99 protein-coding genes (2 of these 99 cut by a window edge) are annotated in these 115,343 nt (G+C 57.8%); 44 read left to right on the top strand and 55 right to left on the bottom strand.

From position 1 onward, the window contains the following. Positions 1-1,017, top strand: the 3' portion of a protein-coding gene (locus Poly24_RS22450) for a polyprenyl synthetase family protein (protein ID WP_231753295.1). Its footprint begins 3 nt before the window's first position; the window shows 1,017 of its 1,020 coding nt (coding positions 4-1,020); the start codon falls outside the window, past its left edge; it ends in the stop codon at positions 1,015-1,017. 43 nt (positions 1,018-1,060) lie between these two features. Here the strand turns inward: Poly24_RS22450 and Poly24_RS22445 are convergent, their stop codons facing one another. Further along, positions 1,061-2,377 carry a protein kinase domain-containing protein gene (locus tag Poly24_RS22445; protein ID WP_145100974.1) on the bottom strand — a complete coding sequence of 439 codons (1,317 nt, stop codon included), beginning with the start codon at positions 2,375-2,377 and terminating at the stop codon, positions 1,061-1,063. A gap of 380 nt (positions 2,378-2,757) precedes the next feature. Here Poly24_RS22445 and Poly24_RS22440 point away from each other — a divergent pair, with 380 nt between their 5' ends. Together Poly24_RS22440 and Poly24_RS22435 are read left to right on the top strand one after the other, a co-directional pair. Beyond that, positions 2,758-3,531: a hydroxypyruvate isomerase family protein gene (locus tag Poly24_RS22440; RefSeq protein ID WP_145100971.1), complete on the top strand. Its 774-nt coding sequence runs from the start codon at positions 2,758-2,760 to the stop codon at positions 3,529-3,531. Between the two features lie 179 nt (positions 3,532-3,710). Further along, positions 3,711-4,223 (top strand): hypothetical protein, encoded by a 513-nt coding sequence (locus Poly24_RS22435; protein WP_145100968.1) that lies wholly within the window; start codon positions 3,711-3,713, stop codon positions 4,221-4,223. An 85-nt stretch (positions 4,224-4,308) separates the two neighbouring features. Here Poly24_RS22435 and Poly24_RS22430 read toward each other — a convergent pair whose 3' ends face one another. Beyond that, the gene (locus tag Poly24_RS22430) at positions 4,309-4,716 is read right to left on the bottom strand and encodes a hypothetical protein (RefSeq protein ID WP_145100965.1); all 408 of its coding nucleotides are present in this window, start codon (positions 4,714-4,716) and stop codon (positions 4,309-4,311) included. Between the two features lie 48 nt (positions 4,717-4,764). Continuing rightward, positions 4,765-5,688 (bottom strand): DUF1559 domain-containing protein, encoded by a 924-nt coding sequence (locus Poly24_RS22425; RefSeq protein WP_145100962.1) that lies wholly within the window; start codon positions 5,686-5,688, stop codon positions 4,765-4,767. A gap of 800 nt (positions 5,689-6,488) precedes the next feature. On the opposite strand from Poly24_RS22425, the gene Poly24_RS22420 reads away from it, so the two are divergent. Next, complete coding sequence (locus Poly24_RS22420; RefSeq protein WP_145100959.1) at positions 6,489-7,799, top strand: homoserine dehydrogenase; 1,311 nt, start codon at positions 6,489-6,491, stop codon at positions 7,797-7,799. A 549-nt stretch (positions 7,800-8,348) separates the two neighbouring features. On the opposite strand, the gene nadB is transcribed toward Poly24_RS22420, so the two are convergent. Then, positions 8,349-9,983, bottom strand: coding sequence for an L-aspartate oxidase (nadB, locus tag Poly24_RS22415; protein WP_145100956.1), 1,635 nt, complete (start codon positions 9,981-9,983; stop codon positions 8,349-8,351). Between the two features lie 486 nt (positions 9,984-10,469). Between nadB and pssA the strand changes: the two genes are divergently transcribed. The 4 genes from pssA (at position 10,470) to Poly24_RS22395 (ending at position 14,600) form a co-directional block, all read left to right on the top strand. After that, on the top strand, positions 10,470-11,417 hold the full coding sequence (gene pssA / locus Poly24_RS22410; RefSeq protein ID WP_231753294.1) for a CDP-diacylglycerol--serine O-phosphatidyltransferase: 948 nt from the start codon (positions 10,470-10,472) through the stop codon (positions 11,415-11,417). A 57-nt stretch (positions 11,418-11,474) separates the two neighbouring features. Beyond that, on the top strand, positions 11,475-12,158 hold the full coding sequence (locus Poly24_RS22405) for a class I SAM-dependent methyltransferase (RefSeq protein ID WP_145100950.1): 684 nt from the start codon (positions 11,475-11,477) through the stop codon (positions 12,156-12,158). A 316-nt stretch (positions 12,159-12,474) separates the two neighbouring features. Continuing rightward, positions 12,475-13,707, top strand: coding sequence for a GTP cyclohydrolase II (ribA, locus tag Poly24_RS22400; protein WP_145100946.1), 1,233 nt, complete (start codon positions 12,475-12,477; stop codon positions 13,705-13,707). Then, positions 13,704-14,600 (top strand): prephenate dehydrogenase, encoded by an 897-nt coding sequence (locus tag Poly24_RS22395; protein WP_145100943.1) that lies wholly within the window; start codon positions 13,704-13,706, stop codon positions 14,598-14,600. The genes ribA and Poly24_RS22395 overlap by 4 nt, the downstream gene beginning before the upstream one ends. Here the strand turns inward: Poly24_RS22395 and Poly24_RS22390 are convergent. The 3 genes from Poly24_RS22390 to Poly24_RS22380 all read right to left on the bottom strand — a co-directional run bounded on the left by Poly24_RS22390 (position 14,592) and on the right by Poly24_RS22380 (position 17,449). Next, positions 14,592-15,137, bottom strand: coding sequence for a hypothetical protein (locus tag Poly24_RS22390; protein ID WP_145100941.1), 546 nt, complete (start codon positions 15,135-15,137; stop codon positions 14,592-14,594). The genes Poly24_RS22395 and Poly24_RS22390 overlap by 9 nt on opposite strands. 866 nt (positions 15,138-16,003) lie before the next feature. Beyond that, complete coding sequence (locus tag Poly24_RS22385) at positions 16,004-16,387, bottom strand: hypothetical protein (protein WP_145100938.1); 384 nt, start codon at positions 16,385-16,387, stop codon at positions 16,004-16,006. 183 nt (positions 16,388-16,570) lie between these two features. Then, complete coding sequence (locus Poly24_RS22380) at positions 16,571-17,449, bottom strand: DUF1559 domain-containing protein (RefSeq protein WP_145100935.1); 879 nt, start codon at positions 17,447-17,449, stop codon at positions 16,571-16,573. Positions 17,450-18,020: 571 nt separating this feature from the next. Here Poly24_RS22380 and Poly24_RS22375 point away from each other — a divergent pair. The 3 genes from Poly24_RS22375 (at position 18,021) to Poly24_RS22365 (ending at position 24,474) form a co-directional block, all read left to right on the top strand. Further along, on the top strand, positions 18,021-21,593 hold the full coding sequence (locus tag Poly24_RS22375) for a family 16 glycoside hydrolase (RefSeq protein WP_145100932.1): 3,573 nt from the start codon (positions 18,021-18,023) through the stop codon (positions 21,591-21,593). 77 nt (positions 21,594-21,670) lie between these two features. Then, on the top strand, positions 21,671-23,152 hold the full coding sequence (locus Poly24_RS22370) for a DUF7133 domain-containing protein (protein ID WP_145100929.1): 1,482 nt from the start codon (positions 21,671-21,673) through the stop codon (positions 23,150-23,152). Between the two features lie 233 nt (positions 23,153-23,385). Continuing rightward, positions 23,386-24,474, top strand: a complete 1,089-nt coding sequence (locus tag Poly24_RS22365; protein ID WP_231753293.1) for an alpha/beta hydrolase — start codon at positions 23,386-23,388, stop codon at positions 24,472-24,474. A gap of 38 nt (positions 24,475-24,512) precedes the next feature. Here the strand turns inward: Poly24_RS22365 and Poly24_RS22360 are convergent, their stop codons facing one another. From Poly24_RS22360 to folK, 6 genes are all read right to left on the bottom strand, one after another. Next, entirely contained in the window at positions 24,513-25,316 is an 804-nt protein-coding gene (locus Poly24_RS22360) for an SDR family NAD(P)-dependent oxidoreductase (RefSeq protein ID WP_145100923.1), read from the bottom strand. 71 nt (positions 25,317-25,387) lie between these two features. Beyond that, positions 25,388-25,690: a DUF167 domain-containing protein gene (locus Poly24_RS22355; RefSeq protein ID WP_145100921.1), complete on the bottom strand. Its 303-nt coding sequence runs from the start codon at positions 25,688-25,690 to the stop codon at positions 25,388-25,390. A gap of 9 nt (positions 25,691-25,699) precedes the next feature. Further along, on the bottom strand, positions 25,700-26,284 hold the full coding sequence (gene leuD / locus Poly24_RS22350; RefSeq protein ID WP_145100918.1) for a 3-isopropylmalate dehydratase small subunit: 585 nt from the start codon (positions 26,282-26,284) through the stop codon (positions 25,700-25,702). A 99-nt stretch (positions 26,285-26,383) separates the two neighbouring features. Beyond that, entirely contained in the window at positions 26,384-27,814 is a 1,431-nt protein-coding gene (gene leuC / locus Poly24_RS22345; RefSeq protein ID WP_145100915.1) for a 3-isopropylmalate dehydratase large subunit, read from the bottom strand. A gap of 987 nt (positions 27,815-28,801) precedes the next feature. Further along, positions 28,802-29,653: a pantoate--beta-alanine ligase gene (gene panC, locus Poly24_RS22340; RefSeq protein WP_145100911.1), complete on the bottom strand. Its 852-nt coding sequence runs from the start codon at positions 29,651-29,653 to the stop codon at positions 28,802-28,804. 21 nt (positions 29,654-29,674) lie between these two features. Next, a complete protein-coding gene (gene folK / locus Poly24_RS22335) occupies positions 29,675-30,637 on the bottom strand; it encodes a 2-amino-4-hydroxy-6-hydroxymethyldihydropteridine diphosphokinase (protein ID WP_231753291.1) in 963 nt (320 codons plus the stop codon). A gap of 813 nt (positions 30,638-31,450) precedes the next feature. Between folK and Poly24_RS22330 the strand changes: the two genes are divergently transcribed. The 7 genes from Poly24_RS22330 to dprA all read left to right on the top strand — a co-directional run bounded on the left by Poly24_RS22330 (position 31,451) and on the right by dprA (position 37,015). Beyond that, entirely contained in the window at positions 31,451-32,353 is a 903-nt protein-coding gene (locus tag Poly24_RS22330; RefSeq protein WP_231753290.1) for a glycosyltransferase family 2 protein, read from the top strand. Between the two features lie 194 nt (positions 32,354-32,547). Next, the gene (locus Poly24_RS22325; RefSeq protein WP_145100908.1) at positions 32,548-33,021 is read left to right on the top strand and encodes a hypothetical protein; all 474 of its coding nucleotides are present in this window, start codon (positions 32,548-32,550) and stop codon (positions 33,019-33,021) included. 65 nt (positions 33,022-33,086) lie between these two features. After that, the gene (locus Poly24_RS22320; protein WP_315852218.1) at positions 33,087-33,566 is read left to right on the top strand and encodes a response regulator; all 480 of its coding nucleotides are present in this window, start codon (positions 33,087-33,089) and stop codon (positions 33,564-33,566) included. A 239-nt stretch (positions 33,567-33,805) separates the two neighbouring features. Then, positions 33,806-34,234 carry a chorismate mutase gene (gene aroH / locus Poly24_RS22315; protein ID WP_145100906.1) on the top strand — a complete coding sequence of 143 codons (429 nt, stop codon included), beginning with the start codon at positions 33,806-33,808 and terminating at the stop codon, positions 34,232-34,234. A gap of 41 nt (positions 34,235-34,275) precedes the next feature. After that, entirely contained in the window at positions 34,276-35,157 is an 882-nt protein-coding gene (locus Poly24_RS22310; RefSeq protein ID WP_145100903.1) for a hypothetical protein, read from the top strand. 82 nt (positions 35,158-35,239) lie between these two features. Further along, complete coding sequence (locus tag Poly24_RS22305) at positions 35,240-35,803, top strand: dual specificity protein phosphatase family protein (protein WP_231753289.1); 564 nt, start codon at positions 35,240-35,242, stop codon at positions 35,801-35,803. Between the two features lie 75 nt (positions 35,804-35,878). Continuing rightward, the gene (gene dprA / locus Poly24_RS22300) at positions 35,879-37,015 is read left to right on the top strand and encodes a DNA-processing protein DprA (RefSeq protein WP_231753288.1); all 1,137 of its coding nucleotides are present in this window, start codon (positions 35,879-35,881) and stop codon (positions 37,013-37,015) included. A 41-nt stretch (positions 37,016-37,056) separates the two neighbouring features. On the opposite strand, the gene Poly24_RS22295 is transcribed toward dprA, so the two are convergent. Continuing rightward, complete coding sequence (locus tag Poly24_RS22295; RefSeq protein WP_145100899.1) at positions 37,057-38,964, bottom strand: hypothetical protein; 1,908 nt, start codon at positions 38,962-38,964, stop codon at positions 37,057-37,059. 197 nt (positions 38,965-39,161) lie between these two features. On the opposite strand from Poly24_RS22295, the gene Poly24_RS22290 reads away from it, so the two are divergent. From Poly24_RS22290 to Poly24_RS22280, 3 genes are all read left to right on the top strand, one after another. Then, positions 39,162-40,211 (top strand): sugar-binding protein, encoded by a 1,050-nt coding sequence (locus tag Poly24_RS22290; protein WP_145100896.1) that lies wholly within the window; start codon positions 39,162-39,164, stop codon positions 40,209-40,211. Positions 40,212-40,279: 68 nt separating this feature from the next. Next, complete coding sequence (locus Poly24_RS22285) at positions 40,280-41,809, top strand: sugar ABC transporter ATP-binding protein (RefSeq protein WP_145100893.1); 1,530 nt, start codon at positions 40,280-40,282, stop codon at positions 41,807-41,809. A 17-nt stretch (positions 41,810-41,826) separates the two neighbouring features. Continuing rightward, a complete protein-coding gene (locus Poly24_RS22280) occupies positions 41,827-42,825 on the top strand; it encodes an ABC transporter permease (RefSeq protein WP_145100890.1) in 999 nt (332 codons plus the stop codon). Between the two features lie 66 nt (positions 42,826-42,891). On the opposite strand, the gene Poly24_RS22275 is transcribed toward Poly24_RS22280, so the two are convergent. Beyond that, positions 42,892-44,382, bottom strand: a complete 1,491-nt coding sequence (locus tag Poly24_RS22275) for a hypothetical protein (protein WP_145100887.1) — start codon at positions 44,380-44,382, stop codon at positions 42,892-42,894. Positions 44,383-44,674: 292 nt separating this feature from the next. Continuing rightward, positions 44,675-45,448: a DUF6690 family protein gene (locus Poly24_RS22270; RefSeq protein ID WP_145100884.1), complete on the bottom strand. Its 774-nt coding sequence runs from the start codon at positions 45,446-45,448 to the stop codon at positions 44,675-44,677. 325 nt (positions 45,449-45,773) lie between these two features. On the opposite strand from Poly24_RS22270, the gene Poly24_RS22265 reads away from it, so the two are divergent. Continuing rightward, positions 45,774-46,226, top strand: a complete 453-nt coding sequence (locus Poly24_RS22265) for a hypothetical protein (RefSeq protein WP_145100881.1) — start codon at positions 45,774-45,776, stop codon at positions 46,224-46,226. A 48-nt stretch (positions 46,227-46,274) separates the two neighbouring features. Here the strand turns inward: Poly24_RS22265 and Poly24_RS22260 are convergent, their stop codons facing one another. From Poly24_RS22260 to Poly24_RS22240, 5 genes are all read right to left on the bottom strand, one after another. After that, positions 46,275-46,799, bottom strand: a complete 525-nt coding sequence (locus Poly24_RS22260; RefSeq protein WP_145100878.1) for a hypothetical protein — start codon at positions 46,797-46,799, stop codon at positions 46,275-46,277. A 389-nt stretch (positions 46,800-47,188) separates the two neighbouring features. Further along, on the bottom strand, positions 47,189-47,617 hold the full coding sequence (locus Poly24_RS22255) for a TadE/TadG family type IV pilus assembly protein (RefSeq protein WP_145100875.1): 429 nt from the start codon (positions 47,615-47,617) through the stop codon (positions 47,189-47,191). Positions 47,618-47,619: 2 nt separating this feature from the next. Further along, a complete protein-coding gene (locus Poly24_RS22250) occupies positions 47,620-48,672 on the bottom strand; it encodes a VWA domain-containing protein (protein WP_231753287.1) in 1,053 nt (350 codons plus the stop codon). A gap of 43 nt (positions 48,673-48,715) precedes the next feature. Then, positions 48,716-49,132: a TadE/TadG family type IV pilus assembly protein gene (locus tag Poly24_RS22245; RefSeq protein ID WP_145100872.1), complete on the bottom strand. Its 417-nt coding sequence runs from the start codon at positions 49,130-49,132 to the stop codon at positions 48,716-48,718. Positions 49,133-49,147: 15 nt separating this feature from the next. Beyond that, complete coding sequence (locus Poly24_RS22240; protein ID WP_145100869.1) at positions 49,148-49,648, bottom strand: hypothetical protein; 501 nt, start codon at positions 49,646-49,648, stop codon at positions 49,148-49,150. Between the two features lie 359 nt (positions 49,649-50,007). Between Poly24_RS22240 and Poly24_RS22235 the strand changes: the two genes are divergently transcribed. Next, entirely contained in the window at positions 50,008-50,733 is a 726-nt protein-coding gene (locus Poly24_RS22235; RefSeq protein ID WP_145100865.1) for a YceH family protein, read from the top strand. 71 nt (positions 50,734-50,804) lie between these two features. On the opposite strand, the gene Poly24_RS22230 is transcribed toward Poly24_RS22235, so the two are convergent. Beyond that, positions 50,805-53,876, bottom strand: coding sequence for a M28 family peptidase (locus Poly24_RS22230; RefSeq protein WP_145100862.1), 3,072 nt, complete (start codon positions 53,874-53,876; stop codon positions 50,805-50,807). A gap of 102 nt (positions 53,877-53,978) precedes the next feature. Beyond that, positions 53,979-54,863, bottom strand: a complete 885-nt coding sequence (locus Poly24_RS22225) for a GDSL-type esterase/lipase family protein (protein WP_197452100.1) — start codon at positions 54,861-54,863, stop codon at positions 53,979-53,981. 466 nt (positions 54,864-55,329) lie between these two features. Between Poly24_RS22225 and Poly24_RS22220 the strand changes: the two genes are divergently transcribed. Beyond that, positions 55,330-58,590, top strand: coding sequence for a response regulator (locus tag Poly24_RS22220; RefSeq protein ID WP_145100856.1), 3,261 nt, complete (start codon positions 55,330-55,332; stop codon positions 58,588-58,590). A 33-nt stretch (positions 58,591-58,623) separates the two neighbouring features. On the opposite strand, the gene Poly24_RS22215 is transcribed toward Poly24_RS22220, so the two are convergent. Beyond that, positions 58,624-59,211, bottom strand: coding sequence for a histidine phosphatase family protein (locus tag Poly24_RS22215; RefSeq protein WP_145100853.1), 588 nt, complete (start codon positions 59,209-59,211; stop codon positions 58,624-58,626). A gap of 9 nt (positions 59,212-59,220) precedes the next feature. Beyond that, positions 59,221-59,919 carry a ribulose-phosphate 3-epimerase gene (rpe, locus tag Poly24_RS22210; protein ID WP_145100850.1) on the bottom strand — a complete coding sequence of 233 codons (699 nt, stop codon included), beginning with the start codon at positions 59,917-59,919 and terminating at the stop codon, positions 59,221-59,223. A 548-nt stretch (positions 59,920-60,467) separates the two neighbouring features. On the opposite strand from rpe, the gene Poly24_RS22205 reads away from it, so the two are divergent. From Poly24_RS22205 to Poly24_RS22195, 3 genes are all read left to right on the top strand, one after another. Then, a complete protein-coding gene (locus tag Poly24_RS22205; protein ID WP_145100847.1) occupies positions 60,468-61,409 on the top strand; it encodes a dihydroorotate dehydrogenase in 942 nt (313 codons plus the stop codon). Further along, the gene (locus Poly24_RS22200; protein WP_145100844.1) at positions 61,406-62,398 is read left to right on the top strand and encodes a uracil-DNA glycosylase; all 993 of its coding nucleotides are present in this window, start codon (positions 61,406-61,408) and stop codon (positions 62,396-62,398) included. The genes Poly24_RS22205 and Poly24_RS22200 overlap by 4 nt, the downstream gene beginning before the upstream one ends. Before the next feature lie 171 nt (positions 62,399-62,569). Continuing rightward, positions 62,570-63,907, top strand: coding sequence for a hypothetical protein (locus tag Poly24_RS22195; RefSeq protein WP_145100841.1), 1,338 nt, complete (start codon positions 62,570-62,572; stop codon positions 63,905-63,907). 669 nt (positions 63,908-64,576) lie between these two features. On the opposite strand, the gene Poly24_RS22190 is transcribed toward Poly24_RS22195, so the two are convergent. The 4 genes from Poly24_RS22190 to Poly24_RS22175 all read right to left on the bottom strand — a co-directional run bounded on the left by Poly24_RS22190 (position 64,577) and on the right by Poly24_RS22175 (position 68,806). Further along, the gene (locus Poly24_RS22190; protein WP_145100838.1) at positions 64,577-65,434 is read right to left on the bottom strand and encodes a hypothetical protein; all 858 of its coding nucleotides are present in this window, start codon (positions 65,432-65,434) and stop codon (positions 64,577-64,579) included. 375 nt (positions 65,435-65,809) lie between these two features. Beyond that, on the bottom strand, positions 65,810-66,796 hold the full coding sequence (locus Poly24_RS22185) for a DUF262 domain-containing protein (protein WP_145100835.1): 987 nt from the start codon (positions 66,794-66,796) through the stop codon (positions 65,810-65,812). Beyond that, positions 66,793-67,407, bottom strand: coding sequence for a hypothetical protein (locus Poly24_RS22180; RefSeq protein ID WP_145100832.1), 615 nt, complete (start codon positions 67,405-67,407; stop codon positions 66,793-66,795). The genes Poly24_RS22185 and Poly24_RS22180 overlap by 4 nt, the downstream gene beginning before the upstream one ends. 799 nt (positions 67,408-68,206) lie before the next feature. After that, positions 68,207-68,806 carry a class I SAM-dependent methyltransferase gene (locus Poly24_RS22175; protein ID WP_145100829.1) on the bottom strand — a complete coding sequence of 200 codons (600 nt, stop codon included), beginning with the start codon at positions 68,804-68,806 and terminating at the stop codon, positions 68,207-68,209. 88 nt (positions 68,807-68,894) lie between these two features. On the opposite strand from Poly24_RS22175, the gene Poly24_RS22170 reads away from it, so the two are divergent. Together Poly24_RS22170 and Poly24_RS22165 are read left to right on the top strand one after the other, a co-directional pair. Beyond that, positions 68,895-69,368, top strand: a complete 474-nt coding sequence (locus Poly24_RS22170) for an Rrf2 family transcriptional regulator (protein WP_145100826.1) — start codon at positions 68,895-68,897, stop codon at positions 69,366-69,368. Further along, positions 69,352-70,047, top strand: a complete 696-nt coding sequence (locus tag Poly24_RS22165; protein ID WP_145100823.1) for a class I SAM-dependent methyltransferase — start codon at positions 69,352-69,354, stop codon at positions 70,045-70,047. Before Poly24_RS22170 ends, Poly24_RS22165 begins: the two co-directional genes overlap by 17 nt. Positions 70,048-70,577: 530 nt before the next feature. Here Poly24_RS22165 and Poly24_RS22160 read toward each other — a convergent pair. After that, positions 70,578-72,170, bottom strand: a complete 1,593-nt coding sequence (locus Poly24_RS22160; protein ID WP_145100818.1) for a sulfatase family protein — start codon at positions 72,168-72,170, stop codon at positions 70,578-70,580. A 290-nt stretch (positions 72,171-72,460) separates the two neighbouring features. Between Poly24_RS22160 and rpsR the strand changes: the two genes are divergently transcribed. The 3 genes from rpsR (at position 72,461) to Poly24_RS22145 (ending at position 75,176) form a co-directional block, all read left to right on the top strand. Next, positions 72,461-72,724: a 30S ribosomal protein S18 gene (gene rpsR / locus Poly24_RS27525; protein WP_145100815.1), complete on the top strand. Its 264-nt coding sequence runs from the start codon at positions 72,461-72,463 to the stop codon at positions 72,722-72,724. 112 nt (positions 72,725-72,836) lie between these two features. After that, positions 72,837-73,256 carry an acyl-CoA thioesterase gene (locus Poly24_RS22150; RefSeq protein ID WP_145100811.1) on the top strand — a complete coding sequence of 140 codons (420 nt, stop codon included), beginning with the start codon at positions 72,837-72,839 and terminating at the stop codon, positions 73,254-73,256. Positions 73,257-73,343: 87 nt separating this feature from the next. Further along, positions 73,344-75,176: a UbiD family decarboxylase gene (locus Poly24_RS22145; protein WP_145100808.1), complete on the top strand. Its 1,833-nt coding sequence runs from the start codon at positions 73,344-73,346 to the stop codon at positions 75,174-75,176. A gap of 85 nt (positions 75,177-75,261) precedes the next feature. Here the strand turns inward: Poly24_RS22145 and Poly24_RS22140 are convergent, their stop codons facing one another. After that, positions 75,262-76,446 (bottom strand): amino acid aminotransferase, encoded by a 1,185-nt coding sequence (locus tag Poly24_RS22140; RefSeq protein ID WP_145100805.1) that lies wholly within the window; start codon positions 76,444-76,446, stop codon positions 75,262-75,264. 121 nt (positions 76,447-76,567) lie between these two features. After that, complete coding sequence (locus Poly24_RS22135) at positions 76,568-77,233, bottom strand: NUDIX hydrolase (protein ID WP_145100801.1); 666 nt, start codon at positions 77,231-77,233, stop codon at positions 76,568-76,570. Positions 77,234-77,262: 29 nt separating this feature from the next. On the opposite strand from Poly24_RS22135, the gene Poly24_RS22130 reads away from it, so the two are divergent. Beyond that, entirely contained in the window at positions 77,263-80,991 is a 3,729-nt protein-coding gene (locus Poly24_RS22130) for a proline dehydrogenase family protein (RefSeq protein WP_231753286.1), read from the top strand. 534 nt (positions 80,992-81,525) lie between these two features. Next, a complete protein-coding gene (locus tag Poly24_RS22125; protein ID WP_145100795.1) occupies positions 81,526-81,924 on the top strand; it encodes a nuclear transport factor 2-like protein in 399 nt (132 codons plus the stop codon). Here Poly24_RS22125 and Poly24_RS27195 read toward each other — a convergent pair. Continuing rightward, positions 81,921-82,058, bottom strand: a complete 138-nt coding sequence (locus Poly24_RS27195) for a hypothetical protein (RefSeq protein ID WP_197452097.1) — start codon at positions 82,056-82,058, stop codon at positions 81,921-81,923. The genes Poly24_RS22125 and Poly24_RS27195 overlap by 4 nt on opposite strands. Between Poly24_RS27195 and Poly24_RS22120 the strand changes: the two genes are divergently transcribed. Then, positions 82,057-82,527 (top strand): dihydrofolate reductase, encoded by a 471-nt coding sequence (locus tag Poly24_RS22120; RefSeq protein ID WP_145100792.1) that lies wholly within the window; start codon positions 82,057-82,059, stop codon positions 82,525-82,527. The genes Poly24_RS27195 and Poly24_RS22120 overlap by 2 nt on opposite strands. Positions 82,528-82,603: 76 nt before the next feature. Next, positions 82,604-83,050 (top strand): hypothetical protein, encoded by a 447-nt coding sequence (locus Poly24_RS22115; protein ID WP_145100789.1) that lies wholly within the window; start codon positions 82,604-82,606, stop codon positions 83,048-83,050. Here Poly24_RS22115 and Poly24_RS27190 read toward each other — a convergent pair. Next, positions 83,045-83,209, bottom strand: coding sequence for a hypothetical protein (locus Poly24_RS27190; RefSeq protein WP_197452096.1), 165 nt, complete (start codon positions 83,207-83,209; stop codon positions 83,045-83,047). The two genes, Poly24_RS22115 and Poly24_RS27190, sit on opposite strands and share 6 nt — an antisense overlap. Between Poly24_RS27190 and Poly24_RS22110 the strand changes: the two genes are divergently transcribed. The 3 genes from Poly24_RS22110 to Poly24_RS22100 all read left to right on the top strand — a co-directional run bounded on the left by Poly24_RS22110 (position 83,208) and on the right by Poly24_RS22100 (position 88,740). After that, positions 83,208-84,650 carry an efflux RND transporter periplasmic adaptor subunit gene (locus Poly24_RS22110; protein WP_145100786.1) on the top strand — a complete coding sequence of 481 codons (1,443 nt, stop codon included), beginning with the start codon at positions 83,208-83,210 and terminating at the stop codon, positions 84,648-84,650. The two genes, Poly24_RS27190 and Poly24_RS22110, sit on opposite strands and share 2 nt — an antisense overlap. A gap of 11 nt (positions 84,651-84,661) precedes the next feature. Further along, positions 84,662-88,150, top strand: coding sequence for an efflux RND transporter permease subunit (locus tag Poly24_RS22105; protein ID WP_145100783.1), 3,489 nt, complete (start codon positions 84,662-84,664; stop codon positions 88,148-88,150). Positions 88,151-88,212: 62 nt separating this feature from the next. Continuing rightward, positions 88,213-88,740, top strand: a complete 528-nt coding sequence (locus tag Poly24_RS22100) for a C40 family peptidase (protein WP_231753285.1) — start codon at positions 88,213-88,215, stop codon at positions 88,738-88,740. 161 nt (positions 88,741-88,901) lie between these two features. On the opposite strand, the gene Poly24_RS22095 is transcribed toward Poly24_RS22100, so the two are convergent. The 3 genes from Poly24_RS22095 to Poly24_RS22085 form a co-directional block, all read right to left on the bottom strand. Then, entirely contained in the window at positions 88,902-89,924 is a 1,023-nt protein-coding gene (locus Poly24_RS22095; protein ID WP_145100780.1) for an HAD family hydrolase, read from the bottom strand. Between the two features lie 96 nt (positions 89,925-90,020). Next, on the bottom strand, positions 90,021-91,679 hold the full coding sequence (locus Poly24_RS22090; RefSeq protein WP_145100777.1) for an arylsulfatase: 1,659 nt from the start codon (positions 91,677-91,679) through the stop codon (positions 90,021-90,023). A gap of 505 nt (positions 91,680-92,184) precedes the next feature. After that, on the bottom strand, positions 92,185-93,183 hold the full coding sequence (locus tag Poly24_RS22085; protein ID WP_145100774.1) for an MBL fold metallo-hydrolase: 999 nt from the start codon (positions 93,181-93,183) through the stop codon (positions 92,185-92,187). Between the two features lie 1,005 nt (positions 93,184-94,188). On the opposite strand from Poly24_RS22085, the gene tnpC reads away from it, so the two are divergent. Beyond that, the gene (gene tnpC / locus Poly24_RS22080; RefSeq protein ID WP_145088894.1) at positions 94,189-95,583 is read left to right on the top strand and encodes an IS66 family transposase; all 1,395 of its coding nucleotides are present in this window, start codon (positions 94,189-94,191) and stop codon (positions 95,581-95,583) included. 628 nt (positions 95,584-96,211) lie between these two features. On the opposite strand, the gene Poly24_RS22075 is transcribed toward tnpC, so the two are convergent. The 4 genes from Poly24_RS22075 to Poly24_RS22060 all read right to left on the bottom strand — a co-directional run bounded on the left by Poly24_RS22075 (position 96,212) and on the right by Poly24_RS22060 (position 99,106). Further along, positions 96,212-97,003: an SGNH/GDSL hydrolase family protein gene (locus tag Poly24_RS22075; protein WP_197452095.1), complete on the bottom strand. Its 792-nt coding sequence runs from the start codon at positions 97,001-97,003 to the stop codon at positions 96,212-96,214. Between the two features lie 378 nt (positions 97,004-97,381). Continuing rightward, complete coding sequence (locus Poly24_RS22070) at positions 97,382-97,711, bottom strand: hypothetical protein (protein WP_145100766.1); 330 nt, start codon at positions 97,709-97,711, stop codon at positions 97,382-97,384. Between the two features lie 98 nt (positions 97,712-97,809). Next, positions 97,810-98,295 carry a hypothetical protein gene (locus Poly24_RS22065; RefSeq protein WP_145100763.1) on the bottom strand — a complete coding sequence of 162 codons (486 nt, stop codon included), beginning with the start codon at positions 98,293-98,295 and terminating at the stop codon, positions 97,810-97,812. 103 nt (positions 98,296-98,398) lie between these two features. Beyond that, the gene (locus tag Poly24_RS22060; RefSeq protein WP_145100759.1) at positions 98,399-99,106 is read right to left on the bottom strand and encodes an alpha/beta hydrolase-fold protein; all 708 of its coding nucleotides are present in this window, start codon (positions 99,104-99,106) and stop codon (positions 98,399-98,401) included. Positions 99,107-99,425: 319 nt separating this feature from the next. Between Poly24_RS22060 and Poly24_RS27520 the strand changes: the two genes are divergently transcribed. Together Poly24_RS27520 and Poly24_RS22055 are read left to right on the top strand one after the other, a co-directional pair. Beyond that, positions 99,426-99,707 (top strand): transposase, encoded by a 282-nt coding sequence (locus tag Poly24_RS27520; RefSeq protein ID WP_231753174.1) that lies wholly within the window; start codon positions 99,426-99,428, stop codon positions 99,705-99,707. Positions 99,708-99,760: 53 nt separating this feature from the next. Next, positions 99,761-100,597 carry an IS3 family transposase gene (locus tag Poly24_RS22055; protein ID WP_231753175.1) on the top strand — a complete coding sequence of 279 codons (837 nt, stop codon included), beginning with the start codon at positions 99,761-99,763 and terminating at the stop codon, positions 100,595-100,597. Positions 100,598-100,606: 9 nt separating this feature from the next. Here the strand turns inward: Poly24_RS22055 and Poly24_RS22050 are convergent, their stop codons facing one another. From Poly24_RS22050 to Poly24_RS22025, 6 genes are all read right to left on the bottom strand, one after another. Next, on the bottom strand, positions 100,607-100,876 hold the full coding sequence (locus tag Poly24_RS22050; protein ID WP_145100756.1) for a hypothetical protein: 270 nt from the start codon (positions 100,874-100,876) through the stop codon (positions 100,607-100,609). 144 nt (positions 100,877-101,020) lie between these two features. Then, positions 101,021-101,953 (bottom strand): hypothetical protein, encoded by a 933-nt coding sequence (locus tag Poly24_RS22045; protein WP_231753284.1) that lies wholly within the window; start codon positions 101,951-101,953, stop codon positions 101,021-101,023. Between the two features lie 39 nt (positions 101,954-101,992). Next, complete coding sequence (locus Poly24_RS22040; protein WP_145100750.1) at positions 101,993-102,382, bottom strand: YybH family protein; 390 nt, start codon at positions 102,380-102,382, stop codon at positions 101,993-101,995. 107 nt (positions 102,383-102,489) lie between these two features. After that, entirely contained in the window at positions 102,490-103,116 is a 627-nt protein-coding gene (locus Poly24_RS22035) for a hypothetical protein (protein WP_145100747.1), read from the bottom strand. A 94-nt stretch (positions 103,117-103,210) separates the two neighbouring features. Further along, entirely contained in the window at positions 103,211-103,510 is a 300-nt protein-coding gene (locus tag Poly24_RS27890) for a type II toxin-antitoxin system RelE/ParE family toxin (RefSeq protein WP_145100744.1), read from the bottom strand. Next, positions 103,507-103,725, bottom strand: coding sequence for a hypothetical protein (locus Poly24_RS22025; RefSeq protein WP_145100742.1), 219 nt, complete (start codon positions 103,723-103,725; stop codon positions 103,507-103,509). The genes Poly24_RS27890 and Poly24_RS22025 overlap by 4 nt, the downstream gene beginning before the upstream one ends. A gap of 15 nt (positions 103,726-103,740) precedes the next feature. Between Poly24_RS22025 and Poly24_RS22020 the strand changes: the two genes are divergently transcribed. Then, complete coding sequence (locus Poly24_RS22020; protein WP_145100739.1) at positions 103,741-103,929, top strand: hypothetical protein; 189 nt, start codon at positions 103,741-103,743, stop codon at positions 103,927-103,929. A gap of 22 nt (positions 103,930-103,951) precedes the next feature. Here Poly24_RS22020 and Poly24_RS22015 read toward each other — a convergent pair whose 3' ends face one another. The 3 genes from Poly24_RS22015 to Poly24_RS22005 form a co-directional block, all read right to left on the bottom strand. Then, positions 103,952-104,368 carry a hypothetical protein gene (locus tag Poly24_RS22015; RefSeq protein ID WP_145100736.1) on the bottom strand — a complete coding sequence of 139 codons (417 nt, stop codon included), beginning with the start codon at positions 104,366-104,368 and terminating at the stop codon, positions 103,952-103,954. A 1,219-nt stretch (positions 104,369-105,587) separates the two neighbouring features. Next, positions 105,588-105,812 (bottom strand): hypothetical protein, encoded by a 225-nt coding sequence (locus tag Poly24_RS22010; RefSeq protein ID WP_145100733.1) that lies wholly within the window; start codon positions 105,810-105,812, stop codon positions 105,588-105,590. Between the two features lie 317 nt (positions 105,813-106,129). Continuing rightward, on the bottom strand, positions 106,130-106,672 hold the full coding sequence (locus Poly24_RS22005; RefSeq protein WP_197452093.1) for a type II secretion system protein GspG: 543 nt from the start codon (positions 106,670-106,672) through the stop codon (positions 106,130-106,132). Positions 106,673-108,168: 1,496 nt separating this feature from the next. Between Poly24_RS22005 and Poly24_RS22000 the strand changes: the two genes are divergently transcribed. After that, positions 108,169-109,740: an integron integrase gene (locus Poly24_RS22000; protein WP_231753283.1), complete on the top strand. Its 1,572-nt coding sequence runs from the start codon at positions 108,169-108,171 to the stop codon at positions 109,738-109,740. 50 nt (positions 109,741-109,790) lie between these two features. Here the strand turns inward: Poly24_RS22000 and hemC are convergent, their stop codons facing one another. The 5 genes from hemC to Poly24_RS21975 form a co-directional block, all read right to left on the bottom strand. Beyond that, positions 109,791-110,717 (bottom strand): hydroxymethylbilane synthase, encoded by a 927-nt coding sequence (hemC, locus tag Poly24_RS21995; RefSeq protein ID WP_145100727.1) that lies wholly within the window; start codon positions 110,715-110,717, stop codon positions 109,791-109,793. 11 nt (positions 110,718-110,728) lie between these two features. Then, entirely contained in the window at positions 110,729-111,193 is a 465-nt protein-coding gene (locus Poly24_RS21990) for a RidA family protein (RefSeq protein WP_145100724.1), read from the bottom strand. Positions 111,194-111,333: 140 nt separating this feature from the next. Next, on the bottom strand, positions 111,334-111,810 hold the full coding sequence (locus tag Poly24_RS21985; protein WP_145100721.1) for a hypothetical protein: 477 nt from the start codon (positions 111,808-111,810) through the stop codon (positions 111,334-111,336). After that, positions 111,773-112,186, bottom strand: a complete 414-nt coding sequence (hisI, locus tag Poly24_RS21980) for a phosphoribosyl-AMP cyclohydrolase (protein WP_145100719.1) — start codon at positions 112,184-112,186, stop codon at positions 111,773-111,775. The genes Poly24_RS21985 and hisI overlap by 38 nt, the downstream gene beginning before the upstream one ends. A gap of 36 nt (positions 112,187-112,222) precedes the next feature. Continuing rightward, a protein-coding gene (locus tag Poly24_RS21975) for an FAD-dependent oxidoreductase (RefSeq protein WP_145100716.1) crosses the window boundary here: on the bottom strand, positions 112,223-115,343 show its 3' portion. It continues 278 nt past the right edge of the window; the window shows 3,121 of its 3,399 coding nt (coding positions 279-3,399); its start codon lies off the right edge, out of view; the stop codon is at positions 112,223-112,225.

Genomic DNA, 115,343 nt, shown 5'->3' with positions numbered 1-115,343 from the left:
GACACGCAAACAACGCTCTCGACCAAACAATCGACTGCCAACTCACTGCGCGAGCGAGCCGATTCGAGTTTTGAGTGTATTCGTGACGAAATGCAGTTGGTTGAGCAATTGTTGCGTGAGCAGATGCAAAGCGAATACGAGGATCTTTCGCCTCTGTTGGCGCACGGCGCATTGTTGGGAGGCAAACGGTTGCGCCCGGCGCTTGTGCTGCTGGCCGGAAAAGCTGCCGGAGAGCTTACCGGCGATCATGTGGTACTGGGAACGGTGATGGAAATGATCCATACCGCGACATTGATCCACGACGATGTTTTGGACTCTGCCGATCAACGCCGTCATCTACCCACGGTCAACGCGAAATGGAATGACCAAACGAGCATCTTGCTCGGCGATTATCTGTTCGCTCAGGCGTTTACGCTCTCGGCCACTTTGGGGTCAACGCAAGCCTGTCAGTGGATCGGCGATGCGGCGCGGCGCGTCTGTGAAGGAGAGCTGAGGCAAATTTTCACGAGCGGTTGTTCTCAGTTAAGCGAAGTGGATTACATCGACATCATTCGTGGCAAGACGGCGGAGTTGTGTCGGATCAGTTGTCGATTGGGTGGGACGCATGGAGGTGCCGACCTGCCAACCCAGACCGCGTTGGCCGATTTTGGGGAGAACTTGGGGATTGCATTTCAGATCGCCGACGACTTTCTGGATGTCTGGGGCAGCACCGAACGTGTGGGAAAGACGTTGGGTACGGATCTTCTGCAAGGCAAGCCAACGCTTCCGTTGATCCATCTGTTGCAGTCGGATCCGTCGATGCAAACCCAGTTGGACGAACTGCAGTCGATGTCGGATGCTGCACGGTGTCAGGCGATCGTGACGCGGTTGGAACAATCCGATGCCAAGGCGTACACCCTGGCGACAGCCCAGCGGTTTGCTGCCGATGCCGTCGCCGCGATTGATTTTCTGCCAGAATCCGCGGCGAAAAAATCGCTTCAACAGCTCGCCTTGTTCAGCGTCAGTCGAAATTTTTAGCCCCGATGAACGGTCGCGATTCAACCTCGTTTGCGTTCCGGGGCTATGGGACGCTACGTGCGACAGCAAAGATGATGTTGTCGTTGGCGATCGATTTGGCCACCCATTCGAGCGTTTTGAATTCACCGCTGACGGTGCGGTAGCGATTACGAAAACCAACAACCGGCTGTCCCTGCTGCAGCAGTTCCATTTGTCGCATCGTTTCGTCTACGTCCTCGGGATGGACAAAATCAAGGAATGGACGGGCGAGGAGATCGGAATCACTGTGCCCCAATACTCGCGAAAAGTTGGAGTTGATGCGTTGGAAATAGCCATCGGCCTTGGCGATGCAGAACAGGTCCAGCGACAACTCAAAAAAGCGTTGCATGTCGCTTTCCATTTGTTGAAATGCCGACTCATGGTACGTTGCCATCGCCTGGGCGACCTCCACGGCCGAACGGGGACGTTCTTTTTTGTGTCGTGCCAAGCATTGTTTGGCCAATCGGATCAAAACGCAATCTTGAGTCGAGTGCTCCAGTAAGTCGATCGCGGCTTGCATCGATCCGGTCATCGCCCGCTTGTGGATCTGATGCGCGTCTTTGCCTTCGTACGGCGCATGGCCAATCAAAATTTCACAAAGGATCGCCCCCAGACTGAAGACATCGGCGCGTTTGTCCAGTTTTCGTCCGCGTGCTTGTTCGGGGGACATGTAGCCTGGCGTGCCATTGACCGTCCCTTTGACAGAAGAGAAATTTTCGTTTTCCAAGTCGGGCGGATCGATTCCTTTTTCGGCCGCTCCCCCTTGGATACGTGCTAGGCCCCAGTCCATGACATGCACTTCGCCAAACTTGCCGACCATCACGTTGCCAGGTTTCAGATCCAGGTGCAGCACACCGCGGGAGTGCGCAAATGCAACGGTTTGGCAAACGTCGGCGAAAATGTAAACCAAATGGGATGTGCTGCAAGCGCGCGAGGTGATCATATCGGCCAGCGTCGTCCCATCGATCAGCTTCATCGCGTAGAACGGACGCTGGTCTTCACATGTCCCGCACTCGTAGATGGGCGTCACGCCCGGGTGCGACAGATAGCTCATGATCCGAGCTTCGTTGATGAACCCTTGCTTGGCCTGAGAATTTTGGGACCGATCGGCTCGGAGAACTTTGATTGCCACGTTTCGTGACAGTTGTAGATCGCGAGCCGAGAAAATAGCTCCCATGCCGCCACGTTCGATCAATTCATTGATCTCGTAACGGGAGGTGCCCAGCTTAGGAGTATCATCGCCCGGTTCCGAAGCTGCCTCCTCAGAACTCATCGATGTCGTCAGTGGACGGGTTCCCACCTGTCGAGCCTGCCCGTCCGGTTCCTCCGGAATGTTGTTCATGGGATCACGTGCTTGCGGTTGTACCTGCAATCTCGCCCAGTCGCGTTTCGTTATTCTAGTGCATAACAATTACCACAAAAAAGACTAGGACGACAAATTCGCACACGGTGTCACCGCGGCGACTACGACCACCTGCACGCTGCTCCTCGATCAACGTTCAAACGTCTAACAATGCGTTTTCCATGCGGTCGAATCTGGTTTGTCTCGATTCGTCCTCGTGCTTGCGTCCTGCTACAATGCCGCCCTGTGGAAGTCGATCCAACGCCAGCGTTGTCGATGGTTCCGCGGCGTCTATTTTTTGCAGGCCTTGGACAGCTCCACCGGCCTGCCAGATTGAATCCCTTTTGTTCCCTCTTTTTTTAAGCGGCCCCCTAGAGACGATGACAAAACCTCGAACAGGACTCCAGCCCTCGGTTTGTATCGATGCAATTTTTGAAGGTCTTCCGGCAGTGCAAGCCATCCAGAACGTGGCTGATTGTGGAATCCAAGCCTTCGAGTTTTGGGGCTGGTGGGATCGTGATCTCGATGCAATCATCCAGGCCAGGGACCTTCATCAGCTAACCGTTTCTGCCTGCTGCACCCATTTCATTAGTCTCGTCGATCCCGACCGCCGCGACGACTATCTGGCTGGATTGGAGGCATCGATCGCCGCAGCCCAACGGCTCGACTGCCAGACGCTGATATCGCAGGTCGGAGATTTTCGGCCTGGGATCGATCGCGAGTCGCAGTTTCGCGCGTTGGTCGATGGGCTTCAGCAAGCAGCCCCGATGTTAGAGGCCGCTGGGATCACGTTAGTGATCGAACCGTTGAACGAATGGGTCGACCATCCCGGTTATTTTCTGACCCGCAGCGACGAGGCGTTTGCGGCGATCGATCAGGTAGGCAGCGACCGCGTGAAGGTTGTTTTTGACATCTACCATCAACAGATCAGCGAAGGGAATGTGATCGAAAACATCACCCGGAACATCGCCAAGATCGGTCACTTTCACGCCGCGGGAAATCCCGGCCGACACGAACTAACGTGCGGCGAATTGCATTACCCATCGATCTTCGCCGCGATTGCTGAAAGCGGCTTTGAGGGGTTCGTCGGGTTGGAGTATTGGCCCAAAGATGATCCCGCGGCCGGTTTACGGCAGGTCGTCAGCTGGTTTTAGCGGTCCGCTGTGTTTTCGGGTTGTGTGGTGTTTGTCTCCGTTGCGGGGTCGCTGTGGCGAACGATTTCACGCAAAATTGTTCTTTACAGAATTGGCGCTGGCAGATGGGGAAGACTAAAATCCATCGGTCGATATCCGACAGTCTCAATTCCCCCCGTTCCAAGAGGAGCACTTCCACGATGAGACGCAATACATTGGTGATGGTCATGCTTGCTGTTGTCGCCCTTCCCGCGATCGCAGAAGAGAAGAAAGCTGGTAAGGGAAAAGCGAAAGAGGGTGGCAGAAACGTTGCCGCTCAAATTCTCAAGCAACTGGCCGATGTTGACTTGACCGAAGAACAGACCGAAAAGATCAAAGCGGCTGGAAAAGCTGCAAGCGCCGAGATGGCGAAGATCCGCGATGAAGCAGGGATCACCGGCGAACTGATGAAGAAGCGTGCTGCAGCTGCGAAGTCGCTTGCCGATTCCGACAAAAAGGGAAAGCAGCGAAACGAAGCGATCAATGAAGCGGCGGGGTTGACCAAACCGCAAGCCGAAGCGATGGACAAGATGAACGCAGTCCGCGCAAAGTTCACCCAGGCGGTTTTGGCGACGCTGACCGATGCACAAAAGGAAAAGCTACCCAAACAACTGCAGCGCGCCGCTCGGCCCGACAAAGGCAAAAAGCCAAACAAGAAGAAGGACGCCGCCTAACAAACGCTTCTATGCGTCGAGAGATATCGAAAGTGGGTCGCGCAATCGAGTGCGCGACCCACTTTTTTGTGCAACAAGATCGTGCTTAAGACGACTGCAAATCAAAGTCGAATGTTTCGTCCGTCTCGGTAACCATCACCGACAACTCCGACTTGGCGTTGTAGTTCGCGGGAATGAACTGTTCGGTGACCGGCACTTTTTCGCCAGGATTCGATTCGTCGAACTTTCCCGGTACCGGACGCGTTGCGGTGATCATCACCGTCTTCTCGCCTGGCAGCGTTTCAAACTGATAAACGCCACCGACGATCGGGCCAGCAAAGCTGACCGTCTTGCCATCTTTCGCTCGGAACACGACATGCCCCGTGGTGACAGGTTCCCCCCCATAGCTGACCTTGCCCGAAACCTGCGACATCGCAGGCCCACTGCTGCCACAGCCGATCGAGGCTAGCGTCAGCAGGGCGACTGACAGGAGGGCGATTCGTTTGTTTTTCATTCGATAGAACTCATGAGAAATAGAAGATGGGTTAACGCCTTGGAATGCTCACTGCGCGTCGTTGACGACTTCGCCGTTGGCGATCGTGGCCATCGCATGGTAGACATCCAACTGGATCGTTTCCGAAAGGAACTGGGTCGAACCGTCGATGCGGAAGCACTGCACGCCGCCAGGATGTCGGCTGCGCAACGAATTATGCGTTGTGTCGGCTCCAACCAAACTGATGCAAGGCAAGTCCCGGTAGGTGGTCGATTTGCAGGTGTAATGTTGATCGGGAACCGGCGTGTTCGGGGCTTCCAATGCGGTGAAACCGTAGCCGCCCCAACGAGCACCACCCCAATATCCGCCAGCACCGCCCCAGCCACCGGTGTCACCGCCACCACGAATCGATTCGCCCCCCATCAATGAGGTCGATGTTCCATCGGTCACCGACGAGAAGGAGGTGTCGGAATAAGCGTAGATCAGTCCGCGCGTCCGGGCGGTGTGATACATGTATTGATCGCCGGTGCACATCACATAGTTCCCTTGGAAACCCGCGCCATCCGACCGAACGCCACCGTTGGCACCCAGGCCGGGAGTCGCAGTGTCGGAGGGGCACAGCAGCGATGCGACCTGCCGATCCTTGATCGATACATCGACATCCATGATCCACTCGGGATTTTGTTGTTCGTACAAATCCTGCATGTTGCCTTCCTCGAAGAAGGGCAACAGTCGTTGCATCCAGCAATCGCGTTTTCGCGTGACCATCCCGCTGTCGACGTAGCCGTAGGGAAACTTGCGGAACGTGTCGTGGTAATTGTGCATCGCCAAGCCCAGCTGTTTCATGTTGTTAGAGCAGCTCATTCGCCGAGCCGCTTCGCGGGCAGCTTGAACCGCGGGCAACAACAGGCCGACGAGGATGCCGATGATTGCGATAACGACTAACAATTCGACGAGGGTGAACGCATGTCGCGGAGGGGCATTCTTTTTCATGTCTACTCTCTTGAGATGGAAAGGAGGGGGGCGGTTGGCAGAAAACGCCGGTGCAAATGGGGTGCGTGGACACACCGAATTGAATAGCATCGGAATTGATTCCAAAGACGAGACGCAAACGTAGTGCCAGAAATTCCCTCGACAGCCCCTTAGGTGGCCCTTGGCTGATTTGCCAGACGTGCTGAAGAATTGCTTTGCGGTGGGGAATTCCACCTCACCACCACCGCAACGTCGATCCGATCTTGAAAATTTTGCGATACAATCTGCCGTTTCATCGCCAACGTGCCCGAGCGTTTGCCTGCGGATTGAGGATAAGACTGTTTTGTGTGCAGCGATGTTTTTTGGCTGACTACTTTGACGGCACACCATGCACGCCCCCAACAGTCGCACTTGAACATCCACACCGCGGGGGGCATTCCAGCGACTCTTTTGCTTCCGCTCGCGCCGTCGTTAAGCACGAAGGAGCCAGCGAAATGCTGTCCATCGTGACGCGGGGATTCGACAAACATTCAGACGACGTTTCTCGTCGACATTGCGCTGCAAATCGGTTGCGCCCGGTATCCGCTCCATTCTTCTGCCCGAGACTTCCTCCCGAACTCCCCTGGGCTCGAGGGGATTGTTTACGAGAAAAACAAGGAAAATTCAGGGAATGGTGAGCGTCAAACCCTGCGTCGAGCACGTTTCTTATATGCCAGATAAGGTCGCTGGTCAGCAGCCATGCTGGTAGCCAACGGTGGGAACGTCTACCATTCCAGGCGTCAGGACCTCAATAATATTTGCGATTTGAAGATAACAAGACAATGGAAAAGACGAAGGTTGCAATCGTTGGTTTGGGAACCGTGGGTACCGGCGTGGCAAAGCTGCTGTTGGATCACGGCGATCGTACGGCGCGGCACGCGGGCCGCACGCTGTGGCTGCAACGCGCGGTAGTTCGCGATGCCAGCAAGCCTGAATACGCCGATTTGCCCGAAGGCGTTGTCACCGAAGACCTCGACGATGTCCTCAACGATCCCGAGATCAAGGTCGTCGCGCAATTGATCGGTGGCTTAGAACCGGCTCGCACGATCATGCTGAAATTGCTCGAAAGCGGCAAAGACGTCGTCACCGCCAACAAGGCTTTGCTGGCCGAACATGGCCCCGAACTGTTTGGTCGCGCCCGCGAACTGGGACAGTGCATCGCGTTCGAAGCGGCTGTTGCCGGTGGCATCCCGATCATCACGAACATCAGCCAGTGCCTGTCGGCCAACCAGATCCTCTCGCTCGAAGGGATCCTCAACGGGACCAGCAATTTCCTGGTCACGCAGATGGATCGCTTGGGAATGTCCTTCGACGATGCCGTCGCCCAGGCGCAGGAACTTGGATACGCCGAAGCCGATCCGACGATGGACGTCGACGGCACCGATGCCGCTCAAAAACTGGCGATCCTCGCTCACCTCGCCTTTGGTGCCCATCCACGTTGGGCCGACATCCCGCGACTGGGCGTCGACCAATTGGACCCGGCCGACCTGCAATACGCTCGCGAGCTGGGATATCGCATTAAGCTGCTAGCCGTCGCCCGCTTGGGCAGCGAAGGGCTTGAACTCCACGTCTCTCCCACTTTGGTCAAAGCGGGGACGCCGCTGGCCGAAGTTCAAGACGCGTTTAACGCGATCGCCGTCCGCGGCGATGCCGTCGGCCCCGTCTTCTACCACGGGCTCGGCGCTGGCCAGATGCCAACCGCATCGGCAGTGGTCGCCGACATCATCGACACCGCGGTCGGTCGCACGCGACTGACCTTCCAGACATTAAAACAGTTCAACGGCGACGAACAGCCGCGCGTCAGTTTGCGTCCGTTCAGCGAACTCCCCGGACGCTATTATCTGCGTCTGCATGTCAACGATTCTCCCGGCGTGTTGGGTGAGATCACTGGAGTTCTGGGGCGCCATCAGGTTTCGATCGCATCGGTGATCCAACACGAACCAGCCAACGATGGGACCAGCGATGTCGTTCCGTTGGTGATCATGACTCACAGCGCTCCCGAAGGAGCCGCCGGTCGAGCTGCAAACGAGATCGAAAACCTCGATTGCGTCGTCGGCAAGGTGATTCGCTTGCGAGTCAAAGTCGGCGAATAAGAACTTCGCCCCAACGTGAGCCGGCCACTCCCCGCACTTCACCCGCCCAGCGCAGCTGGGAGGGTCGAAAAAGGAGCGTCTAGCGAATTTTTCGGGGAGGGCCTACCGCTGTCGGATCTGCCGAACTCCCCTCCCCGAACCACGCTTCGCGGGTTCGACCCTCCCTGAGGGAGGGTGAAAACGAGTGTTACCGGGCCCGCGTAAAACAAAGCCCGCGCTTCACCCGCCCAGCGCAGCTGGGAGGGTCGAAAAAGGAGCGTCTAGCGAATTTTTCGGGGAGGGCCTACCGCCGCCGGATCCACCGCACTCTCCTCCCCGAACCACGCTTCGCGGGTTCGACCCTCCCTGGGGGAGGGTGAAAACGAGCGTTACCGGGCCATCGTAAAACAAAGCCGGCCCTTCACCCGCCCAGCGCAGCTGGGAGGGTCGAAAAAGGAGCGTCTAGCGAATTTTTCGGGGAGGGCCTACCGCTGTCGGATCTGCCGCACTTCCCTCCCCGAACCACGCTTCGCGGGTTCGACCCTCCTTGAGGGAGGGTGAAGACGAGTGCTACAGAATTGGCGTTTGACGTGGGCGGCCGCCGTCGCGGTCGATCTGGACTGTCAGATGGCGACGCCATTGTTCATCGTTGGTGGTGGGGAAGTCGTTCCGGAAATGAACCCCACGCGACTCCTCGCGAGCCAGCGCGGTGGCGGCCATCAGGCGAGCGGTCAGCAGCATGTTCTGCAGCTCCCACCCCTCGACCGAATCGAACTGTCGCGGCAACGCGTAGCTGCAATAAGACTCCAACGAATCGAGCGCCTGACGCAGCGACGGAGCGTCCCGCTGCACGCCACACAACCGCCCCATCAAGCTCTTCATCGCGTTGCGGATGTCACCGATATCAAGCGGTTCCACGGGGGCAGCCGTCGCGGGCCCTTCGATCTTGAGTGCTTCGTAGCGGTCGGGCATTTCAGCCGCAGCCCGCGCGGCCCCTTCGCCGGCATGGGCTCCGTAGACGAGCCCCTCTAACAAACTGTTCGACGCCAACCGGTTCGCGCCGTGCAGCCCGCTGCTGGTCACCTCCCCCGCCGCCCATAAACCGGGCAGCGAAGTCCGGCCTTCGATATCGACCGAAACACCACCGATCATGTAGTGCGCGCCGGGACGAACCGGAATCCGATCCTGCGTGATATCCAAACCAAACTCTTGGCAGACCTTGGCGATCCCAGGGAATCGCGACTTCACCTCTTTCGGATCCAGATGGTTCAGATCCAAGTAGACACACGGATGCTGCGTCTTGCTCATCTGGCGGACGATCGATTGGCTGACCACATCGCGTGGGGCCAGTTCGCCGCGCGGATCGTATTCGGACATAAACCGATGCCCCGACGCATCGACCAGATGTGCCCCTTCGCCCCGCACCGCTTCAGTGATCAGAAATCGCGAACTGCCGGCGATGTAGAGGACCGTTGGATGGAACTGCATCATCTCCATGTCGCGTAATTCGACACCCGCCCGGTAAGCTGCGGCGATCCCATCGGCGGTCGCAACCGGAGGGTTGGTCGATTCGCGGAAGATCTGCCCACATCCGCCGGTGCACAGGATTGTCTGCTTGGCCCAAACCAGCGTCGGTTTGTCGGTGCCGACACCCAGGACGGCCCCGTGGCATCGCCCCTCGTGCGTCAGCAGATCCATGGTGAAGGCGTTTTCCATGATCTGGATGTTCTGCCGTTCGCGCGTCCGCTGGATCACCGCCCGCATCACCTCGCGCCCCGTGGCGTCTCCCAGCGCGTGGACGATCCGCTGGTGGCTGTGCCCTCCCTCGCGGCCGAGCATCAGCGAGCCCTCTTGGTGCGAATCAAATCGCGTCCCCCAAGCGATCAGCTCCTCGATCCGGCGGGGCGCCTCGCGGATCACCGTGTCGACGACCGACCGATCGCACAGATTGCCGCCGGCATTCAAAGTGTCCTGAACGTGATTCTCAAAAGAATCGGTTTCGTCGATCACGCCGGCTATCCCGCCCTGAGCGTAATTGCTGTTCGATTCCTGGATCCGGTCCTTGGTCACGACCAGAACCGATTGGTTCGCCGCTGCCGCATTGGCGGCCCGCAACCCCGAAAGCCCCCCGCCAATGACCAAGAGGTCGGTGAAGCGGTGTAGGGCCCGTTTTGGATGAAAAGCGACCAAGTAGCGAGGTGTCATAAAATCTGCGGCCGGCGCGAGAGGAGAATATGGGTGCGAGGATCAGGGCTGCAGGAAGTGCGGCGGGAAAAGCACCTATCTGCGTTAATTCACCTCACCGATCCGATTGGACCCTTGTGTCGAATACGTTAACATTTTGCTAAATATAGTCGAGTATTGAGCCCCAATCATTGGTAGACTACGGCTGAAATGGCGGGAAAGGCCTACCTTTGCTCGGCATCTCGCGATCGTCGTTCCCGCAAATCGCTCAATTTGAATGGCCTGGCCAAGGTCAACGCTCTCCCTTCGAAGCACCATGATTGCCACCGCGGATCAATCCTCCCAGCCCCCAGCCGCAGATCGTTCCACCAAAACGATCCGCACCCATGTCGCGGCGGAGCAGCGCGCCGGTGGCAATGCGAGGCCGACCGAGCGATCATTTAGAGCAGTTCCCCGCCACGGCAGGCAGTCGCCCTCTCCAATTTCTGCACAAGAAATGGCTCGGCGGTGCGAAGAGGAACATGGTTTGCGGTCTCACTTCCTATTGAGTTGGAAACTCACAACGGGCAGTCCAGCGACCGCGACCTGCCAACGATCCTTCACTTCCCTAGCGGAAATATCAAATACATGAGTTATCGAGCCGCCCGCAAACGACGACGCCCACGCATGAGCCTCAGCTTCCTGCCGACGATGCTGACCCTGGGCAACGGGGCCTGTGGCATGGCCAGTATCGCCATGGCTTATAATGCCGAACTGAACTGGTCGACCGAAAACAAACTGTTTGCCGCCGGTTGCTTGATCTTCGCCGGAATGCTGTTCGACGCGTTCGACGGCTGGGCAGCCCGAGCGACCAAGCAGACCAGCGAATTTGGCGCGCAATTAGATAGCCTTTGCGATGCGATCACTTTTGGCGTCGCCCCCGCAGTCCTGGTCTGGCAATACTCCAACGTCCTGCCGCTGCGCGTGATCTACCCGATCGGCGTCCTCTTTTCGCTCTGCACGATCCTGCGACTGGCCCGGTTTAACGTCGAAACGCCAAGCGACGACGCCGAAGACCACGCCTATTTCGAGGGGCTGCCAAGCCCTGCCGCAGCCGGCACGATCGCCACCTTTGCGATCGCCACCCCCGAACTCTCGGGCATGCAAACGTCCATCGCCGACCCGCGGGCTCAAGAATTGGCCGCCACCGTCTTGGCCAGCTGCCAATACCTTTTGCCGGCTCTCGCGGTACTATTAGCCTACCTGATGGTGTCGCGGTTCCGTTACGAGCATTTTGTCCCCAAATGGCTCGGCGGACACTGGTCTCCATTCCAGATCGGCCTGGCTCTTTTTGCTATTATGACAGTCGTGGTCGTGAAGGAATTGGCTCTGCCGCTGATGTTCTGCTACTACGCCTTTGAATCCCCGATCCGGAATTGGATGCGTCTGCCTGAATCGGCACGCGCAAGCGGTTAGCAGTCCCCCCCTGCGAACTTCTCATTACCCAACATCCCCCAACGGAATAGAAGAACAATGGAAATCGACGTCGCCCCGGCGGAAGACGAAAAAACTCAGCAGGCTGCCCCATCGCACTCCGGTTCGAAAGTGAAGGCTGAACGGGCGCAGTTGTACAAGCAACTGGCCCCCGCCTACGAAGTCCTGTTCCCGTTGGTGATCCGCAACCACATCCGCAGCAGCATTCAATCGCTGGACATTCCCCAGGGATCGAAGGTTCTCGAAGTCGGAATCGGCACCGGAGTCTCGATGCCGGTCTATCCCAAGCACGCCCAAATCACGGGGATCGACCTCTCCGAACCGATGTTGGAAGTCGCTCAAAAACGGATCCAACGCGAGGGATGGGATCATTTTGACCTGCGGGCGATGAACGCCGAACAGCTCGATTTCCCCGACGAAAGCTTCGACTTCGTGACCGCCTTTCACGTCGTGACTGTCGTCTCGAAGCCGCAAAAGATGATGGCGGAGATCACGCGCGTCCTCAAACCGGGCGGGCGTCTGCTGATCATCAACCACTTCCGCAGCCGCCGAAAGTGGATCGCCAGCATGGTCGATCGCGCCGACAGCGTCACCCGGCACCTCGGCTGGCGAACCAATCTCGAATGCCAATCGATCATCGAGAATCTGCCGTTGGAAGTCGAGCATCGCTACAAATCGTCTCCCTTCTCGCTCTTCACGATCGTCAAGGCGAAACGCTGCTAGACGCCTCGGCGGCAGAAACGCGACCGCCCTCCGTCGACGCGAACCCTTGCGGCGGTTGCTGGCTCTTACACGCCGGGGCGAGAAGTCCGATAGAGTCCACCCGGCCCTCGCGGAGCGGCCTGCTGGGCAGGCGTCCCGCGCATCGCTCCACTGACGGGGGCGGCAAACTGGATTCGTCTCCTTCGGAGGCCCCTTTATCATCCCCGCGGGCTTAGAATAATAGGCGGTAGGCAGAGGCGTTCCAATCTTCACCCCGCTGCCCGCTTGAGCCCCCTTCCTCGACGACCAGATAGGTCAAACCAGGTGTTCCCGATATATGAGTTCCCCGTTCAACAGCGTCCCCGAAGCCGTTGATGCGATCGCGCGTGGCGAAATCGTGATCGTTCTCGACGCCGAGAATCGTGAAAACGAAGGCGACTACATCTGCGCGGCTGAAAAAGCGACGACCGAAAACGTCAACTTCATGATCTCTGGACGCGGCCAACTGTGCGTCGCTGTCCTCCCCGACGTCTGCAATCGTTTGGATCTGCACCCGTTGGTCGAACGTAACGATGCACCTTTAAAGACAGCTTTCCAAACCCCAGTCGATCATCGCAACGCCAAGACCGGCATCACCGCCGCTGAACGATCCGAAACGATCCAGGCGCTGATCCAACCCCACAGCCACGCCGAAGACTTTGTCCGCCCCGGACACGTCTATCCGCTGTTGGCGAAAGAGGGTGGCGTGTTGCGCCGGGCCGGGCACACCGAAGCTGCCGTCGACCTCGCCCGCATGGCGGGGCTGGAACCTGCCGGCGCGCTCTGCGAAGTCCTCAACGAATCGGGGGACCGCGCCACCCGCGACGACCTGCTGGCGCTAGCCAAGAAACACAATCTGAAGATCATCACGATCGAAGAGCTGATCGCTCACCGACGGGTGAACGAAAAGCTGGTCTCGCGGAACGCACAAGCCGATCTACCGACATCGTTTGGCGATTTTAAGATCATCGTCTACGACGTCCAGTTCGAAGACCAAGAACCGATCGCGCTGGTCTACGGAGACCTGACTTCCCAAGACGGACCGCCGCCGTTGGTGCGGATGCACAGCAGTTGCTTCACCGGCGACCTGGTCGATTCGCTTCGCTGCGACTGCGGCGACCAATTGAAGATGGCGTTGAAGGTGATCAGCAGCGAGGGACGCGGTGCGTTGGTCTATCTGCCGCAAGAGGGACGCGGCATCGGGCTGGCCCAGAAGATTCGCGCCTACGCCTTGCAGGACCAAGGCCTCGATACCGTCGAAGCCAACCATGCGTTGGGCTTTAAAGCCGACATGCGCGACTACGGCATCGGCCTGCAAATCCTCAAGGACCTCGGACTTCGCGAAGTCCGCCTGCTAACCAATAACCCCAAAAAGACCGAAGCCTTTAATCTCCGCGGCTTTGATCTGCAGGTCGTCGATCAAGTTCCGATCATCCCCCAATCGAACGTGCACAACGCGCGTTACCTGCAAACCAAGCGGGACAAGATGGGACACCAATTGCCCAGCGATCCGGTCGAGTCGGCCGAATGAACCGCGAGGCGCAGGAAGCTTGGCGGCCGCGACGGATCGCCGTGATTGGTGTCGGTTTATTAGGCGGTTCGGTGGCGCTGGCAGCGAAGCGTCGCTGGCCCGATGCGACGCTTGTCGGTTCATCTCGCAACCCCGCGACGCGGCAAACGATGCTCGATCGGCAAGTTGTCGACCACGCGGTTGCCGATGCGATCCAGTGTGTTGCCGATTGCGACCTGATCATCATCGCTGCCCCTGTTGGCCACATCGCGCGATTGCTGCCCGAGATCGCCGATGCCAGCGATCCCGAAGCGATCATCACCGATGTCGGTAGCACCAAACAGGAAATCGTTGCGGCAGCCGAAGCGCACCCCGCCGCGGCGCTGCGGTTTGTCGGTTCGCACCCGATCGCTGGCAGCGAGCGAACGGGAGTTGAAAACGCTTCGGTTGACCTGTTTCAAGGGAAGCTTTCGATCACCACACCAACCGGCCAAACCGATCCGATCCGCCACGACCGCGTAAAGCGATTTTGGGAACAGATCGGTTGCCGCGTGATCTCGATGAGTCCGGCCGATCACGACCTCGCGTTGGCCTCTGCCAGTCACATGCCTCACATTGCATCGGCCGCTTTAGCACTCGCGCTGCCACAAGAATTTGCACACCTGACCGGATCGGGATTCCGCGACGCGACGCGGATCGCGGCGGGAGATCCTTTGATGTGGCGACAGATTGTCGAAGCGAACGCGCCGGCGGTCTTGGCTCAACTGCAGCGATACGAATCGGCGATCGGCCAGTTCCGCGGCGCAATCGCCAACCAGGATTGGGCTGGAGTTGAAAAGCTGTTTATCGACGCGCAAGCCGCAAAACAATCGATCGATGCGGCAACGTGTGGTCCCGTCGACGACTCAGAATAACAGCGTCTTCTGGTGAGGCGGATCGTCGTCGCGGTTTTCCAGTTCGCGGCGGACCTCGCGAAGACCGTAGGCGCACATCTCGAATTGCTCGCTCAATCGACGCAGCAGATCGCACGGCGGTCGATCTTCGCCCCCTTCGATCGAGCTTGCGATCGCGTAGGCTCGCTTCCCCTGCTGGCAATAATCGACGAAGTGATCGGCGTGATCGCGCGACTTCATCTGCCTCAGGCTCTCGGGATACATCCCGCTCCAGAACAGCGTGAAATCGCCGACGTGGCGGTGGACTTCACGGCGAGCGACGCCGATCCGCTTGTCCGCTTCGACCAGCATTTCGACCACTTCGGTCGCCGGTCTGCCGGTCGCTCGGCGAACCGTATGCAGCATGTCGGTGTGAACGAATCGAATCAGTAGGCCGTTGATGTAGTCGACTAACTGGACATCGGCCACGCCCAACTGACCATGAAAGATCGATTCGGAAACCCCAGAAAAGAATCGTTGCAGTAGCGTGCTTGGCGCTGAATCACGTTTCTCTGTCATCGGTTGTCTTCCTCCTGTTGCAAGGAAGAGGAAATAAATCCTCTACCTTTCAACCTAATTACGCCCCAATCGCCAGGTCAAGAGAGAAATCGAACCGGCCAAAAAAATTGCCGTTGCCGAAATCTCGTCCTTTGGGGCGTCGATCGCATTGGCAAATCCAGCATGCCAGAGTTGCCAAGGGTTGGCGAAAAGGCAGGACATCACAAGGACCGAAGGGCCGGCGATTTGCATAGCCCAGGCGGAACGCCTGGGTAAGCGGCAAAGCGAACAGACACAACAAGAAGGGCCAGCGGCCCGACGATCGATGGACGTGCGACCGCGTTGCGGGCGGCGCGTGCTGCGGCGATCGAATCCGGTGGTGTTCGCTACGCTCAAACCACCGGCTACCTTCTTGCCCCCTTCGGGAACCGACGATGCGGTTACTGTCGTGGCGTGGGCATCCGATGACATTCAACGCGTCTCAAACCGCCGGCCTCCTGAGGACCGAAGGGCCGGCAATTTGCATAGCCCAGGCGGAACGCCTGGGTAAACGGCAAGGCGAACAAACACAACAAGAAGGGCCAACGGCCCGGCGTGCGACCGCGTTGCGGCGATCGAATCCGGTGGTATTCGCTGCGCTCATACCACCGGCTACCTTCTGGGATCACCAGCGAATCGCTGCGGCAACAGAGGTTCCGCAACGGATTACCAGCGGGCAAATCGTTGACCTCGATGACCGAAGAGGTTGGTGTTCTGTGTCAGCAGACTTGTTTGTTGCAGTGAGGCACTGCAAATGTCTCGCCCCACAAGTCGGTGGCTCCCTTCCATGGGGAGCCACCTGCGATTGCTCTGTCGATTTGTCCCGACATTTGTCGATCGGAGGGGGGTTAGTTGAGGTCGATCGTTAGGTTATTGTCACCGTCAATGAGGGTGACCTGTTGGCCGCTGGAAGTCTCGCTGTAAAACTTTTCGGGAACTCCAGAAACATTGCTTAGGTAGACCGTGTAGTCTCCGCTGGCAAGCGGGGTGTCCAGCTTAAACTCCCCTTTCTTGTCGATCGGCCCCACTCCAATCTCTCCTGTTGTAAACGAGTAGAGATGAATCGTTCCCTCACGCATCGACTTCCCGGCGACGGCGATGGTTCCCGACACCGAGGCCGTTGGTGGCGCAAGCTCTTGTTGCGGAGAACTGCAACCGTTCATTGCAATGGCGAATGTAACGATCGCCGGTAGTAGGCACCAACGCATCGTGGTTGCGGTAGGGCGTGACATGCTTTTTTGTTCCTTGTTGGGGGGGAGATTATTGCGGGGTGGCCCCCTTTTTTCCGCGCAAAGCGAGGGGGCAATAGGTTGTTCAGGCAGGCATTCTTCGGCGGTCTACCGTGCCATTGCGACATGCAGCTACCACCGATCCGCAAACAGATACGGTGGAGGGAAGAGTTCGGTGTGACCTTACTAGTGGGCAGGGATTACATTGCCGTCCGCTTTGTCGCCAAGATACTGGTAGGTGAGATATTCGATAGTCTCGGCGACGAAGAGTACGGATCCATCAGCTTTCAAGAATTGTGCGCCTCCGGGATGATGGGAGCCGAAGTTTGCCCACAAGTCGCTAAATTCCGTAGCGGACGTCCCCGCAATGACAGTGCCGTTGTTTGTGATGTGGGAGAATGCCGCATCGCCCACGATTTTTCGGTTCATCGGGTAGCACATGTTTCGGTGCGAGTGATAGCCCCAGCGCCAGATATGGTTGGTTAAATTGAAGTTCGAGTCCATCTCACCCGCTGCGATCGTGTTGCTCGTGCCATCAGTAATATCTCGAAAGGCGACTCGTGAATTCTGATTAAAGACCCCTCTCCATGAATTCGTGTTGCCATCGTTGGTGTGGCCAGTCCCGGTGCTGAATGCGTAGTCGCCGTATGCCACGGTGCTACTTCCCTGCAAAGGACGCGGCTTGGATGGACAGAACATTGCATCTACGACCGTTGCCTTTGCTGCATTGTTCGCTGCGTTGTCATAGTCGAATCGGAAATCCCAGAGATCGTAGACGTTTCCCATCTCCATAAATGGCAGGATCGCAACCCAACCGTTGATGCGGTCCCCGCCGATGTTGCCAGTACCATTGGTGAATCTGGAACCGGCTGGGAATTTCTGGTGCGTATCGTGGTAATTATGGAGTGCAAGCCCGAATTGCTTCAAATTGTTGCTGCACTGCATCCGCCGTGCCGCTTCGCGAGCCGCCTGTACAGCCGGCAACAGGAGGCCGACGAGAATACCAATGATCGCGATGACGACAAGAAGCTCGACGAGCGTAAAGCCTTGAGTTCGATTTCGCATGACAGAATTCCTCGATGTTCGTTAAGTAAAATGATAACTGCCGATCAGCTGATCTGAGCGTGACAACGCTCGCGTCCAATAATCCCCCCGCACGGCGGGGATTACGGCCCGCATTACACCCCTCATGATGTAAGATGTCAACCTCAAAATGAAGGCTGTGGCACAAGCGAAGGAATGATGTTCAGGATGTGCGGTTTATTCTGAGCCAGTTTGGAGAGGGCTGCTCAGAGTGCAGGTGGAGCTGGCCGGTCTGTTTCGGCAATGGAAACGACCTTCAGAAATCTCGTATCGGATGGTGTTCACTGCGTGTTCGCAACCATCTGCCACCTCAATCGGATCCCTTCAGGGGAGGTTGGGAGATCATTTTGGCGTGACGTAAGTCAAGCGACTTGATTCCGGTGCGCGTCGGTTCGTCGGGGCAATCACCATGGTTGGGTTCTTGGTGCTCGACTGCGTTTCCAAAGACGCTAAGGGAGGGCAAACTTGCAGCGCCCTGCCCACACGGCGCTGCTGGGTAACTATACTGCTTCGGTTGTTATTCCACCTCACTCCGTCCTGACCTGACGATGCCATGCGAATTGCACTCTGCAGCCTATTGACCGCTTTGATCTGTTCGGTCGCTTGGTCTCAACCGACGACCTACGCCACGCCCGAAGCGGCCGCGGAAGATCCCGACTTTGCAATCCAAGGCGAATACGTCGGGCCCAAGCGAGCGATGCAGGTGATCGCACTGGGGGATGGAGAGTTCGAGGCGGTGATCTACGGGGCCGGTCTGCCCGGCGACGGCTGGGACAAGACGCCACCACAACGCGTTCCACTGGACTCCGATGGGGTCCTCGATCTGGTCGACGCCAATCAAATGCAACGCGTCGATCGCAAGAGTCCCACGTTGGGGCGACAGCCTCCGCCCGGCGCGATCGTGATGTTCGATGGCACCACCGAAACGCTGGACGCTCATTGGCAATCGGGTCGGATGACCGATGATGGGCTGTTGATCGAAGGGGTGACCAGCAAAGACCGTTTCGACGATTTCCGTTTGCATCTGGAATTCCGCACGCCCTTTATGCCCGCCGCCCGCGGGCAAGCTCGCGGCAACAGCGGCGTCTATTATCAAGGCCGTTACGAAACGCAGATCCTCGATTCGTTTGGACTCGCCGGCGCGATGAACGAGACCGGCGGAATCTACACGATCCGCGATCCCGATCTGAACATGTGCTTCCCGCCACTTGCTTGGCAGACCTATGACGCCGACTTCACCGCCGCTCGCTACGATGACGCCGGCAAGAAAATCGCTGATGCCAAGCTGACCGTACGATTAAACGGCGTGATCGTGCAACAGAACGTGGCGCTGCCGCACAAAACGCGAGCGGCTCCCAACGACGAAGGGCCCCAACCGGGACCGCTGTACCTGCAAAACCACGGCAATCCGGTTCGGTTTCGCAATATCTGGGTCCAGCCTCGCGATGCCGATAAAGAAGCCCGCCGTCCCCGCATCCCCGGCTTCGAACGCTTTGCTGCGACCGGCGACGCGGCGACTGCGTTGGGCGGGCACTTGCTGATCAGCGAACTCGGCTGCGCCACATGCCACGCACAATCCAAGCCGGTTGTCGCCGCCAAACAGGCTCCGATCCTCGACAGTGTCGGCAGCCGGATTCGCCCCGATCATCTGCTCGCGTTCATCGGCAACCCGCACGGGGAGAAGCCGGGAACGACGATGCCCGATCTGTTGGCGGGGCTCGATCCACAACAGCGTGACGCAACGGTTCGAGCGCTCGCCAGTTACCTCGGTTCGACCGGCGTCGTCGTCGATCGCGTGGGAGATCCCGTCGCCGCTGGCCGAGGCAAAGAACTGTTCCACATGATCGGCTGCACCGCCTGCCACACGCCGCAAGACGGCACGGTCGTCTCCGATGCGACAACGATCCCGTTGGGCAAACTGGACCAGAAGTATACGTTCGACTCGTTGGTCGGTTTCTTGAAACATCCGCATGCGACGCGGCCCAGCGGTCGGATGCCCAGCTTCGGCTTCCAAGGTGGAGAGGCAGAAGATCTGGCGACCTATCTGTTGCGAGATGTGATCTTGGGAGAAGCGGCGGTTAACACCAAGGCGACCTTCTACGAAGGGAGTTGGAAGACGCTCCCCGATTTCGAAACGTTGACGGCGGAAAAAGAAGTCGAAACGTTTGGCCTGGACATTCAAGCCAGCGGCCGCAAGGATCGCTTTGCCGCTCGATTTGACAGCTACTTCATCGCTCCCAAGCGAGCCAAATACAAGTTCCACCTGGGATCGGACGATGGCAGCCGAGTGCTTGTCGACGGCAAGCAGGTCGTGGTCTACGACGGCATCCATCCGCACGGCACGCGAACCGCAGAGGTCTTGTTGGAGCAAGGCGTTCACGAACTGCGAGTCGAATATTTTGAATTTGCTGGCGAGGAATCGCTGTCGCTAGAGATTGAAGGGGGCGGATTAAATCGAACGATGATCGATTCGATCCTGTCGCTCGATCCGTCGGGGCAGATGGCCGAACCGCTGTTCAAGTCGACCTTTCAACCCGACCCTGCGTTGATCGAGCAGGGACGATCGCTTTTCACAAGTGTCGGCTGTGCGTCTTGTCATCAAATGAAGTCGCTGCCAGCGGACGCTACAAAATCGCTGGTCGGACCGGCGATGAAGACGCTCGATACGTCTGCTGGTTGCTTGGCCGAATCGCCTGCTGCCGGCCTGCCCAACTTTGATCTGAACGTCGCTCAGCGACAAGCGATCGGCCGCGCGATCGATGAATTACGGACGGGGCCGCCGAAGGTCGACGTTGCGGGACTGGTCCATCAGACGATGGCCACGATGAACTGTTACGCCTGTCACAGCCGCGACAAAATTGGTGGTCCCGAAGCGACTCGCGATGCGGTCTTTAAGACGACGATGCAGGAGATGGGAGACGAGGGGCGTCTGCCGCCGCCGCTGAACGGCGTGGGGGACAAATTACAGTCCGACTACATCACGCAGATCCTGAACAAGGGAGCGGACGAGCGGCCCTACATGCTGGCCAACATGCCAGGCTTTGGAACGCACAATATGCCCGGTTTCGTCGACGCACTGGTGGCGTTGGATCTGAAAAAAGAAGCCGATATCGCGGCGATCGATCAGCCGCGGGATGAACAGCTTTCGGCCGGCCGCATGCTGGCCGGCAACAAAGGACTCTCCTGCGTTAAGTGTCACACATTTGGTGGCCAGGGAGCGCCGGGAATCGGCGCGATCGACATGCAACGGATGACCTCGCGATTGCGAGAGGATTGGTTCCATCGTTATCTGATGTCGCCGCAAACCTATCGCCCGGGAACGCGGATGCCAGCCAGTTTCCCCGACGGCAAATCGGTGGTGCCCGATCTTTATGACGGCCATCCGAGCGCCCAGATCGGTGCCCTGTGGACCTATCTGGCCGACGGTGCCAAAGCCCGCCCGCCGATCGGCGTCGGGAAGGAACTGATCGAATTGGTTCCCGAACAGCGGCCGATCATCTATCGCAACTTTATCGAAGGGCTGACGCCTCGCGGGATCGCCGTCGGATATCCTCAACGCGTTCACATCGCCTGGGACGCCGGAACGATGTCGCTGGCGTTGGCTTGGAAGGGAGCCTTCATCGACGCCAGCAAGCACTGGGTCGGACGTGGCCCGGGGAATCAGGGACCGTTGGGAGACGCAATCCGGTCGTTGGAGAAAGTCGCTCCGCTGGCCCGGCTCGACGCGATCGATGCTCCCTGGCCGACGGAAGATCTGCGAGCGCAGGGATATCGATTCCTGGGGTATCGCTTGGATCCTAGCGGTCAACCGACATTCCGCTATCGCGCCGGCGAGGTGACTGTCGAAGACACGCCCCTGCCCCAGGGCGACGATTCGGGAGCTGTCTCGCTACGTCGCCAGTTGCAATTGACGGGCCCCGCCGACACCGCGGGACTGACGCTTCGCCTGGCAGCCGGCAAGAAAATCGAAGCGGCCGCCGACGGCTGGTATCGCATCGACGGCAACTATTCGATCCGCATTGACGGTCCCGCGCGAGTGATCTCTGTGGGCGATGGGCAAGAGTTGCGGATGCCGGTCTCGCTGGAGAGCGGAACGGCGACGATCGAAGAACAGATCCGTTGGTAGCGCGGGGCTTACCGAATCCCCACGCTAACAACTTCATTTCAAAACGATAACTTTCCTGCTGCACAGCGGTGGCTCTTATGAATCGATTCCCAATCGCGACGACTCTCTTTTCCGGCCTGTTGATCGGACTGTGCGTTACCGCCACCGCGGTGGCTCAGCCGCCCACCGAAGACGAATACTATAAGCTGACCGATCTGCAGATTCCCGAAGGGGAGCTGTTGGAGGTGGGAGCGGTTCAGTTGATGTCCGACGGCCGATTGGCCGCGGCAACGCGTCGCGGCGAGATCTGGATGATCGATGACCCGTTGGCCGATGAAGTCCCGGCAAAGAACTTCCATCGCTTCGCCCACGGGCTGCACGAACCGTTGGGGCTGACTGAAAAAGAGGGTTGGCTTTATGTGACGCAGCGCCCCGATGTCAGCCGATTGCGCGATACCGATGGCGATGGCCGCGCCGACGAATTTGAAGTCGTCGCCGATGGCTGGGGGATCACCGGCGATTACCACGAGTATGCGTTTGGGTCGAAGTTTGATGCCAACGGCGATATCTGGGTGACGCTGTGCCTGACCGGTTCGTTCAGCAGCAAGGCTCTCTACCGGGGCTGGTGTGTTCGCGTGACGCCCGACGGCAAGACGGTTCCGACGACCAGTGGGATCCGATCGCCCGGCGGGATGGGAAGCAACCTCGCTGGCGATATCTTCTACACCGACAACCAAGGCCCTTGGAACGGAACGTGTCATCTGAAGCAATTGATTCCTGGCAAGTTCGTCGGCCATCCGGGCGGATTCGAGTGGTATGAACAGGCGGAAGATGTGCTGGGGAAACGGCCGCAAGAACCCGAGAGCAATACGCGCTCGTTGGATCAGGCGCGGAAGATTCCCGAGTTCGAAGTGCCGGTGGTGATGTTCCCGTACAACAAGATGGGTAAATCGGCGAGCGGCGTGACGTGTGATACCAGCGGCGGCAAGTTTGGTCCGTTTGCCGGGCAGATGTTTGTCAGCGACCAATCGGCCAGCACGGTGATGCGTGTCTATCTGGAAAAGGTTCAGGGGCATTACCAAGGCGTCTGCTTTCCGTTTCGCAAGGGCTTTGGTTCGGGGAACGTCGCCACCGAGATCACCTCCGACGGATCGATGTTTGTCGGCGGCACAAATCGCGGCTGGGGATCGGCCGGCCGCGATCCGGGCTCGCTGCAGCGACTGAACTGGACCGGCAAGGTGCCGTTTGAAATCTTGGAGATGCGAGCGGCTAAAGACGGCTTCGATCTGCAGTTCACCGAACCCGTCGATCCCGAAACCGCGGGCAACGTCGACTCGTATAAAATGGAAACCTACACCTACATCTACCAAAGTTCTTACGGCAGTCCTGAAGTCGACCACACGACGCCAAAGATCCTCTCGGCGACCGTGGCTGACGATGGCAAGACGGTCCATCTGAAGATCGATGGTTTGCAGGAGGGGCACGTGCACGAACTGCACAGCGACGGCGTGAAGAGCGCCGCGGGCAACCCGCTGCTGCACCCCGAAGCCTATTACACGCTTAACTATCGGGTGCAGTAGACCTGATGTCGGCAGGGAGAATATGCTCCCAACACACCCGTTGGTTCTCTTCGGTTTCGGCACGATCCATCCCGCTGAGAATGCGATGGCAGGTGGCAAGTTGCTGATTTTTCAGAACCCATGGAGGTTGCGGGGGTTCTAAGTGATCTGGCGGCCAACGACTGGTGCGGTAATTTTTAGGGACGCGGCGGAGAGATCGAGGATCCAATAAGATGTACGGTATGAAGTTTCGGGTGTTAATTGTTCTGATGTTTATTGGGTTGCAATCGAACGCTTTCGGGCAGTCGGAAGCTTCGGAACCGCAAAATTCCACGCCCGCAATCTTTCAACGCGTGCAACGCGACGATCGAAACCGCGACGGCAAAGTGACTCGTGAAGAGTTTCAAGGGCCGCCACGGTTGTTTGATCGATTGGATCGTAATGGAGACGACGAACTCACGAGCAAAGACTTTTTGATGCCAACGCGACGCGATCGCTCTGCAATGAAGACGCCCGACGACGTTCAGATTCGCCGCGATGTGGTCTTTGGCCAAGGCGGCGGTCGCGATCTGAAGATGCACCTGGTTCTCCCGAAACAGTCCGCTGAGAAACCGCAACCATGTTACGTGTGGATTCATGGCGGCGGATGGATGGGAGGAAGCAAGGAGGGGGGCGTTCAGCAGGTGGTGCCAATCGTTCGGGATGGCTTTGTGGGGGCGACGATCGAATACCGGTTGTCGGGCGAAGCGATCTTCCCGGCACAGATCGAAGACTGCAAATGTGCGATCCGCTTTCTACGGGCGCATGCGAAGGAGTACAACATCGACGTCGATCGCATTGCGGTGGGGGGCAGTTCCGCCGGCGGCCACTTGGCGGCGCTGCTCGGTACGTCGGCTGGCGTGACCGAACTGGAAGGCAACGGCGGTTGGGCGGATCAGCGCAGCGATGTGCAAGCGGTTGTCGACCTTTACGGACCGACCGACTTGATCCAATTCGTTCAGACGCCGGGGTACGAATCGCATGCTCGACCAAGCTCTCCCGAAACGAGGTTACTTGGCGGCGAAGTGCTGAAGCGACTCGACGCAGCGAAGAAAGCAGATCCCATAAGCTACGTTGGGCCCAACGACCCGCCTTTTCTCATCCTGCATGGCACCAACGATCGAACCGTTCCGCCGAATCAAAGCGAAGCGATTTACAAAGCGCTGCAAGCGGCCGGTGTCGACAGCCAGCTGCAGCTGCTCGAAGGGGCGGGGCACGGCGGCCCCGAGTTTGCCCAGCCAGAGATTCGCGCGATGCAGCGTGATTTCCTGCTGCGGACTGTCGGCGACAAAGCCACTCCATGAGCCGAAGCCTGGCGCGATAGAAGCCGTTCGCCGCGGTGTCAATCGGTGCGATGGTCAACCTGCATGGGGTCGCCCGCATAGATCGCGCGTCCGCCGTCGACGTTCAGACAGATGCCGGTGACAAAGTCGTTTTCGACCAGAAACTCGACGGCGTGCGCTACATGCTCGGCGGTGCCAACACGTTTAAGTAGCGTCGATTCACGATTCGCCTCCTCGACTTCCGTGGACACATCGCTGCCCAGTAGCACCGGCCCCGGGAGGATCGCATTGACGCGGATGAATCGGTTTCGTTGAGCCAATTCGACAGCCAGGCTGCGAGTCATCGTCGGGATCGCACCCTTGCTGGGGAAGTAAGCGGCATAGTCGACATAGGGCCGGACCACGGCCCAGTCGCCGATGTTCACAATCACGCCACCACGCGTTTGGTCAACCATCCGCAGGCCAGCGGCCTGCGAAGCGATGAACGTTCCTAGCGTGTTGACTTCCAAGTTCTTTCGGACATCGTCGGCCGTGACGTCTTCGAATCGCTTGGGGCTCCAAATCGCCGCGCTGTTGACCAGCACATCGATTCGGCCGAAGCGTTGATCGATTTCGCGAAATATTTGATCCACCGCCACTTGGTCGTCGATCGGTCCTCGCACGATCAAGACTTCCGTTCCTTCGGCGGCCATCTCCGCAGCCGTTTGTTCGGCATTCGCGATACTTGAGTTGCAATGCAGGACGATCCGAAAACCGCGTCTTGCCAAACGCCAGGCAATCGCGTTGCCCACGCGAGGAGCTCCGCTGCCGGTAACAAAAGCGACCGGTTTCTCGACATCAAACAATTCTTGGATCGATTTCATGGCAGTCGACTCAGCTTCATACCGTTCGTGTAATGGAGGAGATAACAAGCCGATGAAAAGTCGGCGACACTCTAGCCCTTCGTCGATAGCGTCTGTAATTGCTGATCGATCTCGTGTGGATCGATCTGAGAGGCCGCGATGGTTTTGCGGCGGTGTGTGTCGCCCGAGATGATCTCGAGTTGACTCTTGCTGATCCCCAGAGTTTTGGCCAGCAGTTTGATGATCGCCGCGTTGGCTTTGCCCTTCTCGGGAGCTTGCGTGACGGCGACGCGAAGGGCTCCATCATGCTGGCCGCCGACTTCGTTGCGTCGGCTGCCAGCGGAAACGTGGATCGCGAATATCAATTGGTTTTCGCGGGGCGTTGTTTCGATCATCGCCAGGGACTAGAGGGTCGCTTCGTAGGCGGAGATCTTCGCTTCGTGTTCCAGCGTCATCGCGATGTCGTCGAGGCCGTTGAGCATGTTGTGGCGTCGCGATGGTTCGACCTCAAACGTGCGATCGAAACCTTGGCCGTCGCTGACCGTGTTGTTTTCCAGGTCGACGGTCAATTGGTAGCCAGCGTTTTGTTCGGCGCGGCGGAAGATTTCTTCGATGTCTTCTTCGCTGAGCACGATCGGCAGGACGCCGTTCTTGAAACAGTTGTTGAAGAAGATGTCGGCGAACGAGGGAGCGAGGACGGCGCGGAAACCGTAGTCGTCCAAAGCCCAGACCGCATGCTCGCGGCTGGATCCGTTGCCAAAGTTGCGGCGGGTGACCAGGACCGAAGCATCTTTGACGGCTGGTTGGTTCAGTTCAAAGTCGGGGTTGTCCGACCCGTCTTCGTTGTATCGCCAATCGAAGAACAGGAACTGGCCGAAGCCGGTCCGCTCGATCCGCTTCAGGAACTGCTTGGGGATGATTTGGTCGGTGTCGACATTGGCGCGATCCATCGTCGCGACGAGGCCGGTGTGCTTGGTGAACTTTTGCATGGAATTGAACGCAGTTTTGTATCGGTGAGATTTGGTGATCGGGAGTACTTCGCGACGCCCGATCGCGTGGCGATCGGGCGGGTCGGCTGATGCCGCTGGCTAGCTCTTGAAGTCCCACTGGCGGACGTCGGTGAAGTGACCGGCGACGGCGGCAGCGGTTGCCATTTCTGGGCTGACCAAGTGCGTGCGGCCTCCCTTGCCCTGGCGTCCTTCGAAGTTGCGGTTGCTGGTGCTGGCACAGCGTTCGCCCGGAGCGAGTTTGTCGGGGTTCATCGCCAGGCACATGCTGCAGCCCGCTTCACGCCAATCGAAGCCGGCTTCCTTGAAGATCACATCCAGGCCTTCTTCTTCGGCTTGTCGTTTGACTTTGCCGCTGCCCGGAACAACCATCGCGTTGACACTGCCACTGACCTTGTGCCCCTTGGCGACTGCCGCGGCGGCTCGCAAGTCTTCGATCCGTGCATTGGTGCACGAGCCGATGAATACGCGGTCGATATGGACGTCGGTCAGCGATTTGCCGGCGGTCAGGCCCATGTATTCGAGCGCTTGAGCCGTCGATTTTTGTTCGGTCGGGTCGGTCGAATCGCCTGGCGACGGGATCCGGTCCATCACGCTGATCACTTGGCCGGGGTTGGTTCCCCAGGTGATTTGCGGTTGGATGTCGGAACCTTGGAAGACCTCGCTGCGGTCGTAGGTGGCCCCGGGGTCGCTTGGCAGTTGCTTCCACTTCTCGACAGCGGCGTCGAAGTCCTTGGGGGCTTCGGGCTTGCCGCGGAGATACTCAAAGGTGAGCTCGTCGGGAGCGATCAGGCCGGCGCGAGCCCCCGCTTCGATCGACATGTTGCAGACCGTCATCCGCTCTTCCATTGAGAATTTGCGGATCGGATCGCCGGTGAATTCCAGCACGTAACCGGTTCCCCCGGCGGTGCCGATCTTACCGATCAGATACAGGATCGTGTCTTTTGCCGTGACGCCGCGGGGGAGGTCCCCTTCGACACGCAGTTCAAAAGTCTTCGGCTTGTATTGCAGCAGGGTCTGCGTCGCCAGGACGTGTTCGACTTCGCTGGTGCCGATGCCGAACGCCAACGATCCAAACGCACCGTGGGTGGCGGTGTGGCTGTCGCCGCAGACGATCGTCATGCCGGGCTGGGTGAAGCCGTTTTCGGGGCCGATGACGTGGACGATCCCTTGGCGAACGTCGTCGATGTCGAACAACTGGACACCGAACTCCTTGCAGTTATTGCGCAGGGTGTCGATCTGCTTGCGAGCGATCGGGTCGGCGATCGGCAGGCTGCGGTCGCTGGTCGGGACGTTGTGATCGGGAGTTGCGATCGTGCGACCGGGCTGACGCACCTTGCGGCCTGCGAGCCGCAAACCTTCAAACGCCTGCGGGCTGGTCACTTCGTGAACCAGGTGCAGGTCGATATAAAGGATCGTCTGTTTGCCAGGTTCGCTGTGAACAACATGGTTGTCCCAGATCTTTTCAAACATCGTGCGGGGCTGTCCCCCGCTGCTTTGTGCTGTTGTCATCAGTTGCCGAGACGCCAGGAGCGCCGCTGAGGTTCGGAATTTTCTAAAACACTATTGTATTTGGCAGGCGAGGTTCTCGGTATGGGGGACAGATGTCGGCCGCTGGCGTGCTTGGATTGCATGCCAGTTGCCAATTGACGCCCGGGCTGTCGCGTAGCGGATTTGCAGTCGGTCGGCCCTCCCCGGAAAACTCGCTAAACGCTTGTTTTCCGACCCTCCCTGCTTCGCTGGGCGGGTGAAGTGCGGCATCGCTTCACCCTCCCCCAAACGAAGTTTGGTAGGGGAGGGTCGAACCCGCGGAGCGCGGTTCGGGGAGGGGGTGCGAGGTACGTCCGCAGTGCTCGATCTCGGCGGTCGGCCCTCCCCGAAAAACTCGCTAAACGCTTGTTTTTCGACCCTCCCTGCTTCGCTGGGCGGGTGAATTTCGGCATCGCTTCACCCTCCCCCAAACGAAGTTTGGTAGGGGAGGGTCGAACCCGCGAAGCGCGGTTCGGGGAGGGGGCGCGAGGTACTTCCGCGGTGATTGCTCGCGTCGGTCGGCCCTCCCCGGAAAACTCGCTAAACGCTTGTTTTTCGACCTTCCCTGCTTCGCTGGGAGGGTGTAGTTCGGCATCGCTTCACCTCCCCCAAACGAAGTTTGGTAGGGGAGGGTCGAACCCGCGAAGCGCGGTTCGGGGAGGGGTTGCGAGGTATGTCCGCAGTGCTCGATCACGTCGGTCGGCCCTCCCCGAAAAACTCGCTAAACGCTTGTTTTCCGACCCTCCCTGCTTCGCCGGGAAGGTGAAGTGCGGCATCGCTTCACCCGCCCCCAAACGAAGTTTGGTAGGGGAGGGTCGAACCCGCGAAGCGCGGTTCGGGGAGGGGGCGCGAGGTATGTCCGCGGTGATTGCTCGCGTCGGTCGGCCCTGGCCGAAAAACTCGCTAAACGCTTGTTTTCCGACCCTCCCTGCTGCGATGGGAGGGTGAAATCTGTCGCGGCGAGCTCTGTTAATTGCCTGGCGTCAGCAGCATGTTGTCGATCAGCCGGGTCACGCCGACGCGGGCGGCGATCAGGGCGACGGCGGGGCGATCGATCGTTGGCAGCGGTTGGAGCGTGATCGCGTCGGCGATTACTGCGTATTCGAGCGTGTTGACCTTGGCTTCGGTCAGTGCGCGGAGCATGGTTTGTTCTAGCTGTGGGCCGTCGGTTGTGCCGCTGTGGAACTGCTGCTCGGCCGCCTGCAGGGCCCGGCTCAGGCCTAGGGCTCGCTGTCGTTGGTCGTCCGAGAGATAGCGATTTCGCGAGCTCATCGCCAATCCGTCGGGCTCGCGGACGATCGGGCAGATCTCCAGTTGGATCGGGACGTTCAGGTCGCGGCACATCGCCGAGATGACGGCGGCTTGTTGGTAGTCTTTTTGGCCGAAGAAGGCGTGAGTGGCCGGAACTATATTAAACAGCTTCATGACGACCGTTGTGACGCCGCGGAAGTGGTCGGGGCGGCTGGCTCCTTCCAGCGTGCCGCCAACAGCGGGAGGGCTGACGTAGGTCGAAAATCCCGCCGGGTAGATTTCGCTCGGTTCGGGGGTGAAGACCAAGTCGACGCCGGCGGCTTCCAGTTTTTCAAGGTCCGCGTCGAGCGTGCGGGGATATTTGTCGAGGTCTTCGCTAGGAGCGAATTGCGTGGGGTTCACGAAGATCGTGGCCGCGGTGCGATCGCAGGTCGTGCGACTCCGTTGGGCCAGGCTGATGTGACCGGCGTGGAGTGCCCCCATGGTAGGGACCAGGCCGACGCGATTCCCGACGGCGCGTTGGTCGAGCGTCCATCGCTGGGCCTCGGTGACAAGTTTTACGATTTTCATAACGGTTTCTTTGGGGCGGTGTTAGGTGTCGGATGCCCAGTTGCCGTCGGGGGTGATCGGATGCACTTCGCACTGCATCGAATCGATCGCCGCGGCGACTTCGCTTACCGCCCATGGGAGGTCGTCGACTTCCAGGCGGTATTCGGGCCAATTCCAACCGTTGCGATAGATGATCTGCGGCGAGGGCCAGCGGGTTTCGGGCGTCGTGCGGTGCAGTCGAGCGATCAGTCGCGGCATGTTGGGATCGCGCGAGGCGATCTCGGGCGAGGTCGTCGCGATCGCTTCGGGAACAAAATCGGCGACCCACGGTGTGTTGTCGGGCGTCGATATGTTGGCGGTCTGGGCAGCGGGGGGCGTTTGGTTTGCTGCCGCTACGGTGCCGGGGGCGTGGCCGATGATCGACATCGCCGGTGGGGATGCGGTGTGGCGGCGGATCGCGATGCCGTGCTGCGCGGACAGTTGGTTGCAGATCTCGGATCTCAGTTCGCTACCCCCTCCGACCAGAGCGACCGACGGAGCGGCGGCTTGGAGGTGTTCGTAGAGTTGTCGCAGGGTCCATCCAAACCTCGGATCGCGCCAATCGCCAGCGACATCTTGGGCGGGAGCCAAGACAAACCCGCGGGCGGTGTAGCGAGGGTGGGGGAGTTTTAGTTGCAGCGATGCGCCGACGAAATCGCCGTATAAGACAACGTCCAAGTCAATGCTGCGTTGGTCCCATCGCTGTTTGCGAACGCGGCCAAGATCTTGTTCGGTCTGCTGCAGTAGGTTCAGTACGCCAGCGGTCGAGAGGGTCGTTTCGATCACGGCCGCTGCGTTGAAGAAGATCGATTGGCCGCTGGGGCCACCGACCGGCGGCGTGGTAAAGATCCGGCTGCATCGCATCGCCAGGACGTCGGGGTGGCGGGCGATCGCCATCGCCGCGGATCGCATTAATTCATCGCGATCGCCGAGGTTGGATCCCAGACTAATCAGGCAGTGGGGCACGAGTGGATCATTCAGCAGTGGGGTGTTTCAGCGGGCAAGCATCCTGCTGACTGAAGCCCTTGCGGTGTCCATGGAGAACGTTGTTGTTCGGCTGGGCTTGAACAGGGCGAGGGAACCTAAAAAGGACCCACGCATTCGCCATCCATGGCGACGCGTGGATCAACAATCTCAAACAAGGAGGGGAAGTCCGGTTCTCGACATTCGTGTCGTTGGCTGTGACTCCCTGCATCACCACCCCCCAAGTTCAAAAGTTCGGTTCGTGTTTCCTTGGCTGTGTATGGTCGTTCTGTCGAGGCGCAACGGTAGACAGAAGAGCTGTTTTTTGTTTCGTTTTGCAACCGCGATCTGCGGGCGAAAGGCGATTGGAAACGCGTGCCTTTAGGACGCGGTCGACACCAAAATGGAGTCAGCTGGAAGAGTCGGTAGGGACGCAGAGTTTGGCCGGAGAACTAATCGAACGATTTCGTTTTCCAAAGACTATCATCGCTGCGATTCCACACTTTGCATTAGACGGAGGCGATTAAATCTCATCTCGGCAGCTCGCAAGCCAAACGCTGATTTGGCAACCAAGCAGGCGTTATGATTTCGCATCATTGTGCCGGATGCGGTAAGGTTGTCAAGCAATCAGCCCGCGCTGAATGCAAATTTTTTCATGTTTGCTGGAGATGCTTGCATTGCGCTATGCGAAGCCTTGTCGGCTCGATAGATTTTCGATGTGCTGACCGATTTGTGGATTGAGTATGCGTCTGGCAAAATGGTCTGGTCTCGATCTTGATTCGCTTTCTAACAAGACGTATTACGGACCTGTTCGCTATGTCGGAATTCGACCCCGCGTCAAAACAAACGAAAACGCCGACACCGATGGCGGGAGGGGGCGGCCAGCTGTCGCTGGAGAACGACGGCGGCATGGCGATCAATGATCCTCGTGTCTGGACGCATGAGCACTATCGGAATTGTTGCGATTTGCTAGGGCCGGCGGTCTGTCGTCGGATGGGGATTTTCCCACTGCCCGAAGGGTTCCTGTTGTCGGTTGTCGTCCCGGTCTACAACGAAGCGACGACGGTGGAACGGGCGATTACGCGGTTGCGCAGCACCGGTTTGCCGCTGCAAATCATCTTGGTCAACGACGGCAGCACCGACGGGAGTCACGAAGTGCTCGACGCCCTGCCCGCATCGGCCGATTTAACCGTCATCCATCATCCTGCCAACGCGGGCAAGGGAGCAGCGGTGCGGACTGGCTTTGTGGCGGCCCAAGGTGATTGCGTGGTCGTGCAAGATGCCGATCTTGAATACGACCCAAACGACTTTCGGTGGCTGTTGCAACCCTTGGTCGCCGACGAGGCGGATGTGGTGTACGGCACGCGTTATGGCCATTGCGATCGCCAAGTGTCCCCTTGGTGGCACCAGGCCGTCAATGGTTTGATTACGGGGTTGTGCAACCTTGCCATTGGGTTGCGATTGAGCGACGTCGAAACGTGTTACAAGATGGTGCGTCGAGACATCATTCAAGAACTGGTCCTCGACTTGAAAGAGAACCGTTTTGGCATCGAAATCGAACTGACTGCGAAGCTTGCCCAACGTAAGTTGCGGTTCACCGAACGCCCCATCCGGTACCAACATCGGTGGTATGACGAGGGCAAGAAAATTGGTTGGAAAGATGGGGTCAGCGCATTGTGGTGCATCGTGCGCTATGGACTGTTGGGGCGAGTTAAGTGATTTGATAGCAACGGTTTGCGTGCAATGCGTGGGGGATTGGGACGGAACCGGTGGGGGCGGCGAGAATTTGCTTGACGAAGGCCCTGCGGTCGCCGTAGCCTAAAAGATGGCTGCTCTCTTCAATTCGGGTGGTTGGGATGGCCCATGCCCTCGCACCCGTCTCCGACTTTTCACTTAACCTGGAGGCTTCGATCATGCTGATGCGCACCAAAGTCATGACGCTCACCGTCAACCCGGCGTTCCTGCAGGAGATCAAAGAGAGTAATCACGAGCTTTGGGACACGTTGCATCAGGTTCGCCAAACCTGCGAAGAGGGCGGTCTGCGTTCGGAAATTGCGAAGCGTCTGGTGCGATTGTTGGATCAGCTGCGCGATCATTTGTCGCTGCAGTTCGCGCTGGAGGAATCGTACGGTTACATTGAGTGTCCCGGGACGATCGAACGACGAATCAGCGAAACCGCCGAGCGTGCTCAAGCACAACATTGTCGTTTGTTTTTACAGTTGACCGACCTGTGCGAATTGGCAGAAGAATTGCAATACCGCGGTTTTGCGGCGAACGAAGTGGAGCGATTGATTGACGAAACACAAGCCTTCGACATGGCGTTGCAGGAGCATGAACGCTGTGAAGATGATTTGATAGAAATCGCCTATTTTGATTTAAAGCGGTAGAATGCACTGTACCTTGCGAGCGCGGCGGTTGCGCTCCTGGTCTCTGCGAAGGAGTTTTTGAGCTAATGTTTTCACAGACCGTTTGTCGTCCGATGGAGATTTTGCTGGTCGAGGATGGGTTGCTCGATGCGCGGGTAACGATCTTGGCTTTGGGGCGGTGCAGTATCCATCATCGCGTGACCTTGGTGCGGAGCATTTCTGAAGCGTTGGCGTTTGTTCGGCAAGAGGGGGTTTTTCGTCGCGCGCCGCAGCCCGATCTTGTGCTGTTGGATCTGTTGTTGCCCGATGGCAATGGGACGGATCTTTTGCGTGATTTGAGGCAGATGCCGAACTTGTCGGAGGTTCCCGTCGTGGTCCTCACTGCTTCGGGCGATCCCGAAAATCGAACGATTTGTTCGACGCTGAAGGTCGACGACTACATCGAGAAGCCGGTCGATGAAGATAAGTTTCTGCGCGTTGTCCGCGAGCACAAACGCTTGCTCGTGTTTGGCGCTCGCGCTTTGCGGTCGGTCTTTCCCGAGCACACGCTGGCGACATCGTCGTAGCGTTTCGGTCGGCTATCAGGATTCTGTGCGGACGTGCAACAGGTGGTCCGCGTGCCCCAAGGCGTTCGTTGCGGAGCGTTGGCTGACGCTATCTTCACTCTGACAAGCCGCATCCCTCGGTAGGTCCGCTTTCCTGGGAGTTCGCGGGCTTGCCGTCTCGGTGTCAAGCCGCTTCGATTGCCGACGCGTTTGGGGTATATTAACGCTCCAACAACACGATAGTTACTGTGAGAGCGAACATGCCCAATCTGGTTTGCCGCGGCGTGCGCGGCGCGATAACGGTCGACGAAAATTCAAAATCGCAAATTTTACTTGCGACACGGCAGATGTTGGCCTTGATGATGCGTCAAAACGACATCCAGGCGACCGATTTGGCCAGTGCCATCTTTACGGTCACCAAAGATCTGGACGCGGAATTTCCTGCTCTTGCGGCGCGGCAATTGGGCTGGATCGATGTCCCCTTGATGTGCGGTTACGAAATCTCGGTCAGTGGTTCCTTGCCACGCTGCATTCGCGTGTTGTTGCATTGGAATACAGACGTCCCGCAAGACAAGATTCACCATGTCTATCTTCGCGATGCGGCCAGCCTAAGGCCCGATCTCTGCAAACTGCCTCCGGTCGATGACGCGGAGTTGGAGGCCTGGATCGCGGAGAATCTGCAATCGTAACGCCAGCATCGGCGATGCGTTCGGTGGATCCTTTCGAAACGATGGCTATCAAAATCACCTGGAAAACGACTCCCGAAATCAGCCCGCTGTACGCAGCGGCGGCGGTCGCTAGCGGCATGCCTGTGGCCGACCCTCAATTGGCTGGATTGATCGGTGCCAGCGTGCAATCGATCAGCGATCGTCTTGCCGTGGCCGACCTCGACGTCGATCGGTTTTGGAATGGTTTGATCGCCGCGGGCGATCGTCCCCGCGACCACCGAGCGCGGGTCGAAGCGGCGTTGCTGCAAGCCGGCTGTGGCGAGCTGGCGGCCGATTCGATCGCTCCGACGATCTCGGGCCAGTTGGCGGATCTGAAAATCGCCTACGCCGAAGCGTTTCCAAAACTCAGCGAACAGTTGCCGCTGCGGGCTCGCGTGCTGCAGGAGCAATGGGAGGCGCGAGGCCCCGGTTTGATCGCCGTGATCGGCAAGCTGACGCATCGCGATCTGATGCCCAAAAAAGGAACGGTCGCGTTCGTCCAGCCCGCTTTGGGCGGCGGAGGCGACGCGAGCCCTGAGACCGGCCTGGTTTGGATCGAGGCGGTGCTTGCCAATCCGTTTCCCGATATTCCCGAAGTCGTTCGCTTGGGCTGGTTGTTGGCGCGACTGGGGCTGGGACGCAAGGCGGCCAGCAAATTAGTCGACGCGAAACACCTTCCCGACCTGGCCGCATTGGCCCTGTTGCCGATCGTTCTCGAAGCCGCTCGCGACGTCGAGCTGTTGGGCGACGTCGAACTTTCGCGGCTGATGGATGCTTGGAACACCCGGCGGATCAACAGCAATTGCACCGCCGATAGCTTGAACCAATGGTGGTCGCAGATGCGCGAGGGGACGACTCCGTTTCCCGTGGGGCTCAAAGCGCTCGATCGCATTCTGACCGCGTAGGTCGACGGCGCCTGTGCGATGCCATCGTCGGTCCCGTTCGGATCGATCCAACCAACCTCTTTCCGCCTCTTTGAAATAAGTCATGGATCCCAAGCCAGAAACGCCGCTTCCCAAGAACGTTCCGCTGTGGCAGCGCATGTACGCACGGGGCGTCTTCTATCCGACGTTGACGTGGAACATGTTGTTGGGGCGAGCGTTGAAAGTTCGCCGCTGGTGGGATCCGATCGATCCGCATGTGATCGTCGGCGCGTATCCGTTCGCTCGCGATGTCTCGCTGATGTACGAGCAGGGAGTCCGTGCGGTCGTCAACACGTGTGAAGAGTATGCTGGCCCGCAAGCTGTCTACGACGCGATGGGAATCGAACAGTTCCGCATGCCGACGACCGACTTCACGCATCCGAAGTTGGAGGATATCGAGCGGGCTGTCGAATTTGTGCAGTCGCACGTCGCTCAAGAGCACACGGTTTACATCCACTGCAAAGCGGGCCGCGCCCGCAGCGCAACGGTCGCTCTTTGTTGGTTGATCAAGTATCGCGGACAAACTCCCGAACAGGCCCAGAAGATTCTGCTTGAGCGTCGACCGCATGTGAATCCGCATGTCTATCTACGTCCGGTCGTCGCTGAATTTGCCAAGCGGCTCAGCTAGGTCGCGCCATCTTATTGACGCTTGCCAAGGTAAACTTGATAATTGGTCATTCGATGCCACGTGCGGAAGAATGCCTTGTCTGAATTTTCGGGTAACGTCGACGATCCACTGATCCCATTGCTTCGCTTAGCAATGTTGCCCGGCATCGGTCCACGGACGCTGACCGCTTTGCTGGAGTGCTTTGATTCGCCCAGCGATGTTCTTGCCGCATCGTCCGATGCGTTGCTGCGAGTCGCCGGCGTGGGGCCGAAGTTGGTCGAGGCGATCCGCAGTCCCGACGCGCAAATCGACGTCGAGGATTTGATCGCGGAGTGCCAGCGGTTGCAGATCGAGATCGTGCCGCAGGCTGCCGACGGCTATCCCAAACGTTTGCTGGAACTATGCGACGCGCCGCCGGTGTTGTTCATGCGGGGGACGTTTGTCAAAGAAGATGAACTGGCGGTCGCCATCGTCGGCACTCGGCATCCGACGCCTTATGGGCGACGGCAGACGCAGGTGTTGGCGGCGGGCTTGGCTCGCGCGGGAGTGACCGTTGTCAGTGGGCTGGCGCGGGGAATCGATGGCATCGCTCATCAGGCGGCGCTCGATGCGGGAGGCCGCACGATCGCGGTGCTCGGCGGCGGAATGGGGGCGATCTATCCGGCGGAACATGGTGGTTTGGCGGATGACGTGACGGCCAACGGGTGTTTGATCAGCGAGAATCCGCCGTGGGCCAAGCCGCGTGCGGGAATGTTCCCGCAACGCAACCGTTTGATCAGCGGGCTGTCGCTTGGCGTCTGCGTGATCGAAGCGGCCGACCGTAGCGGTGCGCTGATTACAGCGCGATTGGCGAGCGAGCAGGGACGCGACTGTTTCGCCCTGCCCGGTCCCGTCAATTCTCGTATGTCGCGCGGCACGAATCAATTGATCCGCGATGGCGTCACGTTGATCCAATCGGTCGACGACATCTTGGAGAGCCTAGGGCCGTTGTCTCAACCGGTCCAGGTTCGCGATTCCGACGACGCTCCGCGACAATTGCATCAGGCCGCCGAGTTGCTGTTGAATGAACAGGAGTGCCTAGTGCTCGACGCGATCGGCGCCATGGCAACATCGATCGACGAGATCATCGCCAACACGAAATTGCCAGCTCACCGAGTGCTGTCGACCGTCAGCGTGCTGGAGATGCGACGCTTGGTTCGACGGACCGGCGGCCAGCACCTAGTGCGGATTTAAGGTGGTCTGCAATCAGCGGGAACACTGATTGCGGGACTGCTTTACGCTTTGCGGATGAAATCGGCGGCGTAGCTGCGGATGTGTTGGCCGTTGAGGACGTGGACCATTCGCAGTTGCTGGATGTGGCTGTCGCTGAACGATCCGATCGGCACATGGACCAAGTGTTTATGGAATCGCTTGGCCAGCCGACGCCAGCCCGCTCCCGGCGGTAGGCTGGACATGATCGCGATCTGTCGGGAACGCGAGTAGGTGCAGGCCGCGGCGATCAAACGCTCTTCCAGCGAGTCGACGAAGTCCAATCGTGGATCGTTCCAGATGTCGGGGATCACGACCGGCGGGAACAGGAACATCGCGCCGCCATAGACCGACATCCCGATCCCCGGCCCCACCATCTCTTTGGAGAAGTCGGTTGCGTAGAAGGCGAGCGTCGATTCCTCTTCGTGTTCGGCGAACCACGTCGTACGCCACGGGTAATCGCGCGGATCCGAAGGGCTGTCGAACAGCATCACGCAGCAATCGAGCTTGCCGCGATCGGGCGGAAGGACTTTGACGTAGATCTGTTTCTCGTACCAATGACGCAGCGTATCGCGGATGTCGATGCCATCTTTCACACTGGTGGTAAACTTCTCCGTCCGCGCCAGATCGGTTCCCAGGATCGCTTGGGCCCGTTCGACGACGCGGGTGCGGAAGTTTTCAATCTGTTGGTCTTCGGGCGGGTAACTGCATTGCCCATACGGATTCCAGCGGTACTGCCAACGCTTCGATTCCTCTTGCGTCGGGCGGCGATTTAATTGCAGCGTCTGCCAGCTGACCTCGGGACCCGGCAAGCGGTTGACCAGCGGAACGATCTGGCCATCGGGGAGCCGCGCCTGGTCGATCCCCAACGTGACCTGATTGCGATCGTTGTTCGAATCCGAATTTAGATAAGGATACGACCGCGCCGTTTCGACCACGTGCAGCGCGAATTGCGGCCCCAGGATCTGTTTTGCCGCGACGACGATCGTGTACAGATCGGGCGTCATCCGGCGTCCGATCAGCGACAGGTTGCGAATGTATTTCAGGCACTGACTCAGCAGCAGCGGCGTCACTTTGCGAGCTCGCACGCCGAGGTCGGCGCGGTAGGCATCGCGAGCGGCCAGCAGCAGTTGCTTGACGCCATCGATCGACATGAAGCGATCGTCCTCCAGTTCGGCGCGGGCCCGTTCGTACAGTCCCGTGATGTAGGGGAGTTCGCCAAACATGAAGTTCAACGACCGCGGATTGACGTCGTAGATCTCGGGCGGTTCGACAAGATCGTGCTCGGGCATCTCGGCATCACTTTCGCGATACGCCTGCCGGACCCAAGGCCACTGCAGAACGCTGCAGACCAACAGGATCTTGTCGTAGCGTTGTTCGAGTTCGCGGAGCCGCAGGGCCATGTGCAAGATCCGCTGTTGGATCTGGCGGTCGGGCGGATGCGGAACGCCCGGCAACATCGCCGCCGCAAAACGTTCCAGCGGAACGCGTTTGAGCGCAAACGGATCGGGCATCGTCGCCGACATCGGCTCAAACGGATCGGTCTCCAGGTCGATGAAATGCCGCGGCAGATGTTCCCCCATCGCGATCCGGATCGCCATGATCACCGGCTGGCAGGGATCGATCGGCACATAGCTGGTCGGGGATTCGTCGTCGAAATCGTCTTCATCGTCGTCGGCCGACTGCGATTCGGACCACTCCGATTCGGTAAACCGCGGCGACGTCGGCTGGATCACGATCGAGGGCTTGGGCAGCTGCAACACCCCCTCTTCGACTCGCTGTTGAAACGAATGAGGCAGCGGGATCGCAACGCAATCGAATTCGTGCTCCAACATCCGGCGGCGAACTTCCCAGGAAAAATCGCCGCTACCATGGATGATCGGGATCACCGAGATGCGTGGACTGATCTGCAAAGGTTCGGGGAACTGGGGCATTGAGCCAGACGCTTTTCAATTTGGGGGTGATGGGAATCGATCCGATCGCGGCGAGCCTTCAATATAGCTTGGTTTGGGGAAAAGGTTGACCAGCCTGACAGTGGACACGATACTTTCCAATTCGATCGATTCTCCCCAACCGGGCGTTTGCTGTTGCCGACCGCCCCCTTGCACTTGATCTCGTTGAATGGACCTCCATGTCGAAGCCAACTTTTTTTCTGCTTTCCCTGTTCGCCTGCGTTTCGGTACTGGGTACCGGATGCAATAAAAGTTCCAGCGATTCGGCCGGTGGCGGCGACTCCGGCCAACGCCCCAGCGTCGCTTATGTGACCAACGGCGTCGCGTCGTTTTGGGTGATCGCCGAAGCGGGCGTTAAGCAAGGTGGAAAGGATTTTGATGCCGACGTCGAGGTGTTGATGCCGGCTGAAGGGATCACCGCGCAGAAGCGGATGATCGAAGATCTTTTGACCAAGGGGACCGATGGGATCGCGATCAGCCCGATCGATCCAGAGAATCAAACCGAGTTGATCAACAAGGCGGCGAAGTACGCCAAGGTGATCACGCACGACAGCGACGCTCCCGATTCGGATCGGCTGTGCTACATCGGGGTCGACAACTACATCGCGGGGCGGATGTGCGGCGAACTGGTCCGCGAAGCGATGCCCGAGGGGGGCAAGTTGGCGATTTTCATCGGCCGCTTGGAACAGGACAACGCGCGCCGCCGACGTCAGGGAGTGATCGACGCGGTCCTGGGACGCAGCGAAGATCCGACCCGTTTCGACCCGCCCGACGCGGAGATCAAAGAGGGAGATTGGCACATCGTCGGCACCTACACCGATCAATTCGATCGCGCTCAAGGGAAAGCGAACGCCGAGGATGCGATCAGCCGCCATCCCGATCTGGCTGGCATGGTGGGGCTGTTCGCCTACAACCCGCCGCTGATGCTCGAAGCGCTCACGCAGAGCGGACATCTTGGAAAAATCAAAGTCATCGGATTCGACGAAGCTCAAGAGACGCTGCAGGGAATTCAAGACGGCAACGTCTACGGAACCGTCGTGCAAAATCCGTTCGAATACGGACGGCAATCGGTCAAGGTGTTGGCGGGGTTGGCTCGCGGCGAGAATCTCCAGTCGCTGGGAATTCCCGAAGACGGATTCCTCGACATCCCGGCTCGCAAGATTCGCAAGGATAACCTGGACGAATTTTGGGCCGAGTTGAAGAAGAACATGGGTGAGACAGCGGAGTAATTCCAAGCCGAGCGTCGGGAGCCTCGATGCCGAGGTGCCCGTTTTTTCCGTAAGCCAAGTTCGTTTGCATGACATCCCATTCCCCGGCGGCAGTGCCACTGTTAGAGGTTCGTGACGTAACAAAACGTTTTGCGGGAGTCGCTGCGCTCAGCGGCGTTTCGCTGTCGGCGGCGCGGGGGCAAGTGCATGCCGTGATCGGCGAAAACGGTGCCGGCAAGAGCACGCTGATGAAGATCTTGGCCGGCGTGCAGTTGCCCGATTCGGGGCAGATTCTGCTGGACGGCAAACCGGTTCGAATCGATTCGGTGCAGCGGGCGTTGGAGCTGGGGATCGCGCTGATCCATCAAGAGTTAAACCTCTCGGACAACCTAGACGTCGGGGCGAATCTGTTTTTGGGGCGCGAACCGCGGCGGTTCGGATTGATCGATTTCGGCAAGATCCGCGAAGCATCGCGGCAGTACTTGCAGATGGTCGGGCTGGATATCGATCCGGGGACGATCGCTGGCGATCTGACGATCGGGATGCAGCAGATGGTCGAGATCGCCAAGGCGTTGTCGGTCGATGCGCGGTTGTTGATCATGGACGAACCGACCAGCAGCCTTTCGCAGCACGAGACCGAAGCGTTGTTCCGCGTCATCCGGCGGCTGCGCGAACAGGGTGTGACGATCCTCTATATCTCGCATCGATTGGGCGAGATCATCGAACTCGCCGACACGGTCACCGTCCTCCGCGATGGAGAAAACGCGGGGCATTTGAGCCGCGATCAGATCAGCCACGACGCGATGGTCCAACGGATGGTAGGACGCGATATCTCGAAGTATTACGCGCGAGCGGAGCATCCGCGGGGCGACGTGATGCTGGAAGTGAAACAGCTGCGGACATCGACGTGGCCCGCTCACGCTTTGGATTTCAAGGTTCACGCTGGCGAGATCGTTGGCGTCGCGGGATTGGTGGGAGCCGGCCGAACCGAGTTGATGTCGACGATCTTCGGAACTCAGCGGGCTGTCTCGGGAAAGGTTTTGGTGGCGGGGAAGCCTCTGCGGTTGAGGCACTGCCGCGACGCGATCGATGCCGGAATCGCGATGGTTCCCGAGGATCGCAAGCAGCAGGGTTTGATCCTGGAGATGGGGATCCGGATGAATGTGGGGCTGCCCGGGTTGGAGCGGCATCGGCATCCGGGGGGCTTCTTGAATCGCCAAAAGGAACGGGCCGATTCGGATCGGATGATCGCGGAGATGAAGATCAAATCGAGTTCGGATATGCTGCCGACTCAGTTTCTGTCGGGCGGCAATCAGCAGAAGGTGGTGATCGGCAAGTGGTTGTCGATGCATCCCAAGGTGCTGTTGTTGGACGAACCGACGCGCGGCGTCGACATCGGTGCCAAGCAAGAGATCTATCGATTGATGGAAGAACTGGCGGCCAGCGGCGTGGCGGTGCTGTTTGTTTCCAGCGAAATGGAAGAAGTGTTAAGCATGAGCGATCGGACGATCGTGATGCACGAAGGCAAGATCAGCGGTGAATTGCGACGCGAGCAATTGTCCGAAGAAGCGGTGATGCAATTGGCGACCGGGAACCCCGTCGCCGCCGCGTCGACCTGAACGAACGATTCGATAACATGAAAAAAATACTTGGCATCTTGGGTCTGTTGGTCTTCATCTGCGTCGTCACGGCGCTGATGAGCGATCGCTTTTTGACGCAGTTTAACATCGAGAATTTGATCCGCCGCAGCGCGCTGTTTGGGATCATTTCGGTGGGGGCGGCGTTTGTGATCATCACCGGTGGGATCGATCTCTCGATCGGATCGGTCGTCTGCATGATCGGCTGTCTGTTGCCCTGGATGTTGGTCCAGCAAGAGTTCTCGGTGCCGCTGGCCTTACTGATCTCGTTGGGGATCTCGCTGGCGGTTGGACTCAGCCATGGCCTGCTGATCACCAAGGTCCGCTTGCAACCGTTTGTGGTCACGCTGTGCGGGCTGTTGGTCTATCGCGGGATCACGCGCGGGATCGTGCAAGATCAGACGCAGGGTTTCAAGAGCGGATACCAATCGCTGCGAGCTCTGGCTCAGGGGCAGATGCCGTTGCCCGGGACCGACTTTGGCATCCCTTATCCCTGTCTGATTCTGGCCGTTGTGGCGGTGCTGGCGATCCTGTTTTTGAACTACACGATCTACGGGCGTTACATGTTGGCGTTGGGCCGCAACGAAACCGCGGCTCGGTACAGCGGGATCAACACCGATCGGATGATCATCCTGGCCTACATGATCTGTGCGCTGTTGAGCGGGCTGGGCGGGATGCTGTTTGTGCTGGATGTCGGCAGTGCCCAGCCTGTTGACTTTGGCAACTTCTACGAACTCTACGCGATCGCCGCGGCGGTCTTGGGGGGCTGCAGCTTGCGTGGCGGCGAGGGGACGATCATCGGTGTTGTGATCGGAGCCGCGGTGATGCAGGTGCTGAAGAATTCGATCACGTTGATCGATGCGATCCCCACCAACATCGAATTTGCGGTGATTGGGATCGTGATTCTCGGCGGAGTGATCGCCGACGAATATGTCAAACGCTTCGCCGCCGCGCGGCGAGCACGCCTGCAAGCCGAACTGGCTCAACAGGCGGAGTGATCGCGACCGAAGCGGTCGCGATCGGAAGACTTGTGGCGGCGGTGTGACCGCGGTGCCACGAGTGGTTTAATTGCCGCCGACTTTGGGAGCCGATTGGCGATCGGGAGTCTTGCGGTCAAACAGTTCCGAGACTTTCCCTGGGCTGCGTTTTCCCAACCCTTCGGTCATTGTTGGCGGGAAGTCTTCGGCCCGCGAAGCGGTCCCCAATGGGATCACAAGATCTTGATCCAAGCTGCGGAGATAACCGAGCAATTTGTTCAGCGAGATCGTCGTGATACCCAGTTGCTTGGCCCGTGCCTTCAGCTTGCCGACGGCTGCCAAAACCGAAGCGTTGCCCGCGTCCGCGTCGGCATCCCCTTCACCAAATTCTGGGTTGGTACCCAAAACCAGGAAGCGTGTGTCGAAGGTGAGTTCACCCGTTTCGATACCTCGGGCGTCAACTTGAGCGCTGACCGTGGCGCCGACCGATTTGACCATCGCTTTGATCCGATCGGAATCGTCGGTTCCATCGCCGTCGAGATCCATCAACCCAGCCAGTGCGATTTCGACTCGGCGACCTGGAGCCCAGAAGGGCGTGTAGATCTTATCATCTTCGATGACCGGATTGCGAAGCTCTTTGTTGTACACCACGCGTGCCTGGGCCAGATGGGAGCCAAGAATCGCGGTGACTTCCAGGTTCCCTTTGGGTTCAACGTTGGTGACACGGACTTCGTCTTGATCGATCACGCCAAAGGTCACACCGGTGATCAAGCCATCGGCGCTGCCGAGATTGATGAACACGACGTTGCCGCCGGGCATTACGTGAACGACGCGGCCTTGAGGTGTTTCGAATTCGTCGTTACGCAACGTTTCGATGGTGTTCTTTTGATCGTCGATCGTGGTCTGCAATTGGGTCGACTGTTTAACCAATTGCGTCTTCTCACGGGCGGCGGAGGTGGTGACGGCGGTGATCTGTTGTTGCGATTTGGTCAACAAGTCCTGCATCTGCTGTTGTTTCAGGTTGTGATCTTCGCGCGCCTTGGCCAGATCGGCCATCGTTTTTTGCAGTTGCGTGTTCAGGTCATCCTTGTCTTTTTCCGCTTTGTCGGCTCGCGCGGTTTCGCGTTCCAGGATCGCGTCTTTCTCTTTGCCCAATCGCGCGATCTGCTGTTCCGCCGCAGCCAACAGCGCTGATTTGTCGCGAATCGTCCGCATCAGGAACGAAGGCAATTCGTGATAGTTCTTCTTGCCGTCTTCGTTCATCAACGACATATCTTGGGCGAACTGTTGTTCGATCAAATTCATTTTGTCGTCGCCGCCGGCACTGGTCAGCATCTGAGCAAACTCGGCATCGGTCATCTGCCCTACACCCAGCATTCGCTCCATTACCTGGATCTTGCTGTCCTGGGTCCGCACTTGATTCTGCGCGTTTTGCAACGAAGCGGCTGCTTTGGTCTTTTCTTGCGAAGCCGCATCGCCCCATTGCCACATGAAGAAATTGCCGACCAGCGACAGGACCAAAACAATAATGCAGGTAATCAAACTGCCGCGAATGACGGAATCGTCGCGAGCTGCCATTTCGAAACTCCATACGCTCCGGCCAGGGACGAGAGCATGCGTGCCGGAAGTTAATAAGGGGTGTGAACTGCTGTCATCTTATTCAACAATTCCAAGAATACCAGATTTACCCCGTAAAGGTCGCTAAATCACCTAACCCCCCGCTACCGATTAGATCGCTTATTCGCGACGGGAGGGCTCGTGCCTCGATTAGCTAGACTCGCAGCGGGGGCGGCAGCAAACTGCCAATCGGGGGCTCGGCGGCGGCTGATTGCCTGACTCACCGAGCCGCTGCGCCGACATCTACTTCATTCTAGTAAGAAGTTCGTTGCGGCGACTGGCCGGTCCGCGATACCGAGAGAATGTCGCTCGCGGCGTGGCTGAGCCCGTAAGGCCCGTTCGGCTGGTTCAGTTCCAGAAAAACCGTAAACCGCGAATTGGGGCTCTCCGAATAGATCACCGGGGTGGGCGTGATTTTCATCAGGCTCGACGGGCTGCCGTTCCAGCCATACGAATACCCGCCGGTCCCCAGCGAATGGTCGGGCGATAGGTGGTAGTGGGCCAGCATCAGCGAAACCAGCCGCGTCGGATCGCCGGTGAAACCGTTGAAGCTGATCCGTTGCAGCCGATGCTGGGGGGTGAAGTAGTAGGTGATCGTGCCAGCCAGGTCGTCCGGTTTGGCCCCGGTGACGACGGGGACGCGGAGCCCTTCCAGTTGGCGATCGGCCAGGACGGTCGTGACGCGCGAAAATTGGGCGGTCACCCAGGCGGGGGTGGCATCAAAACGCAAGATGTCGCGGAAGTCTTGGAACGGGCCGCCGGCGAGCGCTTGGCTGGGGTGGCTGAGCCAATCCAAATCGCGATGCGGGTGTTTGTCGCCCCGCGCCCAGAGGGCTTCGGTGCTGTAGTGCGAATCCAAACCATCGGCCGATGGCGAGGTCCAACCGCTTTGAGCGTCGCTTCCGCTGGCGGTGACCTGGGTCAATTTGGCTTGCAGCGATTGGCCGAATTCGGTTTCGGTGGCGACATAAGGCCCGCCGACGAGGCCTCCTGCTAGCAACAGCAAAATCGGAGGACGTTGAATCATGGCAGAGTGCTCCAGCACGTAGCGCAGTCACAAGGTTGGCATCCCTGCCGAACGTTTGTTCGCACCGATCCGTGGTGGAAAATTTTGTGGGCTCAGCCCATCGCTTGTAGGTCGTCCCAATCATGCCCCGAACTTGCCAATTGTTGTTGTTGGCAGCACAACCGCTGTATCTGGTCGCATCGGACATTGGCGGCCTCGACGCAAACCCTCGTTTTTGACCTGGACTCGCGAACACTGGTTTGGTTATTCGAGGTGTCGCAGCGGATGGACGACCTGACCGTTGCTAACAGCATTCCCTCGAATTCATTTAGGAGCTTTGCCCGCGATGCCCATCACTGATTATCGTCGTCAGTTTCTCATCAAGGCGTCTATGGCACTATCGGCGGCGGCCCTGCCTGGATGCGGAACCATCTTCTTTCCCGAACGCGTTGGTCAGCCGCGTGGTGGTCCCATCGATTGGAAGGTCGTTGCGCTCGATGGCGTCGGGCTGCTGTTGTTTGTCGTCCCCGGTATCGTCGCCTTTGCTGTCGATTTCTATAACGGGACAATCTTCCTGCCCAGTTACAATTACAGCCAAATCGAATCGCAGCGGACCGATGCGCTGTTGGCCGTGGAGATCGAAAAAAGCGATCTGTCGCAGGAGAGGGTGGAAGAGATCGTCTCGAAGCACGTCGACCAAGAGGTGAAGTTGGCCGCGGGGAAGTATCGCGCGAACCCGTTGCCCAGCATGGATCAGTTCTGGGGACTGGCTGGGAAGATGCGAGCCGCGTTCACCTGAGCGATTCGCTGGGCTGTGCGCCGACGAACGCTTCTCTGAAGGCAAAGGCTACTTTAGCGCAATCGGGCGTTTCAAATGCCCGCGGCGATTGCGAAGCCCCAACGCTTGGATCACGTGATGCCGGCAATCGTTCAAGATCGGGATGTTCAGTGCGTTGTGATTCCGCATCCGTCGCTCGGCGGTTGCGGCAGAGATCCCGCAGACTTTCGTTGCTGTGACACCGATTCGTTTTCGTTCCAGTTGGAAGCCGCGTTCCATCACTTGAGTGCCGTAGAGCTTGCACTCATAACAATTGCTGACCGCTACACCATTCTCGTACACCACCGGCGAGACCCCTTTGGGACAGAACGCGATCGATGCGTGCATGATCGCGCCAACCTTGGGAACGGTGCCGCGGAGCTTGCTGGTCACGATATAGACCTCACGGTCATCGATTGCGGGCGGTTCGGTCAGGATGCTGGAGCCTAAATCGATTTCCGCGGCACTTTCGGCTGTCGCCGGAGTGGCGGTCAATGCGGTCGCAACCAACAGCATGACCAGTGGAAATCGGTAGGAAGCTTGAGAACGAATCATGGACACGATAACAGCGACGAGTTGACGTAGAGCCGTGAAGCGGCACAAAACCAAGGCGACCTTGCGAAGTGCAAACGCCATGATTTGCCGACCGGTTCACTGCTTGAGTTTACCGAATGGGCCGGAACGTTGGCCCAAGTAAACATACGATGCAAAAACGCAACGTGCGGTAAGATCGATAGGATTTTCCGGTTGTTTCGATGGAAGGGCCGGTGGGAAAGAGGCGTCAAGCCGCTGTGGGCACATGGCCGTTTGACAGCGGTTCCCCAGGTGAGGGGACGCAAGATCTTGCCCGGGACTGGAGAGGGTCGCGCGGACCGGAGAGCGCCAGCGAATGACGGGGAGGGCGCTCGCCGACGCGGCGCGATAAGAGACTGCGCAAGGCGCGGCTACTGCGCCGTTTCACGCGACATTGTTAGCACGCGTTGGACGTTTTTGCCTTTGAAAAACAGCGACGCGCCAAACGCGTTCTTTTCGATCGGCACGGTGATGTCGACTGTCAAGTTAGGGGCGTTGCTGGTTATGTTGACCGGATTCACCTTGATGTTCGCGTTGGTGATTCCGATCGTCGCCAGGATCTCGGTTGCCTTGGCGCGAACTTCGTTGCTCGTCGCCCCGGGAATGATCCCTGAACGAGCGGCTTCGTAGACGGCGTTGTCGACCGTGTGCCGGATCATCGCGACGCGGCAGAATTCAAACGAAGCGAAGAAGAACGCGATCGCGATCCCCGCGGTCAGCGCGAATTCGACAGCCACCGCTCCTTGCCGAGCGCGTTGCGAAGCGATGGATGGTCGTCGAGTGGAGTGTTTGCGATTCATGGCTATTTCGTGATCAGGGTGCTGAGTGTGAGGGCGATTTCACGATAGATCGCGATTAATTGGGCACCGTTGGCTGCATGGAAATGCTTACCCCGGCCGGTTGTTGCGATCTTTTTCATCCGCGTGATGTCCGCTCCGGCACCAAACGTGATCGTATGGATAAAGACACCTTGGTTGGCAAGGATTTGCGCGTCGATTTGTGGGTCGCGTCCCGAGTTGTGGATACCGTCGGTCATCACGATCATCGTGCGTTCGACAAAGTCGGTGTTGCGTCCTCCGCTGAGGATTCCGCCGCCGGCGCTCATCCCCGCCGAGATGCTTGTCGTTCCGGAGAACCGCATCGAATTCATCGCGGTGGTGATCTGTCCAAGCGACGTCGTCAACGCCACGTCTGCGGTGGCGGTGTTGGAGTAGGAGGCGAGTCCCACGACTTCGTCCACCGGTGTTCCCGAGAGTGTGTTGACGAAGATGCTGATCGCGTTTTTTAAGTCGGTTGCTTTCTGGCCAGCCATCGAACCGCTGCGGTCGACCACCAGGACGACGTCGCGCTCCAGAAAGGTTGCTGTGGCTTCTTGTTCGGGTTGAAAGTCGTCGACGCCAAAGATGCCCCCGAACAGCAGCTTCACGCTACCCGAGGCGGAGCCGCGGGAGCGATCGCCAAGCACCTGAATGCTATTGATCGGCGTGCCGGAGGTTTCGAAGACGAATTTGCCCGTTTGCGGATCGGCAACGGAGCGACCAAATTTGATGTCTGCGTTCTGCAGCACCAAGGGTTGACCGGCGACCAGGTTTTGGGCCGCAATGGCTTTGGCTTGCTGCCGCGCACTATCGCGGCTCTGAGTTGCTGAGAGTTCTTGGGCGGCGGCCTTGGCTGCGGCATCGGTCGCCGAACGCAGCTGGGTGCGGGTCAGGTGCATGTGGGCTAAATCGATCGAAAACACGACGGTCGCCAGAAATGCAATCATCAAGACGGCCACAAATACCATCATCGCACCGCGGCGATGGGAGGCGGGTAGCTGCCGCCGTCGAACCAAGCTGTCTGTCTGTGCTAACATGCGATTAAACCTTGTTGTGTGAATGGACCCGCTGCGAAGCTGTTCACTCTTTGACCATCACGACGGTTGCCGTGATCGTTTTGTCGGCGATGAACTTGCCAAGTACCTGACTATTGTCTTTGGTCGGCGCGGAGACCGAGACCTTGATCAATTCGCCGCGGCTTGCGTTGGTGATGTCTGTCGGAGCGAAGGTGACCTTCGATCCTTTCACTTTGCGTGCGGCCAGGATCGCATCGCCACTGGCTTTGGAACTCTCGGTGGTCGAACCCACGCGGATGGCTTGACGGGCCGCTTCATAGGCGGAAATGCTGAGCGTCTGCTTCAGAAAGATCCGACTGGCCGCTTCAATTGTTCCAAACACCAGCAGCGCCAGCAGCGGCAGGCAGACTGCAAATTCGACAATGGCGGTACCGCGGCGGGCGTGCGCACGCGCTCTTCGTACGGGAGTCATTTGGGTCATCGTCGGGGTGCCTTGTTAAACACGAACGGGGGATTCAGATTCCGCTTCGGAGGCTGAGAACTGGGGATCCGTCTTCGTCTCCTGAGATGCTTTTTCGGGTTGTTGCTTTTGATGTCGGGCCAACACGAGGTTGAAATCGGCCGCGAGATCTTGCAGGAAGTCCCCTTTGCGGAAGCTGATTGGTTTGACGTGTGAGCCTTCGGCGACGGCTTCCATCGCTCGACGCAGGCGTTGAATCGGACCAGCGAATCGGTTGCTCAATCGCATCGTGTCGCGCAAGAAGATCGGCAGCATCGCCGCCGAAATGATCAGGAATGGTGCGTACCGTTGGACGAACAAACTGCAGGTTTCACCCCACGATCCGCCCGGTTCCTGTTCGAACAATATCAACCAGATCATCAACGCCACGCTGTTGGCGAGAATAAAGGAAAACCAATGGAACGTGATTCGTTTGAGCAGCGAGAGCTGCGTTTCGGGGTCGACAAAATTCGACTTCCGACGTGTTGTCTTGGACATGGGATGACCTTGTGGAAATAGCTACGAAGCGAAGAACACCAGCGGAGGGTTACCGCGCGAGCGATACCGGGGCTGGTGAGAGGGATCCGTTCGGTTCCGCTGTAAAATGCTGTGTCGTTCGGGTGAAGCCTAGCATTCATCTGGAAGCGGGGGCGCAATGCGATCGAATTCGACCTTGATCGTTCCGTGAAATAGTTCGATCTTGCATTGCGTGCCGGTCTCAACGATTGTGCCGACGCGACGTTGGGGGGCGGGTTTCTGAACGGATCCGGGCTTGCCGCGACGTTCCATGGCGACATATTCTGGCGGCTTCGATCCCGCTAGACGAACCCCTACAACCCATCGATGAGAAGGTGAGAATGGACGTTGATCAAGAATCCGACGCCCCGAAATGGAAACCGCTTGGTACGACCGAACGCCGTGTGTTGGGCGTGTTGATCGAAAAGGCGAAGACGACCCCCGATAACTATCCGATCACACTCGCCTCGTTGACCGCCGGTTGTAATCAGAAGAGCAATCGCGCCCCGCAGATGCAGCTGAACGACGACGATGTCGATCTGTCGCTGGATCGTTTGCGAAGCGTTGGGGTTGCGGTCGAAGTCCAGGGGAGCGGCCGCGTCCCCAAGTATCGTCACACCGCTTACGATTGGTTCGATGTCAAAGGACCCGAGATCGCGGTCCTGACCGAATTGCTGCTCCGCGGCGAACAGACCGCCGGCGAATTGCGGACGCGGGCTTCACGGATGGAACCGTTTCAAGATCTTGCGGCGCTGCAACCGGTTCTGCAGATGTTGCTGGACAAAAACTTAATCGTCGCGCTCACGCCGCCAGGCCGCGGTCAGTTGTTTACGCACAACCTCTACCCCGACGCCGATCTGGCCCACCTGAGAAAGAAGCTCACCGGAGACAGCAGTTCGCCGCCGCCCCAGCCCGTTGCTGTCGCCTCGCAACCCGCGACGCCAGCTCCTGCTGCGGCTGCCGTCGCTCCGGCGAACGACGAATTGCAATCGATGCGTGACGAGATCGCTCGCCTGTCCGAAGAGGTCGCTCAGTTGAAGCAGCGACTCGATATCCTCGAGTCATAGTCCTCGCCGCGCTCGATCCGCCGCTGACGCCCGGCGAGCGTTCAGCGGCGGGAAACTGCCGCGGCCGCGGATCAATCGCGCGAACCGGGAGTGACTTTCAGCTTCACCTCTTTGTCGCCGCGTCGCACCGTGATCGGCACCTCTTCGCCAATCTTGAGCGCTTCGATGGCGTACGTGTAATCGTAGATGTTCTCGATTTTACGTCCGGCCAGTTCGATGATCAGGTCGCCACCGCGGACTCCCGCCTTGGCTGCCGGTCCATTCTCCGAAGCGCCACTCAACATCACCCCTTTGACATCGCCGGCGGCGTAATCGGGGATCGTGCCCAGGTAGGCACGCATCTGCGCCCGGACCTGTTGTTGCGGTGCGGTGTGCTTGGTGTATTCGGGAGCGTCGTCGGCGGTCGCCAGCGAACGAGCGATCAGCCCCATCAGACGCGCCGTTTGCGCTGCCCCTTCGTAATTCAAGGTGTCGGGCGTATCGCGCGGCGTGTGGTATTCGCTGTGCGATCCGGTGAAAGCCGACAGGATCGGAACGCCACGCATATAGAAGGTGCTCGCATCGGTTGGCAGGTAGGTATCCGATTGCAAGGTCAACGCGAGACCGACCGGAGCGTTGCGACGCTCGATTTCGCCGTTCCACACGGGCGAAGAACCGATCCCTTGCAGGACCAATTTCTCACGCAGCCGCCCGACCATGTCCATGTTTAGGCAGGCTGACATCGCGGGATACAACGACAGCGGCGGATGCCCTTCGGGGGCCGGTACTTGCGGATAGAGATCGTAGAATTTGTCGGCAAAGGCGTCGGAACCCAACAACCCCAACTCTTCCCCCGACCACGCGGCCAACAAGATGTCTCGCTTGGCGGGCAGCTTGCCGCGACGTTGCAGGTCGGTCAGGTATTGAGCGACTTCCAACATCGCCGCGACACCGCTGGCGTTGTCGTCGGCACCGACATGAACTCCGTTGCGTTCATCGTCGCGAGCGAGGCTGTTTCCCGAGGCGCCGGTTCCCAGGTGATCGATGTGGGCACCGATCAAGATCGCCTGGTCGCTCGGGGCGTCGCCAACTTGCAAACGACCGATCACGTTGCGGCCGACGCGCTGTTGCTTCTGAACGTCGATCTTGGCTGTCAACTTCGCTTCGCCGAGATCGAATCCCATCGCGGGCTCGCCCGAATCGAGTTCCTTTTGAAGTTCCGCCAGCTCCTCGCCGGCAGCTTTGACGATCTTCGCCGCCATCGCATCGGTGACGCTGATCACGCCCAGGCTGGTTCCCGACAGCGAGCCATCGAAACGCAACGGCACCAATTGTTCGCGGACCTTGCTGGTCGGACCGCTGACGACGATCAAGCCGCGGGCGCCGCGATCGCGAGCGACCATCGCCTTGAACCGCAGGCTGCTGTAGGCCGACCAGTGCTGTCGCTTTTCGGCGGAGATGTCGGCGGGCAGATGGCGGAAGACCATCACCCATTTGTCTTCGACATCCAGGTGGACGTAAGCGTCCTGAACGGGATGCTCCTCCGAGCCGGGAGCGACGATGCCGTAGCCGGCGAAGACGATGTTGCCCGGTTCGAATTCACCGGTTTTCGAAAACGCCAGCGGTTGCCAATCGGTTCCGGCTTTAAACGACTCGTCTCCCACGGTCAGCGAATTGCCTTCGCCCAGTTCGACGCCGGCGGTGAATTCAAAGTTTTGGAAGAAGCTGCCGTCGGCGCCCGCCGGTTTGACGCCCAGGTTTTCCAGATAGGCAGCGACGTAAGCGGTCGCCGCTTTTTCGCCCGGCGTGCCGGTCAAGCGGCCGCCCAGTTCGCGGCGGCACAGGTAATCGACATGCCGCATGATGTCCGATGGCTTGAAGTCGGCGTGCGATTGGCTGGCGGCTTGGCGACCGAGCTCCTCGGCATCTTGCGTGTCGACGGTCTGCGATGCGTCGAGCCCCAACAGCTTGCGCGCCCGCGCGTCGTTCCAGGCGGCGGTGTAGATCTGCGTGTTGCCGCTGGCGGTCCGATTGGTCGACCAGGAGAGCTGTTTGCCGTCGGGGGAGAAGACGGGCAGGCCGTCAAAACCGTCGGTGTAGGTGACGCGAACGGGTTCGGATTTGCCAGCCGCATCGATCAGGTAGAGCTCGAAATTTCCAAACCCATGCAGGTTGGTCGTGAAGATCAGGTAGTCCCCCGAGGGATGGTAATACGGCGCCCAGCTCATCGCTTTCATGTTGGTCAGCTGTTGCGGGTCGGATCCATCGATCCCGATCGTCATGACTTCGGCAGTGGCTCCGTTTTCGGAGAACCGCCGGAAACAGATCCGCTTGCCATCGGGCGAGAAGAAGGGGCCGCCGTCGTATCCCAACGTATCGGTTAAGCGACGCACGTTCGATCCGTCGGCATTGGCGATGTAGAGGTCCATCATCGCAGCCGGATCCAACTTAAACAGCTTGGCCTCTTTCGGCGTCAGTTCCCTCTCGTAGGCGACGCGGTTGGAGGCGAAGACGATCTGTTTTCCGTCGGGCGAATAACTGGCTTCGGCGTCGTAGCCCTCGGCGTCGGTCAATTGTGTGTATTCTTCAGTTTCGCGATTCCACGCCATCAGCTCGTATTGCGGATCGTAATCCCAACTGTAGCGTCGCTGTTTCCCCGATTCGCGGATCGCGATCTCTTCGTCTTGTTTCGTCTTGGCAGCGGGATCGTTTTGAGTCGATGAAAACAGGACTCGCTTCCCGTCGGGATGGATCCAGGCGCAGGTCGTCTTGCCCGTGCCGGGGGAGACGCGATCGAGATCGCCGGTCTCGAGGTCTAGCAGATAGATTTGGTAGAAGGGATTGCCCGGTTCGCGTTCGCTCTGGAAGACCATTTGCGAGCCGTCGGCGCTGTAATAGCCCTCGCCCGAACGGCGGCCGCTGAAGGTCAGTTGCCGCGTGCCGGTCAACCACTCCGCCTCTTTGGCGGCCGCTTCCTTGGGATCCAGTTTTTCCTGGTCTCCGGCCGCAGCGTGATGTGGCGAGGCGACGTCGGCCGATGCAGCCGGTTTGCCGTCGGCCGGTTTGGTTTTGGCGGCGTCGGGATCGTCGGCGATCGACAGGGTTGCTGGCGTCAGCAAAAGGCTGGCCGCAAGCAGACCGGTCGCGTAGCGAGGGAGGTGCATATTTCAGTCCTTCAAGAATGCGTTGGTGGGATCCGCCCCGTGCGGACGCTTCATTGTAGGCCGATCGGTCGCGGCGCGGGGAGGCGTGGGCCGCAGAGAGGGCTATTGCGCGGCGACTTGATGGATTTCGCCGTCGAGGGCTTCGATCAGCGGATCGAAACGAGGGATATCGACGGCGTTGTTCCCTTGTTCGTGTTTGCGGAACAAGAACAGATAGGTCTCGTTTTGCGGGCGATAGCGGTGAAAGAACAGCTGGTTCTTTTCGATCACTTTGTCGCGGAGCGCTTTCGTTTTGGCAGTGGTGTAATCGATGGCGGGGGCTGCGGCCTGGTGCAGCAATTCGCGGGCAATCCGATCGCCCAACTGTTGGTAGCCCTGTTCGGTCAGGTGCAGGCCGTTGTCGAAATCGGCGTCGGAGACCCAGGGGGCCAGATCGATCAGCGGAAGCTTGCGCTCTTGAGCGGCTTGGGCGATCGTTTGGCGAACGCTTTTCTCGGCCGCGTCGTAATCGGGAGTCCGTACGCCGGGCATGTGAAAGGGTTGCAACAGGATGACTCGAACGCCCGCGGCGGCTTGGTCGTCCAGAAGGCGTTGCAGGTCGGCGGGAAAACGTTCGGCAGCCTCTAAACCATTCATCGCTTCGGCAAATCCGTAGCCGACCACGACGACGGTTGGATTGGCGGCGGCAAGATCCCGCTGCAGCCGGGCATAGCCGTCTTGAGGGCTGCCGAAGACGGCCCGCGCTTCGGCGCGGGCATTGTCGCCCGACCAGCCAAGGTTGCGAACTGTCAGATTTTGATTGGGGGCCAGGCTTTGCAGGGCGGTTTCAAAGTAGCCGTTTTGTTGCAGGCGTTCGACCCACGTGCCGCCGACCACGGCGATCCGGTCGTTGGTTTGAATGCTGGAAGCGTCGTCTGCAGTCGAATCGGCGCTGTAGCAGGTGCTGATCGTAAGGGCCAATACGAGGCAGATGCGTTGGTAATTCATGATGGGTTTCCTGAGGTCTTTGAATGGGAACAGTATAACGCGAGCCAACGGGAATGTCGCGCGCGATATTCCGCGCATCTCCGCCGTTGCACTGCCTCGATGCGCCGCCGAGACTGGTCGTTCGATGCCCTGAAGACCGAACCAACAGGGGCCCGACGGGAGGAGGTTTTTTAACGCCAAGTTGCTCTTGGGGAAGGCATGCCTTTGCTAGACGACCGGACTTCGGAACTGTTAGAATCACAGCTGTTCGGAACCAACTATGCATTGGTATCACGTTTTTTGAAGATTCGGTCAGGGGCAACTTGTGTTGAGGTCGCGGAGCGCGGTCACCGATAGGCCAGGGTGAACGCGGGTTTGCGACGCGGCACAAGGAGGCTGGAATCAGGCGAGAGCGTGGTGGAGGTCTTGGGATGGTGGGAAACCGCATGCCCGAGATGGCAATTATTCGAGGGGCCCAGAAAATTTCATGACCAAGGCTGCAACCGCATCGAAGCAACGTCCAGGTTCGATCGCTCGCAAGGTCTGCGTCTTTGTGACGGTCCTGCTGGTTGTGGTGACTCTGGTGATGTCGCTGGTCGGTTTTTACGTCAGTCGCGAAATCGTCCGCCAGCAGGTGCGTGAACGGTTGCGGATCGTCGCTTCCACGCGGCATCATATTTTTTCCGAATACATCGACCATCAACGCGTCCGGATCCGGCACTATGCCAACCGCTATCGGGCCGAAACCGCTTCGCTGGGGACGGTCGGTAGTTCGGCGGAAAAAGACGCGGCGATGAAACGGGTATTGACCGAATCGAAGCAGCAGTTCATCGGCATCGTCGACGCTTGGTTGACCGATACGCGTGGCAAGGTCGTCGCCAGTACCGACCCAGAACAAATTGGAAAGGACTTTTCCAACGACGAAAGCTTTCTGCATGGAATGGAGACTGCGTTCGTCGCGGCGCCGCGAGAGCGGAACGACATGCTGGTGTCGTATCTGACGGCGCCCGTGTCGGATGAATCCGATCGCGTGTTGGGCGTGCTGTTTGTGGCCAGCGATATGACGCCGCTATGCAAGCTGGTACGCGATCACAATGGGTTGGGGGTGTCGGGGGACATCCTGGTCGCATCGCTCGACGGGGACGACTTGAAGTATTTCTTCCCCGCGACTCTCCCCCGTCCTGAAACGGGCGCACAGGCGGCGGTGATGAAGCTGGCGATCGACGGGCAGACGAGCGCCGAGGCGGTGCAGACGCGGCTTGCTGACGACGAAGTTTTGGCGACGTACCAACCGATCCATTTGCAACCTGGTGTTCGCGACTGGGGAATGGTCGTCAAGATCAACGTGGCCGAAGCGTATGCGCCGGTCTACCGGTTGGCCAAGCTGTTGTTTGTATCGCAAGCGCTTCTGTTGGTGTTCGTGTGGCTCGCAACCCAGTGGCTTGCCCGTCGATTCACCGCTCCGTTGGATCATTTGACGCGCGTCGTCAGCCAGTTTGCGTCGGGGCAACGGGAGTTGCGGGCGAAAGTCGATTCGGATGACGAAATTGCGGCGTTAGGGGACGCATTCAATCAATTGGCCGATGCCGTGATGCGCACCGAACACGACCTGGAAGATCGTGTGCTGCTGCGAACCGGCGAATTGCAAAAAGAGATCGATACGCGGAAGGAAGTGCAGCTGCAGTTGGTCGATGCACGCGACGTCGCGGAAAAGGCGAACCGATCCAAGAGTCAGTTCCTGGCCAACATGAGTCACGAGATTCGGACGCCGATGAACGGGATCCTGGGGATGGCCCAGCTGTTGGAATCGGGCGATTTAAATCCGGAACAGCAGAGCCAGCTGATGGCGATGCAGCAGTGCGCCCTGTGGTTGTTGCAGCTGCTGAACGACATCTTGGATTTCTCGAAGATCGAAGCCGGGATGTTGTCATTGGAGAAAGTCCCCTTCGATTTCCGCGACTGTGTCGATTCCACGGTCGCGACGTTAGCCGCCCGCGGATTTGACAAAGACCTGGAATTGATCTGCCGGATCGCTCCCAATGTGCCGGTGCGGATGGTCAGTGATCCGGGCCGGTTGCGCCAGATCCTTTTCAACTTGATCGGCAATGCGATCAAGTTCACCAATCAAGGGCATGTCTATATTGAGATCACGGCACGGGAGCTGGAATTTGCGAAGGTCGAACTGACGATCGATGTTGTCGATACGGGGGTGGGGATTGCAGCGGCGAATCAACAACACATTTTCGAGGCGTTTCGACAAGCCGATAGTTCGACGACGCGCGAATTTGGCGGTACCGGATTGGGGCTGTCGATCTCATCTCAGCTGGTCGAAGCGATGGATGGCAAGATCGAATTGGAAAGCGAACTTGGCGCCGGGTCGCGGTTCCGTGTCCGGATGCCGATGCGTTTCCTGCAACCTTCGCCCAATGAGGTCGATCCGCTGCGAGGGACGGATTTCCGCGTGTTGGTTGTCGACGATCATCCGCGGAATCTTGAGACGGTCTGTGAAATGCTCGAATCCTGGGGGCTCACAACGCTGCGTGCCAGCAGCGGCCAGGATGCGGTCGATTTGTTAGCGAACCAAACCGTTTCGATCGTCTTGTTGGACAACACGTTAGGGGACCTGGCTGCCCGTCCGTGTGTCTCGAAAATTCGTCAGCAGCCCGATTGCGAGAAGCTGCCTGTGGTGATGATGCACGGTGCCTACACGCCCACGCAGATCGATTGGTGGAAACAGGAGGGGATCGACCATTTAAGCAAGCCGGTGGGGCATCGGCGATTGCGAGAATTGCTGCTGCATCGGCTGCTCGGCATCGTTCCGCGTCCCAGTGATGATTCAACGCAAGTGAAACTGACGGCGGCGTCGGGGCAGGCGTTGCGCGTTCTGTTGGTGGAAGACAGCCTGGTCAATCGGCAGGTCGCTTTGGGGCTGCTGCGAAGGCTAAAGTGTGACGTCGACGTGGCGACCCATGGTGGCGAAGCGGTCCAGCATGTCGCTCGTCGCAGGTACGACGTTGTGTTGATGGATGTGCAGATGCCGGTGATGGACGGGATCAAAGCAACGGTTGCGATCCGCAAGGGGGAAGCGGGGACGAAGCGTCATCTGCCGATCATCGCCATGACGGCAGCCGCGATGAAGGGAGATCGACAGCGATGTTTCGACGCCGGAATGGATGGCTACATTTCCAAACCGGTGACGCAAGAAAGCCTGGTGCTTGAGGTCACTCGCGTGCTCGGTAGCAACGGCGGCAAAGGGGATTCGAGCGATTCGCGCATCTGGAGTCATTCGCAACCGGCGGCGGCGAAGTCCGTTGCCCCCGCGGATTCTCGCAGAGGGGCGACGGCGTTGGATTGTGCCGAACCGAAGACAAGCAACGGACCGGTGCCCGAGCCCGCTGCGTCGCACTTGGGGTTAAACCAGTTGTGCACCGATTTCAGCGAAAAGGATGCCCTGACCATCGCCAAGGCACTGGTCGTCGAGGCACCCCAGCTGATTCAAACCTTGCAAAGTTCGGCCGCTAGCGGCGACCAGCGTGTCTTGACTCGCGGGGCGCACACCTTGAAAGGGACCGCGCGGGTCGTGCAATTTGAGGACGTCGCGTCGCTGTCGGCGAAAGTCGAGCGATTATCGCGCGAGGGGAAGACCGCCGAGGCGGTCTCGCATCTCGACGATCTCGCACAACGGACCCGTTTGATGACCGAGCAGGTCGAGAAATGGATCCAACACCGAACCAATGGCTGCGAATAAATCGCACGCCATGGAAGGTCGCCCGTCGGACGGCTAGACCATCGCGGGTTCGCGAAGGTCCGAACTTTCCAGTTCGATCAATTCCCAGTTGCCGGTATCGACTTCCGACAACCACAAGCTCTTGGGGCCTTCGCCGCTGAGGATGCAGTGGACGATGCTTGCCAATGGATCGGGAATCACCAACGCGATCGCGCCATCGCGATGTTTCTTGATGACTTTCCGGAGCGCTTTGAAGACGCGTTGTTTGGCTTGTTCAACCGTCTCTCCCTCAGGAGGGCAAATCAGGTTGGGATATTCCTCGCCCTGGCGATACAGTCGCGGGTGTTGGCGACGGACGTCGTCGACCAATTTTCCGTGCCACAGGCCATGGTCCACGTTGCGGAAATTCGGAATCGCCTTGACGCGGATATCGCGCCCGGCAACCAATTCCGCTGACGTGGTCAGTGCCGATTCGCAAGGGGCCGAATAGACCGCACGCAGATGGAACGTGGACACGTCCTGCGCAGTGCGCCGAACCTGTTCGCGTCCGCACTCGCTTAATGGCATATCCAACGAACCTTTGATTCGACGTTGATCGTCGAAATCGGTAGCACCAGGACGAACCAAAAGAATGCTTAACATACTTTCCTGCTAACTCGAGTGAGGATCATGACGTTGCACTTCTAAACGCAAGCGGTCCAACGCGGCCGCGTAATCCGAACTGCGAAAAATCGCCGAACCAACTACAAACAAATCCGCGCCGGCCTCGCGACAACTTCCGATCGTTTCGAGATTCACGCCACCGTCGATCTCTAAGATCAGGTCCGGCTTGATGGCTCGCAACGCCTTCAGTTTGTCGAGTGCAACGGGGTTAAAAGCTTGTCCGCCAAAACCGGCGTCCACGCTCATCACCAGGACTACATCGATCTCGTTAAGAAAAGGAGTCACTGCTTCTATCGCAGTTCCCGGGTTCAAAACCAGACCAGTCCCCATGTTCAAGGAACGAACGTTGTCTAACACCGGCGCGATTTCGTCAACCGCTTCGACGTGGAATGTCAGTAGGTCGGCGCCGGCGTCACTGAACGCTTGTGCATATTTGCCGGGATCTTGGATCATCAAATGGACGTCCAAGGGAAGGTCGGTTAGTTTGCGAATGGCGTCGACGACCGGCATACCGTACGAGATATTGGGAACAAAGACGCCATCCATGACGTCCAGATGCAGCCCTTGGCAACCGTCTTCTTCCAGTTGTCGGACCTCTCGTTCCAGATTGCCAAAATCGCATTGCAGCAGCGACGGCAAGATTACCGGAGAGGCTTCGAAAAGCTGCTTTACACGTGGGTTGGTCATCAAAACGCCTGTCAGTTCAATTGGCTGGATGTCTGCTAAGGGTAGGCGGCGCGAGCGACACCTACGGTCCGAAATTGATTTCTAATATTTTTGGGCAAGGGATTTTGCTACCGCAACGACCCCCGCGATTCGGCAACGTTGTTTCGCTCCCATGGGCACAACGCCTTCATCGACCGATCGTTCAGCTCCCTTGATGCTAGCGAACCCCAGCTAGTCCTCAAGCCGCTCAATCGGTGCGGGCGGCCAAAACCTGATGAATTTCGCCGCCACCGCTTAGAATTGCTCAGCTGCGGCCGTTTGATAAATTATTCCACCGCAAGCTCTTGTTGGAATCCTGTACCACTGTCGTCGGGCGGCTTCAAAAAGCAAGCGAATTACCCGCCCTGAAAACGTTGTGTGGGAGCCCGTGATTCCCCGTGCCGGCAGCGTCAGATTGCCTTGGATTCAAGCTTTTTTGACGTCGTGCCCCCCCACCAACGGGCAGCCCTCCGCGACGATCGACCGGCCGATGTGTTATGCTTTGCCCTGCTGTAAACCAACCTTTGAACATGGACCCCACTGCATTGACTGATCTTTCTGTTCAGATAGGCCGCCTGACCCTTCCCAACCCGATCATGGTCGCTTCGGGAACGTTTGGATATGCGCGTGAGATGGCGAACCTGGTCGACTGTTCTCGCCTGGGAGGCATCTTGCCCAAGACGATCACTGCCGAGCCGCGGGTTGGCAACGCCCCATGGCGGACGGTGGAAACGTCGGCGGGGCTGCTGAATTCGATCGGCCTGGATAACGATGGAATCGACGCGTTTCTATCGCATCATCTTCCCTATTTGGCGTCGATCGGCACGGCGATTGTCGTCAGTATCGCAGGACGCACCGAGGACGAATTCGTTGAATTGGCGCGTCGGATCGGCGAGACCGGGTTGGCGTCGGCGGTGGAATTGAACGTTTCATGCCCCAATGTTTCCGGTGGCGTCGATTTTGGTACCGATCCGCAGGCCTGCCATCGCTTGGTCGCGGCAACGCGTAAGGGCTGCGATCTGCCGATCTTGGCCAAACTAACCCCCAATGTTACCCGGATCGCCGACGTGGCTTCCGCGGCAGCGGACGCCGGAGCCGATGGCGTCTGTTTAATCAACACCGTCCTGGGGATGGCGGTCGATTGGCGTCGCCGCAGACCGATGTTGGGGAACGTGATGGGGGGGCTCAGCGGACCCGCGATCAAGCCTGTTGCATTGCGCTGTGTTCAGCAGGTCCGATCGGCATCCAGCGTGCCGATCGTTGGCATCGGCGGGATCGCCACGATCGACGATGTGATGGAATTCTTGGTAACCGGAGCGACGGCCGTCCAGATCGGCACCGCGAATTATTATGATCCGCAAGTCTCGACGCGGTTGATCGATCAATTGCCCGCGGCGTTGCAGGAACTGCAGGCGACATCGGTTCGCGAGGTCGTGGGAACGCTCGACAGCACGCGACGAGTCGACACATGACCCATGCCTCGGCCGACAACCCGAACGCTCCAACGGCTGACGAAATCCGCGTCGGTGTCGGCCAATTGCTGCAGCATTTGCAGCGTGTGGGGGTCGCGTACCTGCCTGTGTCCGATGCCGATGCTGTCGCCCAGTGGGCGGCTGCCTTCGCTCCGCCTGTCGCGACGGAACCCGTGGCGTCGACCGCTGCGACGTCGGGAAGCTTGGCGGAAGAAGCTTCTGCCGCCGCGGTTGCCCCCTCGGCGGTTGTGCCTCAGGAACCCGTCAGGCCGCCATCCGATGCCGCACCGCCGCCATCCGCTCCCGCACCGCCGCCGGTTGCTCCGATACGACCTCCCGAAATTCGCCAGCCCGCCGCGAAACCTGCGCCGTCGTCCGATCAGGGGCCCACGGTCTATACGACGGTTCCGCAGCCGATCGCCGATCGACAAGCTTCGTTGGAGCATTGGCGTCAGCAGGTGGCGCAGTGCACGCGTTGCCACGAACTGGCCTGCACCCGGAAGCAGACGGTGTTTGGGGCCGGAAACGGACAAGCCCGCGTCGTTTTCTTCGGGGAAGCGCCCGGAGCTGACGAGGATCGCGAAGGGGTTCCGTTTGTCGGCCGCGCCGGGCAATTGCTGACCAAGATTATCGAAGCGACGAAATTATCGCGCGACGAAGTCTATATCATGAACACGCTGAAATGCCGGCCCCCGGGAAACCGTAACCCGCTGCCGGATGAGCTAGCAAATTGCCGTCCCTTCTTCGAGACACAGCTGGAAATTATTCAGCCCGAATACATCGTTTGCTTGGGATTGTTCGCAGCACAATCGCTGCTTCAATCGGCGCCGTCGATCGGTAGGATGCGAGGCCGTTTTCACAACTATCACGGCAGCAAAGTCGTCGTCACGTACCACCCCTCGTATTTGCTGCGAAATGCAAAGATGAAGGGGGCGGTCTGGCAAGACATGCAGATGATGATGCGCGACATGGGCACGCTAGCTCCCTGATTGCCCTTGACGGGCGGTCCTCCCGAAAGTTACCACCCGCGATGGCTGCAGGATGTCCTGCGCGAGGATGCAAACAGGGAGTGCGGATTGGTCCGTATCAGAACTTATCGGGTGTTGGGAGTCGCGATTTTAGCGATTCTGTCAATAAATGGGGGATTCGCCCAAGATAATATGCTGCGCACGAACCCCAATTTTGGTGGTTCGTCCGGCGTTCCCAGCACGAACCTGGTTCCCGTCCCCTCGACGTCCCCCAATGCGTTGCAGAGTCCTCCGTATCCGCAAACCGTCGCGCCGACGCTGCCACCCAACACGCAACCGATCGCACCGCCAGCCGCTTCGCTCGGGGCGCCTCAGTTCGATCCCTATCGAGCGCAACCGAACACCAACCCGATGTCGGGATTTTTTGGCGGCGGCTTCAACTCAGCTCCCACTGCCGGTCCGATCGGGTATCCAGCGACTCCATCGGCCTACGGGAACCCCGCCGCTTCGACCTTCGGAGCCCCCGCGCCGTCGCCGTATCCGTCCCCTTATCCCCCGCAAGCGACAAACGCGCCGTTGGGGCAAACCGGCGCCTACCCGTCGTCGGTCTATCCGGGGACCGCTCCCCCCGTGTTGTTTCCCGGTGGTTTGAACTGGAACATTCCCGCTCCCACGATGCAGGGCTGGAACCCGCCGGGAACGATGTTCGATGCCGGACAAGGGTCATTCCAATACCTGCAAGGGCCGCGTTTTCGTCAGGCTTGGGTCAGTGGCAACGATTCGCCCGAATCATTAGATGTGCTGGACAGCGATTTTTCGCTGGCTCTCAGCTGGCCCAACTTTCTGGGCAGCTTTCAACCTTTGTATGTTCTGCCGTCGTTTTCGCTGCACCAATGGCAGGGACCCAACAGTTCGACCGGTGCCGATCTGCCGTCGAAGGCATACAGTGCGTTTGTCGAAGTCGGCTGGCAGAGCGATCCCAACCTGATGTTCGGAACCGAACTGGGGATTCGGACCGGGGTCTTCACCGATTTCGATACGTTTAACAGCGACAGCTTTCGCATCATGGGCAAGGCGTTGGCGAAGTTGAGGATCACGCCAACCTCAACGCTCAAGTTGGGCGTTTACTACGTCGATCGCAACGACATCAAAATCATTCCCGCCGGCGGTTTCCTTTGGCAGCCGACACCCCATTCCCGCTGGGACCTCTTCTTCCCGATTCCGAAGCTGTCGCACTATTTGACGACTGTCGGAACGCAGGATGTTTGGTGGTACATGTCGGCCGAGTATGGCGGTGGCAGTTGGACGGTGGAGCGTGAAGACGGGGCGACGGATTCGATCGACATGAACGATATCCGCGTCATGATTGGACTCGAATGGGGCCGCAGCGACCTGATTCAATCGGGTCGCCGATTTGGATTCTTCGAAGCCGGTTATGTCTTCGACCGCGAGCTCGATTACCGCTACTCCCCCAACGATAATATCGACAACAACGATACCTTCGTTTTGCGAGCTGGTTTCGGGTACTGAGCAGGTCGTGTTGCATTTCGCCGCATCACCGCGTGCCGCGCTGGAGTAAAGGCTTCAGCCGACCGCGCGAACGGGGCTTTATTAACCGTTTGAGGTGGCCGAGCAATACCAAGTCCGAGCTGTCCCCACGCTGGTGAGGATCCACCAAGGCGAAGTCTTTTTCCAAAGCGCAGGACTCTCAGCCCTCCCAACGCGGCAAACCGCTCTGCAGAAAGCGACCAAGCCGCAGGGCTAAAGAGCATCACCCGGATCCCTCACTGCCAGCGCCGTCACGCGAACCGCGCGCTAGGCAGCAAGCGACCGCCGACATCCATTGCAATTCCGCTCCCGATTGCAAAGCTCCCGTCATCAGGCCGCCAATCTCGGCAACGCACGGAAGCCGACCCACGTAGAACAAACCGTCCTCAACGCCAACTTTCGAAACCAGCCAATCCTTGCCAGCCCCGGCGTCGGCCACCGGTGCGCGGTACAGAAACCCAGGAATCGCTTCGATTTCCTCAACCGACTTGAGATTGAGCGTGACTTATCTCACGTCGGTTTGAGGAAATAATCTGGTCCATGTCGACTGCATCTTCCCTGGTGTCAGGTCGCTCAAACCAAAAACAGGTGTTTTAGTCTTTGAACCTTTTCGCCTGGTCAAATAGGCACTCAATCACTCTCATCAAGTTCTCAAGACCTTCTTCGTTGATTGTATCGACGAAGAAAAAGGCGTGCGGTCACAAGCGAAATCTGAATCCTAAATGTTGCATCTTCTTCTTCCGACAGACCAGGGTGTCCGCCATGGGGATGCATTCGGCTCATCAGTCCCTGAACGAACTGAGGTTTTTGATTGTTGGCATTCCACTCGTTGTATGCTTCCAATAAGAAGGGCGACTGAACACCGCTTCCAAGATAATCCCGTCGCAATTTACTATCATTGGGACCTGTGTAGCCAAGGCCATTAGCGATCTCGTTCAAATAGCACTCGTAGAAATTCCTCAACTCTCCATTGGCTGAAGACCACTCGCCTCTTTGGAAGGCTGATAATGCCTGACGTAAGTGGCCCTTTGCCACTGTGAACCCACATTTATCCAAAAGTATTTCGATCTCGTTGCCTGCCTCGCGAAAATCCAGGCCAGGAATGTCGTCTGGAAGCATCCGTATCAGCGTAAACGTACTGCGCTGCCTGCGGCTTCCCCAGCTATTCTCGATCTCGTTTTTTGATTCGTCGATCTCGAATCCGTCAAAATGAAGCCCGGCAATAAGCCTTTTCCACGCTTCAATCTCGTGAGTGCTTTCTGGTGCAGTTAGAGCTGTTTCGACTAGAGCGCGGCAAAGGCCTACATTGCCGTTCTCGCTGAGCACAGTCAAGTTTTCTTCAATGGCAATCCTTGATAAACTTGCGACCCGTGCAGACTTGCTTGAATCATCACACCTTCCTGCAACGCCCCACTCAACTTCCAAGACTGCCATGTCGTTATGAGATTTGAAAGCTGAGATCACTTCGGCGGCGGCAACTACAGTCATACGATTGAACTCGGTCGTCATGCGTCATTTTCCGTGGTAATCTTGTGCAAAACAATTTGCGGGTTTATCGATATCACAGGGCGATCTTGCCTGTAGCCGCTCTCATCAGTCTTGGAAAACTCTTGCCGAATACGAGAATCGCTTTGGGTGACACTATTTTGCCGATTTATGGACGTCCTGTCATCGTCCTTGGCTCACTTCGACTGCATTCCATGCCCGTTTCCCCAATTCAATCCCTGCCATCAGTCGCTGATTGAGGTGAGCTCAGTTTGCGCAAGTTGGATCGCGATTCGACGTTCGATCTTGCAAAACTCGCCTGCACTCTTAGTGACACGTCAAGCGTCTTATGTCCCTTGATTGAAGAAAATCAATGAGTTTTTGACGCGGTCGATCGAACTATGCCAAAATGTATTTTCTAAACATATCGGATCTGTTGACTCTTGTTTTGCGATCGTTAGTTCCGGAGTACATCGAATGATAAAAGCTTCCGTGATCCGTCTCCTTTCGATTTTTGCTTGCCATCACTCCCGCATCAAAAGCGTTGAGCCTCTCCGTCATGTCGTCAGAAATTCTATTGAGCTTGGTAAATTCAACAACTAAAGTGAAGAAGCATGACTTTCTGAACCATATTGAATCGGGCTCCAATTGAAGCCCCTGGATAAAAGAAATCGATTTCAGAATTTGCGACTTTACTTTATGTGAATCAGGGAACTCGTCATTGAATTCGGCGACGCATTTTTCAACTTCGTTATCCCGAGGAAAATACCCGCCTCGAACGATGGTGCACATGACCAACAGGAAGAAGTGCACGTCCGCCATTCGGGTGAACTCTGATTCATGAAAGACGCCGAATTCCTTTAGCGATACTTCTTCAGCCAGCTCTTTGGCGACCCGAATAAATTGGCCGTCGTAGATTGCATTGTGGATCTCAATATCGTCCAACTTGAACTTGGTAAGATTAATGCGGCGAAAGATTTCTCGCACAATACCATCGTCAACTTTTCCAATATCTCTCACCACGACTTGGTATGACAGGAAGACCTCCCTCTCATCTTCGGTGAGTGCTGCATAAGGACGTATCTTTTTCAGCTCTCTCTTGAATTCGTTGTCGATGTAGTTTTTGATTGTAGTAAGGCGTTGCTGGCCGTCTATGACCTTCTGTGTTGTTCGTAATTTCTTTGTGTCAGTTGCGCCTTGGCAGACGTATATTTCGGGGAATGGATAGCCATGAAGTATCGTGTCAAGAAAGTCTTCCTGGTGCTCTTGCGTCCAAACAAATTTACGTTGAAAGTCTGGTGCGAGAACAAGCCGGTCGGTGTCAACTTTTTCGTAAATGTCTGCAATCGTTGGATTGGTGACAGAAGGTTTAATTTGGTTGGTCACTGCTCGGTTCTCAGCTTTCGCTTGGTGTAGATCGACTTGATTCCAGAGAAAGTGTATTTTTCTAAATGCAGATAACTTTTGAAAACACCTGCATTTACTTGGTAGTTCCCCACTTCGGAATTTCCGTTTGAGATGCTTCTAAAGAAATCAAACCAGTCATTTTTGAATGCAGCCATTTGAAATGAGATAGGCAGTTTGTCGGGCCTAATCCAGCCCAACGCAACATATTCCAAAAAGGCATGGTACATCTCGAGTTCGCTCTCGCGAACAACTGCGCGGTTGTCTCTGAACATCATTTGGTATTCCGCGATGTCGGACATGATCCTTTCAAACAGAGCCGGAGAGACAAGTGCTACGTCGATGTCCGAATCCAAGTCGAAGTCTTTTCTCTTGAATGGGCTGAATCCCAATTTGGCAGATCCGGTAATGTAGACTTCATGAAATGGTATCTCAAATTTGACGGCGATTTTCTTGCGGAACTCATAGAAGTCATCGTCTCTCGTCGTGAAAACACGAGGAGTTCCATGCAGCACGCGTTTCCGACAAAAATCAATTAATTGCTCGTCAGTGCGTTGGCAGTTTAGGTCGGCTAAAAATTCGTCTAGCGTCATCAGCTAATCTTCGATGCTAAATGCGAATACCATTTGAACGTCAAATCCTGTTGTTTTCAGTCGCATTGAATAGGGAATACCCTGTGCATTCGACTGGGGTATGTCGAGTAAAAGGGCTTTGCAAAGTGGAGTCTGGCGTAAGGATATCGCAAACGGGCTTCTCCATCCACCTTCGAGAGTACTCTCGGCGAGTTCTTGGCAGTTTGCTTGAGGGCCCACCGACATTACCCGGCCGTCTCGCCGCAAGATCCATAATGTTGGGTCCGAGCATCTGGGGATGGTACATTATCAACTCACGGCAGGTCTGGATATCGGATAACGCCTCAAGGATTGCTTCACGATGGCGACATTCAGAAGCCGTTCCTGGTGGTAGTTGGAACGGTCGCAGGGATTCGGGCAATGGCAGGCCACGAAAGTTACGGGTGGCCAACCGGCATAGCGAACACGGGCCCAAGCCGGTATTCAGATCGCACCAGCGGATGCTATCAACCTGCTCCGGTGGCCGACGCCGGTGCTTCTTGTTTTTGCCTACTCGATCATGGAACTGGAAGCAGTCGAGGCGACTTGAGCGTGTTGCGTCACTTCGTGGCGGACATCTGCTGAGTCGTTTGGTCCTAGGGGCTCCTGGCGGACTGGCGTTTCGACGGCACGCATGGCGCTCACAGATACTTCTCAAAACTGGCGCTGGCTTGTGGTCTGGGGTTTTAGTGCTCAAGTACGCGATCGGCGTGCCGTCTTCTCCCGTTTACCTGGTCGGCGACGAGTCCATTGCCGTGGCTTCCCGCTTGACCGACTGGATTTAGCTGGACTTCTTGCCGATGTACTGGATCACGGAAGCCAGGCCTGTGTGAAATTTGCCTTCGAGCACTTCACGCTCGGTTTCCTGCAACAGGATCGTTTCCAGTCCGACCCATTCTTTCTCGACCTTGCCGCAGGTCAGCAGCAGGTCGGGATCACTGGGGCCGCCGGTGCCGCGACCACGTTGGTTCTCTGAATACGATTCCAGAATCAGGATGCCGCCGGGCCTCATTGTTTTCACCAACAACGGGTAAAGCTTCGCTCGAATCGAGCTCGGCAGATGCGCGTAGATCGAGACAACGCCGCCGTAAGCGTTTGGCTCCGGGGTAAAGTTTTGCAGGTCTGTAACTTCGGTCGTGATGTCCACCTTCCTGTCGGCAGCCAACTTGGCGGCTTTGGCAAGCCCCACGCTGGAATTGTCGACCGCGTGAACTCGCAAGCCCTTGGAGGCCAAGAACACGGCGTTGCGTCCCTCCCCTTCGGCAATCGAAAGCACTGGATCCAACAATAGGTCTGCGTGCTGTTTGAGAAACGAGTTTGGTTCCGTGCCGTAAGCAAATTCCGATGCGGAATAGCGAGCGTTCCAGTCGGGTTGTGACAACGTATTGCTCCTGGAGTGTGTGGCTGAGCCGCCGCGGCGTTCCAAGCCGAACTTGACGGAGTCGCCTACACGTAATACCGTAAGTTACATGAAACGAGATAGCAAGCTATCCGGCGTCCTGCACATTTTGTTGCACATGGCGGAGCTGGACGAACCGGTGACTTCGGACGATTTGTCGAAGATCATGGACACGAATCCTGTCGTGGTGCGTCGTCTGATGGCGGGGCTTCGCGAGCAGCAGTACGTACGAAGCGTCAAGGGGCACGGAGGCGGTTGGACGTTGGCGTGCGAGCTGGCCGATGTCACTTTGCTGGACATCTATGAGGCGGTCGGCAGTCCGGGGTTGTTGGCGATGGGCAATCGCACGGAGGCTCCGGGATGTTTGGTGGAGCAATCGGTGAACGCCGCACTGGGCAAGACGTTTGACGAAGCCGAGCAACTGCTGCTCCGGCAGTTGGGGGAAGTCACGCTCGCCTCGCTGAGCGCCGATTGCCACCAACGCCTCAAAGCGAAAGGCATTTCCCTCCAAGCCAAACCGAACCGACATGGACTCCAAAGCTGATTTTCTCGAAGCGGCATTTCACGTCCCCGAAGCGGTCGCGAAATACGTGGATTCGCCACCGATCGCCGTTCCGGGGTTCGCGGACATGCAGCGGATGGCGGCGTTGTTGCTGGCCGAGCGGGTGCAAAGCCACGGCCGTATCCTGGTCGTTGGAGCTGGCGGTGGACTCGAGTTGAAGGTGTTCGCCCAAGCGGAACCGAGCTGGGAATTTGATGGCGTGGACCCTTCCCCGGCAATGCTGCAACTTGCCGAGCAAACGCTGGGGCCGCTTGCCTCGCGAGTCAGGCTGCACGAGGGCAAGGTCGATGCTGCGCCAGAGGGGCCGTTTGATGCGGCCACGTGCATTTTGACAATGCATTTTGCAGACCTGGAAGAGCGAAAGCAGATGTTGGCCGCCATTCGTCAGCGGCTCAAGCCACAAGCACCGTTCATCGTGGTGCACCTGAGTTTCCCTCAAGCCGATGGTGCGCGCCAGCGGTGGCTTTCACGGTACGCAGCCTACATGGTTCGCCCCGCCCTGGATGCCGAAAAGGCATCGCAGTTCCAAAAGGCTGTGGACGCCTATCTCACCATCCTCGAACCCCAGCGTGACGAATCGCTTTTGCAGGAAGCGGGGTTTTCGGACGTCGAACTGTTCTACGCCGGGTTCGCTTTCCGAGGCTGGGTGTCTTACGCATAAAGACACGGCCGGTCTTTGGTTGCGTGAGTCGAGGAGACGCAGAGCCACAGGGAGGGCGTAAAGAGGGACACGCCGCGAGCTGGAGTACCGGTTTCTCGCCCGGTGATATCAGCAACAACGAGACCTTCGTGTTGCGCACCAGCTTTGGGTACTGAGCAGGTCGGGTTGTGTTTCGCCGCATCACCGCGCTGGAGTAAAGGCTTCAGCCGACCGCGCGAACGGGGCTTAGCCGCCTCCGCGGCGTAGCTAACCGTTTGAGGTGGCCCCCAAAACCCAGGCCACCTCGCACCAGGGCAATCGACGCGCGGGGCGTTTGCCCACGCGGTTCAACGAGAAGACCGTTCAACGAAGCGTAGTGGACGAGGTTACGAGTCCTTTTGCATGCATCAGACCCAATCGCGGGGACTCGTAACCTCGTCCACTACGTCCCGCCGCTAATTCTTGCGACGGTCCGACGCGCCTTCGTTGAACGGTATTGCGGTCAAACGAGAAGACGCCGTGTTGCCTCTGCCTGCTCCCCTCTGCGGGGATCAACGCGGGCGGCGTTCTTCCACCCAGCCTTGGATCGGTACGCGGTCTAGGTGCTCCTTGGCCCACTGTGGCTCGGGGAACCAACGCAGCGGGCTGACGCGGGGATACATTTCCCAGATATCGCCGCCGTCGATCTGCCTCGCGTCCCCCGTCGCTTCGAGATGCTGTGTCAAACGTTTGTGAAGATCCTTGCGGACGCTCTCAAACTCAGGGTCGGTCGCCACGTTGTTCAAGCAATCGGGATCCTTCTGGATGTCGAACAGCTCTTCCCCCGGCCGCAGGTCGACCGACAGACCCAGGAACTTTCCAAACTTCGGGTCGTCCCGTTTTTCGATCAAATAGTCCAAAGAGGGACAGGCATCGATATCGTGATATCCGCCATGGGCGTCCCCCAGTTGGGCGTCGACGAGATTCCCAGCGGCATCGTAGGTGACGCTGTCATATTTCTGAGCCGGTCCGGCCGGCAGCCGCTCGGGGCGGAAGTTGCGGATGTAGAGGTACTGATGCGTGCGGATCGCCCGCTGCGGGTAGCCGAGCGAATTGTAGCGCGACGAGGAATGACGCTCGCGGGCGCTGAAAACTTCGGTCCGCTGCGGTTCGATGATCCCCGATTTTTCAGACTCCAGCATCGACAGCATGCTCTTGCCCGAGAGCGGCTTGGCCGAAGGTGGCGCGACGCCGCTCGCTTCGTAGATCGTCGCGGCGATGTCGACGAAACTGACAAGGTCGTCACTGGTTCGCCCGCCGGGAAAATGTCCCTGCCACGAGATTGCTAGCGGAACATGGATGCCGTGCTCGTAACAGTTCGCTTTGGCGCGTGGAAACGGCATGCCGTTGTCGCTGGTCACGATAAAGATCGTGTTCTCGAACTCGCCCGCGTCGCGAATCATCTGTAGCATCGTCGCGCAATCATCGTCGAAACGTTCGACTTCAAATGCGTAGTCTAAGAAATCGCTGCGGATTTCGGGAGCGTCGGGCAGGTAGCCGGGAACCTCCGCCTGTTCCAGCTTCATTCCTTTCTCGAGGCCCGATCCAAATTTGTAGGGGCGGTGAGCGTCGGTGCTGCCGAACCAGAAACAGAACGGTTCGCCAGCGGGACGTTGATTCAGGAACTCCCGAAAACCGGCGGCGTAGCTCGATTCTCCCTTGGCGGGTTTGGCTTTGAATTTGGGGCCGCACGGATCGCGCTTGCCACCGAGGGCTTTCCAGTCGCCCGGCGCCCAACCTTTGCCGGTGTGCCCCACAAAGTATCCGGCATCGGCCAAACGGATCGGAAAGGTCTCGTATTCGGGGGCGAAGTAGCTGGCGTGCGTTCCAGCGTGCTCGATCGTCCAGGTGTGCCGCCCTGTCAAAAACGCGGCCCGCGAGGGGCTGCAGCCGGGACTGGGGCAGATCGCGTTGTTGAACAACACGCCCTGCTTGGCAATCGCGTCGAACGCGGGAGTCGTCACCATTTTGGAACCGTAGGCTGATGCGTGCGGCCAGGAAACGTCGTCGCTGATCAAAATCATCACGTTGGGGCGATCGGCGGCAGTCGCCGTCTGGCAGGCCAGCAGCAGAACGCAGGCGATGGGAGCAAGAAAATGCTTCATGGCGGTTTTTTCGAGGGAGTTGTAAGGTTGTTGGTGGGGTGAGTCGACAATTATACCTGTCGGTGGGACCTAAATTCAGGTAATTGCTGGCAAATCAACGTCCAGCCCCGCGCGATTTTGGGGGCGGCCGGCGGCCATTTTAAAGCCGCGTGCCACACTGATTTGCACTTGCAGAATTCACACAGCTTGTCATAATCGTCCCTCTGTATGTGGTTTGCTGCGCGCGGCAGTCCGAAACTCGAATCTCCACAATCTAACAAAATTCAACATTTTCCATGGCTGCACGACCAATGAGTACCCGGAGCCGAGCACGCAAGCGATCGCGTGTCCGCTCTCGTCAGAAGAAGCAAGATCCACTGTTCGTCGATGGCACTCGGCCACGTCCGATGTACGTCGATTACAAGGATGTGGAACTTCTGCGTCGGTTGGTCAATCGCCACGGCAAGATCGTTGGACGCCGCAAGAGCGGATGTTCGGCAACCAGCCAGCACGCCGTAACGCAAGCTGTCAAACGCGCTCGCTTCATGGCTTTGCTGCCATTTGTTGGCGAATAAGCATTCGCTTGCCCGCGAAGACAAGACAACGAAGAGTCGTATGGAATCAATACGGCTCTTTTTTCGTGCGCCGACACCGCGACCGTGAACTGACCCACCGGCAGGATCGACGATGAGCAGCCCCTACCAGACCCGACGCCGCATCGAATTTCGCGACACCGATGCCGCTGGCATCATGCATTTCTCTGCCTTTTTCACCTACATGGAGCAGGCCGAACATGAAATGCTCCGTTCGGTCGGCTTAAGTGTGATGCAGCCCGACGGCGAATCGACCATCGGTTGGCCTCGCGTTTCGGCGACGTGTGATTACAAAAGCGCGGTGCGGTTCGAGGATATCATCGATATCGCGGTCTCCATTCTTCACTTGGGCAGCAAGAGCGTCCGCTATCGGCATGAGTTTCGGGTCGCTGATCGATTGGTTGCCGTCGGTGAAATCACCGTCGTCTGCTGTCGCATCGACGCCCGGCACCAAATCGCCTCGATCGAAATCCCCGCTGCCACCCGTGAACGCTTGGCTCGGCATACGGTTTAGTTTTCATCGCGTCCTCTGCGCGGAATCCTTCCCGGGGCTCGCTCTGGAATCTCGCCTGCCCCTCTCTCAAGCCCTCCGTCTAGGCTCATGAAACATCGCAGCACTCGACAGGCCGTCGACGACCTCGCCGCAGGCGGGCGTTTGATCCGTTACGAGCATCCGGTCGATGCCAATCTCGAATTGGCGGAGATTCAGCGTCGCGTTTACCTTAACGGTGGGCCGGCGGTCCTGTTTACCAACGTGACCGGTTGTCGGTTTCCAATGGTCAGCAACCTGTTTGGGTCGCTGGAACAAGCCCGCTACCTTTTCCGCCACACGATCGACCGCGTTCGCAAGTTGATCGAATTGAAGATCGACCCCTCGTTGGCGGCGAAGCAGTTCTGGCGTTACCCCAGCGTCCCGCTGGCCGCACTGACGATGTTGCCTCGCCGCTGCCGAAGCGGTGCGGTGATGCAGAATTCGATCGCTCTGCCCGATCTGCCGCAATTGAAATCGTGGCCCGATGATGGTGGTGCGTTTGTCACGCTGCCGCAAGTGCTCAGCCAACCGGCCGACGGCGCCAGCCTGCAGCAGACAAACCTTGGGATGTACCGGGTTCAGTTATCGGGGAACGATTACGATCCGCAGACCGAAGTCGGGATGCACTACCAGATCCATCGTGGGATCGGCGTCCATCATCGCGCAGCGTTGGAGAACGGTCGCCCGTTTCGCGTTGTCGTCACCGTGGGCGGTGCCCCTTCGATGACCCTTTCCGCCGTGATGCCGTTGCCCGAAGGGCTGTCGGAGCTGACCTTTGCCGGCGCTTTGGCGGGGCACCGGATTCCGATGGTTACCGGCCCGGGGCATGCGCCGATCTACGCCGACGCCGATTTTGCCATCGTCGGTACGATCGATCCAACGCGACAAAAGCCGGAGGGTCCGTTTGGTGATCACCTGGGTTATTACAGCCTGCAGCACGATTTCCCGGTCCTGAATGTGGAGCGTGTTTATCACCGCAACGATGCCGTTTGGCCACTGACCGTCGTCGGGCGGCCTCCGCAAGAGGATACGACCTTCGGCGAACTGATCCACGATCTGACCGGCCCCGTGATCCCGACGGTCTTGCCGGGGATCAAGGCGGTTCACGCGGTCGATGCTTCGGGCGTCCATCCGCTGCTGCTGGCGATCGGCAGCGAGCGGTATATGCCGATGAGTGGTGCTAACGAGCCGCAGGAGTTGCTGACTCAAGCCAACGCCGTCCTTGGCAACGGTCAGCTGTCGCTTGCCAAATACCTCTGGATCGCAAACCACTACGACAACACACAGCTCGACATCCACGACGTCTCGGGCTTCTTGCAGCATATGTTGCAGCGCGTCGATTGGCGTCGCGATCTGCACTTCCAAACACAAACGACCATCGACACGTTGGACTACTCCGGATCGGGACTCAATCGCGGATCGAAGGTGGTGATCGCGGCGGTTGGCCCCGTCGTTCGCCAGTTGCCGACATCGATCGAAGGGGACCTGCATCTGCCCGAAGGGTTTGGCCAGCCGAAAGTTGCGGCTCCGGGAATCCTGATCATTCAAGGTCCGGCCGCGTCGGCGTCGCGGCCGCGTCTGGATGCGCTGTTGACCGACCGCATGGACGTTCAATCGCCGATCAATCGCTTCCCGTTGGTGATCGTTGCCGACGACAGCGACTTCAGCGCCCGAACGATCAACAATTTTGTCTGGACGACGTTCACTCGCAGCAATCCCGCCGCGGATGTCTATGGCATCGGAGCGTTTGTCGCCGATAAGCACTGGGGCTGCGAGGGATCGCTGGTGATCGACGCACGCGTCAAACCGCACCACGCGCCTCCGTTGATTGAAGATCCCGAGATCGTCAAGCGAGTCGATGCGATCGCCGCCCGTGGCGGCGCTTTGGCGAAATACTTGTAGATGATCTGGCCGCAATCAAGCGGCGGGAACGGTGGACCACCAATGGCTCCCATCCGTTGCCCGCTTTGCGTTGGCGTTTCGCGAACTAAAGAACCGCAGCGACCGCGTCGCACAGACGCGGCAGATTTTCGTCGGTCATGCCGGCGACGTTGATCCGCCCGCTGCCGACGATGTAGATCGCGTATTCGTTCCGCAACTGGTCGACCTGCATCGGGTTCAGACCGCTGAACGAGAACATGCCGCTCTGCGACAGCAGGAACGAAAAGTCCCGCTTGCTCTGCCGCTGGTGCATCTGCGTCACAAACTGGCTACGCATCGCAGCGATCCGGTCCCGCATCTCGGCGACCTCTTCGTGCCAGGTTGCAGTCAGTTCCGGATTGCCCAAGACCGTCGCAACGATCGCTCCCCCATGACGCGGCGGGTTGCTGTAGTTCGTGCGGACGATGCACTTCAGCTGGCTCATTGCCGCGGTGGCTTCTTCGGGGTTTTTCGCGACCAAAGACAGTCCGCCGACGCGTTCGCTGTAGAGCCCAAAGTTTTTTGAGAAGGAGCTAGCGACCAACATCTCGTCGCAAGTTTCCAGCAGCGTGCGAATGCCAACGGCGTCTTCGGTGATCCCTTGGCCGAAGCCTTGGTAGGCGAAATCGACCAATGGCAGCAGGCCACGCTCGCGTACGACTTCGGCTATCTGAGCCCATTGTTCGGCTGTCGGATCAACCCCCGTCGGGTTGTGGCAGCAGGCGTGCAGCAGGACGACGTCCCCGTTGTGCGATTTCGTCTTCAGGTCGTCCAGCATGCTGTCGAAATCAAGCCCGGTCTTTTCGGCGTTGAGGTAGCTGTAGGTCTCCACCTGCACTCCGGCCGCCGCAAAAATGGCATTGTGGTTAGCCCAGGTTGGGTTCGACAGCCAGACGCGGGCGGGGCGTAGTTGCGTGGCGATAAAGTCGGCCGCGACGCGCAGCGCACCCGTTCCGCCCGGTGTCTGCACAACGGCGACTTGCGACGCGGGAACTTGTTCGCCAAATACCAATCCATGGACGTGCTGGCGATACTCCGGCAAGCCATCGATACCCAGATAACCCTTGGTCGTTTCGGTCTTCAGCAGCGTTTCTTCAGCCTGTTTAACGCACCGCAAGACGGGCGTTTGTCCCGACGTATCCTTATATACACCAACGCTGAGGTTGATCTTGGCGGGATTGGGATCTTTTTGGAATGCTTCCGAGAGACCAAGGATCGAGTCGGGAGGCGCGGTTTGGATCGTTTCGAACATGGCAGGGTTAACCGAGGTGAAATCGGGCAAAAGAACGATTGCTGTCCGTTATCCTAATCGCCGAAGTGCGACTCGGGGAGGGCCACAATCGAGCAAAGTCGGCGTTCCCGCTGCCCCCGCGTTACCGGTAACCGACCTGGCACAGTTCGGCCAGCATCATCGCGGTCGCTCCCCAGATCAGGTGCTCGCCAAATTGCAGCGCCCGATATCGGAACGTAAACGAATCGACAACCTCGCGGTTGCGAAAGATCGGCCGCTGCATACTCCGCATCGTCCAACGCGATTCATCGGTCAACGCGTCCCAGGGGAGCATGATCGCCTGGGCGACCTCCACCGGATCCAGCCGGAATTGCATCGTCTGCCGCGTCGTCGCAACGATCGGCGTGACGACGTTATGGCTGGCGTAGACATGCATCGTCGACAACCGCCCCAGGATCTGCAAATCGTCCGGGACGATCCCCAGTTCCTCGTCGAACTCGCGAACCGCCGCCTCCACCGCCGATTCACCCGCTTCCAAGCGGCCGCCGGGGAAACAGATCTGCCCGCCGTGATGTCGCAGGCTGGTCGGGCGTTTGGTCAGCGGTAGGTTCCATTGCGCCCCGTCCCATGCCAACATGATAAGGACAGCCGCTTGCCGCGCGTCTCCCGGAACCGGTCCGGCGTGGCGTCCGTAAGCGAGCCCGACCGATGCTTGGTTGTAAGCGCTCCGCGTTCGCGACCGTTGTTCCCCTAAGCGGGTCATCGGTTGCACGGGCAGCGGCAGTTCGACGGGTTGGTTTGTTGGCATCTAACAATTCTAAACGGAGAATCGACACCGTGTCATCATCAGCTTCGGACCCAGCCGCGGAAGCGTCCCCTTTCCTCAACCTCAACGAGGCCGTTGCCGCCACCGAATCGGCGGCCTCCGGACTGACCGGATGGCAGCGCGACGCAGCGCGCGCGATCGCCTTGGCGAAACAACTGTTGCAGCGATCGCAACAACTGTTAACGCCCGCCGAGCGTCGCCAGCAATCCGAACTCGATCGCATGATCGGACATCACGAGGATAAAGCGACACTTATCGAGATGACCGATCAAGCGTTCCGAACCGACGTGCCGCAGCGCGTTGCCGACCAATTGACGCACATCCTGGACGTTCAAGGCGTGCCGCGATTCTTCAGCCCGCTGGACCGCACGCTGCTGCGCGGCTTCCAAACCTTCGGCGGCTACCTGCCCGGCGTCGCCGTCCCGATGGTCAAAGACAAAATGCGGCACGAGACGGCCAACGTGATCTTGCCGGCGGAGAAGGAGGTGCTGGAAAAGCATCTTCGCGAGCGGCAACGCGAAGGGATTCGGATGAACGTCTGCCTGTTGGGCGAGGCGTTGCTGGGCGAAGGCGAAACGCGGCAGCGGCTGAAAAAGTACCTCGCCGCGCTGCAGATGCCCGAGATCGAATGCATCTCGGTCAAGGTTTCGACGATCTATTCGCAGATCTCCACGCTAGCCCGATCGCACACCGAAAGCGTGATCGCCGACCGACTGGAACTGCTCTACCGCGCCGCGATGCGGCAGACCTTCCAGCGTCGCGACGGGACGCAGACCAGCAAGTTTGTCTATCTGGACATGGAGGAATATCGCGACCTCCATCTAACCGTCGACGTGCTCAAGCGGACGCTCGATCGCCCCGAACTGTCGCAGGTCCGCGCCGGGATCGCGTTGCAATCGTATATCCCCGATTCGTTTGACGTCTTGCAGGATCTGGCTCAGTGGGCGCAGCGACGAACCGCCGCCGGTGGCCTGCCGTTGACGATCCGCGTGGTCAAAGGAGCGAACATGGAGATGGAACGCGTCGAAGCGTCGATCGAAGGTTGGCCGCAAGCTCCCTACACAACAAAGCACGAAACCGACGCCAACTACAAACGCATGATCCGCACGATCCTGGCTCCGGAGAACTCCGCCGCGTTGCGATTGGGCGTGGCGTCGCACAACCTGTTCGACATCGCCTTGGCTGCGATCTGGGCGACCGAAGCCGATGCGCTGCAGCGCGTGCAGTTTGAGATGCTCGAAGGGATGGCGAACCAGCAGCGCCGCGCGCTGCTGGAACTGACCGGCAGCATGCTGTTGTACGCGCCGGCTTGCGAACAAACCGACTTCCTCAACGCGATCGGTTATCTGATCCGCCGGCTGGACGAAAACACGGGGCAGGAAAACTTCCTCCGCCATGCGTTCCAACTTCAACCCGGCACCGAGGCGTGGCGGACGCTGGCCGACGGATTTCGGGCGTCGCTGGTGGCGATCGATTCGGTCTCGACCAAGCCGCGTCGCCAGCAGGATCGAAGCCAAGTGCCCGAGAGGCCGGAGGTGGGCGAGACGTGGCAGGAGTTCATCAACGAACCGAACACCGACTGGTCGTTGCCTCAGAACAGCCGCTGGGCTCAGGAATTGTTGGCGTCGTGGCGCGATCGCTGCGACGAGGCGGCGACGCGGATCCCGCTCTCGATCGCCGGTCGCGAAGTGACCGACGCGCGGGAGATCGCCGAAAGTCGCGATCCGTCGCGCCCCGGCAAGATCGCTTGCCGGTATGCGATGGCGACAAGCGACGACATCGATGCGGCAATCGCGTGCGCCAGGCAAGATCCTCGCAACTGGAGATCGATGTCATCGGAAGCCCGCTGCGCCACCTTGCGCGATGCGGCGCAATTGCTTCGCATGCGGCGTGGCGATCTGTTGGCGGCGGCGCTGATCGACGGCGGCAAGACGCTGGCTGAAAGCGATCCCGAGGTCAGCGAGGCGATCGACTTTATCGAGTTCTACAGCCTGTGCGCCGACCAAGCGTATCAATCGCCGCAAGTTCAGGCGTCGGGCGTCGGCGTGGTCGCGGTGATCAGTCCGTGGAACTTTCCGATCGCGATCCCCTGCGGTGGCGTCGCGGCGGCGCTGGCGGCAGGAAGCACGGTGCTGCTGAAACCGGCATCCGAAACGGTCCTGCCGGCCTATCTTTTGTGCCAAGCGTTCTGGGACGCGGGCGTGCCGCGTGAGGCGTTGCAATTGGTTCCCTGCCGCGGCAGCGATGCAGGCCGCCGGCTGGTCGAGAACCCCGAGGTCGACATCGTGATCTTGACCGGTGGGACCGAAACCGCCGAGTCGATGTTGCGGATTCGCCCCGACCTCGCACTGGCCGCCGAGACGGGAGGCAAAAACGCGACGATCGTGACCGGATTGTCCGACCGCGAACTGGCGATCAAACACGTTTTGCAATCGGCCTTCGGTCACAGCGGTCAGAAGTGCAGTGCGACTTCGCTGCTGCTGCTCGAAGATGAAGTCTTTGAAGACGAATCGTTTCGCGAGATGTTAGCCGACGCTTGTAAAAGCTTGATCGTCGGAACGCCGTGGGAACTGCAAACGCGAGTCGGTCCGCTGATCCGACCGCCCAGCGGCGAACTGGCTCGCGGGCTCAAGGAGCTCGAACCAGGAGAGTCCTGGTTGGTGATGCCCGAACCGTGCGATGACAATCCGAATCTCTATCGCCCCGGGATCAAATGGAATGTCCAACCGGACAGCTTCACCCACATGACCGAACTGTTTGGCCCGGTGCTGGGCGTGATGCCGTTTCGCAAATTGGAGCAAGCGATCCGCATCGTCAACGCGACAGGATTCGGTTTGACCAGCGGGCTGGAGAGCTTGGACGATCGCGAACAAGAACTGTGGCGAGAACAGATCCAAGCCGGCAACCTCTACATCAATCGCTCGACGACCGGCGCGATCGTCTTGCGGCAACCCTTTGGCGGACTGGGCAAAAGTGCGTTCGGTCCGGGAATCAAAGCGGGAGGCCCGCACTACGTCGCGTCGCTGATGAAGCTGCGCGACCAGATCGATCATCCGCAGATGTTCAATGCGCATCGCTTCGAACTGCCGGCATTGCAGTCGATGCGCGAGAACTTGAAGACGCCCGAAGCGTCCGCGCTGATCGAGCGCTGCGGCGGCGAGGATGCGACCGAATCGGTGATCGATCGCTTGCAGACGGCGCTGGCCAGTTACGACCGTTGGGCGACCGAAGAGTATCGCCAGCAGCACGACAGCGTCCGCCTGGTCGGACAAGACAACTGGCGTCGCTATCGTCCGATCGCCGCGCTGCGAATCGGCATCAGCGCGGCCGATGGTCCGCTGGACATTGTCCGCTGCATCGCCGCGGCGCATGCTGCCGGATGCCGGATCACGCTCAGCCACCGACCGGGCGAAGCATTGGCGTTGGTCGATGTGATTGAGTTCCTGACGGACGACTGGGCGGCGCGGATCGAGATGATCGAAGAGACGACGCAGCAATGGATCGATGCGATCGAACAGGGTGAAGTGCTGCGGATCCGGATGACACACGCCGCGGCGATCGACCCTGCGGTTCGCGAAGCGGCAAACCAACACAACGTCTACATCTGCCAGACACCCGTCCTCAGCGACGGACGCTACGAACTGCTGCACTACGTTCGCGAACAAAGCGTTTGTGTCGACTACCATCGCTACGGCAATCTCGGCCGCCGATCCGAAGAGGCTCGACGCCACGTCTTATGACAGACATCTATACTCCAGAATAACCGACATGCTTCCGGGGCGATTTCCGATAAATAACGAGCGGTCGCCGCGCGAATTTCATTGACTTGACCCTAGCGAAGTTCCAGAATGGACTCTCGACATGTACGTTCCATCGAGAACGAAGCATCGATCGATCAAGGACCGCTCGCATTTCTGGTGTCGTTCGATCCATTTAGATACGCACTTTTCTTTCTTTTCGGCTTCTGACCACCAACTCTTTTCGCGTTATGGCTGCGGTGTGAACAACACCGCGAACTGCCGACGTTCTTTTCCGCTAAACGATTCCAAGCGAATGCGAACAGCAAACTCGCGAGGACTCAGGTCTTCCGATCTGCGTCGCTTTACCGGTTTGCAACGAACCCGCGGGGCCCGGTCGTCAAACACAACCGCGAAACTTGTTTGAGATTTGTTCCTCCAATCCCCGAACTGCAATACAGAAGTCACCAGATGCATTCCGACCTGCAGCATCGCCTGGCAGGTCGACGCGTAGAACTCAAACGATGAGGGTTCAAAATGTCCGATGCCGCAACGCCCAAGAGCGAACTGTTAGAAATGCAGCGCACGTTTGTTCAACGCTGTGCCAAGGGAGAGTTCGTCGAAGTGATGGAGGACTACTACGCCGACGATGCCTACCAAATTGAAGGGGACGGTTCGCGGCGTGAGGGGAAAGCGAACATGATCGCTTTTGAGAAGCAGTTCTTAACCCAAGTGAAGCAGTTTCATGGCATCGATCTCGGATCGATCGCGGTCGCGTCGGACGATGGCAAGGGCAACGGAGTCACGATGGCGGAATATACGATCAAGGCGGATATGATCGACGGATCGAAGTTCTGGCCCGAACAAGTTCAAGTTTCGACTTGGAAGAACGGCAAGATCATCGCCGTGAGGTTCTACTACGACCCCAATTTCTAAACACCGATCGCCCGCGATTCGATTGCCGATCGCGTTCGCTGCAATGGAAACTCGCTCGCCCGCTTGCCGAGAAACTGCAGCCAAGCCAAAGTGTGGTTTTGCAGATTCCCCAAGCAAGGAGCTCCTTCAGGCATGATTATCATCTCCGCGATGAGCGAAGATCGCGTGATCGGCAGCCAAAATGGAATGCCCTGGAACGTTCCCGCCGAATACCAGCAATACCTCGACTTCGTCGCCGGCCAAACGGTGATTATGGGGCGGAAAACGTATGAGATCTTCGGCAAAGATGTGGCCCCCGAAACGTCGCTGATCGTCGTTTCACGGTCTACCGAACTCGACGACATTCCAGTGGCAAAGTCGTTTGACGAAGCGATCGCGATGGCCAAGGCGTTGGGCAAAGAGATCTTCATTGCCGGGGGAAGTTCGATCTACGAACAAGCGTTCGACGTCGCTGACCAGATGTATCTGAGCACGATCCATGGCGAGTACCGTGGCGATGCGTATTTCCCCGCGTTTGATACCGATCAATGGCAGGTCGTCGAGACGCGCGAGCAACCGCAGTTCACGTTCCGGCGATGGAAAAGAAAGGCCGGTTCGCGATAAACGCGCTAGACCACTGACCGATTCGACGCTACGATGCGATAAGTGCCCGACCGGATCCAAACACTAAGAAACACCGATGCGTCCGCTTCTCTCCTTGCTGCTAATTGCGACCTTCATGCTGGGGCACGTCGTGCCTCATTCGCATGCGGCATCGGGCGGTGCGGAGCCTGGCGACCATGCTCACCGGCCTCACATTCATCTCAGCCACGGGCATGATCACGATCACGGGCATCACCATGGGCAGGCCGACCGACCATCCGCCGGCGAGGAATCCCCTGCGGATGCGTTAACGGAACTGTCGCTTGCATGCGACCACGATGGCGACGCGGTCTACTTTGTCGACTCCGACGGGACCGTCGCTCGCAACGCGGTTTCTATCAGTCTCGATTCATCGTCGCTGCCATTCACCTCGCTCGCTGGAACCATCCCTCAACGGGAACGCCAGTATCGCCGCAGCAGCGGCCCCCCCGATCGGCGACCGAAGCTGCCGATCTACCTTCTGACAGCCTCTCTACGGCTATAGCGACCACGATTGCGCACCATCGACCTGCGTCGCATTGACGGCGGCAGGCTGATTGGTTTCCGGCGTATCGTCACTCCATTTGCACGCGCGAACTCGCGCCCCCTTCACGCGATCTAACAAGACGCCGATGGGTCTTTGTGGAAAGATGCAGGTCATCATGCAACACGTTCCTTCGCTTACAAAACTCCTGTTCGGACTTGCGCTCGCCGCCGGTGTCGCTTTGACGACATGGTGCTTACGCGATGCATTGCCGTTTGCCGACAGCGTTCCCGCAGTCGCCAAGGAGAGTCCGCCGCAGCCAGCGCCCGAAAAACAGACGATCCTCGAAATCAGCGTTCAAGCGAGAAAGAACCTAGGGCTCACGTCACAGCCGGCGCGGCCGCAAACCTATTGGCGCAGTCTCCAGATCCCTGGCAAGCTGGCCGATCGCCCAGGTGTCTCCGATCGCGGTGTCACCTCGCCAGCGGAAAGCGTTGTGACCGAGATCCACATCTCGCCCGGCGACGCGATTCGCCCGGGCGAGCGGCTGTTCACATTGCGATTGTTCAGCGAATACCTGCAAGCGACGCAGACTCAGCTGTTCAAAGCGAAACAGGAGACCGCAATCATCCAAGCCGACATCGATCGCGTCTCGGACGCCGTGACTTCCGGCGCGGTGGTCCGAAGCAAGATGATCGAATTGCAAGGCAATCTTCGCCGGCAACAGATCTTGATCGAAGCCGCCCGCCAGGACTTACGTTCGCGCGGCCTCGATTCGGCGCAAATCGAACAGATCGAATCGGGCAGTTTCTTGTCCACGATCGATGTACGAGCTCCCGAGGCTCTGCCGACCGTACCACTTACCGAAACCAACACCGATCGGGCGGCGCGAACGATCCAGCCGGTCCAGCAGGCTCGCTTCGATTCGTCCAGTTCCCGCGCGCCCGAGTTTGCGTTTGAAGTCCAGGAACTGTTGGTGGAACTTGGGCAACAGGTGCAAGCCGGGCAACCGTTGGCGACGCTCGCCAATCACCAGGCGCTGTATGTCGTGGGGCATGCCTTCAAGCGAGAGGCACCGTTCCTGGAACGAGCCGCTCAAGAAGGGCGAGCGATCGACATCGAATTCGCCGACGACGCAACCGACCAATGGCCCGAACTCGAGCAGCGGTTTGAGATCCGCCACCTCAGCAACGCCATCGACACGAACAGCCGCACGTTCGACTTCTTCATTCCGCTGCGAAACCAATCGCGTGCGTACCAGAAGGCGGAACAAACCTTCCTGGTCTGGCGATTCCGGCCGGGGCAACGCGTTCGACTGCACGTTCCCGTCGAGAAACTGGAGAACGTGTTGGTGCTGCCCGCCGCGGCGGTCGTCCGCGACGGGCCCGAAGCGTATGTCTTCATGCAAAACGGCGACCTCTTCAAACGTCTGCCCGTGCATGTGCTGCACGAAGATCGCCAATCGATCGTGTTGGCCAACGATGGCAGCGTGACACCGGGAACCTACCTGGCTCAGAACGCTGCCGCCTCGCTGAACCGCGTCCTCCGGTCGCAAGCGGCCAGCGGCCAACAAGCCGGCGTTCACGTTCATCCCGATGGCACCGTCCACGCCGCTCACTGAAAGTTGACATCATGTTAGACGCTGTCATTCATTTCTCGTTGCGGTATCGGATGCTGGTCGTAGTGATCAGCCTGGCCCTGCTGGTGTACGGTTCGTACCAAGCGGCTCAGATGCCGATCGATGTCTTTCCCGATCTCGATCGGCCGCGGGTGGTGATCATCACCGAAGCTCCTGGCCTGGCAACCGAAGAGGTCGAGACGCTGGTCACCCAGCCGATCGAAATCGCGTTGATCGGAGCCAATGGTGTGCAAGCGGTTCGCAGCCAGACGACCGCCGGGCTGAACGTGATCTACATCGAATTCGATTGGTCGACGCAGATCCGCGCGGCGCGACAGACTGTCCAGGAACGCCTGACGACACTGCAAGGCATCCTGCCCGAAGGAATTCGTCCTCAGATGACGCCTCCATCGTCGATCATGGGGCAGATCGTCGTCGCGGGGATCTATCGACAACCGGGGCCGCGCGGCGGCAAGCTGGCGGTCGTGGGAAAGACCGGGTTGATGGCCGAACGGATCGATGCCGCCGGCCCGGCCGAAGCGATTCGCGTTTGGCAGCCGGTCGAGCGCAAGGACCTCAAAACCTGGACGCCCGTGGAAACGCAGTCGATCACATGGACTGCCGCTGCGGCCGACGATCCTCAAATGGCCGGGGAATCGCCCGACGGCGTTGGCATCGCGACGATTCAAATCGATGGGCAGGAATACGACGTCCACTTCTACAGCGATGCCAAACGGCAATTGGATCTCCGCACCGTCGCCGACTGGATCATCCGCCCAAGGCTGTTGAAGACGACTGGAGTGGCGGAGGTCTTCATGCAGGGAGGCGATCGCAAGCAGTACCAGATTCTGATCGATCCGACAGCGTTGCTGGAATATGACGTCACGGTGCAGGACGTCGCTCAAGCACTGCGAGAAAGTAACATCAACACCAGTGGCGGTTTTGCCGTGACCGGCGAGACCGAACGGTCGATCCGGATCCTCGGACGCCTGGGGCCCGAGTCGCGGGTGGTGATCGAAGACCTGAAGAAGATCCCCGTCGGATATCATCCCAAACGCTCGGTGCTGTTGGAACAAGTCGCTCGCGTCAGCGAAGGGCCTCAACTGAAGCGAGGCGACGGGAGCGTCGATGGCCGACCGGGGATCGTCTTCACGACCGTCAAACAACCGCACGTCGACACGCGTCAATTGACCAACGATATCGCAGCCGCGTTTGCCGAAGTCGAAGCGTCGCTGCCGGCGGACATCATCATCAACAGCGAATTGTTTCGCTTAAAAAACTTCATCGACCGCGGGATCTTTAATGTTGCCGAGGCGTTGGTGATCGGTGCCTTCCTGGTGATGGTCGTGCTGTTTCTATTCCTGCTGAACTTTCGCACGACCTTCATCACCCTGACCGCGATCCCACTTTCATTGGTGATCACGACGCTGGTCTTCCGTTGGATCGGATGGTTCAGCGGCAGCGAGCTTTCGATCAACGTGATGACACTCGGCGGGATCGCCGTCGCGATGGGCGAACTTGTCGACGACGCGATCGTCGACGTCGAAAACATCTTCCGACGACTGAAAGAGAACAACGCAGCCCCGACGCGGCGGGCTGCGATTCAAGTTGTCTTTGAAGCGAGCAAAGAGATCCGCAGCGCGATCATGTTTGGCACCGCGGTCGTGATCCTGGTCTTCCTGCCGCTGTTCGCGCTGTCGGGCGTCGAGGGACGGTTGTTCGCGCCGCTGGGACTCGCCTACATCATCTCGATTCTGGCGTCCTTTCTGGTTTCGTTGACTGTCACGCCGGCGCTGTCGTATTACCTGTTGCCCAAGTCGTCGGCAACGCACCGCGATCACGATGGGCTGCTGTTGCGTGGCTTGAAGCGAGCTGTCACGCCTTGGATTCAATTGAGCATGGCCTGCCCGCGGATGCTGCTGTGCGCGACGTGGTTGGGAGTGCTGTTGGCAGCTTGGCAGATGTCGCAACTGGGGCGTAATTTCCTGCCGCCGTTCGACGAGGGGAGCGTGCAAGTGAACGTCACCTTGCCTCCGGGCTCCTCGCTGGAAACTTCGAATCGGGTCTCGCAAACGATCGATGCCGTCTTCCAATCGATGCAGAAAAACGAGGATCGGCCCGAAGGGGAGATCTTGCATTTCGTCCGCCGCACAGGGCGAGCGGAATTGGACGAGCATGCCTCACCGGTGAACGTCGGCGAATACATCTTGAGCATGAATCCGGAAGTCGACCAGGATCGTGAGGAGATCTTGGCCGGATTGCTGAAGAAGCTGAAAAACGAGGCGCCGGGTGTGGACATCGAAGTCGAACAGCCGCTGGCGCATTTGATCAGCCACATGGTCTCGGGGATCTACGCACAGATCGCGATCAAAATTCATGGCGATGATCTCGACACGCTACAGCGGATTGCCGAACAGGTGAAGTCGACGTTGCAGTCGATCCCTGGAATCACACCGCCGGTCGTCGAACCGATTCAACAGGTTGCCGAACTGCATATCCAATTGCGATCGGACGATCTGGCGCTGCATGGTTTGACGCGGCAATACGTCGCCGATGTCTTGCAGATCGCGTTGCAGGGTGAAGTCGTATCGCAAGTGCTCGAGGGGCAACGGAGATTCGACCTGATGGTTCGACTGGAAGAAGCCTACCGAACCGATTACGCCAACCTCGGTCGGTTGCGAATCGATCTGCCCGATCACCCTGGGTACGCCGATCGCGGCCAGATCGAACTGCAGGAAATCGCGAACATCGGCGAAGGCTCGGGGCCTAATTCGGTTAATCGCGAAGATGCGCGGCGGCGGATCGCGGTCCGCTGTAACACGCAGGGCCGCGACTTGGCCAGCGCGGTCGACGAGATCAAGCAACGCATCGACGGGCAGATTCGATTGCCCGTTGGGTACTATATCGAATACGGCGGGCAGTTTGAGAGCCAGCAACGAGCGACGCAGTGGATCATCGCATTGGCCGGAGTTTCAGTCGTCGGAATGTTTGTCGTGCTGATGTTATTGTTCCCGTCGGTGCGGATCGTATTGCAGATCCTCAACGCCTTGCCAACCGCTTTTATCGGCGGCGTGCTGGCGTTGGTGCTCACCGAACAAAGTCTGACGGTTGCCAGTTTGGTCGGCTTCATTTCGCTAGGCGGAATCGCCGTCCGCAACGGGATCCTGCTGGTTACACACTATTTCCACTTGATGAAAGAGGAAGGCGAATCGTTTACGCAGGCGATGGTGCTGCGTGGCAGCCTGGAACGACTGGCTCCTGTTTTAATGACGGCGCTGACCGCCGGGATCGGCTTAATCCCGCTGGTCGTTGGTGGCCAGGAACCGGGGCGCGAGATCTTGTATCCCGTCGCGACGGTGATCCTCGGTGGACTGACCACTTCGACCTTTTGTGAGTTCTTAATTCACCCTGGTCTGTTTTGGGCGTTCAGCGGAAAAGATGCGGCCGCTTTGGCGAGCGGCACGGCGGAGGATGACGATTCGCGATTCGAGCCTCTGACATAAATCACTCTGGCCTGGTCCGCGGTGGACCGAGCCTCCAATTAGGTTCCTCAAGGATAAGTACGATGAAGATTACAAACTGGATTCTCTCCGCACTGTTGGCAACCGGTGCGATTGGTTTGACGGGATGCAAACCAGCCGACACAGCGACCGGCGACGCAACCCCAACCGCCGAGAGTTCGACCGACGACCATGGCCACGATCATTCCGAAACCGACCACAGCATGTCCGGGCACGGACACGGCGTCGGCCCACACGACGGAACGATTGCCGATTGGGGCGGAGGCAAATTCCATGTCGAATTCACCGTCGACCACGACAAAACCGAAGCGACTGTTTATGTCTTGGGAGGCGACGAAAAGACCGCCGCCCCGATCGCTGCGGAATCGATCGAGCTGACGATCGTCGATCCCGAGATGCAAGTCACGCTGAAGCCATCGCCCCAAGAAGGCGACCCCGACGGAACCGCTTCGCGTTTTGTCGGCACGCACGAGAAGTTGGGTGTCGTGCAAGAATATGCCGGCACGATGACCGGCGTGATCGATGGCACTCCGTACACCGGAGAGTTTAAGGAAGAAGCACACACGCACTAATAAAATAAAAGTCCCGGTCAGGGGCGACAGCGTTTGGACCTGTCGCCCCTGCCGGGGCTTACGTTTTAGGCGGCAAACACATCACCTACGGCTCACGCCGTAAGCTACCTGCTGCCGCCGCTACTGCGGCTTCTTTTTCTTTTCGCAAAGAAGCGTTGTGGTTACTCAGCGTCCGCTGGGTGGATCGACTTCCAGTCGTTTTTCATGCTGATCACATGCCAGCCCTTTTCATTGGCTTCGTCCATCAGCGACTGCGGGAAGGTGCCGAACTTGGTGTCGGGCAGTCCATCCGCTGGACCATAGGCATATTCACGCTCGGCATCGTCGTGGAAGACCAGCATCATCAGCCGCGCTCCATCGCCCGCACCGGTCCACTGCAGCATCTCGCGGTCTCCAGCGGAGTTGCCGAACGACGCGATCGGACGCTTGCCGATGAATTTGTTGATGCCGACGGGCTTGCCGGTCTTGTCGTCGATGAAATCGATCTCGGCTAATCGCATCAGCATCGGCTTGCCGTCTTTGACCTCATATTGCGTTTTGATCGACGATCCAACGACTTGTTCGGGCGGAATACCGTAGACCGCCTGAGTCATCGGCCGCATGAATTCGACTCCGCCGCCGGAGACGATGAACGTTTTGAAGTCGTTCGCACGCAGATAGGCCAACAGCTCCAGCATCGGTTGAAATGTCATCTCGGTGTAACGCTTCTTAAAACGCGGATGCCGCGCCGTTTCGAGCCAGTCCTTCACGATCGCTTCGAACTCTGCGGTGCTGATGCCAGCGTGCGAAACCATCACCAGTTCGAGGAGTCCTTTTTCGCCTGAGGCGGCGAGCGCCGGCAGGTCGTTCTCGAGCACGGCTTTGAATGGCTGCTTGGTCTTCCATTCGGGATGCTGCGGTGCGAGCGCTTTGACGCGGTCGATCGCAAAGGCGAGCTGGGTGTACATCGGGTGCTCACCCCAAAGCGTGCCGTCGTTGTCGAACGTCGCGATGCGATCTTCGGGAGCCACGTAATCTGGCAAGTCGTTGTTCGTGACTCTCTCAACGAATTCAACGATCGCTTGCTTCGTCGCCGTATCGTTCCAAGATGCCAGTGGTTCGTCGGCATGCAATGACGAACTGGCCAGCGCCAAGACGATCGCGATCGCATGAATAAAACAGAGCTTCGGGGAGGTTGGTGTCATCGTCTTGGTCTTGTATTCATCAAAGGGTGTTATCGCTCACGTTGCCAAAAGCCGCCCGCGGACGGGCGGCCTGCAGTTCAGACAATATCGCTTGGATCAGTTGCCCGTTGGCAATGGAAGCGAGAAGCCTTCCTTCTCCAGCGAGTCTCTCACATGCTGGAACCGTTGGTATTGCGGAAGCGTGATCGGGCCGGTGTAGACTTCGCTCTGCAGCTTACGCGGCGGATACTTGACGTATGTCTTCATCAGCTCTTTGATCGACTCGTTGATCGTCACGAGAGTCCAAGTTCGCTCGGTGAAGTTGTTCATAAAGATGTCGTAACGCTCCTGCGGATCCGCCCAGAGGTCAAACACTTGAGGAACGACGGCGACGTACTTTTCCGGTCCCTTCCATCCCAGATTGGTATCGACGGCCAGTCCGCCGGTCGATGCGCCGTCGTCGCCGCGAATGTTGAACAACGCCTTGTAGTTACCGACGCGAGCCGCACCCGGTGTGAGTTCGACTTCGGTGAAGTAGAACCACGCTTCACGCGCGCTCTTCCCCTTGCCGGTTAGCACTGGGGTCATGTCGTAACTGTCGAAGTAGATCGGTTCGCCTTCGCGATCCTTCTCGGGCAATTCAACGCCCGCTACCGAAGCAAAGGTAGCCATCAGGTCCAAACCACCGACGATGTCGTGATTCTTTACACCCGGTTTGATCTTGTCGGGCCATACAGCGATCGCTGGAACGCGGTTACCACCTTCACGCACGGTTCCCTTGGTTCCACGGAACGGGGTGTAACCGGCATCGGGGTAAACGTCCTGCCACGCACCATTGTCGGTCGTGTAAAAGACAAGCGTATTCTTGTCGAGTCCGAGTTCCTTGAGCTTGGCGGTGATGTTTCCGATCCGCGTATCGAGCTCGACGACCGAGTCGGCGTACTTCGACTTCGAGAGCGATTTGTGCTTGAACTCGGGAGCTGGCAGGTTCGGTTGGTGAACCTTCATGAAGTTGACGTTGATGAAAAATGGTTCGTCGGGGGTCTTAGCCGCTTCCTCAAGAAACTTGATGCCCGACGCTTCGACATACTGATCCATAAAAGGAATTCCGACGACGCCATCGGGATAATTGACTCCTTCGATGGTGACGCTTTCGCCTGGCTTGTCGACGTACTGGCCGTTGACTTTGAAGTCTTCTTTGGCTTTCTCACCAGCGTTGCCCGAGAGCGATCCCTTGGTGACCTTGTTGAACATCGACCGGAGTTTCGGATCCATGTCGGGGAACCAAGTGGGGTCGCCATAGGTGTAAGCGTTGCAGTGATACAGGAAGCAATGTTCCATCACATCGTATCCCTGAGCGTTTGGCAGCGCGTAGTCCGCTTCGCCAAGATGCCACTTGCCGGTGAAGTAGGTTTTGTATCCACCCTTCTTCAGCACCGAGGCAAGGGTCCATTCGGCGGCGGGAAGCCCGCCCCCTTGTCCCTGAAACGCGACGGTCGTCATGCCGCTGCGGTTCGGGATGCGGCCGGTCTGCATCGCAGCACGACCGGGTGTGCAACTTGGTTGCGCATAGAAGGAGAAGAAGGTCATCCCTTCTTGGGCCAACCGATCGATGTTCGGCGTCGGCATGCCGCGTCCCTCGCCACCACCATAGGGGCCGAGATCGCCGTATCCGGTGTCGTCGGAGACGATGAACAAGATGTTTGGTTTATCCGCAGCACTCGCCATTGCGACCGTAAGGATGCCGCAAATCGCGGCTAGTAGGGTGCGTTTCATAAGGTCTTCCTTTTCTGTTTCGTTTGGGAGCGAGGAGTGGAATAGAGAATAGAGAATAGAGTGTCGCACTCGAATTGAGGTTCCGTCCCCGAACGTTCGTTGGGCACTGCGTTGGCGCGATGGACTAGGACTCAAAACAAACTCAACTTGCCGACTGCGGAGCACGACTTATTTCGCAGATTCGGCCACGACGATAGGTCCGAATCATCGCCGCTAACGGACAATTTACGTCAAAGAATTCGGCGTGGAAAACTAGGTGTCCCCGTTTTCGACTGGTGCTTCAGGCGTTGGGCAGTCCCTGTTCGTGCTCGATCATCAGGCGTTGGTAGGATTCCGTTGTCCCAAACCGCTCACGGACCTAGTTTGAAGATGACATTCGCTATGAATTTGTAGCAAGTGAGAAAATGAAAAATTCATATTGAGGCGAACTGGACATCGCGTTTAGGAGAGTAAATGGCAGCGGACAGCACGCTTGCCGCCGTTTGTTGGTGCGTTTGATGTCGACTTAGAGGTTCCATTCTACAGGGAACCTGGTCCGCGAGAATGATTCTCGACTCTCTTCGAGCATTGCAACCCATTGAGGCTTCGTGTAGCGATCCGACAGGTGGAATAGGACGAGATGACTGCAATTCGCAGCAGCAGCTAGCTCCGCTACCTGCCTGACCGTCGTGTGATGGTTCCGTTTTGCCAGTTCCACGTCCGCGTGGCGATACTGAGCTTCGCACACAACGACATCACAGTCCGCGAGGACGGATGAAAGCCGCTGAAATGCCTCCTGATCCAGCAAAAAGTCCGTTAAATACGCTATGGAGTCTCCATGAGTTTCTGTCAGGAGCTCTGACCGCAAATCGGAGAGTGCGTACGTCTTTCCATCGATAGTGACGTCGGTCGCTACTGCGTCGGTCTTTAGATCTTTCATCCATGGGCCCGGGCGGATGCCCATTGCAGCGAGGCGTTCGGTAGAGACGTTGATACTCGGTTTTTCACGCACCAAATAGCCAAGGCAAGGGCCGTGATGTGACAACGGAATCGCCGAAACGGTGAAATCGTCATCATCGAGGACAACTTCCGATCTCGCGTGGACTCCAGCATTGTGCTGTTCTTTAAACGACTCCGATAGCTGATACCGGTAACGCCTGATCTCACTAGGCCAGATGTCGTTGACGGTCCATGTTGAACTCATTTCACCTGCGAGATTCCATAGGAATCCTTGAAATCGATGATGTAGAATCGACGAAGTGCTAGGCGGCCCCCAGATCCTGTTCTCTTTTGAACTGCGATGGAAGGTGCAGCGAAAGAATGAATCAAAGCCTCCGATATGATCCATGTGGCAGTGTGAAAAGAAAAGATGGTCGATCGCTTGGATTTCAGATAGCGACAGATCTGATGCACAGCCGTCACCGCAATCAAACAATAGACGCGTGACTCGCTGTCCAGATTCGACACGCACAAGAAGTGCATTGTCGCGACCGGGACTGCCGAGGACTTGATGTATAATCGCCATGGCTCTCGTTTCATCTAACGGTGAGGATCACCAAGTGGTGGCACTGGACAGTCTAGCTACCATCAACCGTGGTCACTGCTATTTTGGTAAATTGAAGTTTATCGGTTGATCTGCTTCGGACGGCGTCCTCTAGAGCATCGCCTACATGGAGCGAACGCCAGCCGCCACCATAAGCATCCACCAAGCAGTAATCACGAACGGGGTGTGTCAAGATGCTTCACGAGTTTGTTGTATTGCCCCTTGGTCAGAAACACGCGGTAGCAACCGTTGGTCAGTTCGCCAAAGTCAATGTTGTTTTGTGTGTCAGATTGCCAGCTAAGGATCTGCCGTGAGTACAAGTCGATGTCAATATAATAGTAGTACTTCGCGTCCGGGGCTTTGCGGCGGCTAGTCATTGCGAGACATCCCATTGGCAATTCGATCGAGCGTGTGACCGGAACAGCGATGAATTTACACAGAATATGCGTGCGACCTTGGCCGACTCGATCATCGTTCCAGAAGCTTAAATATACCTTGATTCGCGTTCGGTTTCGCCATCCGTTTGAGACCGCGCATCCGGATAACGGTACCGGTGTGCGGACGGGAGAGTTGACTTGCAAGCAGCCAGGAACGTGGCCTCCGTCCTCCCGTCACTGTCGCATGGTTCGCACGTTCACTGGGGCAATGCAAGCCAGGGTCCAGTATTCTCGGTGATGGTCTCAGTGAATTCGCAAAGGCAGTATGCAATGCAAATTAGTCAAAGACGCTCGCCCATAACAGCAGATGCAAATTGCAAGCCAGCGTCGACGCGAAATATGCCGCTGGTCCGAACACGAAATACGCGGATGGTCTCGAAGTACGACGTGTAAGATAGCGAACCACAGAAAATATAGACGCGAAAATCACAGCAACATGGAAGCCTCCCATTAGTAGGCTGGCCTTGGGGCCAAAAACGGAAGTACTTGTTTACCGGGGCAAAAACTGGTGTTGTCGAAAACAGGGTAAATCGATCAAAATTCGCGGGTCATGAATGTCCCCAAGATTACGACCGATTGTCCCGACTGCAAGACGTTACTTGAGCAACAGCAGGCGATCAATGAAATGCTGGTCAAGCAGATCGAAATATTGACTGCACGTCTCGAAAAGGTTGAACGCGAAGGTAAACGCCAAGCGGCTCCCTTTCGCAAGAAACGAAAATCCGATCCGAAGAAACCGGGACGCAAGAGTGGCGAGGATCACGGCAATCACCATCGCCGAGCCGTGCCTGAGGTGATCGACGAGACCTACGATGTTCCGCTGCCCGCATGCTGCCCCGATTGCGGTCACAAGGAACTGACGAAAACCGAAACTCTCGTCCAATTCCAAACCGAGATCCCTCGCACCGTCATCAACCGACAATTCAATATTGACGCTGGCCGTTGCAGTGGATGCGGAAGCCATGTTCAGAGCCGACACGAATTGCAAACTTCCGGCGCCGTGGGCGCTGCCGCCGCTCAACTTGGCCCGAATGTCCACGCCGCGATGACGCTGCTCAACAAAGAACTCGGGCTCAGTCATGGCAAAGTCAAACGCCTGCTGGAAATGCTCTTTGAAATCCACGTCAGTCGGAGCACCAGTTGTCGCAGTATGCTTCGCACGGCGGATCGACTCGAGCAGGCTGACCAACAAGTTCGTGATGCCGTGCGAGGTTCACCGCAGGTCGTAGGTGATGAAACGGGCTGGCGAGTGGATGGACGTGGGGCTTGGCTACACGCCTTCGTCGGGCTGACGGCCACGTGCTACGAGGTGGACCCGACGCGAAGCATCGGACCGGCAAAACGACTGCTGGGGATGGATTGGTCTGGAATCTTCGGACACGATGGCTGGGCGGTCTACGACAAATTCACTTCGGCGACTCATCAACAATGCTTCGCGCACCTGCTTCGGCGATGTGAATCGCTGATCGAAAGCGGGACGGGTGTTGCGTTGGCGTTTCCGCGCGGCGTGAAGAAGTTGTTGTTGCGAGGTTTTGAATTTCGCAATCGCTTTCGGCGAGATGAAGTGGGCGTTCATGGCATGAAGGTGATGGCAGGAAGATTGACAATGCAGATGTGGGACTTGGTCCGCCATCGGAAGACCCACAGGGCCAATGAACGATTCGCAAAGTTCCTCGAGAAGCACTTACATGACCTGTACACCTTTCTTCGGCATCCCGGTGCGGATGCGACGAACTGGCGAGGCGAGCAAGCGATTCGTCCCGCCGTGGTGAATCGGAAAGTCTGGGGCGGAAATCGAACCGAGTCCGGAGCGTTGGCACAATCCCGAATCATGAGTGTGATGCAAACCTGCAAGCAACGACTGGCCGACCCGTTCGACTTCATCCGCCATCAACTGCTCAGCCCTACGCCGCTGGCACTGCCATTACCCATCACGGCCCGGTAAACAAGTACAAACGGAATAGGGCATCAATAACAATACCCAAGGAGGCGGAGCGTACATTGCTAGATCCTTGGATTGATAACGACCTTCGGGGGCCGCTATGGTTGACACGTTTGTTCAGCTGCATTTCTGCCGGGGCATGACATTGCCGTATGCTACTCGGCAACGAGCTGAATCTTTAGCCGTGGTCTACTTCGCGGCCGTCTCATTTTTCAACTGGATAAGAAAACGACGGCAGGCAAGGCGATGATAATACCGGGAAGGAAGCACCCGCGAATTGACAACCGCAGCAATCAGCAGGTCGGCGACCGTCATTACCGTTCCAGTGAGTTCTTATTGCCAGGCGACGGGAAGTCCCACGATCCCGACGGCCATCGTTGCGAAAACAATATTGTCATTCGCGTTGAGCGGCCTAGTCGCGACTCCCTCATCGCCAAAGGTACGAGCGACAAAGAAACCCCAGATCAGTAGGAAGACGCTGGGTACACGAGCAATCTATCGAGTCGCCGTTAGATTTGAGTTAGTGGAAGGGGGGCATTGGGGGCTGTTCCCGGTATCTGATGTGGATAGTCTCTCTGTGAGAAACCATGCTGTGTAATCTTTGTGCAAGTGGAGACGGTGACATGCCTCTTCAACTCGAGCCCCAATTCCGACTGACTTCGTGCAGCCAACTGCGAGCGATTAGTTCATGTCCTTGCGGCAGCGGATGAACACCGTCCCATATCCAGTTTCCAGGGGATCCCGCCTTGGCAGCCGTGTCGAAAACTTCCTGAGTCTTGACGTGCACGGCATCGAATTCCTCTGAAAGCCGAACGACAATGGGGATCAGGCGTTCGATCTGATCACGCCATCTTTTGTAAGAATCTCTGTTAGATAGCCGACCGGAAGGCAAGACAAAAGGATCGAGCAAGACCAATTTTAATTCTGGATTCGCTTCACGGCTGGCGTGAAGAAGGAAGCGATAGTCAGCTTCCCAGCTTTTGACATCGACTCCATTGAGATTTTTTCCAACATCATTGACACCGATGAGGATACAGAGGAGATCAGGCTTCATGTCGATCGCGTCTTTCTTCCAACGCCCACGCAAGTCACCGACCTTGTGACCACTCATGCCACGATTGTAGATGTCAAGTTGGGCATCCGGCATGTCAACGCCAAGGCGAGCGGCAATCAGAAAAACGTAGCTGTGGCCGAGGTAGTGATTCCGATCTTTTTCGTTGCGTCCCCATTGCATGTCGGTAATGGAATCACCCTGGAATAGTAAGCGGCAACCTTGTTTCAGCTTAGGCAATCGATAGCAATACCCATCGACCTCGGAGGGTTTTACGGCCGGTTCCTGGTCCTGGCCACTTGCACCGGTAGCCAAGGTTGCAATGCTCGCCGCAGCGAAACTGTTTCTGAGAAATTCACGTCGATCATTCATTATGTTTTGAATCGGGTTACGGCAGTCGTCAGCGGGTGCGGAGAGGTGACGCTCGATTTGTGGAAGCTTGCAAGCCATGCTCCGCGTGCACGCCAATATTGTATGGTTAATCTGATTGATTTGCAGCTGATTTCAATGTGACGTCATTAACATGCGTCGTATCTTTACGCTGAATTGAAGGCCTGACGACATCCGCAGCCTTCTTCTCTCGAGTCAGTCCCAGGAATTGCTGGAAACGCTCCACTCACTGTTCATCGAATAGCGTTTTGATGTCGCCCTCTCTCATCCCGGTGTCAGCCATGTCGGTATTGAGAACAACGGCGCGGATTTGACAACTATCCGCGTTGTCGTAACAGCTTTGTTTCGCCTTCACCTGGATTATGGCCCGGTATCTTCGTCTTCGGTGTCCGGATGCAATTTAGCGATCCGGTAACGCTTCGTCTGAGCATATAGGATTACGGAAGCGAGCATGAAGACCAGGATCAACACAATGGCTCGTTCTTCATCCGTCGCGCCCGACAGTATCCACAGTACAGGAGGAATAAGGGAGAGCAATGCCATCGGAGCAAAGATTAACCAGACGCCAATCAAGACGAGTTTACTTGGCTTTGCCGATGCGAGTGCGGAGTATTTAGGCACGAAGTTGTCGTGCCATACGTCCTGCTGTAGACGTTCTGAGAGCGGGATGTATTCCTCGGAATCAGACATGTTTTAATTCCGCGCAACGGAGGTGATCACCGAGCGGGGAGAGTAAAGTTGTCCATTTCAAACTCGGCCGCAAGCCCCACTCCGTGTGAATGCCATGGTTATCCGCCGGCTTTGGACTGCAATGACGTCGCAGCACGAATGAATGTATCAAGTGACGCAATTTCGGCATCGGAGAGCATTGCGACCGAGTGCCGCAATTCGTCGCTTGGGTAGACCGAAAGCTGGTTGCGACATATCTTTGCGAAATCATGTGCGGATTTACAGTTAAAGAACGAAAGCGCATCTGAGGCGAAGTCCAACGCGTAGCCGGGCGTTCCAATGATGTGGTCAATCGCGTCTTGGTCCCGCCAATGCTCAAGTATCGCGACCGCAAGTTCGTGCTTCAAGAACTTGGAGCAATCTCGGTCATCCCATACGTCGGGATTTATCCCGATTAGTTGAAGATTCGCACGACCATATTCGATTGCGTGTAGAATACCACGCGAATCGTTGATTGACTGACGGAGAGAATGAACTTCGCGCTGGTGGCGCATATGGTTCGCGTACATGCCCATGCCGACCGCGAGAATCAGAATGGCGGTCAAGCAGTGCGTAAGAGTGAAACGCAAAATCTAGGCCAAGTTTTGTGAGTGGATTGCAGTCGGATAACGCTGTCGGTAACCGAGTCGCCGCCAAGAAACTATGATTTCAAAAACCACGCTGTCGGCGGCTGTGGTTCACCGCGTTGTTATGCGTCAACTCGTACGCGGCTGAAATTGATTCGTTTAATCCAGCAGACCAAAGCGCAAATTCGTGTCCACCAGCAAGCGTCTTGTTGTTAACCTGAACATCGGCAGAACGAAGCCAATTTTCGAGACGCTTCATGTAGCTACGCATCCCCTTCGGTTCTCGTGATCCGGACCGAAAGCAAAAACTTAGCTCCGACAAATCTGCCTCCGGCTTAGCGTCAAAATTTGTGATTGGCCTACCCGCAATCGAGAAAGCAAAAATGGTTCCATAAACATCTGGATGCCGTATTCCAATCGAAGCGGCAAACGCTCCACCGCATGAATATCCGAAAACAGCTGATTGACCGCGCGAATGTTGTATACCAATCGCTTTAGTTGCCCAATCCACAACCGTGTTTACAAAAAAGCATTCATGCATCTCGAAAATGGAGTCGTCTCGACCGATCACGTATTCCGCATTACGGTGTTCGGTCGAGCAATCTACCCCGACGAACCAAAAGCAGTCAGCTCCAAATGCGTTAAAGAATTGTTGAGCGAACGCCCCAATGCTTTGGCCGTCTGAGCAATAGACGACAACATCATCGGGCTCTCCACGGTTCTTTAGCGAGAACAGGCTCACACGGCGTGTGGATTTGTCGAAAGGTAGTCGCTCATGTCGGCAAAGCATTCTGATTGAGGCCTCCACCAAGACGCATAGCGTTGGCCGTCACCTGGCGACGACGAGAAATTAACCATTGAAAAAAAAGCCCGACTTCGCCGCTCAGGTGCACGGCATGGTTATTCGCTCTTTGAGTCTTCAGGAATGCTGGGGAAGTCCAATAAGCGATAATTGATCAGCGATTCGAGAAACGTGTTGCCAAACGCGGCAAACTCCAGAGTACAGTCCGCTGGCCAATCCAGGAATAGCAAGCTGCACGTGGAATGCTCCCCAAAACCTGATCCAGGTGTTATGAAAGTCTAGAGCCAATTCCGGCAAAGGATTTTCCATGAGCAAGAAACGACGACGACATTCACCCGAACAGATCATCAAGAAGCTGCGTGACGCGGATGCCATGCTTGCCGCCGACAAGAGCGTGGGTGAGGTTCTCCAAGCACTGGAAGTTAGCGAGGCCACGCTGAGCCGCTGGCGGAGCCAGTATGGCGGCATGAAGAGCGAAGAGGCCAAGCGTCTTAGGGCACTTGAGGAGGAGAACAACCGACTCAAGAAGATTGTGGCCGACCAAGCTTTGGATATTTCGATGCTGAAGGAAATCACCAAGGGAAACTGACGACCCCTCGATCGCGACGCGCGGCAGTAGCAGAGCTTCAACAGAAGTTCGCTGTGTCGCAACGACGTGCCTGCCGCGTGCTCGACCAACCGCGATCGAGCCAGCGATTTGAGGGGAAACCCAAAGACGAAGACGAGCGACTGACGAAGCGAATTCTTCACTTTGTTCGCGAGCGTCCTCGCTGGGGGTATCGACGTATCTGCCAACTTCTTCGCCGCGACGGTGAGACTATTAACAGGAAAAAAATGTATCGGCTTTGGAGAGCATCGGGGCTGAAGGTGCCACAAAAGCGTCGCAAAAAGCGTGCTACTGGCGTCCGAGGCAATGCATGCGACGTTCAAGCGGCAGGTTTTGTTCACGATGTTTGGAGCTGGGATTTCGTGCAATCGTCGACACTTGATGGACGAACGATTCGCTTCTTGAACATCGTCGATGAGTACACGCGGCAATGCCTGACGATCAAGGTCGGCCGCAGTATCACGAGCGAAGATGCGATCGACACGCTGGCTGAGCTGTTTGCAATGCACGGCGTTCCGAAACGACTTCGTTGCGATAACGGCCCCGAGTTCATCTCGACAGCGATCAAGCAATGGCTGGCAAAGATTGGCGTTGAGATCCTTTACATCGAACCTGGCTCGCCATGGCAGAACGGTGTCTGCGAGAGTTTCAACAGCCGGCTTCGTGACGAGTATCTGCATCAAACGGATTTGATCAATGAAGACGACACACGGATGAAAGCACGAGCTTGGCGGGAGGACTTCAACACCCAGCGCCCGCACAGTTCGCTTGGCTATCTAACCCCATCAGAGTTCGCGCATCGCAGTGCTGCTTCCGTTCGGCCTACGGCCTCACTCCAGCAGCACTGCGAATCACCCACCCCTGTTTCCTAACCCAATCTTTCATAACGCCTGGTGCAGAAAACTGGGGCATCCCACACGCGCCGTGCTCCAATCTGGGCTTTCGATATACGGATCATCGACAACTCGCTTTCCTGCGACGTCTCTGACCACTCGAAACGCATCGTTGTTCATTGAAAAATTCTTGAAACGTCCAACGCCACTGTGGACCCGTTCAATTTCGGAAGTTCCTAGCAGCAAAGAAATCGGAGTAGCGATACCCAATTGGTCGCGAATAGCGGAGAAGACTTCAGATTCAAGTTGATCGAGCATGTAGTCAGGTGTGCGATGCGTGGTTCAGTACTTTGATCGAACGCCTAAAATCACCCGGTTGCCGCCAAGAGACTTTGGTTAAAGGGAACGCCCGATCGGCAACTCGGGTGCATCTTTTTGTTCGTCCGCATTTGATTGTACCGGCTACGTTAGTGGATCTTCAAACGGTTCGATGCGCAATTTAATTGGACCCACCGTTATCAAACGGGCCTTCGCTATTGCTGTAGTAACGGTGGGCATTGGCCTAAGTGCATCGTACCCAGTCCAGTCGCGTAGGTCAAAATCCTGTTCTGGAATAATTTCGATGCGATGTGGAAGATGAATTGCAATGAATGCCTCAATCAGTTTTGAAAGATCTTGCGGCGCAAAATTACCGTGGCCAAACCCGTCTGGCCTGTCATCGGGACCGTGCATCACCTTGCCGATGTAGAGCGTATATTTGCAATCATGGCAGGCGAGATGTCCGGATGCCCCGCGCCGGTGAACTGGAGAATGTCCCGAATCGCCCCAGGGTCGAACATCCTTGTGAGCAGCTTCAGTCGCCAGAACAAGGCTCGTAGCGAGCGATCCGCGAAGTTGGTTCCATTTGTCGTTGAATAGGGTTTGCTCATCCGCGTCCAAAGCGCGTCGAGTGTCAATAATACGCAGGAGGGTGACTCGTGGCGTTTTCGAGAAAAACGACATGCCCTCAATGCAAAGATTGAGTTTGTCGTATGCTTTTTGTTCAGCGGCAACTGCTTCTCTCCACTCGTTCTTAAAGTTTGGCCATGTAGGACGACCGTCATAGTTGTTCGCAAAATCCCATCGTGCACCAAGCAACTGATTGCCGGCATCCAACCAAGCTTCCAACGCTATGACGCATCCCGGCTTGGTCGGTGGACTGGTGAAATGAACGGGGAACGCATCCATGTGCTTGTCAGCTACGGTTGGTAGCGACTTGCCGGTTAATCCCAACAATGAGCGAGAAAGCCGAGACTTTAATGTACTGACCATAGAAAATGCCGAGTTTTGACGAACGACCAAAATCACCCGGTTGCCGCCAAATGACTTTGATTTGAGGTAACGCCCGATCGGCAATTCGGGTGCATTTTTTGGTTCGTCGCGTCTTCGTTTGTTTCAGTTGCTCTTTGGCGTCAGCAGGTTCGCATCGCGACACAGTTTCCATTTGCCGTCAGTGGATCGCCGAAGAATTGACAAAGTGTTTCCCGATAGATGTTTTGGGATACCGCCGCTTTTTGGCGTCACGATGATTTCAAGCCGAGCCCTGGCATAAGCGAAGTCTCCAGTCACGATGATTTCCTCGTACTCCCCGTTACAATGCATGGCAACGTGGTCGATCATGCCCTGGAACGACTCAATGAACTCTTGCCGTCCAAACGGCGGTCTTCCCGGTGTCAGGAACACAATATCGTCGGTCATCAGTCCACTGATTGTGGCGATGTCACCGTCCTCGGTGGCACGAAACCAGGTTCGTTGAAGTTCACGAATCGCAGAGTCATCTGTCATGCGTTTGGATCTCGCTTGAGCGACGAACGTTGCCCGTCACCGGGCCGGGAGTGAAAAGTTAACCATTGCCAAATCGCTCGCAAGCCCGGCTCCGGTGCACGGGATGGTTACCCGCCATTGTGGGCAAGCAACCAAGCGGGCTTGGCTTTGAGTTCAGGGCCGTGGTCATAGTGACCGGCGGGACGCGCTTTTGCAGCAGCGATCCACGCGGACATTGCGGAAGCGTATTCGTTGCAAGCGAGTGTGTCAGTAAGGTTGGACGCAAGTGCGCGATCAACGCGTGCCAGCATGCGAAATGCAATTGAGCGAAGGGAATGCAGGCCTGACGGATCAAATCGGTCGTCATGTTGCACGCAATTGAGTAGTCGGTCAACTGTCGATTGGGGAGGCGTGCCGAGATCACCAATCGCCCAGATCCCGATGGCAGCGATGTCGATGTCATCACAGTCAGTAACGGAGTTTATCCATCGGCAACCGCGAACATGCAGTTGATCGTCGTGGTCAAATCCAGCAGCATTTAGTATCGTGCCAGTAGACCGTGTTGCGTAGAGCACGAACCCACGTTCACGGGTATCGGTTTGCGAGGGCAGGTCAAGGCGATCGCGCAAATCGAGCAATTGCGGGAGATGCGGCAACCCCTCAACGCCCGCGTTCATCAGTTGGCATGCAGCCCACCAGTGCGACCCTGGGTCGTCTGAAGCGAGTAGCGTTTCAAACCAATAGGCGTCCATCATTTCTGTCGGGTAACGGTACGGTTCAACGGGTGGCGGTAAACGACACGCAAGCAGACGAAAGAGCTAGCCACCGCCACTCCGTTGCAACCGATGGTTATCCGCCGTCTGGGATCTCTGGTGAAAGCCGTCGACTGCCATGAATGACAGTGAGTACACGCACCTCGTCACCGTCAATTCGATAGATGAGACGAAAGGAATGAACAAATAGTTCGCGAACGTCAGTGCGGTTGTATTCGGGAACTATCGAGCCAGAGTCCGGGAATCGCTGTAGTTGATCGGGACGCGCAAGAATCCTCGCGTAAACGGAATCCGCGTACGTTTGCGATTGGGCAGCAATGTAGTCGTAGATTCCGAGTGCATCCATAGATGCACGTTCTGTCCAGCGAACTTTCAACCAGCAACCTTTCCGCGTTGAGCCTTGTGTTCAGCTAGGCGTCTTCGCATCTCATCGGTGTCAATAAGCCGGCCAGTTGCATCGTCCTCCAAGCCTGCGTCAATTTGCTGGCGGACGTAGAGGTGGTATTGCACGTCTTCCCACGACGCATCGTCAGGCAGCGCATCAAGAATGGCCTTAGCAGCGGTTTTTGCGGGTTCAGCAGTGTGTGACATCGCGATTCTCCTTGCGTGCTATTCTACCTCGAAGAGTTTGGCGTGTCGATTCCGGTCAGAAGCCGCGTTCATCGCGTGCTATTGATTCCGGCTAACGTTTCGGTTCAAGGGGCGGCGGCGAAAGACTCCGCCACTCCCGAAACGCGAACCACCGCCGCTCCGTTGCAACCGATGGTTCGTCGCATCTTGCGGCAGGAGCGTTGATCAGCAAGTAGCCGCGAGTCTGCTATTCGACAACGTCGAAATCCCAGTTGAATTTTTCCTTCAGATCACTCATTACTTTGTAACGATCATTCCAAGTCTCAATGTAATTCTTCATCGCGAACTTCCTGGAATCCTGGTCCTGGATGAAATCGCCATCTTGCACCAGATTAGCCAACGCTAGGTGCGACGCTACAAGTCGATCTCGATAAACAGTCGCGACTGGATCGACGCCGTTAGCATCTATTCCGTTTAGCTGTTCAATTACATGGGAATGCTTTGAAGCGATACTTGAAAATTTTTCTGGAACGCGTTCGCCGCTCAAGAGTGCAGTCATCAAAGCTTCGAACCGTCTGACGATCTCTGGATTTTCATCGTACTGAATTCGTTGTAAACGAGCCCAGAATGCGAACGTTGTGTCACGCGATCCATCAAGTTCCATCTTGAGGTTCGCAACGTCATTGCACCCCTGCATGCAAATAATCGAAAGCGCAAGAAGGAAAATTCGGAAACAGTTTCCATACATCAGGATGCATCTCGATTCGATGTTAGGGCTTAGTGAGACGAACGTTACCGATCAACCGGCGGCGACGGTTGATCATCCACTTCAAAACGCCCGACTTCGCCGCTCGGTTGCATCGGATGGTTCCCCGCTTTTCCCGCGGGCGTTGACGTCAACCAAGTGATCGACGACGGCACAATTATAACGTGTGTAACAATAGCCAGCACCTCCACATCGAGTCATCGTTCAGGCGTCGCGTTGGCATTTCGACGCGAGATCGCAGATGCAATGGCAACAATCGAGACACACAGTCCCGAGTACACTAACCCAGGGAGCCAACCGACCACAATTGCCATGCCCGGCGCGAAGCTGCTGTATTCCGGATCAGTCGCAAGATTGTATTGAGCGCCCGCAACCATCAGAGTCCAAACAGCGACCGTTCCGTATAGTATGGCACGCCCCCTGCTGCGAATGACGATTGCAAGTATCGGTGGAAATAGTAGCGTCAGAGTTGCGAACACCGCGTCCAGTGGTGAGCCTCATTTCTGTCGGGGAACGTTTGGGTTTTGCGGGCCGGGACAGTTGATTTTCCATTGCCGAAACGCTTGCAAGACCGGCTCCGCAACAACCCTTGGTTACCCGGTTTTGTGATTTCAAATTTATGCGGAATCCGTTCGCCGGAGCCCCGACGGTGGGAATTGGTCTCGCAGAATTTCAGCGTACGCAAAAATCGCCACGCCAGCAAGAAGTGAGGCGAGCCCGAGGCAACCAGAGAGCAGGGCAAAGCGTTGGAAGTCGAGGCGAAAGGTTAAAGGAGAGTGCAACAAAACGATCGCTATCGCCGACGCCGGTAGCGAGAGGAGGAACGCCCGCGAAGCAGGAACGGGCGAAACACAGTCACGCATTTGTAGGATACCAGCGGACGTGAAGATAGCGATGGCTATCACAGGTACGCCCATGAACAGTCCGTGAACCACAATTCCGGGCAGCCCAATTATGGTTAAGATGCCGACAAATGTGGTCAGATACAGTGGCGAGGCTACCGATAGTGTCAGCCAGCCTCGAAGTGACGATCTTTGTTCCGTATGGTTCATCACGTCGCGAGTGCTTCAGTCGGGTAACGTTTCGGATCACCAGGTGGCGGCACTGGACGGTCTAGCTACCACCAACCGTGGCCACCGACACTCTGGTGCATCCGTTGGTTATTTGAGTTTTGTTTTTCGAGACCGATCAGTTCCAGCACCCGATCGAACGATGATATCGCGAGCGTCTGTTGCAAATCGAGTATCTGGTTGAATGCGATCTTGGACTGAAGTGACGAAAGCAAATTGAGTCGGCATCGAGCAGCAGAATCGCCAAACGTGTAAGCGAAGCATTCGTTCATTGCCGGAATATCGCAAGCGTTCAAGTGGGCACACGCAGATCGTTCCCTGGCGTTCAGGTCCCAATGCGAGTCGGTTTTTTGGTCGGTCCCGGTTCCCTCAATGAATTGCAGTGGTAAACAGTTGGTTGCAATATTTCGTGAGTCGAAGCGTTGTCGGAGATAACGAAATCAAACGGCTATCAGTAGCGGACGCGGGGCGAGCATTGTTTCCGCTCAGGTAGGTTTTGCTCAAATAACGTTGGTGATCAGCGGGGACGGGCGAAAGACTTGCAAGCAGACGAGAAAACTGACCACCCGTCCTCCGTTGCATCACATGGTTACCCGTCCGCTTGCTCAGTATACGTGCGCAATAGTCGCGAGACACACAAGAATCCAATGTAGATTACGGGCGTAATCCAGAGCGTGCGCCAGATATTCTTTTCGACCTGCTTAGCGACGAGCATTGATTTGTAGTAACGTTTAAATCCGTAGCCCCAGGAGCTGATGTCGTCAGCGTCGTTGCCGTCAGACTTTGAGATTCCGTCGGCGCCAAAGGAATACACGTGGAATGGAGAGCGTGAGCCATAAATTCCATCGCGATTCAGCTCGACAAGCTGGTATTCGTTTCCCCACGGATCGAGCCGTACGCCCGCCTCCCCCCAAAGCCGACCTGTGTTGTAATCGGAATATGGCATCGTAGGGTCGCCTGCCATCTCCGTTTCGGCCCAAAATCTGATTTCCCAAACGTCATGTGCCGCATCTGCCGCAACGGAGTGGATATACGTAATGCGTTGCTGGCCCAACGTCGCGAACGGCGCGATGTAGTATGCAGTGATCCAGGCAGGGGCGAGCAACAGAAGATGTCGCAGTGAAAATCGCAAGACGTGTGCGTTCTATCTGTCGGGTAACGTCACGGTTCAGCGGGTGGCGGCGAACGATTCAGCCATCGCCAAAACGGCGACCACCGCCACTCCGTTGTAACCGATGGTTCTGTCTTATAAATTCGAGCATGACACGCCGAGCAAATAAATCATGCGATGATGAATGCTCAAGGAGTCCTCGTCCGTGTGATCGTACAGTCGGATAGTTTAGTTTGCAATTGTTGAACGCAAGTATCGCTTATTGGTAACCCGTCAAAATCCAAAAATCTCAAGCACGCGAGATCGCCAAGAGCATACAGCGATTGCTCTGATGGTTCATCAATACCAAGATCGTACAGTTCGCTCGTTACAAGGACACGAACAATACGATCATAAATGGGTAGCCCCGTTCGTCGAGCTGGACGTTCGAGCCAAGCGGGGCCAGTCCATTCTCGGTAAGCGTGTATGAAAGCGCCAGAGGAACATTCGACAGTGACGTCCGGCTCGTAGATGACGATGCTCAATAGGTGCTCATTCTGAAACGAGCTGATAATGCGTTCCTCCTTGATCCGAACACGCGAGTGGTGGCCAATGTATGCACAACCCATAGCGATGCAAACACATGCAACTAGTGCCGTGCGCAGACGGTATCGGAAACGTGAGAGTAGATTCATGCGACGATGGGAAGAAAGCGACAGAACGTATTTCTCACCGGTTTGAGCGGCGAGAAGTTGAGGGAGAGGTGTGTTCTCGATTTCTGAACGTCATTCGAGGTGAGAATAACCAGTATGGGGCGGTTCCCGAAGCGCCCGTTGGATGAATGCCTCGATTTAGAGTTGTTCTCACCGAGTGGACCTTCGGTGTCGTGGGTGGACAACGTCCATTCTCGCTAGTTCGATGTTTGCACATGGTGCGAATCACTCTTTGATCCGTATTCTTGCAATTCGGTTTCGGGATGTCAAGGAAAACCGAGCAATCCTGTGGGGGGTGTTGTGTGCGGCTCGTTGAGGTGGCGTGGCTGCCTCGTAGACGCCTCGAATTGGGTGCGTTTGTGGTTTACTCGAGTTCAGTCTCTAGCAAGTCGCACCCAGTTTTGGGGTCGTTGGTGAGAGTGACGTGAAGTGGGGCGACAGGGTCGCTTTCATGCGAGCGCTGGTTTCGTGTCGGGGGCCAACGATAGTGAAGTGGACGAAACCTGTAGTTCTCCTGCACACAGTCATTAAAGCGCCGATGGCAGCGCCACGCGACGGTTTCTTTAGGCGACGATGGAGATCAACCGTTCGAATGTCATGGACGTGGGAGGCCAGCATTATTGGGGGGAGAGGTGGACAGCGACGTTGGGACGCGGTAGCGTCGACTGTTTGGACACCGTGTTCGTACATGTGAGATGGGCGGCATGTTGGTTGACGTTCGGCGCCTTTTGGGACGGCGATAGCGTCGGTTTCCCAGCATGGAAGGGAGTGGGCTGAGGAAGTTTGCTGAACAGGTCTGCTTTTCGGGGGATAAGAAAGATGTCAATGTTTGAACGTTCGAGTCGGGCCGAAAACGAACTGAAATGGGCAAAGATTTGGTTCAAGCAAATGGCCGCTTTCCATCATCGGTCTCCTGAAGAGGATTGGGCATTCACGGCGGAGGATGTGATCGCGTATTCGCGTAGCAAGCTTGAACAGGGGACTCCCGCTTGGAAGCGTTTGAAGTTGGTGGAAGGTTTGATGAGCTACCGAAAGCTGGTGCAGGAGCGTCCGCTTGGTGATCTGTTAGCTGTTCGATCGAAGCTTCAGGAAATTGTGGTGCGCGAACGGGTCGATTCGGATGCGGTTCCCACGATAGAGGACTTAGTGGGCAGGATCGATCCGCGCGAGCCCGACGTGCTGCAAGAGTACCGGCGAACGCTGCGGTTGCACGGTTTAAAGTATTCGACCGAGCGGGCCTATGTGGGAAAGTTAAAGGCTTTCATGCACGACCGCGGTTTGCGCTGTCACAAAGATTTCGAGCGGATTGGTGGCGCGGATGTAGAGGCGCATTTGACGGATTTGGCGGTCGACGGGAACGTCGCGCCATCAACGCAGAATCAAGCGTTTCACGCGTTGCTATTTCTCTTTGAGCATGTCTTTCATCGAGAGATCGGTCGGATCCAAGCGATTCGTGCGAACAAGGGAAAGCAGATTCCTACGGTGATGAGCCGCGAAGAGGTGGAAGCGGTTTTGAGGGAGTTGCACGGTGTTGGGTTGGTGATTGCCAAGTTGTTGTACGGATGCGGGATGCGAATTAGCGAAGCAGTTCGGCTGAGGATCAAGGATCTCGATTTTGCAAACGCATTGATCGAGATCCATCAATCGAAGGGAGGCAAGTCGCGGATCGTGCCGATGCCGCGGCATTTGGTCGAACCGTTGCAGCGGATGGTCCGATCTCGGCGGATTGTCCATGAGCAGGATGTGGCAGAAGGGATTGCTTCGGTCTGGTTGCCGCACGCTTTGTCGAAGAAGTATCCTAAGGCTGCACAAGAATGGCGTTGGCAGTTCCTTTTCGCGTCGGAGCGATTATCACGTGACCCATTGACCGGCCAGCGGCACCGCCATCATCTGCACCGCGACACCTTTCCCGCTCAATTGCGACAAGCTGTCGATCGAACCGGTCTCACCAAAGCCATCACTTCGCATACGTTTCGGCATTCGTACGCGACGCATTTACTGTTGGAAGGAACCGATATCCGCACGATCCAGGAGTTGCTGGGGCATAGCGATTTGAAAACGACGATGATCTACACGCATGTTGTCAATCGTCGCGACATTGTTGTGGTCAGCCCGTTAGATCGGTTGTCCCCTGCTAACGCGGTCGCCGCGCCGCCTGAACCGTCTCCTCCAGGGGCGGATGGTCTTGTTTCGCTTTCCAGCGGCGTAGGCCTATCGGAACCGGGCGAGACGAGTCCTGTCGCGGAAGTTGAATCCCTCGCACGTTCCCCGTCTGCATTTTTGCGTGTTGAGCGATCGATGGTCTTGCGGGCCAGAATGGTTCGCAATTGGGTTGGGCGTTGGCGGTGGTTAGGTCGGATCGCTGGTTCGCACGCGCACCATGGTTCGGGGCCATAAGACGAAGCGAACGCTGCGGATTCCGGTGCCAGCAGGAAGCCGGAAAGGTTTCAGTCGCGTTGCTCTTGGATGATTTCCGCAGCGCCTTGCTGCAGCAGTTCTTCGGCCAGTTGTCGCGCGAGCGTCATCGCTTCTTCGGGTGGCGCGACGCCGTGGGTGTAGAGTCGTTGCTTGCCATCGCGGGAGACGACGACGGCGTCCAGGTGCAGTTGCCCCGAGACGATTCGGCCGTAGGTGCCGATCGGTGCCAGGCAGCCACCTTCGAGCGTTAGCATCAGCGTCCGTTCGGCGGTGACCGACGCGTGGGTGTCGGGGTCGTTCAGAGCCGCCAGAGCGGTGCAGCAGAATCCGTCGTCGGTGCGGATTTCGATTCCCAGTGAACCCTGCCCGGGGGCCGGCAGCATCTTCTCCGGCGATAACGATTCGGTGATCCGCGTATGCATCTCCAGCCGCTGCAAGCCTGCTTCGGCCAGGATGATCGCGTCGTATTCGCCCGAATCGAGCTTTTCGAGTCGCGTTTCGACATTGCCGCGGATCGAACGGACTTCGAGATCGGGACGCAGGTGGCGCAGCTGCGCCTCGCGGCGGCGGCTGCCCGTGCCAACGATCGCTCCCGCTGCCAGTTCGTCCAGTTTCTTGTCGCCACGGCTGATCAAGCAGTCGCGAACCGGAGCGCGCGGCGGAGTGGCGATCAGAGTCAATCCGGGCGTTGGCGCGGTCGGAAGATCTTTCAAACTGTGGATCGCCACATCGGATTCTTCCGCCAACACCGAACGTTGGATTCCTTTGGTGAACATGCCGACAGCCGATGCGCCGTCGATCGGGCGTTGATCGACATCACCCCGCGTCGTCAATAGAATCAACTCGACCTGATGTCCGGCTTCGGTCAGGCGATCGGAGACCCAATTCGCCTGCCACAAAGCGAGTGGACTTTGTCGAGTTGCTAGTCGGATGGTGCGCGGAGTTTCGGATGTCATCAAATATCGCCTTAGGCTTCGATTTCGAGGATCACTTCGATTTCAACGGCGATGCCGCCAGGCAATGCGTTGGTTCCCATCGCACTGCGAGCGCCAACGCCAAACTCTTCGCCAAAGACTTCGCGGAACAGTTCGCTGAATCCGTTGACGACAGCCGGCTGTTGGTCGAACGCATCGGTGCAGCGAACCAGCGCCAGCGCTTTGACCACGCGTTTTACGCGATCCAAGCTGCCCAAATTGGCTTTGATCGATGCCAACAGGGTCAGTCCGACCTGACGCGCCGCGGCATAACCGGCTTCGAGATCCATGTCTTCGCCCAGTCGGCCGACGATCAGGTTGCCATCGGGTTTCAGAGGACCGTGTCCCGACAGGTAGGCCATGTTGCCCACGATGACGCAAGGCTTGTAGACGCCAGCTGGTTTGGGAGCTGGGGGAAGTTCCAGGTTCAGTTTTTCCAAATTCGCTTCGGCACTCATCGTTGATTCCTAGATCGTCGGGAAGTTTTTGGGGTTGGATAAATAGGTGGGAAGTTCGTCGGAACGTTTCCGTGGGGCAGCGACGCCCATCGCGGGGGCTTTTGCTGGCGGTTGGGAATCGCGTTCGGACGACGAACAGCTTAACGACTTTGCCGTCGTTTGCGAACTGCCGCGCGCCAAACCCATCCCGCTTCGCAGACCACCAACAGCGGAAAGAGAGCGAAAACCAAGGTCAAACCGTAGTAGAATGCCCAGTCGGCGCGAGCTGCCGAGGCGCCGGTCATCGCGATCCGAACGACGCCCATCGGCAGGGCGCAGATCGCTGTCAGGATCATCAGGGCGGAAACGCCAAACCGCAACTGGCGGACTCCGTGTTGGCGATACAGCAATTTCGCCAGCTGGATGATCAGAATCGCTTGCAGGGCGAGATGTCCCAGGAACAGCAGGCTGGCCTTTGTCGCCGACGCATCGCCATTATAAGCGACCATTGCCGTGAAGCTTAGGTTCAACAAACCGATCGCCGCCACGGCGACGACAAACCGTACGCGTCGCGCGGCGGGGTTGTCGTTGCTGGTGCGATCACGCGGAGGGTGCGTCGCTGCCTTTTCCGTAAACATCGTTGGGGTCCACCAAGCGTGAATCGGCGACCTTCGCCGTGCCATCGGTTTGAATCGCGCGATAGAAACAGCTGGCAAAGCCGTCGTGACAGGCGGCTCCCGTCTGCTCGACGCTCAACAGAATCGTATCGGCATCGCAGTCGACGCGGATCTCGGTCACGCGTTGACGATGACCGCTGGTCTCTCCTTTGCGCCACAACTGGCCGCGGCTGCGACTCCAGTAGGTCGCTTGCCCCGTCTCAAGCGTCTCTTGCCACGCCTGGGGATTCATCCAGGCGAGCATCAAGACGCGGCCGCTGTCAGCATCCTGAGCGATTGCTGGCAGCAGGCCATCGACGCCGCGCGAGAAGTCAGGGATGGCGGGGGCGTCGGTCATTGGAGTTCCTCGAGCAGGGATCGCAAGCAAGTCAATCTATTGAAGCACGGCGGTGGCATGCTTGGCAAACAGGCCCCGCAGATCCTTTTTGTACGTGTTGAGGATCTGTTGGCCAAGCCCTTCATGATCGCCACAGCGGTACAACGCTCGGGCGAGGATGATTTCGCGGAGCGGTTGGCTGCGGGTTTCGTTCCCCGAAGTGCTGGCCGTTGCGTTGATGTCGGTGATCGCGTGCCCCATCATGCCCGGCTTTCGCAACAGCTGCGCCAGTGGCTCGGCCGCTTTCGGATCGCCGATCGTTTCCAACGCCATCGCGACGGCGCGGTGATGCGAGAACTCCTTCGACGCATCCAACTGGTTCACCTTTTCCAGGATCGTCGCCAGCGCGTCGTCGTCTCCCGATTTCCCCAGCGCGATGATGTGCGAATCGAGTCGCGAGATGCTGCCGCCGTATTGGCCCATGCCGCGGAAGTTCCAGCCTTCATCCCACTCCGATTTCCGAATCAGATCGGCCAACACGTCGCTGCCGGTCGGGTCGCCGAGCATTCCCAACAGGTTCGCATAAACCACCTTGTGCTCGTCGTTGTCGGCGGCCGCAAAGGCGGTTCGCAGCTGCGGCAGGGCGGCTTCGCTTTGATCCAGGATCACCGAGAGGCCACGATAATCGTGGACAACCGATTCGACGGCGGCCGCGAGCACGTCTGCGGCGGCCGGCTGCGAATCCTGGTGGCTCAAGACCTCCGATTCCAGCGAGCCGATTTCGACAAGGTGCTTTTGCAATGCGCTGAGGTCGATCGAACGGGTCGATGAGTTTTCTTCCGCCGCCATCGAGGCCGCGATGCCGGCCGCATAACCTTGGTTCTGCACACAGGGTTGCATTCGCAGGATCGGCATCGCGTCGCGGTGGGCACTGATGCCCAGCCCGGTAACCAAGATGCCATCGAGATCTTTTGGCAACAGCGCTCGGTAGGGGACCGGCACGGTCATCTGTTTCTTGTCGGGGAAGTTGATCAAGAAGACGGGATGGACGGTGTAGCCGTGTGTGTCGAAGTTGCTCTGGTGCATCGCGATCGTATCGGAATACTTTCGCTGGTTCATCAGATCTAGGGGCGTGATGAAGACTTCGCCCGCGATCCGCCGCCGCTCGCGCGAATCGATAAACGGCGAGATGTCGTAGCTGTTTTTAAACTTGCGTCGCGCCGAGACGATCATCCGCCATTGATCGACAGGATCGGAATCGTCCGAGAAGGAGTAGTCGGTGTTGGTGTAACCGGTTCCGAGGGCTCGCGGCGACAGCCCGGTCCCTTGCATCGCCACGTGATCCGACGATGTCGTGATCGTTTCGGCCCCCGCGGCTGCGGCGACGTCGGCGTTGCCCGTCGAATCGACGACCGTTTTGGCCAGCACGACGCCGCGGCCGGTTGGCGTTGCGACGACAACGCCTTTGACAAATTCGCCGCTCACCAGCGTGCCGACGCCAAGGGTCGAGAACCAGATATCGCACCCGGCGGCGCGGACTTCGCGACGCCAGTACTCCCGTTTGGTCACGGGATTCCAGCCGCCATGCCGCTTCGGTCCGCCCAACGCGGCGACCCCCTTATCGACTTCGGCTGTAAATCCCTTGCGATATCCGTGGTAATAACTGCTGATCAGGCCCAGCGTTCCCACGCCTCCCAGGTGATCTTGATATTCGATAACCAGTGTTTTCGAACCCCGCCGCCCCGCGCCGATCCCGGCGGGCGCTCCGCCGGTGCCGCCGCCAACGACCACGACGTCGTAGGTTCCCAGGATGGGCAGACTGCGCTCGGGAGAGTTGACCGTTGGCAGATCTTCATCGGTTGGCCGGGCACCTTGCAGGAATTCGCGCACGTCGACCAATCGGCTGGCGCGTGCGTCGATGCTGCTGGCGACAACGATCTCGCCGCTTGTTGGTTTGTTTTTTGCCGCTGCGTAGGCAGCTTGCCCGACGCGTTGTCCCAAACGGATCAGGTTCAGGGGGCGCATCAAATCGTGAGCCGCAGCTCGCGAGACGCCGGCGGCGCCACCGAGAACATAGATCCGGTCCAAGCCGTCGGGCTGGCATGCTTTTAAATCCAGAGTGGCAGGATCGAACGAAGCATCGTCGGCCGCGATGCGGGCAACGATCGGATCGGGGGGGATTTGGAAGGCGAAGTCGGATTCATCGACCAGCTGAGCCGAGAAGGTTGCGTCGCGGAGCTGTTGTTCGGCAGCGGCGAACGAGGCGAAGCTGCCATCGGGCATGTCGACTTCCATCGTCACGACCTGCAATTCATGCAGTCCATCGCGCGTCCCAAATTCGACGCCGGGAGAGGTCAGCGTCATGCCAGGCTGTGGCTCCAGCTCGCCTCCGACGATGACGCGTTGAAACGTCTGTCGACCGCTGGGATAGGGAAGGCATTTGGCGCCGGCAATTCGAGCGGTGGTGCCTCGCATCGTGGCGTCGATGATCACCGGCGCTTTGACGGCTTGGCGGCCAGCGCGGTTGGCCATCACGATCCCCGCCAGTTGCCCCTGCTCATCGCGCAAGACGTCGGTCACGGGGGAACCGTACAGGAATTTGACGCCGGCATCGATCAAGGCTTGGTCCAACGCATACTTCACCTGCATCGGCGTGGGAGCTTGTCGCTTCGTTGTCTGTTTGGTCTCAGGCTGATCTTCCAGGATCACCAATTCCCCCAACAGCATCCGTTCGGACTGCTCTGTCTTTTGCACCGTGACTTTGATGAAACGGCAGGGCTGTTTGATCGGCAAGGGGAGGTCGACGCCATTGTTTTCGTTGACGCCGCCATCGAGCTGGTTGTTGGCGACGACGCCGAGGTCGCGCCACAGTTTGCCGTTGGGAGAGGTCCAGACCTGCATCTGAGCGACTTCGAAGACGCCGGTGCGTTGATAGGCCAGCAGATGGAGTTCCTTGACGCGTTTGAGCCCTTCGAGTTCGGCGACGATCGTGACCGTGTCGTTGAACTGAAGCGAATCGTTGACGGCGTTGCCCATCCGACCATCGGTCAGCCGCGATGCCGGTTTGGTCTCGGCGTGGGCGCGATCGGCGGCGATGTCGGCTTCATATTTAAACGGCAAGCGGCCAGCCCACAGGCCCGGTCTTGGAGCGACATCGAACAGCTTGTGTTCCAGCGGC

Origin of the sequence: Rosistilla carotiformis, assembly GCF_007753095.1 — a bacterium.
Lineage (GTDB): Bacteria > Planctomycetota > Planctomycetia > Pirellulales > Pirellulaceae > Rosistilla > Rosistilla carotiformis.
The sequence above is the reverse complement of the archived record's forward strand: the minus strand, read 5'-3'. Positions and strand labels throughout refer to the sequence as shown.

Coding starts and splice junctions, on each gene's coding strand:
- Poly24_RS22445 (WP_145100974.1), bottom strand. CDS start 2,377: ATGAACAACATTCCGGAGGAACCGGACGGGCAGGCTCGACAGGTGGGA.
- Poly24_RS22440 (WP_145100971.1), top strand. CDS start 2,758: ATGACAAAACCTCGAACAGGACTCCAGCCCTCGGTTTGTATCGATGCA.
- Poly24_RS22435 (WP_145100968.1), top strand. CDS start 3,711: ATGAGACGCAATACATTGGTGATGGTCATGCTTGCTGTTGTCGCCCTT.
- Poly24_RS22430 (WP_145100965.1), bottom strand. CDS start 4,716: ATGAAAAACAAACGAATCGCCCTCCTGTCAGTCGCCCTGCTGACGCTA.
- Poly24_RS22425 (WP_145100962.1), bottom strand. CDS start 5,688: ATGAAAAAGAATGCCCCTCCGCGACATGCGTTCACCCTCGTCGAATTG.
- Poly24_RS22420 (WP_145100959.1), top strand. CDS start 6,489: ATGGAAAAGACGAAGGTTGCAATCGTTGGTTTGGGAACCGTGGGTACC.
- nadB (WP_145100956.1), bottom strand. CDS start 9,983: ATGACACCTCGCTACTTGGTCGCTTTTCATCCAAAACGGGCCCTACAC.
- Poly24_RS22405 (WP_145100950.1), top strand. CDS start 11,475: ATGGAAATCGACGTCGCCCCGGCGGAAGACGAAAAAACTCAGCAGGCT.
- ribA (WP_145100946.1), top strand. CDS start 12,475: ATGAGTTCCCCGTTCAACAGCGTCCCCGAAGCCGTTGATGCGATCGCG.
- Poly24_RS22395 (WP_145100943.1), top strand. CDS start 13,704: ATGAACCGCGAGGCGCAGGAAGCTTGGCGGCCGCGACGGATCGCCGTG.
- Poly24_RS22390 (WP_145100941.1), bottom strand. CDS start 15,137: ATGACAGAGAAACGTGATTCAGCGCCAAGCACGCTACTGCAACGATTC.
- Poly24_RS22385 (WP_145100938.1), bottom strand. CDS start 16,387: ATGTCACGCCCTACCGCAACCACGATGCGTTGGTGCCTACTACCGGCG.
- Poly24_RS22380 (WP_145100935.1), bottom strand. CDS start 17,449: ATGCGAAATCGAACTCAAGGCTTTACGCTCGTCGAGCTTCTTGTCGTC.
- Poly24_RS22375 (WP_145100932.1), top strand. CDS start 18,021: ATGCGAATTGCACTCTGCAGCCTATTGACCGCTTTGATCTGTTCGGTC.
- Poly24_RS22370 (WP_145100929.1), top strand. CDS start 21,671: ATGAATCGATTCCCAATCGCGACGACTCTCTTTTCCGGCCTGTTGATC.
- Poly24_RS22360 (WP_145100923.1), bottom strand. CDS start 25,316: ATGAAATCGATCCAAGAATTGTTTGATGTCGAGAAACCGGTCGCTTTT.
- Poly24_RS22355 (WP_145100921.1), bottom strand. CDS start 25,690: ATGATCGAAACAACGCCCCGCGAAAACCAATTGATATTCGCGATCCAC.
- leuD (WP_145100918.1), bottom strand. CDS start 26,284: ATGCAAAAGTTCACCAAGCACACCGGCCTCGTCGCGACGATGGATCGC.
- leuC (WP_145100915.1), bottom strand. CDS start 27,814: ATGACAACAGCACAAAGCAGCGGGGGACAGCCCCGCACGATGTTTGAA.
- panC (WP_145100911.1), bottom strand. CDS start 29,653: ATGAAAATCGTAAAACTTGTCACCGAGGCCCAGCGATGGACGCTCGAC.
- Poly24_RS22330 (WP_231753290.1), top strand. CDS start 31,451: ATGTCGGAATTCGACCCCGCGTCAAAACAAACGAAAACGCCGACACCG.
- Poly24_RS22325 (WP_145100908.1), top strand. CDS start 32,548: ATGCTGATGCGCACCAAAGTCATGACGCTCACCGTCAACCCGGCGTTC.
- Poly24_RS22320 (WP_315852218.1), top strand. CDS start 33,087: ATGTTTTCACAGACCGTTTGTCGTCCGATGGAGATTTTGCTGGTCGAG.
- aroH (WP_145100906.1), top strand. CDS start 33,806: ATGCCCAATCTGGTTTGCCGCGGCGTGCGCGGCGCGATAACGGTCGAC.
- Poly24_RS22310 (WP_145100903.1), top strand. CDS start 34,276: ATGGCTATCAAAATCACCTGGAAAACGACTCCCGAAATCAGCCCGCTG.
- Poly24_RS22305 (WP_231753289.1), top strand. CDS start 35,240: ATGGATCCCAAGCCAGAAACGCCGCTTCCCAAGAACGTTCCGCTGTGG.
- Poly24_RS22295 (WP_145100899.1), bottom strand. CDS start 38,964: ATGCCCCAGTTCCCCGAACCTTTGCAGATCAGTCCACGCATCTCGGTG.
- Poly24_RS22290 (WP_145100896.1), top strand. CDS start 39,162: ATGTCGAAGCCAACTTTTTTTCTGCTTTCCCTGTTCGCCTGCGTTTCG.
- Poly24_RS22285 (WP_145100893.1), top strand. CDS start 40,280: ATGACATCCCATTCCCCGGCGGCAGTGCCACTGTTAGAGGTTCGTGAC.
- Poly24_RS22280 (WP_145100890.1), top strand. CDS start 41,827: ATGAAAAAAATACTTGGCATCTTGGGTCTGTTGGTCTTCATCTGCGTC.
- Poly24_RS22275 (WP_145100887.1), bottom strand. CDS start 44,382: ATGGCAGCTCGCGACGATTCCGTCATTCGCGGCAGTTTGATTACCTGC.
- Poly24_RS22270 (WP_145100884.1), bottom strand. CDS start 45,448: ATGATTCAACGTCCTCCGATTTTGCTGTTGCTAGCAGGAGGCCTCGTC.
- Poly24_RS22265 (WP_145100881.1), top strand. CDS start 45,774: ATGCCCATCACTGATTATCGTCGTCAGTTTCTCATCAAGGCGTCTATG.
- Poly24_RS22260 (WP_145100878.1), bottom strand. CDS start 46,799: ATGATTCGTTCTCAAGCTTCCTACCGATTTCCACTGGTCATGCTGTTG.
- Poly24_RS22255 (WP_145100875.1), bottom strand. CDS start 47,617: ATGAATCGCAAACACTCCACTCGACGACCATCCATCGCTTCGCAACGC.
- Poly24_RS22250 (WP_231753287.1), bottom strand. CDS start 48,672: ATGTTAGCACAGACAGACAGCTTGGTTCGACGGCGGCAGCTACCCGCC.
- Poly24_RS22245 (WP_145100872.1), bottom strand. CDS start 49,132: ATGACCCAAATGACTCCCGTACGAAGAGCGCGTGCGCACGCCCGCCGC.
- Poly24_RS22240 (WP_145100869.1), bottom strand. CDS start 49,648: ATGTCCAAGACAACACGTCGGAAGTCGAATTTTGTCGACCCCGAAACG.
- Poly24_RS22235 (WP_145100865.1), top strand. CDS start 50,008: ATGGACGTTGATCAAGAATCCGACGCCCCGAAATGGAAACCGCTTGGT.
- Poly24_RS22230 (WP_145100862.1), bottom strand. CDS start 53,876: ATGCACCTCCCTCGCTACGCGACCGGTCTGCTTGCGGCCAGCCTTTTG.
- Poly24_RS22225 (WP_197452100.1), bottom strand. CDS start 54,863: ATGAATTACCAACGCATCTGCCTCGTATTGGCCCTTACGATCAGCACC.
- Poly24_RS22220 (WP_145100856.1), top strand. CDS start 55,330: ATGACCAAGGCTGCAACCGCATCGAAGCAACGTCCAGGTTCGATCGCT.
- Poly24_RS22215 (WP_145100853.1), bottom strand. CDS start 59,211: ATGTTAAGCATTCTTTTGGTTCGTCCTGGTGCTACCGATTTCGACGAT.
- rpe (WP_145100850.1), bottom strand. CDS start 59,919: ATGACCAACCCACGTGTAAAGCAGCTTTTCGAAGCCTCTCCGGTAATC.
- Poly24_RS22205 (WP_145100847.1), top strand. CDS start 60,468: ATGGACCCCACTGCATTGACTGATCTTTCTGTTCAGATAGGCCGCCTG.
- Poly24_RS22200 (WP_145100844.1), top strand. CDS start 61,406: ATGACCCATGCCTCGGCCGACAACCCGAACGCTCCAACGGCTGACGAA.
- Poly24_RS22195 (WP_145100841.1), top strand. CDS start 62,570: ATGCTGCGCACGAACCCCAATTTTGGTGGTTCGTCCGGCGTTCCCAGC.
- Poly24_RS22190 (WP_145100838.1), bottom strand. CDS start 65,434: ATGACGACCGAGTTCAATCGTATGACTGTAGTTGCCGCCGCCGAAGTG.
- Poly24_RS22180 (WP_145100832.1), bottom strand. CDS start 67,407: ATGACGCTAGACGAATTTTTAGCCGACCTAAACTGCCAACGCACTGAC.
- Poly24_RS22170 (WP_145100826.1), top strand. CDS start 68,895: ATGAAACGAGATAGCAAGCTATCCGGCGTCCTGCACATTTTGTTGCAC.
- Poly24_RS22165 (WP_145100823.1), top strand. CDS start 69,352: ATGGACTCCAAAGCTGATTTTCTCGAAGCGGCATTTCACGTCCCCGAA.
- Poly24_RS22160 (WP_145100818.1), bottom strand. CDS start 72,170: ATGAAGCATTTTCTTGCTCCCATCGCCTGCGTTCTGCTGCTGGCCTGC.
- rpsR (WP_145100815.1), top strand. CDS start 72,461: ATGAGTACCCGGAGCCGAGCACGCAAGCGATCGCGTGTCCGCTCTCGT.
- Poly24_RS22150 (WP_145100811.1), top strand. CDS start 72,837: ATGAGCAGCCCCTACCAGACCCGACGCCGCATCGAATTTCGCGACACC.
- Poly24_RS22145 (WP_145100808.1), top strand. CDS start 73,344: ATGAAACATCGCAGCACTCGACAGGCCGTCGACGACCTCGCCGCAGGC.
- Poly24_RS22140 (WP_145100805.1), bottom strand. CDS start 76,446: ATGTTCGAAACGATCCAAACCGCGCCTCCCGACTCGATCCTTGGTCTC.
- Poly24_RS22135 (WP_145100801.1), bottom strand. CDS start 77,233: ATGCCAACAAACCAACCCGTCGAACTGCCGCTGCCCGTGCAACCGATG.
- Poly24_RS22125 (WP_145100795.1), top strand. CDS start 81,526: ATGTCCGATGCCGCAACGCCCAAGAGCGAACTGTTAGAAATGCAGCGC.
- Poly24_RS22120 (WP_145100792.1), top strand. CDS start 82,057: ATGATTATCATCTCCGCGATGAGCGAAGATCGCGTGATCGGCAGCCAA.
- Poly24_RS27195 (WP_197452097.1), bottom strand. CDS start 82,058: ATGCCTGAAGGAGCTCCTTGCTTGGGGAATCTGCAAAACCACACTTTG.
- Poly24_RS22115 (WP_145100789.1), top strand. CDS start 82,604: ATGCGTCCGCTTCTCTCCTTGCTGCTAATTGCGACCTTCATGCTGGGG.
- Poly24_RS22110 (WP_145100786.1), top strand. CDS start 83,208: ATGCAACACGTTCCTTCGCTTACAAAACTCCTGTTCGGACTTGCGCTC.
- Poly24_RS27190 (WP_197452096.1), bottom strand. CDS start 83,209: ATGATGACCTGCATCTTTCCACAAAGACCCATCGGCGTCTTGTTAGAT.
- Poly24_RS22105 (WP_145100783.1), top strand. CDS start 84,662: ATGTTAGACGCTGTCATTCATTTCTCGTTGCGGTATCGGATGCTGGTC.
- Poly24_RS22100 (WP_231753285.1), top strand. CDS start 88,213: ATGAAGATTACAAACTGGATTCTCTCCGCACTGTTGGCAACCGGTGCG.
- Poly24_RS22095 (WP_145100780.1), bottom strand. CDS start 89,924: ATGACACCAACCTCCCCGAAGCTCTGTTTTATTCATGCGATCGCGATC.
- Poly24_RS22090 (WP_145100777.1), bottom strand. CDS start 91,679: ATGAAACGCACCCTACTAGCCGCGATTTGCGGCATCCTTACGGTCGCA.
- Poly24_RS22085 (WP_145100774.1), bottom strand. CDS start 93,183: ATGGCGATTATACATCAAGTCCTCGGCAGTCCCGGTCGCGACAATGCA.
- tnpC (WP_145088894.1), top strand. CDS start 94,189: ATGAATGTCCCCAAGATTACGACCGATTGTCCCGACTGCAAGACGTTA.
- Poly24_RS22075 (WP_197452095.1), bottom strand. CDS start 97,003: ATGAATGATCGACGTGAATTTCTCAGAAACAGTTTCGCTGCGGCGAGC.
- Poly24_RS22070 (WP_145100766.1), bottom strand. CDS start 97,711: ATGTCTGATTCCGAGGAATACATCCCGCTCTCAGAACGTCTACAGCAG.
- Poly24_RS22060 (WP_145100759.1), bottom strand. CDS start 99,106: ATGCTTTGCCGACATGAGCGACTACCTTTCGACAAATCCACACGCCGT.
- Poly24_RS27520 (WP_231753174.1), top strand. CDS start 99,426: ATGAGCAAGAAACGACGACGACATTCACCCGAACAGATCATCAAGAAG.
- Poly24_RS22050 (WP_145100756.1), bottom strand. CDS start 100,876: ATGCTCGATCAACTTGAATCTGAAGTCTTCTCCGCTATTCGCGACCAA.
- Poly24_RS22040 (WP_145100750.1), bottom strand. CDS start 102,382: ATGACAGATGACTCTGCGATTCGTGAACTTCAACGAACCTGGTTTCGT.
- Poly24_RS22035 (WP_145100747.1), bottom strand. CDS start 103,116: ATGATGGACGCCTATTGGTTTGAAACGCTACTCGCTTCAGACGACCCA.
- Poly24_RS22025 (WP_145100742.1), bottom strand. CDS start 103,725: ATGTCACACACTGCTGAACCCGCAAAAACCGCTGCTAAGGCCATTCTT.
- Poly24_RS22015 (WP_145100736.1), bottom strand. CDS start 104,368: ATGGAACTTGATGGATCGCGTGACACAACGTTCGCATTCTGGGCTCGT.
- Poly24_RS22010 (WP_145100733.1), bottom strand. CDS start 105,812: ATGAACGAATGCTTCGCTTACACGTTTGGCGATTCTGCTGCTCGATGC.
- Poly24_RS22000 (WP_231753283.1), top strand. CDS start 108,169: ATGTTTGAACGTTCGAGTCGGGCCGAAAACGAACTGAAATGGGCAAAG.
- hemC (WP_145100727.1), bottom strand. CDS start 110,717: ATGACATCCGAAACTCCGCGCACCATCCGACTAGCAACTCGACAAAGT.
- Poly24_RS21990 (WP_145100724.1), bottom strand. CDS start 111,193: ATGAGTGCCGAAGCGAATTTGGAAAAACTGAACCTGGAACTTCCCCCA.
- Poly24_RS21985 (WP_145100721.1), bottom strand. CDS start 111,810: ATGTTTACGGAAAAGGCAGCGACGCACCCTCCGCGTGATCGCACCAGC.
- hisI (WP_145100719.1), bottom strand. CDS start 112,186: ATGACCGACGCCCCCGCCATCCCTGACTTCTCGCGCGGCGTCGATGGC.